The following is a 102,887-nucleotide window of genomic DNA, read 5'->3' on the forward strand; positions in this document are numbered from 1 at the left end:
GCCAACAGACCAATCAACACACAACCATGCACACAAAAATAAAAAATAAGTACATTGGCACACTATTGAGTTCTCAAGCAACATCCACACACCACAAGAAAATTAACCAAACGTTAACCTCTCATCGGCGGCTCGTACTAACTTACCCAACAACCTGAACCAAGTCAAATCCTTGAGCCAAGTCAGTACAAAAAGTCACTAAAAAGTAACCAACCGGCTACCTCTCGGCGACTTGGATAAACCTACACCCCACTCCAAGAAACGCACAAATCCCCTGGCAAAAGCGTAAAACCGCAATTACCAAGGGATCAGTTAACAGCCAGGGCGCCGTCACTAGGAAGGATTCACAACCCGTGCCCCGGCGAAACGCTTCTTGCCCTTACGTAACACCAGCCAAGAGCCATGCAGCAGGTCTTGGGAAGACGGGGACCACTCGATGTCCTCGATGCGCTGGTTATTCACGTACGCGCCACCTTCACCCACAGTGCGGCGCGCGGCACCCTTTGATTTCTCCAATCCCGACTCAACCAACAAGTCCAGGATGGTGGCCTGCCTGCTGACCTCAACCACCTCGGTTTCCTGCAATGCAGAAGACAGCGTGGACTCGTCCAGATCCTGCAGTTCTGCCCTGCCGAACAGTGCCTGGGAAGCCAGCTCCACTGCTTCGGTGGCCTGCGCGCCGTGCACCAAGGTGGTCATCTCCCGCGCCAACACGCGTTGCGCCTCACGCTTGTGGGGTTCCTGCTCTACCTTGCGCTCCAGTTCCGCGATCTCTTCTTGGTTTAGGAAGGTAAACCAACGCAGGTAATCGATAACAACGGCATCACCGGCATTGATGAAGTATTGGTACCAGGAGTACGGGCTGGTCAGCTCTGGATCTAGCCACAGTTTGCCGCCGCCGGTGGATTTACCAAACTTATTGCCCTCGGCATCTGTCACCAGCGGTACCGTCAAGCCGTGCACCTTCACACCGTTTACGCGGCGGTTGAGATCCACGCCGGAAACGATGTTGCCCCACTGGTCGCCACCGCCAATCTGCAGCACACAGTCGTACTCGTTGTGCAGGTGCGCAAAGTCGTTCGCCTGCAGCAGCATGTAGGAAAACTCGGTGTAAGAAATGCCGTCGGATTCCAAGCGCCGCTTAACGGTATCGCGGTCCAGCATGGTGTTGAGCGAGAAGTTCTTACCAATGTCGCGCAGGTATTCAATGACGTTGATCTGACTGGTCCAGTCGGCGTTATTGACCATCACCGCTGGGCTTGTAACCTCGCCCGAATCGGTGAAGTCCACGAAAGCCTCAAGTTGGGTCTTGATTGCCTGCATGTTCTCTGCGATCTGCTCTTCCGAGAGCATGGAGCGCTCGCCGACATCGCGCGGGTCACCAATCATTCCCGTGGCTCCACCAGCCAACGCGATTGGACGGTGACCGAATTGCTGGAAGCGCTTCAGCATAATCAGCGGCACCAGGTGGCCCGCATGCAGCGAGCTGCCCGTCGGATCGAAACCGCAGTACAAGCTGATCGGGTTCTCTGTGGCTTCCTTCAGCGCCTCCAAGTCCGTGGACTGGTTGATCAGCCCGCGCCATTGCAGTTCGTCGATGATGTTCGTGGTGTTGCTCATACGAAGGTGTTCCCTTTTATTTGTTCTTTTTGGGGTTATTTCTTTGCAGGGCGTGCGGTTCTACTTATCCGCAGCCAATGGGTGGTACTCGCCGGGCCAGTCCGTGGCCTCGTCGACCAGCAGCACCGGGATGCCATCCTGCACCGGATAGGCCTTGCTCAGCCTGGGGTTCACCAAATAGTCACCGTGATCCTCCAGCGGTTGCCTGTCGATTGGGCACACGAGGATCTCTAGGAGCTTCTGATCAATCATGCTGCTTAGTCTAGCCCCTGCCCCAGACATCCCACCGAGTGACTCCCTGGGTGTTGCTTGCCGATGCCCCCTCGGTGACCCACCTGCCCCATAACTTCACTCTCGGGTGGTGTGCGTTACAGTGGAAGGTGCAACCGAACACGGGCGCTCGAGGTATCGAGCTGAGATCGCGCTGTATGCCCGCGCGAGTACCGCTAGAACCTGCCTGGTTAGAACCAGCGAAGGAAGAATGAGGAGAGTCATTTATGACGGATACGTCTACCCAACACACCCGTACCACCATTCCGAACGACGAATATGGTGCGGAAATCCACCCGAAGCACAGCTTCGCCCCCATCGAGAAGCAGGTGGAATCCTTCGGTAAGACCTTCACCCTGCAGGTGCCGGAGACCGAGGTGCAGCTGGATGATTCCCCGACGGGACCGAATGCACCGCAGAAGCTCTACCGCACCCGCGGCCCGTGGGCCGAGCCGACCGAGGGGCTAGAAGCCCTGCGCAGCGAGTGGATCGAAGCTCGCGGCGATGTGGAGGCCTACGAGGGGCGACGCCGCAACCTATTGGACGACGGTAACCGCGCCCTCAAGCGCGGCGAGGCCAGCGATGAGTGGAAGGGTATAAGCCGCGAGACGCTGCGAGCCAAGGAAGGCAAGCGCGTAACCCAGATGCACTACGCCCGCCAGGGTGTTATCACCCCGGAGATGGAATACGTCGCACTGCGCGAGCACTGTGACGTAGAAAAGGTGCGCGAGCAGGTTGCCTCCGGTAAAGCGATCATCCCGAACAACATCAACCACCCGGAGTCCGAGCCGATGATCATCGGCAATGCCTTCAACACGAAGATCAACGCCAACATCGGTAACTCCGCTGTGACCTCCTCTATCCGCGAAGAGGTAGACAAGCTGCGCTGGGCTACCCGCTGGGGCGCAGATACCGTGATGGATCTATCCACCGGTAACGACATTCACACCACCCGCGAGTGGATCATGCGTAACTCGCCGGTGCCGATCGGTACCGTGCCGATCTACCAGGCACTCGAGAAGGTCGACGGGGTGGCCGAGGACCTGACCTGGGAAATCTTCCGCGATACCGTGATCGAGCAGTGCGAGCAGGGCGTGGACTACATGACGATCCACGCCGGCGTGCGCCTGCCCTTCGTGCCGCTGACTACCAAGCGCGTGACCGGCATCGTCTCCCGCGGCGGTTCCATCATGGCTGGCTGGTGCCTGGCACACCACAAGGAATCCTTCCTCTATGAGAACTTCGACGAGCTGTGCGAGATCTTCGCCAAATACGACGTCGCGTTCTCTCTGGGCGACGGCCTGCGCCCCGGCTCCATCGCCGACGCCAACGACGCAGCCCAGTTCGCCGAGCTAAAGACCATCGGCGAGCTGACCCACCGTGCCTGGGAATACGACGTGCAGGTCATGGTCGAAGGCCCAGGCCACGTGCCGCTAAACATGGTGCAGGTCAACAACGAAAAGGAGCAGGAATGGTGCGGCGGTGCACCGTTCTACACCCTGGGACCGCTGGTCACCGACATTGCTCCCGGTTACGACCACATCACTTCCGCCATCGGTGCGGCCAATATCGCCATGGGTGGTACCGCAATGCTGTGCTACGTCACCCCGAAGGAGCACCTCGGCCTGCCGAATAAGGACGACGTGAAGACCGGCGTGATCACCTACAAGGTCTCGGCGCACGCCGCGGACGTCGCCAAGGGCCACCCCGGCGCCCACGAGTGGGACGATGCGATGAGCAAGGCGCGCTTCGAGTTCCGCTGGCACGACCAGTTCGCCCTGTCCCTGGATCCGGATACCGCTCAGTCCTACCACGACGAAACCCTGCCTGCGGAGCCGGCAAAGACCGCCCACTTCTGCTCGATGTGTGGACCCAAGTTCTGCTCCATGCGCATTAGCCAGGACATCCGCGACGCATTCGGCGAGAAGATCGATGAGGCTCTGGCCACCGACCAGGAGCAATCGCTGGTCAAGGACCTCGGCTTGCCGGGCTTCGGCCGCCAGAGCGTGGACGAAGCGGGTGTCACTAATGCCGAAGGCGAAGAAGAAATGGCCGAAGAATTCCGCCGCGCGGGTTCCAAGCTGTACCTGAACCGCAGCGAGGCCAAAGAAGTAGCCGAGGACTTGGAAAAGGAAGCAGCCGCGTACAGTGAGCGCTAACCTATTGGACCTGCGGTGCTACCACGTCACGGGCGCACCGCAGGAAAAGGTCGTACAGGTTGCCGCGGCAGCAGCGGCAGGTGGTGCGGGCGTGATTCAAGTTCGCAGCAAGCCCATCAGCGTGCGCGATTTGACCGCCCTGGCCATCGACGTTGCCGCAGCAGTAGAAAAAGCCAATCCGGCAACGCGAGTGCTTATCGATGACCGAGTGGACGTAGCGGCCGCCCTGATGGGCGAACACCATATCCACGGCGTGCACATTGGACAAGACGACTTGGACCCGCGCCTGGCGCGGCGAATCCTTGGCGAGGATGCGATCATCGGGCTGACTACGGGCACCCTAGAGCTCGTACAGGCTGCTAACGAATACGCCGATGTGATCGACTACATCGGAGCCGGCCCCTTCCGCCCCACGCCGACGAAGTCCTCCGGCCGCACCCCGCTGGGATTGGAAGGCTATCCCCCACTCGTGGCGGCTTCGGCAGTTCCGGTGGTGGCTATTGGAGACGTGCAGGCCACCGACGCTGAAGCACTGGCCAAAACCGGTGTGGCTGGAGTGGCGATTGTGCGTGCTTTTATGGACTCCGACGATCCAGCTGCGCTGGCGACCACGGTTGTCGATGCCTTCGATCGGGCAAATACGGACCCAGCAAACGGTTCTCATGAATGATACCGAGCACGCCATAATCGGCGCGGGAATCATCGGGCTGACCACCGCATTCGAGCTGCTGGAGGCGGGCGTGGACCCACGGCAAATTGTGGTGGTAGATCCCCAGCCGATTAGCGGTGCCACATTCGTAGCCGGTGGCATGCTGGCTCCGGTTGCGGAGGTGCAATACCGGCAAGAACCGCTGTACCCGCTGATGGTGGCTTCGGGCGAGATGTTCCCTGACCTGCTGGCCAGGTTGGGGGCCAAAACCACCGCACCGACCGGCCACCGCAGCGAATCCACCCTGGTCGTAGGTGCCGACCGCGCCGATGGCGTGCACGTCCGCGAGCTGCTGGCGCTGCAGCAGAAACACGGCATGGATGCCCACGCGCTGCCACTACGGCAAGCCCGAAAGCTAGAACCGGGCCTAAGTCCCCAGCTGGCGGCCGCGGTGGAAATCCCGGGCGATCATCAAATCAACCCGCGCATGTTCAGCGCGTGCCTTTTGGAGTATCTACAGCGAGCCGGGGTTCGATTTATGTCCACTGCAGCAACGCGCATCGACGGGCAAAATGTGCAGCTTGCCGATGCCCGGGTACTCACCGCCGACATGATCTACCTCTGCAACGGGCTGGGGTCCAAGGAGGTGGACGGCTGGTTCGAGGGCGCCAATCCCCTGGCACTTCGGCCGGTGTACGGCGACATGCTGCGGCTGCGGGTACCGGAAGAACTAGTGCACACCAGCGGCGAGCCGCTCACCCGAGTGGTGCGCGCATTCGTGGAGGACCGGCCAGTGTATGTCATCCCCCGCACCGATGGCACCATCGCCGTCGGGGCGACCAGCCGCGAAGACAACCGCAAGGGGCCCGCCGTAGACGGTGTGTACACACTGCTGCGCGATGCCATCCGGGTGGTTCCTGGGCTGGAGGAATGCGAATTCATCGAAGCGATCGTTGGAGCCCGGCCTGGCACCCCCGATGACCTTCCCTACCTGGGCAAAGTACGCGACGGGCTAGTGGTCTCTACCGGATACTTCCGCCACGGAATCCTGTTGTCCGCCTTCGGGGCTAAGGTAGGTGCCCAGTTGGGGCTAGGTACGTCCCCGGGGTTGGACATCTCGGCCTGCGATCCACTACGCCACGCCCGATAGCCCACAAAAGAAAGGAATACGCACCATGAAATATACGGTTAATGGAGAACCCCGCAGCAGCGATAGGCACATCACCGTGACCGCCGTCGTAGAAGCAGAAACTGGCGATGCCGCGCCGAAAGGCGTGGCCGTAGCCGTCAATGGCGATGTCGTTCCAGCCAGCAACTGGTCTTATGAAGTCACCAACGGCGATGAGCTGGATATCCTCACCGCCGTGCAGGGCGGTTAGGAGCTTTAACCATGCTTACTATCGCAGATAAACAATTCGATTCGCACCTAGTAATGGGAACCGGCGGTGCCAGCAGCCAGGCTATGTTGGAACAGTCCCTGGTTGCCAGCGGTACGGAGCTCACCACGGTGGCCATGCGTCGGCACAGTGCCACGAGTGCAGGTGGGGAATCCATCTTCGAGCTCTTACGACGGTTGAACATTGACGTGCTGCCCAACACTGCGGGCTGCCGCACCGCCCGCGATGCCGTAACCACCGCCAAGCTAGCCCGCGAGGCGCTGGGCACCAATTGGGTGAAGGTGGAGGTTATCGCGGATGATCGCACGCTTCTGCCGGACGTCGTCGAGCTGGTAGATGCTTGCGAAATGCTGGCCGCTGAAGGATTCGTGGTGCTGGCATACACGAGCGAAGATCCGGTCATCGCCAAGCGGCTAGAAGACGTGGGTGTGGATGCGGTGATGCCTTTGGGCTCGCCCATCGGCACGGGCCTAGGCATCCTGAATCCGCACAATATTGAGCTGATCTGTTCGCGTACCCACGTGCCCGTACTGCTGGATGCCGGTGTGGGCACGGCCTCCGATGCTGCACTGGCCATGGAGCTGGGCTGCGACGGCGTTCTGCTCGCCAGCGCTATCAACCGCTGCCAGGATCCCCTGGCAATGGCCACTGCAATGAAATACGCCGTGGAAGGCGGCCGGTTGGCCCGCCAAGCCGGCCGCATTCCAAAGCGACAGCACGCCGTAGCATCGTCATCGTTTGAAGGCTTGGCTAGCTGGGAAGACAAGGTCCTGTAATGAGCCAACTGCCCCGCGAAGAGTTGCACAGGGTTGCCCGCCAAACGCTGTTGCCTGGCTTCGGCATCGCCCAGCAAGAGGCGCTGCACTCCACCCACGTCTTCGTCATCGGCGCTGGTGGTTTGGGCTGTCCCCTGATGCAGCAGCTGGCTGCCGCCGGCGTGGGTGAGATCTCTGTGATCGACGACGACACGGTGGATCTGAGCAATATCCACCGCCAGATTCTATTTGCCGCCCACGATGTGGGAAGGCCCAAGGTGGACGTCGCAGCCGAAAAGCTCCAGCAACTGCAGCCCGGCATCGTGGTGCATGCGATTCGCGACCGACTTACTGCTGACAATGCCGTGGACTACCTCCGCGGGGTGGACATCCTAGTGGATGGTTCCGACACGTTTACCACCAAGTTCCTAGCAGCCGATGCCGCGGAGATCACGGGCACCCCGCTGGTATGGGGCTCGGTGCTGCGTTTTCGGGGCGACTGCGCAGTGTGGTGGTCCGGGCCCGGCGCCGAGTCGGGCGTGGGCATGCGCGACCTCTATCCCCTGCAGCCCGACCCCGATTCCGTGCCTGATTGCGCCACCGCCGGCGTGCTGGGTGTGACCACCAGCGTGGTCGCGGGCCTGATGTCCACCGAGCTGATCCAGTTCGCAACGGGCATGAACCGCGAGCGGGTGGGCCTGTTAAGCATCTACAATGCCCTAACCGCCTCCATCGACCACTTCCGCGTGCCCCGCGACCCAGCACGCGAACTAACCACCCAGTTGCAGCATGACTACGGTGGCGGAGCTTGTGCCGTGCCGGAGGACGATGATACCGATGCCGAGATCTTCGACAAGCTACGCGATGGCGCCGCGGCCATCGATGTGCGCGAAATCAGTGAAGCCGCCATCGATGATTTCTTCTTTGACTCCACTGCCAAGCATTACCACTTACCAACCTCCGTGTGGCTGGAAGATCCAGAGGCAGCGCGCTGCCTCCTCGATTCCCTGCAGGCCGAGGGGCTTAGCGAAGCGTGGGTGTACTGCGCCTCCGGCAAGCGCTCGGCCAGCTTCATCTCAGCTTTCGCCGAGGATGCCGAACGGCGCGGCATCACGTTGCACAACGTCGCAGGCGGCATAAAGGGCCAGCCCGCAACGTCTCATGGAATGCCTTCCTCTCATTGATGAGGGCATTTTTATCTTCTAGATAAGCCAGGGACCTTGTCTGTCGCCCTTCTAGTTCTGCGTGCGCACTGGCTTGGTAGCCCACTTACGCGCCGCGGCGGCATGTTCGCGGACGGTTTCGCGCTGTTCAGCAACGCGAACGCCGGCGGTCCCGCCCTTGGTTGTGCGGGAAGCGACCGCACCATCAATGGTCAGGACCGCGCGCACCTCTGGGGTCAGCCGCTTGTCGACGCCCCTAAGTTCCTCGTCAGTGAGATCCACCAGGTCCACTCCCCGCTCTTCGGCGATGCGTACGCACGCGCCGGAAGCTTCGTGTGCTTCGCGGAAGGGCACGCCTTGGCGAACCATCCACTCTGCTAGGTCGGTGGCCAAGGTGAATCCGCGTGGTGCCAACTCGCCCATCCTGTCCTCATTAAAGAACAGGGTGGACACGAGCCCGGTCATCGATGGCAGCAACAAATTGAGCTGCGCCACCGAGTCCACGATGGGTTCTTTGTCTTCTTGCAGGTCGCGGTTATAGGCCAGCGGCTGTGCCTTGAGCGTGGATAGCAACCCAGTGAGATTGCCAATCAGGCGACCAGTCTTGCCGCGGGTAAGTTCCGGGATATCCGGGTTCTTTTTCTGCGGCATGATGGATGAACCCGTAGACCAAGCATCATCCAAGGTGACGTAGCCGTATTCCGGGGTGCACCAGTAGACGATCTCTTCTGCCAGCCGGGACATGTCCACTGCGATCTGCGCCAGCACAAAGGCCGTTTCCGAGGCAAAATCGCGAGATGCGGTGCCATCCAGGGAGTTTTCCGCAGCGGAATCAAATCCGAGCTCTGCGGCGATGGCTTCTGGGTCAAGCTGCAGGGAGGAACCTGCGAGCGCACCCGAGCCATACGGGGATACGGCTAGCCGCTTATCCAAGTCCTGCAAGCGTTGAATATCGCGCAGCAGCGGTTGGGCATGACCCAACAATTCGTGGGCAAGCAAGATGGGCTGCGCGGCCTGGGAGTGCGTCTTGCCCGGCATGATGGCCTCGGGATGCGCGGCGGCTTGATCCGCTAGGGCATCGACAAGCTCGGAGACTTGCAGGGTCGTATCGCGGATGGCATCGCGCACCCACATGCGAAAGAGCGTGGCAACTTGGTCATTGCGGGAACGTCCCGCGCGCAGGCGGCCGCCTACCTCGGGCCCAACGATGTCTATGAGGCCGCGCTCCATGGCGCCGTGCACATCTTCGTCGGTGGGTGCTGGCACAAATTCGCCCGAAGCTACCTTTTCCCCGAGCTCGGTGAGTCCGGAAAGCATGGTGTCTAGGTCGGCATCGGAAAGCAGCCCTGCCTTGTGCAGCACCTTGGCATGCGCCTTCGAGGCGAGTACGTCGTAAGGGGCAAGCACCCAGTCAAAATGGGTGGAAACCGAAAGGGCGAACATCGCCTCGGAAGGGCCGCCGGAGAACCGGCCGCCCCAGAGCGCGCCTTCGTTAGTCTTGTGTGGTTCCATCGGTGCCTATTTTTCTGCGCTGGTGGGGAAACCACCCTCGCGGTCACGCTGGTTGGAAATCTGGGTGGACAAGCCGTGCAACTGGACAAAGCCCTTTGCAGCGGTCTGGTCGAAGGTATCGCCGGTGTCGTAGGTAGCCAAATCGAAGGAGTACAGCGACTGTCCGGAGCGGCGGCCGGTGACGGTCGCGGTACCTGCCTGCAGGCTCAGGCGGATATCGCCGGTGACGTTCTCCTGGGACTCCTCGATGAAGGCATCCAGAGAACGCTTGAGCGGCGAGTGCCACAGGCCGTCGTAAACCTCCTCGGACCACCGTGCATCCGTCAGGCGCTTGTAGCGCGCCAGCTCGCGCTCCACGGTGACATCCTCCAGCGCCTCATGGGCCTGGATGAGCACCATGGCACCCGGTGCCTCGTAGACCTCGCGGGACTTAATGCCCACCAACCGGTCCTCTACCATGTCCAGGCGGCCGATTCCCTGGGCACCAGCGCGGCGATTGACCTCTTCGATGACCTGCAGCGGGGTCAGCTTCTTGCCATCGACCGCAACTGGAACACCCTTCTCAAAGGAAATGATAATCTCATCCGGAGCATTGCCCAGGCCCGGGTCTTCCGTATATGCGTAGAGATCCTTTGTCGGCGGGTTCCACAAATCCTCCAGGAAGCCGGTTTCTACCGCACGGCCCCACAGGTTCTGGTCGATGGAAAATGGCGAGGCCGCCGATTGCTCAATGGGCAGGTTAATCTCTTCTGCAAAATCGATGGCCTTATCGCGGGTCCATGCATAATCGCGCGCTGGGGCGACGATCTCTAGCGATGGATCCTGGGCGCGGAAGGACACCTCAAAGCGCACCTGGTCATTGCCCTTACCGGTACAACCGTGGGAAACGTGCGTTCCGCCGTGCTCCTGCGCTGCCTTCACGAGGTGCTTGGTAATCAGCGGGCGGGAAATGGCAGATACCAGCGGGTACTGCTTCATGTACATGCCATTCGCCTTAATGGTGGGCACGCAGTATTGCTCCGCAAACTCATCTTTGGCATCGATAACGATGGACTCCACCGCACCGCAATCGAGCGCGCGCTGGCGTACGGACTCCATATCCTCGCCGCCCTGACCCAAGTCAAGGGAGACGGCAACAACGTCGCCGCCGGTCATCTTTGCCAGGTATGGAATGGCTACCGAGGTATCGAGGCCACCGGAATAGGCCAAGACTACGCGTGCAGACATGCTAAGACTCCTTCAATAATTGAAAAAAATTCGGTTAGTTAAATAATATACGAGCGGGTGTGAGAATGCCACTATTCTTTAAATCTTCTGTGCCTTCAGCCTTTCCGCCAATTCCGCACCGGTAACCCCCTCGCGTGCCAGCACAAAGATGGTGTCATCACCGGCGATGCACCCCACTACATCGTGCAGGCCCACGCGATCGATAAAGCTGGCGAGGTACTGCGCTGCGCCCGCCGGCGTGCGCAACATCGCGATATTCATCGAAGAATCGTGGGAGACCACCAATTCATCCAACATGCGCCGCAACTTCTCGCGCGGTCCGCCCACCTGATCTTCGAATTGTTCCAGCTCGCCCGCGACCATATAGTACGAGCGCCCACCGTCTCGCTTGACCTTCTTCGCTCCCAGCTCATCAAGATCCCGCGACAGCGTGGCCTGCGTGATATCGATGCCTTCTGCCAACAAGAGCTCCGATAATTGCACCTGGCTCGTGACACGATTGCGATCCAAAATTTCCAAGATCTTTGCCTGCCGGGCGGTTCGAGTGCTCGGGGTGCTCATCGCTAGCGGTTCTCCTTATTAATATCGAGCAGCCACACCAGCAGTGCCTTTTGGGCATGCAGGCGGTTTTCCGCCTCATCGAATACTCGGGATTGCGGCCCGTCGATGACCTCTGCGGTCACCTCGTTGCCACGATAGGCCGGCAGGCAGTGCAAGAAAATCGCGTCTTGCTTTGCCTTTGCCATCACATCTTTAGAGACCTGATATGGCAAAAACGGAGTGCGCCTGTCCTGCCCATCGTTTTCCTGGCCCATAGACACCCAAGTATCCGTTATGACTACATCGGCGCCGGCTACTTCCGCAACGTCATCGGTAACCGTGACGTTGCCGCGCTGCCGTGCGCGCTCGACAAATTCGGGACGAGGATGGAACCCCTCCGGCGAAATGATGGAAATATCCATGCCAGCGGTAGCAAAGCCAATCATATAAGAATTGGCCATATTATTATTGCCGTCGCCAAGGTAGACCGCCTTGCGGCCAGCAAGATCGCCAAAGTTTTCCCGGCAGGTCAGAAGATCAGCCAAGATTTGGCAGGGATGCAGGTCATCAGACAGAGCATTGACCAACGGGACCGTGGAAGTCTCCGCCATCTGTTCCAGGTTATCGTGGGCATAGGTGCGCCAGACGATGGCCTCCACGTAGCGGGACAAGACCGCGCCCGTATCCTGGTAGGACTCGCCCTTGCCCATCTGTGTGCCCGAAGAATCAACAGTAATGGCGCTGCCGCCCATATGCGCAATTCCGGTTTCAAAAGAAAAGCGGGTACGCGTAGATGTCTTATCAAAGAGGACGGCTACCGTCTTTGGTCCCTCCAACGGGCGCCGAGCGAACGGATCGGCCTTGAGCTTAACCGCGAGATCGAGGACTTCTTTTTGTTCCTCCGGGCTGAGGTCATCATCGGCTAAGAAATGGCGCAAGCTCATACTAATTCCTCCACAACGGTGCGTAGCTTTTCTAGGGCAGTATCAATTTCCTGCTGGGAAATGACCAGTGGCGGAGTAAGGCGCAAGACGTTCTCGCTCGGGGCATTAAGGATAATCCCCTGCTCAAATCCACGCTTGACGGCCTCGCGAGCCACCGGTGCATTTAATACAACACCTAGCATAAGACCGCGGCCGCGCACGTCGCTGACTCCGGAAATCTTCTTGACTTGCTGCGTTAAATCCTCGCCCTTTGCGGAGACCTCATTCAAGAACTTCTCATCGAGGGCATCAAGGACAACATTGGCCGCAGCACACGCCACGGGGTTTCCGCCAAAGGTGGTCCCGTGGGAACCTGGCTGGAATAAGTCCTTCGCGCGACCGCGGGTGATGGTGGCGCCGATGGGCAATCCGGCGCCGAGGCCCTTGGCCATGGTGATGACATCGGGGGAAATTACCTCAAGCTCGTGAGCAAAGAATTGCCCCGTGCGCCCTGCTCCGGCTTGGACCTCATCGACGATGAGCAAAATGCCGTGTTCATCGCATAAATCAGAAACCGCCCGCATAAACCCGGCAGGGGCAGGAATGACTCCGGTCTCGCCCTGAATAGGCTCGAAGATAATGGCGGCGGTATCCGCGGCATCTTGCTCCACCAACTGGCGCAGGTAGTCGATATCGCCGTAAGGGTAAAACTCCACGCCGCTAGGCAGTGGGCGGAATGCCTTTTGCTTATCGGGCTGCCCAGTCATGGCCAAAGAGCCCATCGTGCGCCCGTGAAAACCATGGTGCGCAGCAAGGATGCGCCGCCTACCGGTCAGCCGCGCTAGCTTGAATGCCGCCTCGTTTGCCTCTGAGCCGGAGTTGCAGAAAAATACGCGCGCCTCACTATCGCCCACCCGTTCAATCAGCTTTGCCCCGGCGTCGAGCACGGGTTGGGTGGCAAAAAGATTGGAGGTATGCACAAGGGTGCGGCTTTGCTTGGCAACAGCATCTGCTACCTCCGCATTGCCATAGCCCAAGGAATTCACGGCGATGCCGGCCAGCAGGTCAATGTAGGTTTTCCCGTTTTCATCGGTAAGCGTGGACCCCTTTCCGGAGACCAGGCCGAGTAGCGGCTGGCCATAGGTATTGGCCAGCGTTTCTGACCACCGGCCGGTTAATGTTTCTTGCGTGCTCATGCGATATCGTCCTTCCTGAACACTGTGCCTTCGGGATAATCGTGCTTTTCGTAATCATCGGGCAGGACCATCGTTCCAATGCCGCCTGGGGTTAAAAGCTCAAGGAGCACGGAATGGCCTATTCGGCCGTCGATGACGTGCGCGGCGGATACCCCGCCCTGCACGGCATTGAGACAGGATTCCATTTTGGGAATCATGCCGGAGCTCAAGCCAGGAAGCAGTCCGGTAAGCTCATCGCTTTCGATTTTGGAGACTAGGGAATCTTTATTCGGCCAGTCGGTATAAAGGCCTTCCACGTTGGTCAAGATGACAAGGCGTTCTGCTCCCAGTGCGCTCGCTAGCGCACCCGCGGCGCTATCGGCGTTGATGTTATACACCTCGCCATCGGTTCCTGGCGCGATAGTTGAGACCACCGGGATGCGGCCAGCTTCGATGATGTCATTGACGGCTGCCGGGTTGACCTCCACGATATCGCCCACCATCCCGATATCGGTTGCCTCCCCTTCTACGTCCACAAACCGCTTGGTGGCGCGGAAAAGCCCAGCGTCTTCGCCACTTGTGCCCACGGCGTAGGGCCCGTGCGAGTTAATGAGATTCACCAATCCGCGGCCGACTTGGCCAAAAAGGACCATCCGCACCACGTCCATGATTTCGGGCGAGGTGACGCGGAAACCGCCCTTAAATTCGCCTTCGATGCCGAGCTTATCCAGCATGGAATTGATCTGCGGGCCACCGCCGTGGACGACAACGGGCTTTGCTCCGATGGTGCGCAGAAACACCATATCCGCCGCAAAGGCTTCCTTGAGTTCCTCATCCACCATGGCGTTGCCACCATACTTGACGACGACGATTTTATCGCGGAAGTGTTGCAGCCACGGCAGGGCTTCAGCCAGCACCGTAGCGCGTTCTTGATTATTCAGTCCGGGAAACATTTCTCCTCCTAGGAGCTATACGCCGAATTGATCTCAACGTAGGAGTAGGACAGGTCCGTAGTGCGAACGAACGCCGTGCCCTCGCCACCCGTGCCGAGATCCACGCGGACATCAATATCCACCCCGCTCAAGTCCACATCGCGGGCTCCAGGCGCGCCCGTCGAGTGCACACATACCGGCTGGTCATTGAAGTAGACGGAGATATTGTCGGGGTCCATGTCTGCATCTGCCATGCCGACGGCGGCCAGTACCCTGCCCCAGTTGGGATCGGAGCCGAACATGGCGCACTTGAATAAATTATCCCGGCCCAGGGTGCGAGCGGCATTGAGCGCCTGCTCATCAGAGCCCGTACCTTCAACGGTGATCTTTACGCGCTTTGTCACTCCCTCAGCATCGGCTTGAAGCTGATCCGCAATATCCGCGCAGACCTCTAGGATTGCCTGGTCCAACTCTTCTTCGCTGGGCTGCACGCCGGAGGCCCCAGAAGACATGACGATCACGGTGTCATTGGTAGAGGTTGAACCGTCCACATCCAAGGTATTAAAAGTCTGTGCGCAGGCCTTTTCCAGCGAGCTCCGCAGCATCGCCGCGTCGGCGACGGCATCAGTAGTAATGCACACCAACATCGTGGCCAGCGAAGGCGCCATCATGCCAACGCCCTTGCCCATAGCGCCCACGGACCATCCATCGCCAGCAAAACCGGATTCCTTGGGAACGGTGTCCGTGGTCATAATGGCTGTGGCGGCGTCATTGCCGTGCTGTGGAGTCGTACCCACGTGGTTTATAACATCCGCGATGCCTGCAAGCGCATTGTCCATAGGTAGCGGCTCACCGATGAGCCCGGTAGAACAAATGGCAATATCCTTCACGGCGATGTCCGTGCTATGAGATACGGCGTCCACCATGGCGCGCGCATCGGCATCGCCTTGCGCGCCATTGCACGCATTGGCATTGCCGGAGTTGATGACTACAGCACGCAACTGGCCATCCGCTACGGCCTCGCGGGAGACCTTAACGGGGGAAGCCACCACGCGGTTGCGCGTGAACACCGCCGCCGCGTCCGAGCGAGGGCCCTCGTTTACAAGCAAAGCCAAATCCGCTTTTCCGGAGGGCTTGATTCCGGCCTTTACCGCGCCGGCGCTAAATCCGGCGGGTCCTGTGATTCCTGGTGTAGTCATCAAATTCTCCTCTAAGTAATGCGCAGCCCTACGGGGCGACTGCGGCTTGGGGCAATCCCAAAGTTTCTGTCCATCCCAGCGCAAGGTTCATACATTGCACGGCGGCACCGGCGGTACCCTTGCACAAATTGTCTAGCGCCGCGGTGATGATGAGGCGGTGGGAATTTTCATCAACATGGGCTTGGATATGCACCATGTTTGTGCCCACCACGTTCTGGGTTTCCGGTTGCTGGCCTTCTGGCAGCACGAGGCAGAAGCGTTCATCGGCATAGAATTCCTCGAATGCGGTGCGCACCTGCTGCTTGCCGATACCCCCTTTCAACTCCGCCGTAATCGTCGCCAGAATCCCACGGGGCATGGGCGCAAGCACCGGGGTAAAACTCACGGACACCTCATCGTGGGAAAACGGTTGCAGGTTCTGCACGATTTCCGGGGTATGCCGATGGGTGCCGCCTGGTTTATAGGCCTTGACGTTTCCCATGGTCTCTGCGCCCAATTGCGCGACGGAAGCCTTCTTTCCCGCTCCGGAGACGCCGGTAACAGCAATAACGGAAAGGGCGGATTCCACTAGCCCTCGCGCAATAGCGGGCAGCGTCCCCAAGGTAATGGCCGTGGGGAAACATCCGGGCACGGCTACCCGGTTTGTGCCTTTAAGGTTTGACCTGTTTTCCGGGATTTCCGGGATACCGTACGGCCACTGCCCCGCATAGTTCCCGCCGTAATAGGCTTTCCAATCGCTTTCCTTACGGAGCCGAAAGTCGGCGGCGCAATCGATGATCGTGACCTCATCTCCCAATTGCTCCGCGAGCCGCGACGAGTGTCCATGCGGCAAGCCCAAGAAGACGACGTCGTGTCCTACAAGTTCTTCGGGCGTGGTGTCAGCAATGACGCGATCTGCCAGTTGCGGGAGATGCGGCATAATTTCTGCGACGCGCTGGCCTACTTGGGAATTTCCCGTCAAGGAACCAATACGCAGGTCACCGGAATGATAGGCAGGGTGGGATAGCAGCAGGCGCAGAATCTCTCCGCCGGCGTACCCAGTGGCCCCTGCCACTGCTACTGAAATCGTCATACCGGAAACTATAGCAAGAAATACGCTCTACTGTATGTTATTCAGTGAATTGGGTTACTTTTCCAAGGTCAAAGGGCATGAAAGTAATTAGTACGTTGCATGAAAACGCAGAACGGCGAAGACCCAGTGCCCAAGTGACCTATGCGCCACCGGACTCAGGATCTTCGCCTTTTAATGGAAAGGACTGGACTACTGGGTCTGCCCTATGCTCGCATTTCTGCGCCGAATCGCTGCTTGGCCAATTCGGCGGCCGTCGTGCGGTGCTCGTTGACCTCCTCATCGGTCAAGGTACGGTCCGCAGCGCGGAATTGCAGCTGGAAGGCCAAGGACTTCTTGCCTTCGCCCAATTGCTCACCGCGGAAAATATCGAAGAGGTCGACCGACTCGATGAGATCGCCGGCTCCCTCTTCCACCGTGGCGCGCACCTTTTCCGCTGGGATATCTTCATCCACCACCAGCGCGATGTCTTGGTGCAAGGCTGGGAATGCCGACAATACCGGCGCCGGGAAGCGTTCAGTCAGCGGCAAAGCCGTGATATTAAACTCCATCGCACACGTGCGCGGCGGCAAGCTGAGCGCCTCAAGAACCTGGGGGTGCAATTCGCCAGCGTAGCCCACGATGTCATCTGTTCCTGCCACCTTGATTGCGGCACACCGGCCTGGGTGCCACGGCAGGTGTTGCGCGGCCTCGACCTCGATATCAAGGCCCGCGGCGCGGGCAACCAGACGTGCGGATTCAATGGCATCCGCATAGGTGTAATCTCGGCCTTCGCCCCACGGGCCCTCGTGTTCCATCTTGCCCGTAGCGACGGTTGCCACGTGCAAGGGCTGCTCCGGAAGCGTGCGCAGGAGTTCTTCCACAACTTCATCGCCAGGGCGCTGGGCCACGGAGGGCATAGGAGACGATTCTGCGCGCTTGAATGCCACCTGCTGGAGGCCAAACAGCGCCAGATCCTTGCGGCCGCGAGCTACGTTGCGGCCCAAAGCCTCAAGCGTTGCGGGAAGCAAGGTCGTGGCCAAGATGGCTTTGTCAGACTCCAACGGGTTCTGCACTGCCACGGTATTGCGGCGGGCATCGTCAGAGCCAAGGCCCCACACATCAAAGGTGTCGTTCGCGATAAACGGCGTGGGCAAAACCTCGGCATAGCCCGCATATGCCAAACCGTGGCCGATGGCGCGGCGGCGCTTTTGCGCTGGGGTCAAACCGCGACCGCCTGCCGGCGTGGGCAGAACGGTGGGGATATCTTCCAAGCCTTCAAGGCGTAAGACCTCCTCGATGAGGTCAACGTCCATGGAAATATCGGTGCGCCAGGTCGCGGGCGTGACTTTAAGTACCGAATCCGATTCTGCTTCGACGGAGCAACCGACCTCTTCTAGACGGGAGATAACGGTCTCGCGGGAGTACTCCACGCCGGCGTATTCGCTCGGCTTTTCCGCACGCAAACGGATGGCCTGTGGCTGAGTTACCTCACCAACGAGGGTGCGACCCTTTTCAATCGTTCCGCCCGCAATGGAGTGCAACAATGCACACGCTATGTTGAGGGCCACCTCGACGATAGCCGGATCGACGCCGCGCTCAAACCGGCGCGATGCCTCAGAAGAAAGCTTGTGCCGGCGAGAAGTGCGGGCCACGGTAATGGGATCCCAGATTGCGGACTCGAAGTAGACATCGGTGGTCTGGTCAGAAATCTCTGAACTCGTACCGCCCATAACACCGGCTAGGGATTGAATGCCGTTGTCATCACAGATGACCACGTCCTCACCAGCGAGTTCGCGAGTGACGTGATCGAGAGTCTCGAACTTTTCGCCTTCTTGTGCATTGCGAACCGTAAGGTCACCCGCGATTTCATTGGCATCGAAGGCATGCATCGGGGCGCCCAACAGCAACATGACGTAGTTGGTCACATCCGTTGCCACATTGACGCTGCGCTGGCCGGACAGCATGAGTTCGCGTTCCATCCAAAAAGGAGTGCGTGCCTGCGGATCGATGCCGCTTACCTTGCGCACGCCAAATCGCTGCGCCTTGGTTTCCTCGCGGAGATCGATATTGAGAAGCGATCCTTCGGCCGCTGGCACAGCAGAGGTATCGATTCCGGCGACCGCTGGATCGTCGGCGACGTCCTTAAACTCCAGATCAAAGGCAGAGGCGATCTCGCGGCTTAAGCCACGCGCAGATAGTGCGTAGCCGCGGTCTGGGGTGATATTGACGTCAAAGTCGGTATCGGACAGACCGATGATTGGACGAGCATCTTCGCCCACCATGTCCGCGACCTCATCACCGAGCACGATGATGCCGTTTGCCTGCGCGCCAAAGCCCAGCTCCGCAGCGGAGCACATCATGCCGTTGGAGATGTGATCATAAGTTTCGCGCGCAGCGATTTTGAAGCCACCGGGCAACTCTGCGCCCGGCAGGGAAACTACGACATAGTCGTGCAACCGGAAGTTGCGCGCACCGCAGATAATGCCCTGCAATTCACCGGTGCCATTGGCCTGGCCGACGTTGACCTGGCAGTACCGAATGGGCTTTTTGAACTGCGTGAGCTCTTCAATTTCTACAACCTGGCCAATGACCAATGGACCAGTAGTCTCAGGGATAGGCTCATATCCTTCGGTTTCAAAGCCCACACGGACGAAACCGGAATCCATATCGGCAGCAGACACGCTCCAGTTCGGATTGGAAGCGCCAAGGATACGGGTAACCCAGTCTTGGGAAATAAGCATGATGTATCTATCCTTTCTGGGTTTTAAGCCTGTACGCCAAAGGGCAGGGTGAATCGGACATCGCCTTCAACCATGTCGCGCATATCGGTCAGTCCATTGCGGAATTGCAGGGTGCGCTCTAGGCCCATGCCGAAGGCAAAACCCGTATATTCTTCCGGATCAACACCTACCGCGCGCAGCACGTTGGGATTGACCATTCCGCAACCGCCCCATTCGATCCAGCCGGCGCCGCCCTTTTTATTGGGGAACCAGACATCTACCTCCGCAGAAGGCTCCGTAAAGGGGAAATAATTAACGCGCATGCGCGTCGTGGTTTCGGGGCCGAAGAGCACCTTGGCCAAGTGCTCGAGCGTTCCGCGCAGATGAGCCATGGTCAGGCCCTTATCCACGGCGAGGCCCTCCACCTGGTGGAATACCGGGGTGTGAGTAGCGTCCAGCTCGTCCGTACGGAAAACGCGCCCCGGGCAGGCGATGTACAGGGGCACATCGCGCTCGAGCATCGTGCGCACCTGAACAGGCGACGTGTGCGTGCGCAGAACCTGCTTGGAGCCTTCCTTGCCCACGTGGAACGTATCCTGCAGGGTGCGCGCTGGGTGATCCGGCTTGAAGTTCAGGGCATCGAAGTTAAAGTACTCTGCTTCGATTTCTGGACCATCGGCGATTTCCCACCCCATGCCAACGAAAATATCGGCGATGCGCTCCGATAAGGAGGTAATGGGGTGCAGTGCACCTGTTTGCGCTCGAGTCGTAGGAATCGTCACGTCGACGGTTTCGGCCTTCAGCTGGGCCTCGCGCGCCTGCTGCTCCAATTCCTCCTTGACCTGCGCAAAACGCTTTTCCATCTTGCCGCGGGCCATATTCACGGCCTTGCCGGCGGATTTGCGCTGATCCTTAGGGATTTGGCCGAGGGATTGGCGGGCTTGCGGGATATACCCGTTATCGCCTAAGTGCTCGCGGCGGGCAGCGGTGAGATCCTCTAGCGTCTCTGCTGCTTCGAAGGCTGCGATAGCCTTATCGGCCGCGGCCCCGAGGGCCTGTTCGGTCAATTCGATCTGCGGTGTATCGGACACGTACTTCGTACCTTCTTCTCGCGCGAAAACTAACGCGTGCAATCTTACTCTGTCACTAGGACACGGGCAGCCCCAGGGACCCCTTTTTCATTCGCTACCGCGGACAAACGCGATTGGGGCCTAGTTCTGTTCCTGTGCCTTAGCGGACTCGTACAAGCAGATGCTGGCCGCGGTGGCAAGGTTGAGCGACTCAGCACGACCTCGCAGCGGGATGCGCACCCGCATATCGGCCTCTTCAAGCAGCTCGCCCAACCCGTGGGCTTCATTGCCAAAGAGCCAGGCGGTGGGTTGGGTGAGGTCGGCATCGGCAAGCTCTACTTCCCCATCTGCGGCCGTCGCGACGATTTGCACGCCAGACTTGCGCAATTGGCCGAGAACGTCCTTGATATTGGGATCGCGCGCAACCGGGACGTGGAATAAGGAGCCGGCCGAAGCGCGGGCAACCTTGCTGCCTAAGGGGTCAACGGTCTCGCCAGCGAAGATCACGCCATCAGCGCCCATCGCATCCGAAGTCCTAATCAACGTACCCGCGTTTCCGGGCTCCGAGGTAAGCACCGGCACCGAAATCAAATTCGGCTTACCATTGAGAATCTTTCCTGCAGACCACAAGACCGAGGAACTGCACAGGGCAAAAATTCCCGTAGTTGTCGCGGTATCGGCCAGGTGCTTTGCGGCCTTATCTGTAATGGGGTGGACGTAGACATCCATATACCCGCAGGCCGTGACGATGTCCGCGAAGCGTTCCGCGGCCTTTTCCGTCACAAATACATCCGTGGCCGCACCCGTAGACACCGCAGCGTCCACGGCATTTTCGCCCTCGATAATGAACTGCTTAGCCTTCTTGCGGTTAGCAGCGCGGTGCAATTTCGCCGCGTTAACAATGCGCGGAGTGCGTTCGGTAAAGGCGGAGTCAAAGTCTAAATTCATAGGCTCTACCCTACCGTGGTCCAATTACTGGCCGTGTCGCACCTTAGGCATGACAAAACCCTGCCAGAAATCCGGCAGGGCCTTGGCGCAATCGATTATTTCTGAAGGGGAACTCCGCGCGCGTCCTTGTCATAATCACCCGCACCAAGAAGAATCATGAAGAACTCAACGAGTACCCAGATTCCCAGCACGGCCCAGAAGAGGATGCCCAACAGGAACCAGAAGGTAAACCAGCCGATGATATTGAGCGATAACTGCACAATGGCATAGGTGGTGCGGCCGGTGTAGAAGTTATGCGCACCGACGCTGCCCAAGAAGAAGCACAGGAGCAAGGTAGCAACCCAAGACTTCTGGTTACCTGCAGCTACATATTGTTGCTGCGGATAGCCCTGCGGCGCATAACCACCGGATTGGAAATCCTGGGAGTAATACGGCTGATTCTGGCCAGGGAATTGGTTGGAACCATAGTTTCCTTCTGGTTGCTCACGGTCATACGGGCTCGTCATAGCTTGGCGGTCTCCTTGCGAATACTGGCTTTATAGACTCATTAATCTAGCACACAGCGTGCATGTCTTTGGCGAGCATCAGGCGTTGAGATAGCACGAAACCCACCCCACGCCGGGGATTAACCGGTGATGGGGTGGGCAAGCAGCTATGTAGCTGAGAAGGCTTACGCAGCCTTCGGTGCGTTGACGTCCTCGGGCAGGGCAGCCTTGGCGGTCTCGCACAGTGCGGAGAAAGCCTCGAAGTCGTTGACGGCAAGCTCGGCGAGGATCTTGCGGTCTACCTCGATCTCAGCCAAGCGCAGGCCGTGGATGAGGCGGTTGTAGGTGATGTCGTTCATGCGGGCAGCAGCGTTGATGCGCTGGATCCACAGCTTACGGAACTCAGACTTACGCGCGCGACGGTCGCGGTAAGCGTAAGTCATAGAGTGCAGCCACTGTTCCTTGGCCTTACGGTACAGGCGGGAACGCTGGCCACGGTAGCCCTTGGCGGACTTCAGGATCGCGCGACGCTTCTTCTTTGCGTTAACTGAGCGCTTTACTCGTGCCACAGTATTACTTCCTTAAATTCTGATTGAGATGGTGGATGTGGGTTGATTGGGCGCTTTTAGGCGCGACCGAGCAGGCGCTTGACGCGCTTGGTGTCTGGCTGGGAGACAGACTCGGTGCCCTTGAGGCGACGGGTGCGCTTGGAAGGCTTGCCCTCCAGCAAGTGGCGGCGGTTTGCCTGCTCGCGGCGCAGCTTGCCGGAACCGGTCACCTTGATGCGCTTTGCGGTGCCCTTGTGGGTCTTCTGCTTCATGAGTATAAGTCCTTAAATCCTACGTGGAATACGGTTTACTTTTTGCCCTTACGAACCGGACCCAAAACCATGGTCATATTGCGACCATCCTGCTTGGGGCGGGACTCAACTACGCCAACCTCAGCGACGTCATCGGCCAACCGCTCCAAAAGCCGGAACCCCAGCTCCGGTCGCGATTGCTCGCGGCCGCGGAACATGATGGTCACCTTGACCTTGGATCCCTTTTCCAGGAAGCGAACTACGTTACTCTTCTTGGTCTCATAATCGTGATCGTCGATCTTCGGACGGAACTTCTGTTCCTTCACCACGGTCTGCTGCTGGTTCTTACGAGATTCGCGAGCCTTTTGGGCCTGCTCATACTTGAACTTGCCGTAGTCCATGATTTTGGCAACTGGGGGCTTAGCCTTAGGAGCTACCTCGACCAAATCCAGGTCAGCTTCATAGGCAAGCTTGCGGGCATCATCGGTGCGGACGATACCCACCTGTTCACCACCGGGGCCGACAAGACGGACCTCGGGTACTCGGATACGCTCATTAATGCGAGCTTCAGCGCTGATTGTGGTTCTCCTCGATTAGGGGTTTTGGGTAATGAGTTCACCTACCGTGGACCACAAACGAATCTAACCCGGTCTGCCAAAGACAGCCGGGAGATCTCACAGAGCCAGACACGAACGTCTGGTTACCTTTACCGTTATCCAACGAACTTTAAGTTCGCGGCATCGGGTGGGAGAATCTCCGCTTGTGACCCAGGTTCCTGCAAAAGGTACCTTGGGCGGTAGTGGGTATGACACTAGCAGCCCGCTACCACTTAAAGCAAACCGCGGTGAGCTAAGCATCCTCGCAGGTGGAATCGGGCTCTAGTTTTCCATCCTCAATGGCTTTGTCGATGACCTTGAGGACGTCATCGGCAAGATCATCTATCCCGGCGGAGCCACTTTCATAATCCTCGCCTTCGACGATGACGCTTAGGGCTACTCCTACCCTTTTGCCGTCCTTTTCATGGACACCGAATTGGCGGAATGTGTAGTCATCGCTATTTTCATCGAGCCCCCAGCCGCTTTTTGCCCGGGTGCTTGCATGTTTGGATAGGCCAACGCTTTGCCATTCCACAATGTCATTTAATACCTCATGGACGTATTCGACTTCCTTGATGCAGGGCAATTGCGCGCCGAAATTCGCCTGCTCCTGCAATGGCCAGGTGGAGTAGCCAAAAGCATCAGCTTCAATGGAGGCCTTCGAGTCGTGCTCACGCAAGAGCTTTTCCACCGCCTCCGAGGCCACGTTTTCTTCCCACTGCACCTGCGACCACAATGCGTACGCGGCATCATTATCGGATTCTTTGATGGCCAGATCCACCAAGGACGGATCGGCGCCATCTTGCAGCGCGGTAATGGCGATGGGCACTTTGATGGTGGACCAAGCCGGTCCATCGCCTGTGTCTCCCGCAGAAATTTTTTCTTCGCCGGCGGAGATAGCCACTCCGACCTGGGCGTCATAGTCCTTGGACAACGACTCAACGGCGCGACCCAGATCTTTGGTGAGCGCCGCATCGGCTGTATCGCTCGCGCTTGCCGATGCCCCTCCCCCCCCCGCCGTATCCGCCGCCTGCTCGGGGGACGAGCACGCCGCCACGGCAGCAAGCGATACCGTCGCGAGTATCGCTCCCATTCTCCGCCGTAGATTCATTCCTCACAGACTAGCCCATGTTTTGAAAAGGAGACAATTTTTCGCAGAAACTATCTCCTTAGTTTTTAGGGCAACATTTCCTTGAGGTAGCCGCCAGTATAGGAACCTTCTACCTGTGCGACTTTTTCCGGAGTACCCTGCGCGACCACGGTGCCGCCACCGGCACCACCTTCTGGGCCCATATCCACAATCCAGTCTGCAGCCTTGATGACATCGAGGTTGTGCTCAATGATAAGCACGGAATTACCCTTATCTACCAAGCCTTGAATCACCAGCATTAACCGGCGAATATCCTCAAAGTGCAGACCGGTCGTCGGCTCATCCAGGATATAGATGGTGCGGCCATTGGTGCGCTTTTGTAGCTCCGAGGCAAGCTTCACGCGCTGGGCCTCACCGCCGGACAACGTGGTGGCGGCTTGGCCGAGGCGGACGTAACCCAAGCCGACATCGACAAGCGTGGCCAAGTAGCGGTGGATGGACGTAATGGGCTCGAAGAAGTCCGCTGCCTCTGAGATGGGCATATCCAGCACTTCTGCGATGTTCTTGCCCTTGTAGTGGACCTCCAGGGTTTCGCGGTTATAGCGCGCGCCCTCGCAGACCTCACACGGGACATAGACATCCGGCAGGAAGTTCATCTCGATCTTGATGGTGCCATCGCCCTGGCATGCCTCGCAGCGGCCGCCTTTAACGTTGAACGAAAAGCGCCCGGCCTTGTAGCCGCGCACCTTTGCCTCTTGGGTCTCCGCAAAAAGATTGCGAATCTTATCAAAGACGCCGGTATAGGTAGCCGGGTTGGAACGCGGTGTGCGGCCAATCGGGCTTTGATCCACCTGCACCAACTTATCCAGGTGCTCGATGCCCTCCACACGCTTGGCACGCCCAGGAACCTGCCGGGCGCGGTTGAGATTATTAGCCAGGGTCTTGGCCAGGATCTCATTGACCACGGTGGATTTGCCGGAACCAGACACACCGGTAATGCACACCAGCACGCCGAGCGGAATCTCGACGTTAATCCCCTTGAGGTTATTTTCCCGTGCGCCGACTACCTTCAGGGTGCGATCTTTATCGATTTCACGGCGGTGATCAGGAACAGCCAGCACCTTGGAACCAGACAGGTACTGCCCCGTCAAGGACTCCTCTACCTTCTCCACGCCGGCGGGCTCGCCTTGGTAGACCACTTCGCCGCCGTATTCGCCGGCGCGCGGGCCCACATCCACCAGCCAATCGGACGAGCGGATGGTGTCTTCATCGTGTTCGACCACGATAAGCGTATTGCCAATATCGCGCAGGCGCTGCAGAGTTGAGATCAGGCGGTGATTATCGCGCTGATGCAAACCAATGGACGGCTCGTCCAAGACGTACAAAACGCCTGCCAGCCCGGAACCAATCTGCGTGGCTAGGCGAATGCGCTGGGCCTCGCCGCCAGACAGGGTCGAGGCGCCGCGGTCCAGGGTGAGGTAGTTAAGCCCCACGTCCAATAAGAAACGCAAGCGGGCCTGGGTTTCCTTCAGCACCGCTCCAGCAATGATTTCCTCGCGGTGTCCCAAGACGAGCGAATCCAAAAACTCTGAGGCATCCTCGATGGACAGGGCGCTTAGCCCCGCGATGGACTGTTCACCATGCGAGGTCGATGCCAAGCGCACGGCGAGGATTTCCGGCTTCAGGCGCGTTCCCTTACACGTGTTACACGGCACCCGGCGGGTGTATTGCAGCAGGCGATCCTTTTGGGACTGCGAATCCGTGGTGTCCAATTTGCGGTGTAGGAAGCCTACTGCGCCCTCAAAGGGCGCAGTCCAATTGCGCTGGCGGCCATAGCGGTTCTTATATCGCACTCGCACTTCGGTTTCGGTACCGTAAATCAACGCATCGCGCTGCTCCTCCGTCAGCTCGCTGACGGGGGTCTGCGGATCAAAGCCCATCGCTTTGCCCAAACCCTCCACGAGTTTCACGAAGTACCGAGAATTCGGGCTGGAATGCCACGGCTGCACGGCATCGACGGCTGGGGCATCCGGATCCGGAATGAGCAGGTCCACATCCACTTCGAGCTTGGTGCCCAAGCCATCGCAAACCGGGCAGGAGCCAAAGGGTGCGTTAAAGGAAAACGCGCGCGGCTCGTACTCCTCGATGGTCAACGCATGGCCATTGGGGCAGGCCGCCTTTTCGGAATAGGTATGCGTGAGTTCCTCTTTATCAACGAACTCGATGGTGACGAGACCATCGGCAAGCCGCAAAGCCGTTTCCACGGAATCGGTCAAGCGCTGCTTCTGGGAGGCTTTGACCTGCAACCGGTCCACTACCACCTCGATAGTGTGCTTAACCTGCTTCTTCAGCTTCGGCGGATCGCTTAATTGGTGAGTCTCACCATCCACGCGCACGCGGGAGTAGCCCTGCGCCGAAAGATCTTGGAAAAGGTCAACAAACTCGCCCTTGCGCTTGCGCGCTACCGGGGCGAGCACCTGGAACTTCAGCTTTTCTTCCTGCTCCAGTACTGCATCAACGATCTGCTGCGGCGTCTGGCGCTCGATAACGGCATCGCACTTGGGGCAGTGCGGGGTGCCGGCGCGCGAGAAAAGCAAGCGGAGGTAATCGTAGATCTCCGTAATCGTGCCCACGGTAGAGCGCGGGTTGTGGTTCGTGGATTTCTGATCGATGGACACCGCCGGCGATAAGCCACCGATGTATTCCACGTTGGGTTTATCCATCTGGCCCAAAAACATCCGGGCATAAGAGCTCAACGATTCCACGTAGCGGCGTTGGCCCTCCGCAAAGATGGTATCGAAGGCCAGCGAGGACTTACCGGAACCCGAAAGCCCAGTAAAAACCACCATTTTATCGCGCGGAATATCGATATCCACGCCCTTGAGATTGTGTTCCCGTGCGCCTCGCACAATCAATCGTTCTGCCACTGCGCTCCAGCCTCCAGATCCTAGATTTTAATCTCCCCTTGAATGTACCCGTAAGCTGGAACGTATGACTAACGAGCTACATCTTCACCAAATCTCCGTTTCGGAGATGGACAATAACTGCTACCTGCTCACCGCCGGCGATCAAGGCTTGCTTGTCGATGCCGCCGATAACGCCCCCGCCATCCTCGACATGGCGCGCGAGGCAGGCGTTGACATCACCGCCGTTCTCACCACGCACCGCCACTGGGATCACGTGCGGGCTCTCGGCGAGGTTTTGGAGGCCACCAACGCAAAACACTACGCCTCCTTTATTGATTCGCCCGCCATTCCGGAAAACGTGGACGTTGAGCTGCGCGAGGGCGATTCCATCGAGTTTGCCGGCATGAAATTGCCGATCATCATCCTGCGCGGCCATACCCCCGGTGGTGTGGCGCTAGTGGCCACCGTTGACGGTGTCACGAACCTCTTTGTGGGAGATTCCGTATTCCCCGGTGGATTGGGTCGAACGACCTCTGAAGGCGACTTCGTGCGGCTATATAAGGACGTCAGCAAGCGCATCTTCGAGGAGTTCCCGGATAACGCCATCATCCGCCCGGGGCATGGCAAGCCCACCACCTTGGGGGAAGAACGCCCCAAGTTGGGTGATTGGTGGGAGCGCCGTTGGTGATCTAGGCGGCTATTTCAGCGTATAATGGTCAATCACACGATTGGTCTAGAACAACGAGCTAAGGAGCTTAAAGGACTATGATTCGCAAGTTTGCCCGCCCCATGCTGGCATCGGTATTTGTATGGGAAGGTGTAGACGACCTGCGCAATGCCTCGGAGCACACCAAGGAAACCGAAGGCTTCCTCAAGACCCTGCGCAAGTTCGTCCCCTCCGGTTACAAGAACCTGATTCCCAACGATCCGGAACTAGCTACCCGCGCCCTCGGCGGCGCAAAGATCGGTGCAGGTACCACCTTGGCTCTGGGCAAGGCACCACGCACCTCCGCAGCCGTGCTGGCTGCCGCTACCCTGCCCAACTTGGTGGGCAAGAATAACTTCTGGGCCGCAGATAATAAGAAGGACAAGGAAGACCGTCGCAACGGCTTCATTACCAACACCGCCCTGCTCGGCGCACTCTTTATCACCACCCAAGACACCGAGGGCAAGCCATCCCTGCGCTGGCGCGCGCAGAAGGCCGGTGAGCGCACGAATAAGAAGATTCAGCAGGCGCTGCCCACCAAGTCTGAGTCCCAGGAAAAGCGCGAGGAGCTTTCCGCTCGCGCCAACGAGCTGTCCAACAAGGCCGGCGACTGGTTCAATGAAACCTCTCAGAAGGCGCAGGCCTATGTGGATGACAACAAGGATGACTGGCAGTCCACCGGTCGCGGCCTTCTCGATACCGCAAAGTCCTATGTTGATGACGCCAAGGACTACGTCGATGACAACAAGGACGACTGGCAGGATTCCGGCCGCGACTTCTTGGACAACGCGAAGTCCTTCATCGAGGACTCCGTAGATAGCGCCAAGTCCTACGTTGATGACAACAAGAAGGACTGTCTGAAGTCCGCTGAGTCCAACGCTAAGACCGCCCGCAAGGGTGCCGTCAAGGCCGCGAACAAGGCACAGAAGCGCGCCGATGATGCTGCATCGAAGCTCGACAAGGCAGACTCCAAGCGCGCTGCTAAGAAGGCTTCCAAGCAGGCAGATAAGCTGCAAAAGAAGGCTAATAAGAAGATCGAAGCCGCTATCAAGAAGATTGAAAAGCGCGCTAAGTAATTCGCCTTATCCCTCGCACACGGCCCAGCCCTTACGCTGGGCCGTTGTTCTTTGTCACGGCAAGGTCTACACTCGAACCTCCCCTACGCGGCACGCGGATGCGTGCCCACCCCATATTTTCGTGTTTCATTCTGAGGAGTCTCGTGAACTCTGCACCGAAGAATTCTCCAGCCACTCATTCTCCCGCTAACGCATCTTCATCCCGCCGCGCGGATAACGCTGGAATTTCCGCCATCGAAGCCGAGCAGAGCTACGTCGATGGCCTTTTTGACCGCCTCGATGATGAGGTGGCCGCGGCTAATGCACGCTTGAACGAAGTCCAGGCCGAGGTCGACCCGGCAACCCCCGATGCCGATGCCCTAGTGCGCCGCGAAACGGAATACCACGGCCTCCAAGCCAAGTTAGACCGCCTCAACGTCGCACAGATGGGGCTCGTCTTTGGCCGTATCGATATCGATGCTCCCGGCGATAACCCAACTGATGAGGGACTGGACCGCCGCTATATCGGCCGCATGGGTTTGGATGCGCGCGAAGAAAACTATCGCACCCTCCTTCTGGATTGGCGCGCCCCCATGGCCCGCCCCTTTTATCTCGCCACTACCGCACAGCCTGAAGGTGTACACACGCGCCGCCAGATCCGTATGTCCGGCCGCACGGTCACTGATGTCAATGACGAGGCATTAAACGGCCCAGGCGTGCGCGAGGAAGAAGCGGGCGTGGCGAGCGAGTCTGCCCTGTACTTTGCCATGCAACGCGCCCGCACGGGACACATGACGTCCATCGTGGAAACCATTCAGCGCGAGCAGGACGAAATCATCCGGGATAATACCCGCGGCGTGATGGTGGTAGAAGGCGGTCCCGGCACCGGCAAGACTGCCGTCGCGCTGCACCGAGTTGCCTACCTGCTCTATACCCACCGCGAACTGCTATCTTCCACCGGTGTACTCATCGTTGGACCCAATACTAATTTTTTGGACTATATTTCCCGCGTCCTGCCAGAACTCGGTGAAACCGGCGTCGTGCTCTCCACCATCGGTGGGCTATTCCCCGGCATTACACCCACCCATACCGAGGGGCTTGTGGGCCGCGAAATTAAAGGCAGCGAGGCCATGGCGGAAATCCTGAGCGCTGCAGTCAAGGATTATCAGCAGGTGCCGAATGAGGCTCGGGACGTCACCGTGGATGGCCTGACCCTGACCATCACTCCTTCCATGGTGAAGAAGGCGCGCACTCGCGCCCGACGCTCACGCAAGCCGCATAACCAGGCGCGCGAGGCATTCATCGAGCACTTCGTGGAGGACCTGGCACAGGAGATGGCCACCAAGGTTGGCACGGATCCGCTGGGCGGGGAAAACCTCTTAAGCCGCGCGGATGTGGACCAATTCCACGACGATCTTGCCATTGATGAGTCCGTGGTCAGCTGCATCGATGATTTTTGGCCCCAGCTTGATCCCTCTGAGGTCCTTGCCGCATTGTTGTCGTCCCGCGAGCTCATTGCCTCGGCTGCCCGTGGATACGATGAGGAGACCCAAGCCGCCTTGTACCGCGCAGATGGCTACGGTTGGACCGATTCCGATGCTGCCCTATTGGATGAGTTGGCCGTCCTCATCGGGCTGCCCAGTCCTGAGGAGAAGAAGGCGGCCAAAGACGCCGAGTGGCGCGAGCAGATCGCGGATGCAGAAGATGCGTTGGATATCCTGTCATCTTCTGAATCCACCGATAACGACGATGACATGTTTGAGGCGGAAATCCTCTCGGCGCACGACGTAATCGACGCGGAAACCCTGGCGCAGCGCCAGGAGGTGCGGGATACGCGCACCACCGCGCAGCGTGCCCGGGAGGATCACACGTGGGCCTTTGGCCACATCATCGTGGACGAAGCGCAGGAACTTACCCCGATGGAATGGCGGATGCTCTTCCGCCGCTGCCCGTCGCGCTGGATGACGCTGGTGGGCGATATCTCGCAGACCGGTTCCCCGGCCGGCGTGGATGACTGGGGCGAGGCCTTGGAGCCGTTCATCGCCCAGCGCTTCCGCCACCACCTCCTTACCGTCAACTACCGCACACCTGAGCCCATTACCGAGCTTGCTAATGGCCTATTGGCCTCCATTAATCCGGACGCCACCCCTGCCATTGCTATTCGCGATGGCGTGCCGGTGCGTCGGCTTGACGATGCCGACTTCAGCCCCGGCGTCACCACCGAGGACGATGGGCGCCTGACCGCAGTCATTGACGCCACGAACGCCGAGTCCGTCAAGGGCCTCGAGTTCGACCACGTAATCGTGCTTAACCCGCGCGAGATTGTTGATGCTTCCCCGCAGGGGCTGCAGAATTTATACGTCTGCATCACCCGGGCCACGCAAACGCTGACCCTGGTAGGAGATACTGGGGATGTGATTTAGCCAGTTAGGATCACAAAACCCACCGCGCGACTCCAGAAAAGGACTCGCTGCGGTGGGTAAGGCGAAAGCCTAGATTAGTTGACGGTGTGAACGATCATGACGTCACAGTCGGACTGGCGCGCCACATCTGCCGGCACCGAGCCAAGCAAACGGCCAGTCAGGGAATTAATACCGCGGTTACCAACGATGAGCAGGTCTGCATCATTGTCGTTGACAATGGACATGAGGGCTTGTACCGGCGTGCCAGGGCGGACTGCGGTTTCCACCTTGGAAACCCCGTGCTTTTCCGCTTCTTCCCTACCCGCCTGCAGGTTAGCTTCAGCCTTCTCATCACCGAGAATAGTGACGGAATCCTGGCGCAAGGTCTTCGAGGCCTGCTCTTGATTCTCGTAGTAAGCACAACCGACGATCAGCGTGGCATCGAATGCAGCGGCAATCTTGGCTGCTCGCTCCACGGCGAGGAGGGAGGACTTGGAACCGTCAGTACCGACAACAATCGTGCTGTAGTCGCTCATGATGACCTTTCTTTGTGGGTGTGTACCCTATCTATTCTAGTGTGCCAACTTGGCGTTACTGCAAGTGTAACAATGAAAAATGATTAACGTTTTTCACTCGTGTTGACCACCACGACATCCACCTTGGATTTATGGGTAAGTTCAGTAGGCACTGAACCGAAAACGCGTCCGCGCACGGAATTAACGCCGCGATTGCCCACGACCAAGAGCTCCACGTCGTATTTCTCCGTAACCTCAATTAAGGCGTTGACAGGGTCACCGGGGGTAGTGACCACCTCAATATTTTCCGCGCCTTCGGACTCTGCAATCCGCTGCGCATTCGTGAGGTAAGTATTCGCCATTTCCTCGCTGACCACCGGTAGCCGGGATCCTTCCCCGCTGGGAGCACCGAGCATGGAGCCTGAATGATTATAGGCTGCGGAGACGATGATGAGCTTGGCGTCATATGCCCGTGCCATTGATGCCGCCGAACGCACTGCGCGCAGGGAAGTTTCGGAGCCATCGGTACCGACGGCGATGGTGTGATACGTAAGCATGATTCTCCTTGCTGGTGAATAACTAGGTCGGCACATTGAACCGGCTTATAAAGTCGCCCCCAGTATAGTCAGGACGCTGAATCAATAAGCCCAAGGTTGCAGGAGTGCGCACTTTTAGGGGGAAAGCGTTATTGGGCCCCTGCGCGTGCTGCTAGATTCCAGCGTCTTTCAGGCCGCGCAATTCCTTCTTCAAATCCGCAATCTCATCGCGCAGCCGCCCGGCCAGTTCGAATTTCAGCTCGCGCGCGGCAGCGCCCATCTGTGCCTGCAGGTCATTAATGAGAGCCTCAACCTCATCGGTAGCCATGCTGGAGACATCGCGCTTTTCCACCACCGCCGAAGGATCCGACTCGGCTACCTCTTCCCCATTGTTTTCGTAGACCTGATCCAAAATATCGGCGATCTTCTTGCGCAAAGGCTGCGGATCCACGCCGTGTTCCTTGTTATAGGCAATCTGCTTCTCGCGGCGGCGCTCAGTTTCATCGATGGCTTCCTGCATCGAGTCTGTGATTTTATCCGCATACATGATGACCTCGCCCGATACGTTACGCGCAGCGCGGCCAATGGTCTGGATGAGCGACGTCGTCGAGCGCAAGAAGCCCTCCTTATCCGCATCGAGGATGGCCACGAGCGAGACCTCGGGCAAGTCCAAGCCCTCGCGCAATAGGTTAATGCCCACGAGCACGTCGAATTCACCCTGGCGCAATTGACGCAGGAGTTCCACGCGCTGCAGCGTATCGATATCCGAGTGCAGGTAGCGGACCTTAATCCCCTGCTCCAAGAGATAATCCGTCAGGTCTTCTGCCATGCGCTTGGTCAAGGTGGTAACCAATACGCGCTCCTGAGAGGCAATGCGACCACGGACCTCATCAATAAGGTCGTCGATCTGGCCCTTGGTGGGCTTCACCGTCACCTTAGGATCAACCAGACCGGTCGGGCGAATGACCTGCTCGACAAACTCGCCGCCGGAGGAGGTCATTTCGAAATCACCCGGCGTAGCAGACATGTAGACGGTCTGGCCGACGCGCTCCTCAAACTCGTCGAAGGTCAGTGGCCGGTTGTCCACCGCGGAAGGCAGGCGGAAGCCAAATTCCACCAAGTTTCGCTTGCGCGACATATCGCCTTCGTACATGCCACCAATCTGCGGCACGGTCACGTGGGACTCATCGATGATGGTAAGAAAGTCCTCCGGGAAATAGTCCAAGAGCGTAGCTGGCGCAGACCCTGCCGGGCGGCCATCCACGTGGCGGGAGTAGTTCTCAATGCCGGAACAAAATCCCACTTGCTCGATCATCTCTAGGTCATATTCCGTGCGCATGCGCAGCCGCTGCGCTTCCAAGAGTTTGCCCCGGTTTTCTAGATCTTCTAGGCGCTCAGCCAATTCTTCCTTGATATCGGCCACGGCCTTTTCCATGCGCTCTGGGCCGGCCACATAGTGCGTGGCGGGGAAAATGCGCACTTCATCGACCTGCTCGATAACATCACCTGTCACCGGGTGGATATAGTACAGCGAGTCAATATCATCACCGAAGAACTCAATGCGCACCGCGCGCTCTTCATACGCCGGAATGATATCGACCGTGTCACCCTTAACGCGGAAGGTACCGCGGGTAAAGCCCACATCATTGCGCTCGTATTGGATATCTACCAACAGCCGGAGGAAACGGTCCCTATCGAGTTCCTCATCAACGGCAATAATGACCGAGCGATCCAAATAGGATTGCGGGGTACCAAGGCCGTAGATGCACGAGACCGAAGAGACCACCACAACATCGCGCCGCGAAAGCAATCCAGAGGTGGCCGAGTGGCGCAGGCGCTCTACATCCTCATTGATGGAGGAGTCTTTTTCAATATAAGTATCGGTCTGCGCGATATAGGCTTCTGGCTGGTAGTAATCGTAATAAGAGACGAAATATTCCACCGCGTTATTGGGCAATAATTGGCGCAGCTCATTGGCCAACTGTGCGGCCAAGGTTTTATTGGGAGCCATCACTAGCGTGGGCCGCTGCTGTTTTTCAATCAGCCACGCGGCCGTCGCGGATTTACCAGTACCGGTGGCACCCATGAGCACCACGTCGCGCTCGTCGCGGTTGAGGCGCTCATCAAGTTCCTTGATGGCCGCAGGCTGGTCACCGGCGGGTTCATATTCAGAAACGACTTGAAACTTGCCGGGGGTGCGTTCTACCTCACCGACAACGCGGTGTTCAGAATTTGGAATAAGGGGATGTTCAGCAGCAAAAGCCATACCCGCTATTCTACTGCTTATACGCTCCTGCTAGCCATTTCACGGCAGCGCGGCCTGGGCGGTGTGTAGCCATTGGTCGAGCTCCCCTGTCGGTTCCCATAGCGCGTAGACCGACGAGGAATCAGAGCGCATCGCTTGGTTGATGCGCCGGCGCAGCCACGCCTTAGATTGCGGGGTATATAGGGACGCCAAATCCCGTGGGGCTACGCCGTCTGGCAGGCCATCGGCAGGCAGCTTCGTCAGCGCACCCAATGCGATAACCGCTTCGGCTTCATCGGAATCGAGGACCCCAGTGCCGCACGAACGCTGAAAGTGCCGGAGATCAAAAGAACCATCCCGCAGGCTATCGAGTATGTCTCGCGCCGCGTGATTATCGAATGGTCCAGTGCCCCAAGTTCCCACGCTCAAATAGTCTAGGGGCCAAAAGTAAACGTTAATAGGAAAATACGTTAACGCTACTTACCCAAAAGGTTAAGCTTAAGAAGACGCCGCTTCGATTTCATCGCAGACTGCTGCGGCGCGCTCGGCCAATTGTGCCTGCGTGCCGTTATTGTCAATGACATGGCTTGCTGCCGCGAGCCGCTTCTCATCAGAAATCTGGGCGTTAATCCTTTTGCGCGCGTCTGCTTCATCGAGTCCGCGGAACTCCACGAGGCGACGCACCCGCTCTTGCGGAGCCACGTCAACGACGATGACAAAATCCATATCCCCGTCGAGCCCATTATCAACGAGCAGCGGCATGTCATAGACCGTAAAATCAACGCCCTCTTCGCGCGCGGCAGCGAATTGCCGCTGGGTCTCTTCTTGGATACGCGGGTGCGTAATCGAATTAAGAAGATCGGTGTGTTCCCTATCCACAAACGCGCGGCGGGCAAGTTCCTTGCGGTCGAGGCAGCCGTCTTCCTGCAAGATGTCCTCACCGAACTTCTCCGCAAGCTCGGCCAAGGCTGGTTGCCCAGGCTTGACGATGTCCCGGGCAATGCGATCTGCGTCCACAACCCGCCAGCCGCGCTGGGCGCACAGCTTCGCTACCGTAGATTTCCCGCTGCCGATTCCCCCGGTTAATCCGATTAGCTTCATAAGATACCAGGGTACGCGAAAAGGAGCCCGGCACGACTGCCTAGGCTCCTTGCTGCGGAAATTACGAGTGCCTATTAGGACTCAATTTCCTCTTCCGGCTTTGGATGAACCTGCAAGAGTTCATCGCTTGGGGTGACCGCACCAGTAGCGCCGCTCACGGAACCAAATTTCTTGGCGTTGGTGACAACGACCGGGGTAATCAGGTTGTAGTTCTTGGACTTGATGAAGTCTGCGTCAAAGCTGATGAGCTTATCGCCAGCGGACACGCGCTGCTTCTTTTCCACATGAACATCGAATCCCTCGCCGCCCAGTTCCACGGTATCCAGGCCAACGTGGATGAGCAGCTGTACGCCGCTGTCCAGGTTAAGCCCGATCGCATGGCCGGACTTTTGGACGGTGAGCACGGTGCCATCGGCAGGCGCGTAGACGGTATTGCCAGTTGGCTTCACGGCAGCGCCCGGCCCAAGCTTGGCGCCGGCAAAGATGGGATCCGGCACCTCAGACAGGTCCACGGCCTCGCCCTCCAAAGGAGAGTCCAGCGCGATGGTTGCCTGTTTCGCCTCCTTGGTGGCGATCCCGGTGGCTGTCGCAACCCCTGCAGCCTGTGCGTTCTCAGAACCGTCCGACTCATCATCGGAGGAGCCAAGGACGCGGGACTCGGAGCGGCTAGCAACCTCTTCGACACTCTCGTTATTTTCGCGGGCGATGCGTTCAAGATCGGCCTGCTTTTCCTCTGCAGTGCGGTAGCCAAACAGCAGCGTGAGGAAGAAGGAGGTGAAGAATGCCACGGCGATGCCGATGATGTAGCCCAGCTGCGGGGACATGGCTGGAGTGGTCAAGATGGAGGTGAAGACGAAGGCATTAGCGCGGACATCGAAAAGCCCCATCACTGCACCACCCACGGCACAACCTGGCAGCAGGCGGTAGTAGGTGCGGCGGAAGCGGAGCAAGATGCCGTAGAGAGACGGCTCCGAAATACCGCCGAGCATGCCGGCTGCAAAGGCACCGACGGAGACCTGGCGCATGGAGTTGTTCTTCTCCCTCATGGAGATGACCATCACGGCGCCGGTGACGCCGAAGCAAGCAAAGTTCCACGCACCCATGGGGCCCTGAATGAAGTCGTAGCCGTAGGTCGTGATGTTTTGAATCATGATCACGTTGAGCGGCCAGTGCAGGCCCATGGGCACCAGGAATGGGTACAGCAGCGGAATGACAATGGCCAAGATGAACGGCGAGAAATCATTAATTTGGAACAGTACCCAAGAGATACCGTTGCCCACGCCGATACCGAATGGACCGAGCAGGAAGGCCGTTGCCGGAATCATGATGAGCAGGGAGAAGAACGGCACGAAGACCATGTGCACGGCGCCCGGGATGATCTTCTTCAAGCCCTTTTCCACCCAGAACAGGCCGATAGCGGCCAAGATCGGGGGGAATACCTGAGAGCCGTAAGAGTTAATCACCAGCGGCAGGCCGAATACATTCACGGTATCGCCCTGTTCACCCAGGGACATAAACTCCGGTGTCAGAAGCGCGGCAGGAATGGCTGCCGAGACCCACATATTCGCACCCAGCTTCTGCGCGGCGGTGGCACCCACCATCACCGGCAAGAAGTAGAAGACCGATTGGAACATCGCGTGGGCCAAGCGGAAGCCCTCAGGCTGCTCCTCCATCGGCGCGCGGAAGTCTTGAATGCCAACGGTATCTGCCAGTACCAGCAGCGTGATAATGAGGGAGGCGCCAAGCAGTGCCCACAGAATCGGGCGGAACGTATCAGAGAGGAACTCGAAGCAATAGTCGATCCAATCGTACTTTCCGCGCACGCCGTCGTATTTTTTCTTTGATGAGGAGGATTCCTCATCAGCGGGACTTACCCCGGGGTCTTTGATGATTTCGCCGTAGTAGTTAGCCACGCCGCCACCCATGACCACTTGGTAACCATGCGAACCCTGCGTGACGGAACCGAGAACGGCCGTATCACTTTCCAGCTTTTCCTGATCTACTTTCCCCACATCAGCGAGTTGAAAGCGCAGGCGCGTCGCGCAGTGCGTCAGCGATGTGATGTTATCGGCGCCGCCCAAGCTATCGATGATGTGTGTGGAAGTGTCCTTCACAGATGCCACTTCATACTCCTTGCATAAAGACAAAACAATAGTCAGTACTCAACTGGCTATTACGTCACACTCGGATTATAAGTGAGAGACAACACAAACAAAAGCCCAATTTAGTGGCCTTTAGTGGGGATAGTTGCCTTTTTGCGGGCGAAATTACTTCGCCGCAGGTCAAGGAACCAGCAAGCGAAAAGTGACAGGCAATCGTTTGCATATACTGTCATAAAACTCACAAAGCCGCGTCCTGTCTCCCTAAAGGAGAAGGACGCGGCTAGTGCAGCTGTGTGGAGTTAGGGACTATCTCACCCTAAGCTCCAAAGGCGTCTTAGTTGCCGGCGAGCTTGTCGCGCAGTGCGGCGAGCTGCTCGTCAGAAGCCAAGGATCCGCCAGACTCTGCCTGAGTCTCCGATGCCGGAGCTGCATCGGTGGAGTCAGAAGAGTAGTTGGAGGATGCTTCAGCGGACTCTGCAGCCTCTGCGGCGGCAGCGCGGTTGCGCTCGATCTGAGCGGTGTGCAGGTTGAAGCGGCGCTCGGACTCTGCGTAGCGTGCCTCCCAAGCCTGACGCTGCTCGTCGAAGCCTTCCTTCCACTCGTTGGTGTCCGGGTCGAAGCCTTCTGGGAACACGTAGTTGCCCTGCTCGTCGTAAGAGTCAGCCATGCCGTACTTGGACGGATCGAACTCTTCGGAGTAGTCCTCATCAGCCTGCTTGACGGACAAGGAGATACGGCGACGCTCGAGGTCGATGTCGATGACCTTGACCATGACTTCCTGGCCAACGGTGACAACCTGGTCCGGAACCTCGACGTGGCGCTGAGCCAGCTCGGAAATGTGAACCAGGCCCTCGATGCCTTCCTCGACGCGAACGAACGCACCGAACGGAACGAGCTTGGTGACCTTGCCCGGGACGATCTGGCCCACAGCGTGGGTGCGGGCGAAGACGCGCCATGGGTCTTCCTGGGTTGCCTTCAGGGACAGGGAAACGCGCTCGCGGTCCAGATCAACGTCCAGAACCTCAACGGTTACCTCGTCACCAACGGTGACAACCTCAGATGGGTGGTCGATGTGCTTCCAGGACAGCTCGGACACGTGGACCAGGCCGTCGACGCCGCCAAGATCGACGAAGGCGCCGAAGTTGACGATGGAAGAGACAACGCCCTTGCGGACCTGACCCTTCTGCAGCTGGTGCAGGAACTCGGAACGGACCTCGGACTGGGTCTGCTCCAGGTATGCACGGCGGGACAGGACAACGTTGTTGCGCTGCTTGTCCAGCTCGATGATCTTAGCTTCCAGCTCCTGGCCAATGTAAGGCTCCAGGTCGCGGACGCGACGCATCTCAACGAGGGAAGCAGGCAGGAAGCCGCGCAGGCCGATGTCCAAGATGAGGCCGCCCTTGACAACCTCGATGACGGTACCGGTAACCGGCTCTTCCTTGGCCTGCAGCTCCTCGATGGCGCCCCAAGCACGCTCGTACTGTGCGCGCTTCTTGGACAGGATCAGGCGGCCTTCCTTGTCCTCCTTGGTCAGGACAAGTGCGTCAACCTCATCGCCGACCTCGACGACCTCGTCGGGGTTGACGTCGTGCTTGATGGACAGCTCGCGGGAAGGGATAACGCCTTCGGTCTTGTATCCGATGTCCAGCAGTACCTCGTCGTGGTCAACCTTGACGACGGTACCCCCGACAATGTCACCATCGTTGAAGTACTTGATGGTGGCGTCTACAGCTGCGAGGAAGTCCTCTGCGGTTCCGATATCGTTGATCGCAACCTGAGGGGTAGTAGAAGATGGCATATTGTAAAAATGCTCCGAATAAATGTAGGAAATCGTTCGTGGACAACTGCGTGTCTCTCGAATTAAAAGCCCGTCTACACTGCACAAATACAGGAGATAGAGGCCGCATTCGATCCCGCCGCGTGATTGCCCCAAGCTTTCCTACAATAGCCTGCAACAACCCGTGGCATAGACATGCTTGTAAGAGCCTACATCTGTCCAGCTTATACGGCAAATATTGCACGCCACCAAGAAAGGTAGCGCACCCCAATGACTTCGCCCTCTCGCGCCAATCAATCCCACTGGGATGATGATGCGTTCTCTTACCATGCCGAGCACCCCGAGTACCTCTCCTCTTTTTACTGGTGCCCGGAGATGTTGCACGAGGCCGATGCGCAGTTGCTTGGCGATGTCTCCTCTGCCGCTGTCCTCGAAATCGGCTGCGGTTCTGCCGCCTGCACCCAGTGGCTCAGCACCCGCGCCCGCTTTGTCACCGGCTGCGATATTTCCCGCGGCATGCTCTCCCACGCAGATCCCGGGTTGGCGCTCATCCAAGCCGATGCGCTGGCACTGCCCTACGCCACTGATTCCTTTGACGTGGCATTCTCTGCATTCGGCGCATTACCCTTCCTCGCCGATCTCGATGCCGCGCTCGCGGAGGTTGCCCGCGTGGTGCGCCCAGGTGGACGCTTCGTATTCTCCGTGACCCACCCAATGCGCTGGATCTTCCCCGATGATCCCACCAGCCTCACCGCTGAGATAAGTTATTTCGACCGCGCCTATCTGGAACACGATTCCGCCGGGACGCTAACCTATGCCGAATTTCACCGCACCATCAGCGATTGGTTCCGCGCGCTCCAAGGTCGCGGACCATTCCTCATCGAGGACATCATCGAACCGGAATGGCCCGAAGGCTTAGATACCACCTGGGGTCAGTGGTCTAGGCAGCGCGGGGAAATTTTCCCTGGCAGCATGATTTTCATCTGCCGCGCCTACAGCTAACGTAGAGAACATGATTGCCGAAAGACTGGGAATTTTCCTGCGCCGCGCCGTGGCTTGGTGGATCGACGCCTTTCTCGTGGCCGCCATCGTCACCGTGGTGCGGTGGCTGATTAATGCTCTTGCCAGTACCCCCTTATCCGGCCGCCCCGAAGAGATCTACGAGGCGGTCGCTCTCGCCGTGGTCTTTTATACCTACCGCGTGTGGGTGGAAACGAAGAAGTCTACGTCCCTGGGCAAATGGTCGATGCAGCTCGAAATCATCCCGGCCCGCTCGCCGTTTGTCACCGCGTGCCTGCGCAATTCGTGGCTGCTGCTTACGCCCCTGACGCTTACTGGTTGGAACATCGACGGTATAGTCGTTGCACTTTTAGGCCTTTCGGTTTTAGCCATCGGCCAAACTCCCTTTGACCTCTTGGCTGGCTGCCTAGTGGAAAAGCGACCTCAGGAGGATTCCACCGCGATGCGCGGCCAAAAGTAATACGCCAAGGCAGCAATAGTAATGGACGCGAATACCCACGAATACGGGAAGGCCACTGCAATCACGGAGACCACGGTCATTACACCGGCCGCCTGTCCCCGGTAGCACCACGGGTTCTCGCCTTCCCTGGCGGCGTTACCAGCAGAAAGGAAAAAGCCCAAAACCATGACCGCATAGTAAATGAAGTAAAATGTATCGCTGCTTACCGCTTCTTTTAAGCCGCTCTCAGCAATCTGTCCCGCCGGGTATGGGACCATGGCTGCCCACATAGACTCAAAAAAGCGCAAGACGAAGGGGCGAGACTTCCACCTAATACGTTTTCCGAGAAACTCCATGAAATTACTTTAAAATCCTATTCTCCTTCACGCACTTCTCAGCACTCTTTCCACTGGCGTTCCACGTGGCGTGCCGCATAGGCAGGAATTCCCCAGTCCTCAATCCCCTGTTTATTCCACATGCCGCGCACTTGGCCGTCGATAACGATGGCGCGACGAAAAATGCCCTGGTTTCCGGGAACGAGAGCGTGGTGCATATCCACTGACATGGCAAAAAGCCGATCTTGGTAGCCCAGGATATACTCATCAAAGGCGCCTAAAAGCAGCACCGATTTCTTCTTTTTCACCTCTGGTAGCTCTAGGACCTCTGCAGAGACCAGCTCCTCGCCTTCCCTTCCTATCCGGATAAGGTCATCAGGCAACTTCTCCGCTGCGGGACGAATAAGTCTTTGGGGCAGCTTGCACCACCACGCAAAGTCCTGCACAGTCGCCGGCCCATGGGTGCGAAAATAGCGCGTCATCAATTCCGTCGTGGCGGCCACCGAGTCGCCGTTAAAAAGGGCCTCCAAGCCGTCTAGCTCGACCGGAGTAATGAGCTGTTCTTCGCCCGCATAACACGCATGCCCGCTTTCCATGCCGATACGTACTACGTGCCAGAAAGGCAACTCGGGCAAGGCTTGGGCGGCGCGTGATTTCAATTCTGCGCGCGTTAATGGGGCATCGATAAGCTGCAGCACGGCTTCCCGTACCGCGGCGTCTCCCTTGCGAGGCTTCGCACATAGCTCGGTTATCCAGCCCATATCCTTGACGGAGGCGGCGAACAACGTATTGCGCATCGCATAGCCGCGCACGATCTCGGAGTTATCCGATTCATTCGGTGCACGCAGTGCCAAGGACCGGCGCACCGAATGCAGGTCCTGGCCCTGCATGACGCCAAAGGCGCGGACTGCCTCTGCGGCGGTGTGCCAGCGCAGGGCCGTAAGCCCCTGGGCGGCCAAGCGCATGCGGGCGCGCTCACGCCGGTTAAGCATCATCATCGAACTAGTGGGCCGCGGCGTCCCAATCCGTGCCGGCACCAGCAGAGACCTCGAGTGGCACATTCAGCTCGATGGCAGAATCCATCTCGCGCTCAAGAATCTCGCGGACTTGATCGGCCTCACCGGGGGCGACCTCCACCACCAATTCATCGTGCACCTGGAGCAATACACGGGATTTCATATCGCGCAACGCGCGGTCCACGCGAATCATCGCGACCTTAATGATATCTGCGGCCGTTCCCTGGATTGGGGCATTGAGCGCAGCGCGTTCCGCGTTTTCGCGGGCCAGCCGGTTATCGGAGTTGAGCTCTGGCAGGTAGCGGCGGCGACCAAAGAGCGTGGCCGTATAACCATCCTTGCGGGCTTGCTCCACGACATCATCCAGGTATTTCTTCACGCCGCCAAAGCGCTCGAAGTAGCTTTCCATAATGGACTTGGCTTCACCAGCAGGGATTCCCAGCTGCTGCGAAAGTCCAAATGCGGATAGGCCATAGACCAAGCCATAAGACATGGCCTTTACGCGGCGGCGCAGCTCAGGAGTCACCTGATCGACCGGCACATCGAAGACCCTAGAACCGACGAAATTGTGCAGGTCTTCGCCGGCCTTGTAGGCCTCAATCAGCCCGGGATCTGCAGAAAGGTGCGCCATAACGCGCATTTCAATCTGCGAATAGTCCGCGGTCATTAGCTGTTCAAATCCCTCGCCTACGATAAACGCCGAGCGAATTTGTCGGCCGGCCTCCGTGCGCACCGGGATGTTTTGCAGGTTGGGCTCCGTCGAGGACAAACGTCCCGTCGAGGTCACCGTCTGGTTAAAAGTTGTGTGAATGCGCCCATCCGGTTGGACGGTCTTAATAAGGCCCTCCAACGTGGTCTTCATCTTTTGGTACTCGCGGTGGGCCAGGAGGTGATCCAAAAACGGGTGCGGGTGCTTGATTGCCAGCTGCTCGATTTCCTTCGCGGCCGTGGAATAGCCCGTCTTTGTCTTTTTCGTCTTGGGCATATCGAAGGTCTCAAAAAGTACCTTTTGCAGCTGCTTGGGCGAATTCAAATTGAGCTTGTCATCGCCAGCAAGCTCGCGCGCGGAGCGTTCTTGTTCAGCCACCTGCTCCACGAAGGCATCCTTTTGGGTTTCCAAAATATCGACATCGACCGCGATGCCCGTAGTCTCCATGCGTGCCAGGATGGTCACCAGCGGCAATTCCAGGTCGGTATAGAGCTCGAAAGAGTCGATGTCCTGCAGTTCCGCGGTGAGTTTTTCCGCCAGCTCCATGATTGCCGCCGCCTGATCTACCAGGGAGGAGCTATCGAGCAGCGACATCTGCTCCGAGGCGGCGCCGAGGGATTTTTGAAGGTGGCGCTGGTAGACATCGGAAAGCTCGTAGGTGCGCTGGCCTGGGCGCAGGATATACGCCGCCAAGGCCGTATCGTGCGCAAGCCCGTTGAGCTCAATGCCGCGCCCTGCCAGCATGTGGAACGCGGCCTTTGCGGCGTGGAAATACTTAGGGGCCGACGATTCTAGCCACTGGACCAAGGCCTTTTCCTCATCGGCGGAAAGTTCTCCGAGTTCCACCTGCAGGCCATGATGGTTGCGATCCACAAACGCGATGGCAGAAGCATCACCCTGACTTGGGATGCCCTCGCCCTGCACATACACAGCTACGTGCTCGCGGCCAGGTAGCCACTCGCTCAAGGAGGCGTCATCGATAGTGAGCTCTACGTCTGGGGTGTCCGCAGCTTGCTCAGCAGCCTCTGCACCATCGTTGGGGATGGCGGATAAGACACGGTCGCGCAGGTTGGTACCAAACTCCAGCTCATCGAACTTCGCGGCGACATCGGCAACCTTGGCTCCCCTAAAGGCCAGATCATCAGGGCCAACATCTAAGTCCATGTCTGTAATCATCTGGGTGAGCTTCCGGTTCATCTGCACCTGCTCGATGCGTTCGCGGAAGTTATTTCCCACCACGCCGTTGATTTCTTCGGCGTGCTCTACCAAGGAAGCCAAGTCTCCGTACTTGACTATCCACTTGGTGGCGGTCTTTTCTCCCACCTTGGGAATGCCGGGGAGGTTATCGGAAGGGTCGCCGCGCAGAGCAGCAAAGTCGGGATACTGCGCGGGGGTAAGCCCGTATTTATCCTCGACGGCTTCTGGGGTAAACCGGTGCAGCGTGGATACGCCCTTCATGGGATAGAGCACCGTGGTCGAATCCGTAACCAGCTGCAGATAATCCCGGTCACCGGTGACAATCAGCGTCTCGTAGCCCTGTGCCTGGGTGGCAAGGGTTGCCAAAATATCGTCGGCCTCGTAATTTTCACGCGAGAGCGTCGTAATACCCAAGGTCTCTAAGGTATCGCGAATGATATCTACTTGGCCCTTAAATTCTTCCGGCGCGGCCTCGCGCTGCGCCTTATAATCCGGGAACATCTCCGTGCGGAAAGTCTTCCGGCCAACGTCAAAAGCAACCGCGATAGCATCCGGCCTTTCCTCAGAGACGATATTGGACAGCATGGATAAAAAGCCATACACGGCATTGGTGTGCTGACCACCGGAGGTAGAAAAGTTTTCCACCGGGAGGGCATAAAAGGCACGAAATGCCATGGAATGGCCGTCAATGAGCAAAAGGCGGGTCTTATTGGAAGTCACCTGCCCCATATTAGGCAACACAATGGACACGGCGATACCCCGCCCAACCTCACCGTCTTGAGCAGGCCTTTTCACCGGAAAGGGACCCCAATTAGGAATTGCGCCAACCCCTGCGCTAGTATTTCCAACAGTCAAAGGCGCTCGCTTTTGATTGCCCCTGTAGCCCAATTGGCAGAGGCAACGGATTCAAAACCCGTCCAGTGTGAGTTCGAGTCTCACCAGGGGCACAGTACAACCCCGCTTCTTTCCGGAAATATATCCACGAAGGAAGCGGGGTTTCGTCATGCCGCCTAGTTCCCTATGTCCCCTACAGCGGCCTCGATTCAGCTTATATCCTTCCGCGAATTGCATATTTACACAACGCCCGAGAAGCCTAACTGCTGCAAAATTACGCCTTCTTACCTCGAGACTTTAAGCACAAGCCCGTCTCATATAAGGTGGGTAACCGTTAAAGTAATGAAAGATATGCAGGCTTAAGCCACCGCGGGCGGTGCTACACCTCGCCGTACGGTCTTGAGCAAAGAGTTTTTGGCACCCCGAGTGGCCCGTCAAACGCAGTCATGTCTTGTACCCAGGTAGATTTTTAATTTATGCACTATATTTTGAACGCCATTCGTGGCGCCCTCATCGGTATGGCCGAGCTGGTTCCCGGCATCTCCGGCGGAACCGTCGCCCTCATCGTGGGGATTTATGAGCGCGCCGTCCGCAATGCCAATGACCTCATCTCCGGCAACTTTAAAAAGGTCGAGTGGTCCTTTCTAGCCTCAGTTGCCGTCGGCATGCTAATCGCCGTATTCGGCTTTTCCACGCTCCTGTCTAACTTCGTCGACAACAACGTCTCTGCCTCCAGCGCCCTCTTTTTAGGCATGGTGGTCATCTCCATCATCGTTCCGCTTTCCATGTTGTCTAAGGCGGAGCGCACCGCCCCCTCGTCCATCATCGCGTTTATCGCTGCTGCCGTCCTGATTTTCATCGTCACGGGCTTTACCTCCGAGCCGCAAGATGACCCGAGCCTCATCGTGGTCTTCTTTGCCGCAGCAATTGCTGTATGCGCGCTGATCCTGCCAGGTATTTCCGGCTCGCTCATCTTGCTGACTATGGGGCTCTACCAGCCGATCATTGGCGCAGTATCGGACCGTGAATTAAGCACCATGGGCGTCTTTGCGCTGGGTGCCCTGTGTGGCCTCGCCGCCTTCATCAAATTGCTCAACTATTTGCTGAGCACCCACCGCGCGCCCACCCTGGCCGCCATGGCGGGCTTCATGCTGGGATCCCTGCGCGCCCTGTGGCCGTGGGGTGCTGACCAGGACGCTTCTTCGGGCGCCATCATCGGATACTTCATCCTCGGTGCCATTATCGTGTCCATCTTCATCTATGTAGACCGCAGGAACGCGCAAGCCATCGAGGAAAGGACGGCGGAATATTAATGCCCTGGGCGATTAATCATCGACCACTAACGGCCGCCGTGATGGCGTGCGTACTCCCCTTGAGCGCGTGCGTGGTCAACGAGGAGGATTCGACTCCAGAGGGCTGGCAGGAACCCCAGACCAGCGAAGTTCCCGAAATTGCCGCGATGTACCACGACGATGACGGTGTGCTCACGGCAGGTACAAACCCGCCCTATGCCCCATTTCAGCTCAAGGACTCCCACGGCGATCTGCAGGGCGTAGAGCTTGACCTCGCCCGCGCCGTAGCTGGGGTGCTGGGTCTGAAATTCCAGGCCCTTGAGCAAGACTTCTCCATGATTTTGCCGGCTGTGCAATCGGGACAGATAGACATGGGTGCCTCTGGGTTTACGGATACGGCCGACCGCCGCGATGAATTCGACTTCGTAGACCACCTCTATGCGGGCATCCAGTGGGCAGAGCTTGTCGATGGCCCCAATAAGGTCGATCCCCAAAACCCTTGCGGTTTGACCGTCGCCGTGCAGCGCACCACCGTGTCCGAGACCGACGATGTGCGCCCCAAGCAAGAAGCCTGCGATGGCGATCTCACCGTCTTGTCCTATGACACCGGGGATAACGCCGCCCTCGCCGTCCTTATGGGCCGCGCCGATGCTTTATCCGCGGACTCGCCGGTAACGGCTTGGGCGGTCAATCGCTCCGAGGGAAAGATGCGCGCAGTGGGCGATATGTTCCAGGCCTCTCCTTACGGGTTCGCAGTTCCGAAGGATTCGGACTTGGCTAAGGCCTCAGCCGCTGCCCTCCAGCATCTTATCGATACCGGTGAGTACGCGGAGATCTTGGCCCGCTGGGGAATTGAAGATGGATTAGTAGACCAGGCGATGATTAATGAAAGGCCCATCAATGGTTAACGAGCACAAAGAGGCAACCGGCCCCACGGCACAGCAGGAGGCACCCGCCAAGATCGAAGCCCGGCCACTGCGCCACCCCTGGCGGTGGCTCTGCGCGGTCGTGCTGCTCATTCTTGGTCTGTGGTTTGTCATTGCCTCCGCGCGCAATGAGGCCTTCGGGTGGGATACGTACTTCCAGTATCTCTTTGATCAGCGCATCGCTATCGCCTCCCTGCACACGATTGCGATCACCATCTTGTCCATGATCATTGGCGTGGTAGGCGGCGCCATCCTCGCCGTGATGCGCATGTCGCCCAATCCCATCCTGCGCGCCATTTCCTGGATCTTCCTGTGGATTTTTCGCGGCACCCCGATTTATGTCCAGCTTGTCTTCTGGGGCTTGCTATCTGCGATTTATCAATCCATCAACTTGGGCTTTGCAGAGGTCTCCCTGCAAAGCGTGTTGACCAATGCCTTCTTCTTGGCAGTCATGGGCTTGGGTCTCAATGAGGCCGCCTATATGGCAGAAATCGTGCGCTCGGGCATTTCCTCGGTGCCAGAAGGCCAAAAGGAAGCCTCCAAGGCCCTCGGAATGTCTTGGTGGATGACCATGCGGCGCACCGTATTGCCGCAGGCGATGCGCATTATCATCCCACCGACTGGCAATGAGTTCATTTCCCTGCTCAAGACTTCGTCACTGGTGGTAGCTATCCCCTATACCCACGAGATCTTCGGCCGCGCTACGGACATTTCCGCAGCCCTCTTCCAGCCCATTCCGCTCTTGATGGTCGCTGCCTCGTGGTACTTGGTCATTACTTCCCTGCTCATGGTGGGCCAGTACTTCCTCGAGCGCCATTTCGAGCGCGGCGCCACCCGCGAACTCACCGGGCGCCAACTTGCCGCGCTTGCCGATGCCGAAGGTACTATCCCCCGCAACGTCTCCGTAATCCAGGAGGGTAAAAACTAATGAACACTCCCATGATCTCCGCACAGAATGTGCACAAATCCTTCGGCCAATTCGAGGTGCTCAAGGGCATCGACTTAGAGGTCCAACCCGGCGAGGTTGCCTGCCTATTGGGCCCTTCCGGATCCGGTAAATCAACCTTCCTGCGCTGCGTCAACCACCTGGATAAGGCCACGGCGGGCCGCCTTTATGTCGATGGTGAGCTCATTGGCTACCGCGAAAAGAACGGAATCCTGTACGAAATCAGCGAGAAGCAAGCTGCACAGCAGCGCTCCGATATCGGCATGGTATTCCAATCTTTCAACCTCTTTCCCCACCGCACGGTGATTGAAAACATCATTGAAGCACCAATGCAGGTCAAGAAGGTGCCGGAGGATAAGGCGCGGAAGCGTGCCATGGAGCTTTTAGAGGAGGTGGGACTTGCTTCCAAGGCCGATAACTTCCCGGTTCAGTTATCCGGCGGCCAGCAGCAGCGCGTTGCCATCGCCCGCGCCGTGGCGATGGATCCCAAGCTCATGCTTTTCGATGAACCCACTTCCGCCCTCGATCCCGAGCTCGTTGGCGAGGTCCTTCGCGTCATGAAGGATCTCGCGGCCCAGGGCATGACCATGCTCGTGGTTACCCACGAGATGGGTTTTGCGCGCGAGGTTGCCGATAAAATCTTCTTCATGGATGGCGGCGTAGTCCTAGAATCCGGTACCCCGGCTGAAGTGCTTGAGAATCCACAGCAGCCGCGCACCAAGGAGTTCTTGTCCTCACTGCTTTAGGTAAACCTCGCGCGGTGCCAGCCGCGCCCTAGGCACCGTAGGTGACGACGCCACGAATCAGCGCACTGAGAGCGCCGAGGCTAGCTACCGATAGCGACAATGCTCGCGCAATATCCCTGGAGACTACATGCGCGATGCGCGAGCCCAGCCAGATGCCGATAAACATGCCGGCAATGCCTGCGGGCCAAATGATCCAGGGCAGGCCATCGAATGTCGCAGCACCGAGCGCGGTCTTGGTGATAACGGAAAAGATTCCACCCACCACAAAAATCGGCTGCAAGGTCGCCGTATACATGGCTTGCGGCCATTTGGCCGCCTGGGCGTAGACGGTAATGACCGGGCCTGCCACTCCCGCCAGGGTATTGGTAAAACCACCAAGGATGCCCGCGGAAATGGCCGGGCCCTTGCCTTCCATCGGTGGGACGAACCTAGCGCCGTAGGTCACCACCGCCAAGGCGATAAGAAGCGCTGCACCCACCACTATCAAAAGCCCTGCGGTATCGATCTTGCTAATCAACGCTGCGGCCGCCAGAGAACCGATAATCATGACGGGCGCGATGAGCCCAAACATTCTCCAGCTGACATTGCGGCGGACAGTGACCGTAGTAAGCAGAGCATTGACCGCCGCCAAGACGTTGATCACGAGGATGCCTTCTACCGGGCCCATGACCAGCATCAGAATTGGCCCACCAATAAGGCCAAGCCCCATGCCGGAGACGCGTTGCAAGGTGGATCCCGCGACAACGACGGCAAAAATAATCAGCGCCAATATCATCGGCGGTATTTTTCCTTCACCGCTTGTACTACCGGATCAGGAAGCATGCCGGTGACCTCACCGCCGAATTGCGCGACCTGCTTGCACAGCGAAGAGCTGATGTAGCCGTACTTTTCATCGGTAAGCAAAAAGACCGTATCGATGCCGGACAAGCGCCTGTTCATCTGCGCCATCGGCAGTTCGTATTCATAGTCCAAGGAAGAACGCAGTCCCTTGACCAAAACGTCAACGCCGTGCTGCGAGGTATAGTCCACGAGCAGGCCGGACCAATAATCCACGTTAATGCGCGAATCCACGCTCTGGCGGATGAGGTCCATGCGCTCGTGCACGCTAAATAACCCGGAAGGCTTTTCTGGGTTGCCAGTAACAAGCACCGTAACCTCATCAAACATCTGGCTGGCGCGCTCAAAAATATTGACGTGGCCAAGAGTGATGGGATCAAAAGACCCGGGACACACGGCTGTGGTCATAAAATATCGCTTTCTCTAGTTATCTAAGGTGTCATCGGCATCGTCGGTACCGGGACGGGTATAGACTGCCATATCCATACGCGCGATGCCGAAGGTACGCTTCTTTAATTTCTGCCCCGTCGGCACAAACCCTTCTGGCCAGTCGGTCTCGGGCGATTCGACGTGGCGTTCGATGACCACCATCGCGCTATCAGTCAGCGCTGGCTCTATTGCGGCGATGAGCCCGGCGACATCGTCAAACGCATAAGGCGGATCCGCTAAAACCATGTCGAAGTAGCCGCGCGGGGCGCTGGCCAGGTACGTAGATACTTTCCTTTCCTCCACGCGAGCACCGGGATGCTTCACCACGCCTATGTTGTGCTTGATGATGGACACCGCCGCAGGGTTGGACTCCACCAGCACTGCCTCGTCTGCCCCACGGCTTAATGCTTCCAACCCCAAGGCGCCGGATCCAGCGAATAGGTCAAGCACCTTGGAGCCTGGGAATCCCCAACGGGCATTCAACGAAGAAAACAGGCCTTCCCTTGCGCGATCAGCGGTCGGGCGCGTTCCCTCCGCTGGAACTTTGATAGTCCGCCCCCGCGCTTCGCCTGCAATAATCCGCGTCATTTACGCCTCTCCAATCTCCATAATTAAGTCCCCGCCAATAACATCGCTAAAGTCTGCCACCGCTATGCGAGAAATCGTCCCCGGGCCTGGGGACACGACGGGCGATTCCAGCTTCGTCGCCTCAACGGTAGCTAGCTCTTGACCAGTGTTAATTCTCTCGCCTACGTCGACATGGCAGCGAACGATGCCCGCGAAGGGGGCGTAGATTTTCATACCTATAGCCTATCCCCTCTTAGTTTTTCTCCAAGTATTCCTGCTCACTTTGGCTCAAATTGCGCGTCAGCTCTTCGGCCAACTGGGGATTGCGCTGGACCATTGCATACGCATCCACGTGAGTGCGCTCGACAATATCTTGGTCATCTGCAAGGTTGAGCAACCGCAGCGTCCGGTGCGTGCCAGATTGCACCGCACCCAGGATATCGCCCTCGTGGCGTTGCCGAAGGTCTAATTCCGCAAGGTCAAACCCAGATGAAGTCTGGGCAATCTGGGTTATGCGCCGATACGAGGCCGAATTATCTTCCGCTTTCGTATGCATCAGACAAATCGATGCGTTCCCGCCGCGCCCTACGCGCCCGCGCAATTGGTGCAGCTGGGACACGCCGAAATTCTCTGCCTCTCGAATGAGCATGACCGTGGCGTTGGGAACATCGACGCCCACCTCGATGACCGTGGTCGATACCAAGATATCGATCTCACCCCGGGCAAATGAGGTCATCACCTCATCCTTATTCGGCATCTTGCCGTGCAAGATATCTACCCGCAGTCCCTTAAACGGGCCGGCGGCAAGCTGTTCTGCCAATTCAAGCACGCCGCCCTCGCCTTCTATGCGCGGGCAGACGATATAGGCCTGGTGGCCATGCGCCACTTCCTCGCGGATGCGCTCGAGCGCCCGCGCCACCCATATGGGCCGCCATTCCGCCACCACTGCGGACTGGATCGGCTTTCTCCCGCCGGGCAGCTCAGCGAGCGTCGATACCGCGAGATCACCGAAAATCGTCATGGCGATGGTACGCGGGATGGGGGTTGCCGTCATGACCAAGACGTGGGGACTTATCCCCTCGCGCGTCTTAGAGCGCAGGCTATCGCGTTGCTCGACGCCAAAGCGGTGCTGCTCGTCCACGATCACCAACCCCAAATCGAAGAACTCAACCGATTCTTGAATGATGGCATGCGTGCCGATGACGATATTCGCCTCACCCGAGACGATATCCAGGAGGGCCTGGCGCTTCTCGGCGGTCCGCATGGAGCCGGTTAAGAGCACAACCTTGACACCTTCTGGAACCGACGTGCCAATAGAGGCCGCGTGCTGGGAAGCCAAAACCTCGGTGGGAGCAAGCAGCGCCGCTTGGCTCCCGGCATCGATGGCCTGCAGCATGGCGCAGGTGGCGACCATCGTTTTTCCCGAGCCCACCTCGCCCTGCAACAGGCGCATCATGGGTAAGGAGCCAGACAGGTCATCGTCGATCTCAGTGATGACCCTGCGCTGGCCTTGCGTGAGCTCAAAGGGCAGGTGGGTCAATAACTCTTCGCGGAAGCCGCCCAAAATAGCGGGCATCGTCGGCGCCGTGTGCGCGTGCGCATCGCGTTGGCGCAGCGCCATGACCAAGCCAATGGAGAGCGCCTCGTTGTACTTGAGGCGCTGGATCGCGCGCTGTGGGCCAGCCGCGCCGGGCTCATGGATTTCGCGCACCGCTTGGTCCAGGCTGATAATCATCTGCTGATCTAAAGGTTCCCGGATGGTTGGGGTGTGCGAGAGCACGTAGTGGATGGCCCCCATGAGGTACCACGAGGTGATCTTTGCCGTGGCGGGGTATACCGGTATCCATTCCCTCTCGAGCAATAATTTATCGAGTCGGCCGAATTGGGATAGGTTGCGCAGGGATCCGGTTGCCTTCTGCGGCTTTTTCTTTCCCGTCGCTGGCGCCTGTTCGCGGTAGGCGGCGAGTTCCCCGTCTGGGCGCCCGAAGGCATCGATTTCTACGAAATCCGGCTGCTGTAGCTGGGGCTGTTGACGGAAGTATTTTAATTTCCCGCTCATCATCACCCGCTGCCCGCGGTGGAGCATGCGCAAGACGTACATGGCGTTAAAGAACGTGGCGATGATATGGCCATCGAGTTGGACGTTGATGATAGTCGTCTTGCCCGTATCGCGGGTTGTTATTCCCGTTACGGTTCCGGTGACGGTGACGATATCGCCCTCGGCGGCATCGCCAAGCCCCACGTCTTGATTATGGCGAATGTAATCGCGCGGATAGTGCGCTAAGAGTTCCCCGCAGGTCTTATATCCCAACGCTTTGGTGATCTTCGTGGCGTCTTTTTTATCCAGTACCTCGGTCAGAGGGCGGTCATCCTGCCAGCCAAGCATCGCTATTCCACCCCAATCTCGGTGGGAATATCCGGCACCTGCAAGGCCACCACATCGACGCCGAGCTCTGCCGCCAATTCTTCTTGCGAGATGTTAAGCGGGCTAATGACCGTGACCTGTTCCCCGCCCGCAGCAAGCAGCTGGCGGCACATCTGCGCGATGGCTAATTCAGATTCTTCTGCTGGGTGCGCCACCCGCATCGACTGCGCCGCATCACGCATGGATTCTACGACCGCGGCGGTATCCGCATTATCCGGCTCATAGACGGAGATGGCGGCTAGCCCCGCCGCAAGGGAAGAAATCTCCACGGTATGCGCTGCAGTTGCGTGTTCTTCTAGCCCGCTGGATAAAACGATGTCCTCGCCCGCCGCGTGGATGGTTTCTCCTGGTTCGACCACCGTAACCCCGGCGGACTGCACAAGCTCGGCCATGGGGCCGGCGGGCGCCGCAGCGTAGACGGTGCGCGTATGACCTTCGTCAGTGTTTTCTCGCTGAGCAGGGGCTTCCGGAAGGGCCTCTAGGCGCAGGTTGCTGACCGATCCAGCGGCAAAGGCGGTTTCGATGACCGCACCGGCCTGGGTGGAATGGATGTGGATGGAGGCGCTATCTTCGCCTGCCTGCGCGATGACCAAGCTCGTGCCCAAGGGAGCAATCTTCTCCTTCAGTACCGCGCTATCGCCTTCGAAAAAGAAGACCACCTCAAGTTCGGTGACTGTCTCCGGCATGGATTCGGGCGAGTGGCTGGTCGTGCCCTCGATTTCTGCAAGGAGGGTTTCTAAAAGGATGACCAGGCCGGCACCGCCAGCATCTACCACCCCAGCCGCGCGCAACTCTGGCAGCTGCGAGGGTGTTTCCGCTAGCGCTGTGCGGGCGGCGGAAATAGTATCCGCTACGACGCCGTGAAAACTGGAATTAGGTTGCCGCGCGGTGCTTTCCGCTGTTTCTGCGGCGCATCGCAGTACGGTAATAACCGTTCCTTCCACCGGTTCCGCAATCGCGCGGTCCACGAGCTCTACCGCATGCATAAGCGAAGCTGCAAAGATGGCGCCATCGATGGTGGAATCCACGGTGGCCTCCGCTACTCCGCGCAGGACCTGCGAGAGCACCATCCCGGAATTTCCCCGTGCCCCGCGCACGGCCCCCATGGCTAGCGCAGCCGCAATGTCGCCGTCGGCCTTTTCCACCTCGGCGACGGCGGCTTCCATGGTGTGCGCCATATTCGAGCCGGTATCTGAATCCGGCACTGGGAAGACGTTGAGCGCGTTAATTTCGGCGCGCCGATGGGAAAGCTCGCCTACAGCGCGGTGCGCCCAATTGCGCAATCCGTGAGCGTCCAGCGTGCTGGGATATGACATGCGCAATAGTTTACAAGTCCCACGCTATCTCCCGCGCGCCTTGGTCCCGCAAATGGGCGTTTGCCCGGGAAAATGGGCGGGAGCCAAAGAACCCGCGGCTGGCTGAAAGCGGCGAAGGGTGCGGGGAGGTAATGCAGGGAACATCGGGAAGGAAGCGCTCGCAGGATTGGGCATCGCGGCCCCATAAAATCGCGACCATCGGGGTGCGGTTGAGGGCGCGGATGGCGGCCTCGGTCACCTCTTCCCAGCCAATACGCCGGTGCGAACCCGCCTGGCCCGGTGCCACGGTCAGCACCCTGTTAAGGAGCAAGACTCCCTGGTCGGCCCAGGCGCTTAGATCGCCGTCCTCACGCCCGCGAACGCCCACATCGTCATACAGCTCGCGGTAAATATTGACCAAGGACCTCGGGGGCTTGACCCCCGGCTTGGTGGAAAAGGCCATCCCCATCGCGTGGCCCGGGGTGGGATAGGGGTCTTGGCCAACGATGAGCACGCGGACATCGTCAAGCGGCATCTGCAATGCCCTGCACACGTCTTCTGCCGGCGGCAGGTAATCCTGGTTGTCCAGCGCATGAGAAATACGTGGCCACTGCTGCTCCAGCACCGGCGCGAGAACCGGTTCCCACGAGGGATGGTAAGTCGGGTGCATATCTAAAATCCTGCCCACCCTTCTGCATAACGGGGTTGTTTACCGCCCACCGTAACGCCGCTGCCGCGCGAGACGGTGCCGATTTCCCGGAAACCTGAAGGCGCTTGCTTTGCGGTAGTTCCGATCAGGGTATGGTCCTCGCCGCCGGCAAGGATCCACTCCCACGGATCGCATTCGAGGACGGCGGCCGCGGCGTGCAGGAGTGGATCGGGCTGGATGGCATCAGCATCCAAATCAATGTGTACACCAGAGCGCTGCGCCATGGTCCCACAGTCTTGGATGAGGCCATCGGAATTATCGGTCATGGCCGTAACCTCGGCGGCGCGGGCGATAACACCGCGGCCGGGGCTGAGCCACGGGGCGCATTGGGCATCAATAAGCGGGTATAAATCCGCATGCTCTGCCGGCAGATCGCGGCCAAAGCGCTGCAGCAAGGACAAGCCGGCCGCGGCGTGGCCAATCGCTCCGTGGGCCACGACCTTCTGGCCCGCGCGCGCCGCATCAAGGGTCAACGCGGCCCGGCTGCCGCCCAGAAAGCCAATGGCAGTGATGTTGATGACCAGCAAGTCTGATTTCGTAATATCTCCGCCCACCAGCTCAGCGTTGTAGAAAGAGCAATGCTCGGCGATGCCCCTGGCCACACCCCTGACAAAACTCACCGGCGTATCCCCCGGTGCGGCGATGGCTAAAAGCGCCGCCACTGGGCGCGCTCCCATGGCTTCAATATCGGCGAAGTTGCGCAGGATGGCCTTCTTGCCAATTTCGCGCGGGGTGGACCATTCCCGCAAGAAGTGCCGGCCATCTACCATCAAATCGGTAGAGGCCACTGTGCGTGAATTAGGCGGTGCCCCGAAAAGCACAGCAGCATCATCGCCATTCAAACTGCTGGGGGCAGCCGCGGTAATTTCTCGAATCACCGCCTGCTCCCCCACGTCTGCGAGAGTCTGACTTAAGTTCACCGGCGTCCTTTCGATAAAATGAGCCCCTATGACATCCCAATTTAACCGCACCGCGATCTTCATTTCACTTGGGTTGTCCATAGTGATGGTTTTAGCGGTCCTTTTCGGCGCGAAATACGTATTCACAAACACGGCCAAGGCCCCCGTGGCGGTCTCCCCGGTCGATTCCCCGGAGGCCGATTCGCAGGCATGCACGGACTTTGTGCATGCGCTTCCCGATGAAGCCATGGGCCAACCGCGCGCCGATATTGCAGAACCCGTCCCCGCTGGCGTTGCCGCCTGGGCCGCCAGTTCCCAAGAAAAGGTGACGGCGCGCTGCGGTGTTGCCATGCCTTTCCAGTACACCGATTACTCCACCACGCAAGATATCGACGGTGAGCAGTGGTTCAAGGTCAAGGATGCGACCTCTGGCTCCAACCTCTCTACCTGGTACTCGACCCAGCGCTTTCCCGTCGTGGCAGTAACGACCTTTAATGACGAAAAACCGCAGGACCTCAACGAGGCCGTTGCCACCTTGGAGAATAAGCCAGCGGAGACCCACCCTGCCCCATTGCGCAATCTGAAACCGGCAAAAAATGACCGCTGCGCCGCGGTAGAAAAGGCATTACCGGATGAGATTGCTGATGGCTACCACCGCCGCGATGTAGACGATGAGGACACCTACGTGTGGAGCTCTGAGGGGTACGAGGATATCGTCGCGCGCTGTGGCGTCGCCCAGCCAGAAAACTACGAGGCGGGCGTGCAGCTCCAGCAGGTCAACGATATCGCCTGGTTTGAGGATACGACCTTGGCGCAAGGCACGACTGCGGGAACCTGGTTTGCGCTAGGCCGCGAGAATTACCTGGCGCTGCACGCCCCGCAGGATTCCGCGCAGGCAGCATTGGTGGCCCTCAGCGATATCACCGCGGAGCACATTCCAGAAAGGTAAAACCAGCGTGACTGCCGTACCGCGACGTTACGCGGTACGGGCTTTACGCGGTACGGACTTGGGCGCGGGCAATGAGGACCTCAAGCAGCGTGGGATAATCCACGCCAGAGGCCGCCAACACCTGCGGGTACATGGAAATCGGCGTAAATCCCGGCAGGGTGTTTACCTCATTGATGTACAGGCCTTCTTCGGTGACGAAGAAATCCACGCGGGACAGGCCTGCGCAGTTGAGCGCCCTAAAGGCCCGAATCGCCATTTCGCGCAATTGCGCCGTGAGTTCTTCTGGGAAAGGCGCGGGAATCTGGGCCGTGACCACGTTATCTAGGTACTTGGTCTCAAAACCATAGAAGCCCTCATCGGAATCATCTATGCCCTTGAGCAGGGCCGGCACTGAGGCAATCAGCTCGCCATCCGGGTATTGCAGGACGCCGACTTCCACCTCGCGGCCGACGATCTCTGGCTCGACCAAAATCTTGTCATCGTCTTCCAGGGCAATGCGTACAGCTTCTGGGAATTCTGCCCAGTCGCTCACCTTGGATACTCCAATTGAAGAGCCCCCGCGGGCGGGTTTGACGAAGACCGGCAGGCCGAGGCTGTCTTTTTCCTCTGCGGTTAATTCCGTTCGCCCTTGGACAATAACCTCTGGTGCCACTGGCAGGCCCGCTGCGGATAGAATCTTCTTAGTAAATTCCTTGTCCATTCCCACCGAGGACGCCAATACACCAGGGCCCACATAAGGGATGCCGGAGAGCTCAAAAAGCCCCTGCATGGTGCCGTCTTCGCCATAAGGTCCATGGAGAATAGGAAAGATAACGTCGACCTGGGCATACAGCGATCCATTACTAATCGTGCGGATTTCGCCCTTGCGCGAAGGATCCGCAGAAAGCGCCAATTCCGTGCCGCGCTTGACCTCAGGCATGACGCCATCGACGATTTCTAGCCCCTCGGTATCGCCCGGCGTCCACGTGCCCTCGCGCGTAATGCCGATGGGCACCACCTCGAATTTTTCCGGATCGAGGTGCTTCATAATTGCGCCTGCAGATACGCAGGACACGGAGTGCTCGGTACTGCGGCCACCGTAAAGGACGGCCACGCGGGTCTTTTCAGTCATGGGCGATAATTTTACCTTTCTGCTACTCCGACTTCTTGGAGCGACCCATAAGGGCGATAATCATATCGTCTACCGCCATTCCCTGATGGCACACACCGTAGACGACTTCCGTAATGGGCATCTCTACCCCAGCCTGCTGGGCCAAGCGGAAGATGGAATCCGAAGAAAACACACCCTCTGCCACTTGGCCATTGGTGGCCGCCTTCGCTTCTTCAAGGCTACCACCTTGACCGAGGCGATAACCGAAGGTTCTATTGCGCGAGAGCGTGGAGTTACACGTGGCCACCAAATCGCCCAAACCCGCCAAGCCGGAAAAAGTGAAAGGCTCCGCGCCCAATGCCGTGCCAAGGCGGGTAATTTCCGCTAGGCCGCGGGTGATCATCGTGGCCATGGTGTTATTGCCCAGCCCCTTGCCTGAGGCCATGCCGCAGGCCAAGGCGATGACGTTTTTGCAAGCACCACCGATTTCAGCGCCGATGACATCGGTATTTGTGTAGGGCCGCAAGTAGGGTGCGGCGATGGCCGCCTGTACTGCCTTGGCGCGCTCTTCGTCAGTGCAGGCGATGACCGTAGCCGCAACCTGCCCCTGCGCTACTTCTTTAGCCAGGTTGGGTCCAGAAAGCACCGCTACTCGCTGTGGGTCCACGCCTGCCGCGTCCACGATGACTTCACTCATGCGCTTTAGCGTGCTGGTCTCTACGCCCTTGGAAATGGAAACCAGCGTGGAATCCTCAGGCAATGCGGGCGCCCACCGTTCCACGTTGACGCGCAGAGACTGCGATGGCACGCCGAAGACCACGATATCCGCGCCGGAAAGCGCCTCTGCTTCGTCGTGTGTGGCGCGCAGCGCCGCGGGAAGGTGAATATCCGGCAAATAATCCGGGTTGGTGTGCGTTTTATTGATCGCGTCCGCCAATTCGGTCCGTCGCGCCCACAGGGTGACATCATTTCCTGCGTCCGCGAATACCTTGGCCAGGGTGGTGCCCCAGGAACCGGCACCCATCACCGCTACATTTACCATGGCTTCCTCCAAACGTTTTTCCTATTATTTCCACCTTAAGGCATTTTTCACTCTGGGCGTGGCAAGGATGCGGCAGGGATCTCCCGCGTGGAACAATGATCATGAGGTTAATGCCGATTTTTAACTCACCGAAGAAAGGCACGAAAAGCTATGCCGAGCGCGAAGAAGATGCACGAGACCGATAAAGATAAAAAGTCCGAAAAATTCATTTCCGGCCGGCACCAAGAAATTCCGGTGGATCCCGCCAAAGAATTTCCCCGCACTACCCTTGCCGCCGGCGCGGTAGTTTGGCGCGGCGACGCCGCGAACCCTGAAATCGCACTCATCCACCGCCCGCATTATGACGATTGGTCCCTGCCCAAGGGAAAGGTGGACCCGGGCGAATCGCTGCCTACTACCGCGGCGCGGGAGATCGAGGAAGAAACTGGCTTTCACGTGCGCTTGGGCAAGTTGATTGGCAAGGTCACCTACCCCGTGCAGGGGCGCACCAAGGTGGTCTATTACTGGGCGGCGTTCTACCTCAGCGGCACGTACACGCCCAATGATGAGACCGATGAGCTGCGCTGGGTTCCCATTGACCAGGCACAACAGCTTTTGTCTTATGACGTTGACGCCGACGTCGTCGCCAAGGCACAAAAGCGTTTGCAGTTGGCCCCCACAACGCGGGTATTGTATGTGCGCCACGCCCACGCCCATGACCGAAAGAAGTGGGAGGGCGATGACAACCTGCGGCCTTTGGATAAGAAGGGCCGCCGCCAAGCAGAAATGCTCGTGCCCATGCTGGCAGCCTTCCATCCCACCGCGATCTATTCCGCTCGCCCGCATCGGTGCCAGCAAACCGCCGCGCCGCTTGCCGATGAACTGGGTAAAGACATTGCCATTAATAAAGACTTTGGCGACGAGGCGTGGGAAAAGAACCCGGCGGCCGCCAAGAAGGCTTTCCGCCGCGTTGTAGAAGACGGCGGGGTGCCGGTCATTATCAGCCAAGGACAAACCATCCCCGGCATCATCGAGGATTTAGCGCCGCAATTCCTCAAGAAGCCGCAGGACGAATTGAAGTTTAAAAAGGCCTCGGTGTGGGTCTTGTCCTTCAATAACGGTGAATTAACCGGCGCCGATTATCTTCCCAGCCCCCTGCCGGTGCGCTAGATAGCTTGAGCCGCGCGAGCCCCTAGCCCTTAGCCGCGCATGCCGAGATTGCGGCGCACGAAAAGGATAGGGGCTAAGGCCATGAGCCCCGGCAGCACGACGAAGCCCACCACGGTTGAGCCTAGCGCCATGTGGAGAATGATGAGCGCGATACCGACCAGCAAGGTGGTACCGATGTTCCTCTTTGCGATCTCCGTGGAAAGCTTAAAGCAGGCCCCTAGGCCTAAATCAGGGCGTGCTGCCTTGACGGCTGGGACCCACCACCAGAAGAACAGGGCGAAAAGTCCGGGAATTACCAGCAGAACGAAGCCGATGCCGATGACCACGCTGGTGACGAGGTAAGCCAGCATGATGCCGCCCATGCCTTTGAACGTGAAGAAATCCCCGAACATCAAATCCTGGCCATTGACCTGCTTATTAGCGGCTTGGCACCAGATTGCAGTTGCCCACAGACAGACAATTAACAAAGCTACTACCGCGAGGGCGAGTAATAGCAGGCCCAGTACGCCGAGGGAACCGTCCAAGGCGGCTCCCTCGGCCGACGCCTCGATGGAAATGGAGCCGCCACCGGCGGCAAAGACTACGGCGATGATGAGGTATGCAACAAAAAGGACGACCACCTGCACGAGTGGGGCAAAAAGCCACTGCGCCCAATTGCGGCCGAAATAGCGAAAACTATCGCCAAAAATGCTGACGGCATCGATGCCGCCTGTAGCGGATGGCTCACTAAAATTCCCTGGTTGCCCACCTGAGTAGGGCTGTTGGGAGTAGTGATTGTATCCATCATGGTCGCGTGACCCAGAATAAGGCGAAGTCATACCTCAGAGCATAATGGATAAACCCGGCTTTACGCTTTCGCCGCTGATATTTGTCACTCGTCCATTGCCCCACCGCTACCCCAGTTCACGGGTGCGGTGGTGTGCGCCCCCGCCAAAGTGTGGGGCGCACCTGCTGGATTATTCCGCGTGCACCGCGGGCTTGAAGCTGGCGCGAGAGTTCTCGAAACTCGTGATGGCCTCTTCATTGCGCAAGGTGATGCCGATGTCATCGAGGCCTTCCATCAGGCGCCAGCGCGTGTAGTCATCGATATCGAATGAGTAGGTGTTTTCACCAACCTGGACGGTGCGCGCCTCCAGATCGACCGTGACTTGGGTTTCCCCGGCTTCCAACTGCTTCCAAATAAGCTCGATGTCTTCTTGTTCCATCAGCCCAGTAAGCAGACCAGACTTTCCTGAGTTGCCGCGGAAGATATCCGCAAAGCGGGAGGAGAAGACAGCCTTGAAGCCGTATTCGCGCAAGGCCCAAACTGCGTGCTCTCGGGAGGAACCGGTACCGAAGTCGCGGCCGGCAAAGAGGACGGAGCCTTCTTTGAACTGCTCTTGGTTAAGTACGAAGGTGGAATCAGAGCGCCAGTTGGAAAACAGGCCTTCCGCAAAGCCTGTGCGCTTGACCGATTTGAGGTAGCGCGCGGGAATGATTTGGTCCGTATCCACGTTGGACGCCCGCAGCGGGACTCCCGTGCCGGTATGGGTGATAAATTTCTCCATTATTTCAACCTTTCTCGCGTGCTTATTTCAGGTCAGCCGGGCTGGACAGGTATCCAGTGACGGCGGTAGCGGCGGCAACCTGTGGGGAAACGAGGTGGGTTCGCCCACCAGGGCCCTGTCGGCCTTCAAAGTTACGGTTAGATGTGGACGCAGACCGCTCCCCTGGCTTCAGTTGGTCAGGGTTCATGCCCAGGCACATGGAACAACCCGCCGTGCGCCACTCTGCACCGAATTCCTGGAAAATCTGGTCAAGGCCCTCCTTTTCTGCATCAGCCTTGACCACCGCGGAGGAAGGAACCACGATCATGCGCGTATTGGCGTCGATGGTGCGGCCCTTGACCACCTCAGCTGCGGCGCGCAGGTCCTCGATGCGGGCATTGGTGCACGATCCTACGAAGACGGTGTCGATCTTGATATCGCGCAGTGGGGTTCCTGGTTGCAGGTCCATGTACTCCAAGGCTTTTTTCACCGTGGCCTTGGAATTATCATCGCCGCAGTCTTCCGGATCCGGTACGGTTTCGCCCAGCGGCAAGCCTTGGCCCGGGTTCGTTCCCCACGTGACGAATGGTGTCAGGGCTGATCCGTCGATTTCTACGACGCGATCGAATTCGGCGCCATCGTCAGTAGGCAGCGTCTTCCAGTAATCCACCGCTTTATCCCAGTCGGCGCCCTTTGGGGCGAACTCGCGACCCTTGACGTACTCAAACGTCGTTTCATCGGGTGCGACCATACCGGCACGCGCACCGGCCTCGATGGACATATTGCAGATGGTCATGCGGGCTTCCATGGACATCTTGCGGATAGCTTCACCGCGATATTCGATGATGTAGCCCTGGCCGCCGCCGGTGCCAATCTTGGCGATGATGGCCAGAATAAGGTCCTTTGCGGAGACGCCTTCCTGCAATTCGCCGGTGACTTCGATGGCCATCGTCTTAAATGGCTTCAAAGATAGCGTCTGGGTGGCCATGACGTGCTCTACCTCCGAGGTACCAATGCCCATGGCAATGGAGCCGAATGCACCGTGGGTCGAGGTATGCGAATCGCCGCACACAATAGTCATGCCGGGCTGGGTAATGCCCAGCTGTGGGCCAACGGTGTGCACGATGCCTTGCTGCTCATCACCCATTGAGTGCAACCGCACGCCAAATTCTTCGCAGTTCTTGCGCAGGGTAGAAACCTGGGTGCGCGATACCTCATCTTTAATCTCTAAGAGGTTGCCGGATTTAATACCCTCCGTCGGCACGTTGTGGTCCTCGGTGGCCAGGTGCAATTCTGGGTGTCGCATTGTGCGACCTTGCAAGCGCAGCCCATCGAAGGCCTGCGGGCTCGTAACTTCGTGCAAAAGTTGAAAGTCAATATAGATAAGGTCTGGTGCGCCCGCGTCGCCCTGCTGGACAACGTGGTCACGCCATACTTTTTCTGCCAAGGTCAGCTTCTGGTTCATAAACATCACTCCACACTTGAAATCTCATAATTTGGGACGTAGATTTCATTATATGGGAGAGTATAGCGCAGTTTCCGGCATTAAGGTACTAGATCGTGCAATGGCCATCATGATGGCCGCGGCAAACCATCCATCGACCCTTAATGAGTTATGTGAAACCACGGGACTACCTCGAGCAACGACACACAGGCTAGCCACCGCGTTAGAGGCACACCGCATCCTCGTGCGTACCCCTGAAGGAAAGTGGAAGGCCGGTCCCGCGCTTCCCGGCAACCGCGATCACATCTTAGAAGTCGCAGGCCCCATCATGGACCAACTCCTCAACCGTACCGGTGAGTCCATTCAGCTCTATGAATTCACGGGAACCACCCGCACCTGCATTGCCACCCGCGAGCCCAAGTCCGGCCTACACAACGTGGTTCCGGTGGGGAGACAGCTACCACTAACCTCCGGCTCTGCAGCACGCATCATCGCCGGCTTCGTAGACTTCCCCCTCGACGCCGCGCAATTCAGCTCCGCCGATGTAGAAGCCGCCCGCCGCCAAGGCTATGCAGAATCCATCGAAGAACGCGAAGCGGGCCTAGCCTCCATTTCCGCTCCCGTCTTCGATTCTTCCGGCGTTTTTCGCGCAGCGTTATCCATCTCCGGTTCCGCTGAGCGGTTCCGCCCCTCGCCCGCCAAGAAATACGCCCACCTGCTCACCTCCGCCGCCCAAGAACTTTCAGAGCTGCTCTAACTTCCCCAACTCCCCACCAATGCCCTGGACCTCCCACCGGCTCAGGGCTTTAATCGCGTCTTACCCCTGTATACCCAACCCCGCCGTGGCCTATTGAAAAATATCGAAAATTTCCGGCACGCTATTGAAACCGAACTGAAAACATGATTTAATGAAAACAGAGTGAAAACGAGAAGGTCACTCCTTGACCTAAGGCACAGAAAGGATTCATGATTATGACTCACGCTACCCACACTGAACACGAGCACACCCACGGCGAAGGCTGCGGCCACGTCGCTTTCCCGCACGAGGATCACACCGACTTCGTACACGATGGCCACATCCACCGCGAGCACGAAGGCCACTGGGACGAGTGCGAGACCAACGAGCACATTGAGGCCGAAACGCACAGCGACCACACCCACGGCGAGGGTTGCGGCCACGTTGCTGTCCCTCACGGCGACCACGTTGACTACATCCACGACGGTCACCGCCACGCCGCTCACGGTGACCACTACGACGAGCACTAAGCCTCGCCAGTAAGCGCCCTGCAGCGCCCTAACGCCGCGATAATCCACCGCTATGATGCATAGATTATCGCGGCGCTTTTCTATGCAATGGACCGGCGTGAGTTAACCTTTTATTAACCCTAGCCACATTCCTGTGCGGTGCGCGATGGCCCAGGGGTGACGAAGCTGTCAATTTCACGGAAACTGCCTGCTTGACTATTAGTTAACACCGTTTCGGTGCTACGGTCTTTCGAGTGATTACTAGTTGGAAGCTTTTTCTCCAAGACTTCGTCCGCCTGTGGCGGACGCCGCAAGTCTGGGTAATTCTCATCGGATTGATGGTTACCCCTGCCTTATATTCTTGGGTCAACGTCTCCGGTTTTTGGGATCCTTACGGCAATACCGAGCACCTCAAGGTAGCCGTGGTGAACGAGGACAAGGGTGCCTCGTCAGATCTCACCGGCGATATTGACGTCGGCGGGCAGATGATGGAAAAGCTGCACAACAACGACAAGCTCGGCTGGCAGTTTATGGACCGCGGCGAAGCCGAGCACGCCGTGAAATCCGGCGATGTTTTTGCATCCATCATCGTGCCGGAGGATTTTTCTTCCGACTTTGTCAGCCTGTTCCAAGGCACGTACTCTCAGCCCACCTTGGAGTATCAGGTCAATGAAAAAATCAATGCCATCGCCCCCAAGGTCACTGACACTGGTTCTTCTACCCTCGAAACCACGATTAGCGCAACCTTTAATGAAAACGTCGCGAAATCGGTTTCCACCGAGTTGAGAAACTCTGGCGGCGACCTCAGCGATAGGATCAATAGCACCGCGGGCAATACCGCGAATTCCTTCTCAGAGACCGCCGATACTGTGGCTAATTCGCGCAATTCCTTGGCGGATGTCAACGCCACTATCGATGATGCTCGTCCCACCATCGCACAGGCGCGCACGGCGCTAGGCTCCGTGCAGACCACGATTGATGACGCGCAGCAGGCCTTAAATCAGGTCACCTCCTTGACCGACGAGGTGCAAAAGGAAGTTACTTCCTTCGCCGACGATGCCACCGCCGCCTATATCCAAGGCACGACTGCGCTTGCCGATGGCACCGCAAACGCCAATGCCAATATCGGTTCTGTCACCGGCCGGTTAAACGGCGCTCTCAACCGCGTCGATGCCGCCACCGACGGCGCCCAAGGCATCCTTGGTCAGGCTGATAAAGCCATCGACCAATTAGCCGGTGTCGCTGCCCTGCCAGCCCTTCCCCCAGAGATATCGCAGCAGATCAACCAGTCGGTTTCTGATCTGCGTGACCGCAACAATCAAAACCGCGCGGTATTAGGAGAGCTGGATTCCCTTAATAGCGATACCAACGCCACCCTTGATTCGCTGAATAAGACCTCGGAATTGCTCGATTCCATGGCCTCCCAGGCCCGCGATGATTCCCACGGACTGCGCGATGACGTGGCCAACGGCCTACCTAAGCTGAATTCTGCACTTTCTAATGTCTCCGCTACTGCTGGGCGCCTATCTGCCTCCCTCAACAGCCAAAAGGCTCTGGTTGGGCAAACGGACGGGCTTCTCGGGGGCGTCGACGGGCAGTTGACCCACGCCCAAGAAGTGGTAAAGCGCTTCTCGGTTGATCTGGATCGCGTTGAGGAAGGTCTTCGTTCCGCACGCACCGATGTTATTGCCTTGAGCAACACAGCCAATAACAACACCGTGCTGAAGTCCGTCAACGGTCTTGATACAGACCACGTGTCTTCCTTCCTCTCCTCGCCCGCAGAGATGGAAAGCCATGCAGTATTCCCTGTCACGCACTACGGCTCCGGCATGTCCTCGCTGTTTATCAACCTCACGCTGTGGATCGGTGCCTTCATGCTCCTGATCATTTTCCGCGCCGAGGTTGACCCGCAGGGCCGCCGGGATCTAACCATCAATAAGGCGTACTTCTCGCGCTTCTTGCTCCTCGGCTTTTTCGCCATTGCGCAGGCACTTATCGTTTCCATCGGTAACTTAGTCATCGGCGTTGAGCACGTCAGCGCCACCGCTTATGTCCTTACCTCTGTATTTATCAGCCTGTGCTACCTCAGCATTACCTATGGCCTCGTCTCAACATTCGGCCACGTGGGCCGCGGCATAGCGGTGGTCTTGGCCTTCATTCAGATTCCCGGGGCATCGGGCCTGTACCCCATCGAGATGACGCCGGACTTCTTCCGCGCCGTCCATCCCTTCTTGCCCTTTACTTACGGCATCGATGCCATGCGCGAGACGGTGGGCGGATTCTACGGCACCCATTACATCCGCGATATCGCCGCGCTGACTGGCATGGCGGTTGTTGCCTACCTCGTGGGCACTCTCTTAAGGCGCGGGTTGTCCAACGTCACCATGCTGGTCAATGACGAGCTGGCCAAGGGCGGGCTCGTTATCAACGAGCAGGTCCACCTGATTGGCAGCCGCTACCGCTTCACCGATCTTCTGTATGCCTCCGCGGACCGCGAGGGATACCAAAAGAGCTTGGATACCAAGTGGATGACCGCTCGGAAGAATTATTCTCAGTTGATGAAGCTCACGATCGCCATCGGAGTAGCCTTGGTGCTCGCGCTCGTGATTTGCTCCCGATTCATGCCGGACCAGAAGGCGATCCTTTTCGGCATTGCGTGCCTCGTTGCGCTGATTGCGGTCGCGGTCATTTGTTCGCTGGAATACGTAAAACAAAGTATTGCGCACGATAACCGCCTGGCGGATCTCAGCGATGAAGAAATCCAGCAGCACCTAGAGCATCAACGCCAAAACCCCAATCAGTATCGGCTAGAAGATGTCCAGTCAGATAAGCACGCGGAAATATCTTCTACCCCACAATCGCAGGGCGATACCACAGATAAGCCCGCCGTCGACGGCGAAGAATCCGGAAAGGGAGATAAGTCATGAACAATATCCTGACCATTCTCCGCGATGACCTCAAGGCCATCCGTGGCAACGTAATGACCGCCGTCATCATTTTCGGCCTCGCCATTATCCCGCTGCTATTTACCACCTTTAACGTGCTCGCCAGCTGGGACCCATTTGCCAATACCAAACAACTCAAAATCGCCGTCGCCAGTGAGGATGAGGGTCACCAAAGCGACCTTGCTTCGCTCAAGCTCAATTTAGGCGATGAAGTTTTATCCCAGCTCAGCCGCAACGACGAAATCAACTGGGTTCTTACCAATAGCGATGATGCCGTAGAGGGCACCAAGTCCGGTGAGTACTACGCTGGCATCGTCTTGCCCAAGGATTTCAGCTCCAACCTCCTCACCTTCTACGTGGAAGGCACCGAGCCAAGCAAACTTAATCTCTATACCAATGAGAAGAAGAACGCGCTGTCGACCACGATTACTCAACGCAGCGCTACCGGTGTGATTGAGAAGATCGACGAGTCCTTCACCCGCGTTGTGTCCAATGTGGGCCTTGGCGTCATTTCCTCGCTGGACCAGTACCTTGATGAGGGCGATACCCAGGCCGCGCTCAATAACGTTCACAACCGAGTCAATACCGTACAGTCGCGCCTCGATGCAGCCTCTGGCACGGTCATGGCGCTGAGTAACCTGGTAGATTCCACCATTCCGCTCACCCAGGCAGCCAATAATATCCTGAATGAAGCGGGAAACCAGGCTTCCAGCACGACCAATGACAACGGCGAGTCACCCATCGATATCCTAAAGTCCACGCTGGATGAGTCCACTGGTTCCTTGGATGCGTCCCTTGCCGCGACGACGCAGAGCTACGAGGTCCTATCCTCACAAATCGAGGAATTGCTGAACAATGCTAGCGCCACCTCCGCGCAGACCGCCCAAACCTTCCGCACTGCCGCGGACCGCGTGGGACAGCAGACCGCAGCCTTCCAGGGCGTAAAGGACAGTATCCAGAAGGAAGCCGATAAGGTCGATCTTCCAGGCCCTGTAGCGGCAGGTTATGCGGCCGTGATGGGGCAGCTGGATGCCAGCATCGCCCAGAGCAATGCGTTGCACGATTCTTTGACTTCTACGGCCGATAACATCGAAAACGGCGGGAATTCCCAGGAGTCCAAGCAACAAACGCAAGCTGCGATTGCCAGCGCCAAGCAGGCAGTCGAAAACGCCCGCAACTCCTATAACTCCAATCTGAAGCCACAACTAGCGGCTCTGGGAGATAGCGTGGGCACGGTTGCCAACGATGTTGATGCGGTCAAGCACGATATCGCAGGCATCCGCAATACCATCTCTAATGACAACGATGCCCTCGTGCGGGCGCGCGATCTAACCGCAAGTCTATCCGGTACCTTGCAGCATCAGGCGGGTCGCTTTGGCGAACTCAGCCAAAAGATCGATGAGATCCGCGACGGCGGTGACCTAAGTCAGCTCGCCGATCTCATTGGCGATGACCCCGAGCTTCTGGCCTCTCGGATCGCTTCGCCGGTCAATGTGGACCGCCAGCCCATCTACGATGTTGCTTCTTTCGGTGTTGGTATGACGCCGTTCTACCTCACGCTTTCGCTGTGGGTAGGCGCCCTGCTCGCCTGCGTGCTGGTGCACACCAACGCCGAGCGCAAGTACTTGAAGAAGAACGAAGAGCTCGACAAGAAGGATCACTTCACTAGGAACCAAGTCTTCTTGGGCCGCTTCCTTACCTTTGGTCTCATCGGCATCGCCCAAGCCACCTTCGCCGTCCTCAGCCTGATTTTCTTCGTGGAGATCGAGCCCGAGCACCCATTCATGATGCTCTTTGCCTCGTGGATAATCTCACTGGTGTTTATGTTGATAATATATTCACTGGTTATCACATTCGATAGCGCGGGCAAGGCCCTCGCGGTTCTGCTCTTGGTTATCCAAGTCTCCGGTTCTGGCGGCGCCTATCCCCTGCCGCTTCTTCCGGAGTGGTTCCAAAATGTCAGTCCGTGGCTGCCGGCCACCTACGGCATCGACGCGTTCCGCAGCGCCATCGCCGGCATTTATGAGGCCGACATCCTCCGAGAGCTCGGCATGCTCCTCCTCTTCGCCATCCCGGCGCTTATCCTCGGCCTGTTCTTGCGCCCCGCCATGGATAACTATCACAAGCGCCTCCAGAAGGCGATTAAGAAGACGAAGGTCATGGCATAGCCTTCCCCACCTTCAAACAACGCCCAGTGCAGCCTGAGAGGCTCTCTGGGCGTTCTTTTTGTAGTGACAGGCCCATCCCCCCTTCCCTTGGCGCTCACGGGGAGCACAACCCAGCCCCATTCCCGTTGACCCCGTGAGCGCAAAGGGCGGGCTGCAGCTACAGCAGGCGCTTTCCGATGCCTCCCTCGCTGCGCCGCACTTTTCCCAATGCGGCGCAGCGAGAGCCGTTTAAACGCCGCTTAATCTAATTCTCTAGCCCCGAGAAGCGCAGAAAGAAAATGCCACAAGAAAAGGCTGCGAGCGTTAAAGCTCGCAGCCATTAGTATGTACCCCGTACGGGATTTGAACCCGTGTTACCGGCGTGAGAGGCCGGCGTCCTAGGCCGCTAGACGAACGGGGCTCGTTCGCACGTAGCAGGCGAAGCAAAAGCTGTGCTGCTTAAAGCTTGCTTGCTGCGGACTCGTTAAACAGTAAACGATGGGTAAACACAATACAAATCAGCAGATAGTACGGGGATTCGTGCCGGTAAATCCCCCAGTTAAGACCCACTTTGGTCCCGATTAAGCCGCAAGCGCACATACGGAAAATTCCTCCAACCGCAGTGGCTGGAGGAATCTTTTTATTTGTACCCCGTACGGGATTCGAACCCGTGTTACCGGCGTGAGAGGCCGGCGTCCTAGGCCTCTAGACGAACGGGGCATAGAACTAGTGAGCCTGCTTTAAAAGCATTTTCACTGCTGGCCTACCAGGACTCGAACCTAGAATGGCGGTACCAGAAACCGCTGTGTTGCCAATTACACCATAGGCCATTTGCTCACCCGCTCGGAATCGCATCCTTATCGGCTGCGCTCCCTTGCTCGCTGCAACGTGTTATAACTATAATGATCGTTGCCCAATGCGCCAAATCGCCAGCGCAACTCGCATTTTTAGGCGCTTTTCTTGAGCTAAAATAAAGCGGCGGATGACATCTGTGTAGTTCGATGTTCATCCGCCGCTGTAACGGGCTTTCCCCGTCAGGCTCCTGATGGTTCCGGTATTACTCGGAGGCCGGAACGTACGGAGTTACCTCGCGGGCAGCACGCAGGCGCGCCAAGGTGGACTCTTTGCCCAGAAGTTCCATGGACTCAAAGAGCGGTGGCGAAACCTGGGCGCCGGAAATGGCTACGCGCAGCGCGCCGTAGGCCTTGCGTGGCTTTAGCTCTAGGTCCTCAATGAGCGCCTTGGATAGCGCGGTTTCAATAGCGTCAGTCTTCCACTCCTCTACCGCCTCAAGGGTGTCAATGCCCACCTCGAGGGGTTGGACGGCATCGTCCTTCAGGTTCTTCTTGGCCGCTTTTTCATCCAGGCTGAGCTCAGCATCGGGCGTGATGAGGAAGCTGAGTAGCCCATAGGCATCGGCAAGCGTCTTAATGCGCGTTTGCACCAAGTCCGCAGCGAAGGCGAATTTCTCGCCGTCATAATCGGCCGGGAAGTCCGTGTACTCCGTCAGGTAATTGCGCAGGCGGAAAGCAAACTCCTCGGGCTCGAGCAGTCGAATATGATCGGCGTTGATGGCCTCGAGCTTCTTCTGGTCAAAGCGAGCGGGGTTACCCAGAACATCATTGACATCGAAGTTCTCAATCAGCTCATCCATGCTGAAGATGTCCTTATCCGCCGACAGGGACCAGCCCAACAGCGACAAGTAGTTGAGCATGCCTTCTGGGATGATGCCGTTATCGCGGTGATTGAAGAGGTTAGACTGCGGGTCACGTTTGGACAGCTTCTTCTTCCCCTCGCCCATCACGAAGGGAAGGTGACCAAACTCCGGGGTAAATTCCGCGATGCCAATTTCCTTCAGTACGTCATACATGGCCAGCTGGCGCGGGGTGGATGAGAGAAGATCCTCGCCGCGCAGTACGTGGGTAATACGCATCAGCGCGTCATCTACCGGGTTAACCAGGGTATATAGCGGAGCTCCGTTGGAGCGCGCCACCACGTAATCAGGCTGAGTTTCAGATTTGAAGGACATCTCGCCGCGCACAAGGTCGGTCCAGGCCCAGTCCTTGTCTGGCATGCGCAGGCGCCAGACAGGCTTGCGACCTTCAGCCTCAAAGGCATCGATCTGTTCTTGCGTCAGGTCGCGGTCGTAGTTGTCATAACCCAACTTGGGATCGTGCCCGGCTGCCTTGTGCCGTTCTTCTACCTCTTCCGCGGTGGAGTAGGCAGGGTAGACATGTCCGGCATCGATAAGGTTATTGAGCACATCTTTATAAATGTCCATGCGCTGGGACTGCCGGTACGGTTCATGCGGGCCACCCACATTGACGCCCTCGTCCCAGCCCAATCCGAGCCAGGTCAAGGAATCAATGATGGCCTGATAGGACTCTTCCGAGTCACGGGCAGCATCGGTATCTTCGATGCGGAAAATCAATTTTCCGCCGGTGTGGCGGGCATAGGCCCAGTTAAACAGGGCCGTGCGCACCATGCCAACGTGCGGGGTACCAGTGGGAGAAGGGCAAAATCTAACGCGAACTTCAGTCATGGCCACCATCGTAGTGGAGTCACAGGACACAGTCCGCACCAGCCCAAACCAGCGCCGGACTCTACCACCCAAAAGTGCGTCCCCATTTACTTTATTACACGCAAAAAGGGGTAGATGATAACGAATTCCATTATAAACACACTGGTAAAAGGGAACGGTTTTCAAAAGATTATCCAGTATTGGGAATCATTTTCTATAGTTTCGAGGTGAACTACTGACAACTGCAGAAAGGTAACGCGCTGGTGGCTTCTCCTCGTATCCGCTTCATCGCCGCATTCAGCACGATCGCGCTGATTGCCCCGGCTACCGCCTACGCCGGTCCAGACGATGGCAAACACATCGCGACCCAAACCCACGTCGATTCTCCCAAGAGTTTTTGGGAAAACGACAACTTCCTGCTGCGATCCGAATTTCCCGGCCAAACGCCGCCGCTCATCGATGACACCGTTGCCTGGATTGGCAAAGGCTATACCCGCGAAGACGAGAACGGTAAGCGCCACCAGAACTTTATGTATTCCCTGCCGCAAAACGGTACGCAGGATTACATCGGCGCCCCAGGCACCACATACTACACTGCCCCGTACCAGGCCTCCGCTAACCAAGAGCCCATCTGGATCGGATTCGGTTCAAAGGGGCTTCCCGTGGAAAATTTCCGCAACAACATCGCCTACCTCGATCTGTTGAGCGTGGATGGCCCAGGTGACGTGGAGCTTTTTACCAATAAGGACGATAAAGACGGCACTAATCTCAATCGCATGCTGGGTTCGTTCGAGGACTCACCACACTCTGCTTTTCTCGAACGTGGTAGCCACACTCACAACTACACGCTCTTTACCAAGCCCGGCCGTTATCGCTTGACCTTTCGCACCACCGCGCGCACGGCGGATGGCCAACTCGTGGCTAGTGAGCCGCAGACCACCAGCTACCAAGTGGGCGGACAAAAGCCAAAGGATGAAAAGACCCCAAGCCTCAAAGAGCGCTTTGATAGCTCCTCCTCCGGTGATGCCGCCGCTGCTGGCTACAGTCTGAGCCTGGACAAAAAGCAGAACCCGGAAAAAGACGGTGACGATAAGCTCACCACCATTTCCTTCGATGCAAAGAACAAGGCATCCGGCACGCTTACGCTGCTTATCGATGGTTACTTCCTCACCGATCTGCCCGTCACCGACGGCCACGCCGAGTGGGATGAGTACATGGGCCCAGAATCCTCTAATATCCAGGCCGTCTTTACCCCAGAAGGCGATGCGCCACGCTGGATTTCGCAGCAGGTGGAATTTACCCCGGGCTCTCCCTCCCAAACCGATTCTTCCACTACCGAAGACAAGTGGGAAGAAACCGAGAATCCGCGCCAGCTGGCCCCTACCGAAGAGGTAACGCTGCAAGAAACCGGCTATACGGTGCGGATGCGCAAACAAGGTGAAGAAGGAACCAAAATTATCATCGACATGGATGATAAAAACTTCAGCGGCGTGATGACTGGTGGTCTCTACGAAAACAAGAACGACGAGGAATCTTCTACTTCGGTGGAAGCAGCGATTACCAAGGGCCACGGAGAAGCCACTTTTACCTACGGTAGGTACTCCGAAAACTACACTGCCAAAATCAACGTCTTCCCGCACTCCACGGTCCAGGCCGGCCACGGAAGCACGGTGCTGACCGAGTCCTACAAACTCGATGAAAACTACGAAGTAAAAGACGAGCTTTCTACCAGCGCGGAGGATAACACCGCTACCCCAGGCGGAAAGCCTGGGTCCGGCGGTTCACCCGCGCCCGGCGATACGCCGGCACCATTTCAACCGCCAAAGGACGAGGAGGCTCAGCGGTGCAGCGAAAAGCAGGTACTTGACCGCGGGCACGTCGATATCAAGGCACTTCCTACGGACGATGGTTTCCGCACCGTCCTGCGCGATGACACAGGACAAATTGATAAGAACTCGGTAGACCGCTCGTTGGATGACGTCGTGCTTGGCGTACACAAAAACGCGCTTACTCCTCGCGGTCAGCAGCTGGGTGATAAGAAATTCGATTTCCTTGGCAACATCGGTGACCGCTTCTACCACCTGCCACAAACGCAGAACCAAGCCATCATCTGGCCGGGGTATAACACCGAAGAATTGGATTACTCCAAGATGAAAAATGGCAAAGTCAATTTGAACCTTAAGCCCACGCACACGCCAGAGGGCGCTGAGTGGGGCACATATATAGATAAGGCCAGGGGTGTCGGTTACGACGTCCTTGCCAATTCTGCCGAAAACGACCACACGATCGAGACCACCTTCGCATCGCACAGGCATACCCACTGGGCTTTTACCAAGCCGGGCACCTACACGTTCGAGGCAACCTATACGGCAACTACCACCGATGGCAAGGAACTTGCCTCGGAGCCACAGAGGTTGACCTTTGCCATTGGTGATGACGCGGTGAAGTCCTGTTCTACGGCTGCGCCATCCGATTCCTCATCGGAAAAACCTTCCGAGAAGCCGTCCAAGCCCTCGAAACCGTCCAAGCCGTCCGAGCCGTCAGCTCCCATAGGGTCATCGTTTAATCCTTGGACCCTGGTCTTGCCTGCGGTTCTTGGCATCACCTTCAAGGCCTTCTACAACTTCTTCCGCGACAACCAAGATCTCATTCGTGAGCGCTTTGGCTGGCGCATCTAACTAATAATCCACTGCTCAGGGGACCCCACCCCAGGCGCTTTAAAGGAAATTCAACCATGGATACCAACACCATTTCGCGCACCAGAGCCCACCGGCCTGGCAGCCGCATCATCGCGGCGGTGATTACCGCCCTTATCGCGTTTTTCGTTCCAGCCTCACCGGCCTTGGCCTTCGATGAGGTCTTTGATTCTGGCCATATCGACGCATTCTATGTCACGGCACCGGATGGCCAGCTGCACCTATCCATGCAGGAAGATGTCACCGGTTCGCACGTCCAGCGCCCTGGCGATGACGTATTGCTCCAAGTAGTGGAATCCGCATGGTCCGATGCCACCGAGGGCGTTCCCGAGATTGGCGAATCGACCTACTTCCTGCCCCAAACCCAGGACCCAAATATCATCTGGCCGGGCTGGGATACGCAGCCGGCACGCGATGGTGGCTTTACCAGTGTTGACTTCGAGTTCACCAATATCTCTGGGCCGGGCTCGGTCTATGTCTTTGAAACCTCTGGGTTCGGCAACGTCGGTGCCGTGACCAATTCCGGTTCGATGGAGCTCACCAGCGGCGAGGTTATTAACCAGCCGAGTCCTGCACACCGCCACGTCAACTGGGCTTTCAGTGAGGCTGGTACGTACGAGATGACCGTCCAAGCCTCCTCCAACGGACAAACCAGTAACGCAGTGACCTATACCTGGCAGGTGGGCGAAGGCGGCGGTGCAGGCTCCGCTCACCGCTCTGCGGGCGGTGCTGGCGATGCAGACAACTCCGGCAATGACGCTGGACATGGCAATTCCGAGGGTGGCCAAGGCGGCAACGCTGCAAACGATGGACAATCCACGGATCCAGAGTGCCGGCCGGGAATTATCCCGCAGATTAAGGACGATACAGCCTCGCCACCGCAGTGGCGCGATGCCGACGGCGCGACTTTTTACCTCTCCGATAATTCCGGCGTAGAACTGCCAGAAGATGTTGGTCCCGTATCTGCCGGCCAAGCGTGGATGATCGGTTCTACGCAGGTCGATGGCGTGCCGTGGCTCGGTGCGAATACCCAGAGCCCTTCCATGCGCGAGCACATTCCGGGTGATGTTACTTGGGAGCTCGTTGATATGAAGGGCCCTGGTGCCATGATGGTCTACAGCCAGGGTGGCCTGGGCAAGATCGTCGGCGATGAATGGTTCCGCGGCGCCAACGGTGCCGTCGAAGGTAGCTACAATATCGCGCCCAATACCCACGTGCACCCCAACTGGGTCTTCGAAAAGCAGGGCACCTACGACGTCACCATTCGCCAGGTGGCCCAAACCTCTGCCGGCAAGCAAGTAGCCGGCCAGGCAACGCTGCACTTTGTCGTGGGCGGTGGCAGGCCAGAGGGCTCCTTCGATAATGGCCACTTTGACCTGGGCGCGGAAGTAAACCCAGATGGCGGAGACTGTGGTGTTGGCGCCGCAGCCGGCGCGGGCTCTAATGGCTCCGGCGCTGGCCAGGATGGCACCAGCGGTTCCGGTGCGAACGCATCCGGTAAGGGTGGCAATGCGGCTCTCGCCAATACTGGGACCCCCACCATGCCGCTCGGAATTGGCGTGCTCGGACTGGGCATGCTGTTCCTTGGTCTGGGCATCGCACGGCTCGCTGTCGCGAGGGCAAAGAATTAATGCCAGTGCCCCACTACCGTTTCGTACCGCGCGGGCTGCAGACCGTCGGGGCGCTCTTTAGCGTCTCCCTCCTTGCGGCAGGTTGCACGACCTCGGCAGCGGTGGATACCTCGGATCGCTTCAGCGTGGTGGCGACGACGCCGATTTTGGCGGATATGGCCCGCCACGTTGCAGGCGAGGATGCCTCGGTCACCGGTCTTATCCCCAGCGGAAAGGACCCGCACACCTTTGAGCCGACGCTGCGCACGGTGCGCAACGTGGCCAATGCGGATCTTGCCTTGAGCAATGGATACCTCCTGGAACCGCAATCCCTGATAGATACCTTGCACGAATCCACGGATGCGCCCGTGGTAGAGGTCGCTGACTCGGCCTCCACCCGCGGTGCCGCCCTCGTGCCGCTGGTAGAAGATGTCTCCCTGGATGCCATCTGGTTGGGCCTGCGCATTAGTGGTGCCGAGCAGCGCAACTCCGGCGTGGATTTCCGCATGGTCTCTGCCGAGGGGCCAGGCGATGTCGCAGCCTACGTGGTCTCCACCTTCGGTACGCCGGAAGTGCTGTTTAATAGCGCCGATGGCATCGACGCGGGCGATGATTCGGTCACCCTCCCGGCTAATGCGCACACGCACGTCTCGTGGGCCTTTTCGGAGCCGGGCATCTACAAGCTTGGCTTTCAGGCCGATGGCACGGAGGTAGAGCACCTCACCGTCGCGGTAGGAGTGAACCCGCCGGAGGATATGGATGTCATTGATTCCGGCCACGTGGATATTGCCGCTGATGTGGCAGAGGGATCTATCGATCTGCGCGATCAAGACCAGCATTTTGATCCCGCGCATACCGCGGTAGCGGTCCCTTCCTCGGTCCTGCAGCCCATTCCGCCGGATCCCGCTTATCGCTTCTTGGGCACCCCCGGCGCGGATACGTACCTGCTCCCCCAGGCAGTCCTGGGCAAACATATCCACGGCGAAGTGGATCCACACTTGTGGCACAACGTAGACAATGCCATTGCCTATGTCGATGTCATTGCTGAAGAAATGGCGAATGCGGATCCGTCGCACGGCGCCGATTACCGCGCCCGTGCCGAGTCTTATATCGCGGAATTGCGCGAGCTGGACGAGTATGTGGACCGCGCGATTTCTTCTATCCCGCAGAGTAATCGGCACTTGGTCACCACCCACCACGGTTATGCCTACTTAGAGCAGGGCTACGGCCTTTCGGTGGCCGGGTTTGTTACCCCTAATCCCGCCATTGAGCCTTCGCCACGCGAGGTCATTGCCCTGCGCCGGACGCTGGAGAACCTGCACCTTCCTGCGGTCTTTGTGGAGCCGGTGGAGCAAGCCAGCGCCAGCACGCTGAAGGAAGCCGCCGCGCAGCAAAACGTGGAGCTGTGCCCCATTTACGGCGACACGCTTGATGATGCCGTGCCTACTTATATCGATCTCATGAAATTCAATGCTGACTCGCTGCAGCGTTGCCTACATCCTTCGAATGGAGATAACCATGCTTAACCTTGCCTCTCGTACCGTTACCCGCGCGGCCACTCGCACGGCAGCCTGCATTGTCACTGCGGGCCTCGCCCTATCCGCAACGCCCGCCTGGGCCGGCGACCTCGCGCAAGTGGTTGGCGCGGATGAAACCGTTGCGCCAGAGGGCGAAGAAAAGGTCATCGATGCCGGCCACGTTGATATCGGCACGCTGTTAGACGGCTCCGATGTCGAGCTTTTGGCCCGCGATGATGCGGGCGACTCCCCGGTGTGGCGCCACCTCGATGACCTCGTATTTTCGGTCAGCGATGCGGCCCAGCAGACGCTGCCGGATACCGAAGATTTCAGTTTCGTCGGTGCCCAATCCGGCGAGGATGTCTGGGTGGTCCCGCAGACTGAGCAGGTCGGCGTCCCGTGGCTGGGGTGGAATACCCAGGCGCCTTCGCTTGTCGATAACGCCGATCGCGGCGTTACTATGGAATTCCTCGGACACTCCGGCCCAGGGGATTTTTCCCTCTTTTTGCAAAACGGTGGCTTTGAGGCACCCCAGCTGCTGTGGTCTACGGCAGAAAAAAGCGAGTCTGAGTTCTGGGTAGATCTCAATACGCACACTCACGCCAACTGGACTTTCACGGAGCCGGGCACCCACCAGGTGGCCATCCGGGTTAAGGGTGAAACCACAGACGGCGAGGAGTTTAGTACCGACGGCGTGCTGACTTTCGCTGTGGGCGACGGCGCAGATATCCAGGCAGCCCAGGATGCGGAGTGGAGCCCAGCAGAGGCCACGACCGAGGATTCTTCCCTCCCGGTATGGGTTTATGTTTTGGTCGGCGGCGGAATCATCGTGCTGATCGCCGGTGTTGCCGTGCTCGTCAAGTCCCGCAAGCGGGGCGATGGCCATGTCTAAGCCGTGCATCCAGGTGCGCGGATTGCAGGTAGCGCTTGCTGGCCGCGCCGTTATTGAGGACGCTAACCTCGAGGTAGGCACCGGTGAATTCATTGGGCTCTTAGGCCCCAATGGCGCGGGCAAAACCACGCTAATGCGCGCCATTTTGGGCCTTATCCCCTCCTCTGGCACGTGCACCGTCACCGGCTCTGTGGGCTATGTTCCGCAGCGCCACGAGGTGGAATGGGGTTTTCCCATCAACGTGTACCGCACCGTGCTCAGCGGGCGCACCGGGCTCATCGGGTGGTTCAAGCACCCTAAGAAAAAGGATCATGCCGCCGCTGCAGAAGCGCTGCGCTTGGTGCATATGGAGGAATTTGCCTCCCGGCCCATCGAGGAGCTTTCTGGCGGCCAGCGCCAGCGCGTACTGATCGCCCGCGCCCTCGCTATTCAGCCGGAGGTCTTGTTGCTCGATGAACCTTTTACCGGGCTCGACGCCCCGAATACCGAGGCCCTACTAGAACTTTTCGCCGAACTTGCGGCGCAAGGGAAATCCATCGTGATGTCTACCCACAATCTGTCGGAGGCAGCGCACACGTGCAAACGCTTGGTGCTATTTAATCGCACGGTTATTGCGGATGGCCCCGCCGATGAGCTTTTGGCAGACAAGGATCCGTGGACCCGTGCATTTGGTGTCAGTGCCTCTTCCCCGTTGCTCGCTGCGATTGGAGTAGCTGCGTGATTGATATCTCATTTATCGATTTCTTGCGGGATTTAACCAATCCCCACCTCGATTTCCTCGCCAGGGCGGTGGGCATTTCGCTCATCGCCGCCATCGTGTGCGGGGTCATCGGCTGTTATGTGGTGCTGCGTGGCATGGCCTTTATTGGCGATGCCGTCTCGCACGCCGTGTTCCCAGGCCTGGCCGTCGCCTTTGCGCTGCAAACCTCGGTACTGCTGGGCGGGGCGGTTGCCGGTGCGGTCGTCGCGGTGCTTATCGCCGCGTTTTCGCAACGCAACCACGTGCGCGCGGATTCCATCATCGGCATCTTTTTCGCCGCCGCCTTTGCCTTGGGTATGGTGATTATCTCGCGCACGGATGGCTATAGTGCCTCGCTCACCAGCTTCCTCTTCGGATCACTGACCGGCGTTTCGCGCACAGATATCACCGTCGCCGCGAGCGTCTGCCTCGTGGTCCTAGCCGTGGTCGTGGCCTTTGGCCCGCAGCTCAATGCCACCTGCTTGGACCGGGAGACCGCCCGCGCCATGGGCCTGCCAGTCTTTGCACTGGATATCATCCTCTACTTGTGCGTGACCGCCGCGGTGGTCAATTCCGTAAGCACTATCGGCAATATTTTGGTCCTCGCCCTGCTGATTACCCCGGCTGCTACGGCGCGCCTGCTCACGACCAACCTCACCACAATGATGTTTCTCTCTGCCATCATCGGCGCCGTCTGCAGCTTCTTCGGCATCTATTTGGCGTGGGCCATCGATCTTCCCGCGGGCGCAACCATCGTGCTCACGCTCACGATCCTCTTCCTCATTGTCTGGGCCCTGCATCCCTTCTTGCGCTCCCGCCGCACACCCGGCCACTCTTCTCCTCGCGTGCCAGCCGACGCTTCCGAAAACTCCCCACGAAAGGAAACCATCGAATCATGAAACCCTTGTGCCGTACCGCTCTTGCCCTAGGCGCCGCCGGGTTCCTCAGCGTGGGAACCCTCACCGGTGTGGGTCTGCCCTCTTCAGTTATGGCCACCGCGCATGCCGCAGAGGCCTGCAGCGCCGAGGACTTTATCCGCATTACCGAAGGCCACCAAGACATGGCGCTCAAGGATGAAAGCGGGGATATCAACTTTGTGGTCAAAGATGACCAAAAACGCAAAGAATACCAATCAGAAGAATTCGTGGTCGAGGTAGCGGAGAAGAACAAGCAGCCAATTTCAGCTCTCAATATCCCTTCCCTGCCCGAGGAAGGATGGGTGCTGCCACAAACCCAGATTGAGGATGTTCCGTGGCTAGGTTTTAATACTCAGGAACTCTCCGAGGACTACCTCGGGTCCAAGCAGACAGCGACGCTCAGCATGGCCATCGCATCTGGCCCCGAGGATGGCCGCATTGTAGCTTTCCAGAATGAGGGCATCGGCGAGCTCAAGGTGCGGATGGATACCGAGGACGGCACCGCCTGGGATTATCCCGGCAAGTCCCACGCCCACCCTGCCTTCGCTTTTACCAAGCCAGGCACCTACGCCGTGAGCTTTACTTTTGAGCTTCCCGATGGCTCCCGCCACCACTTGCATGCCGGATTCCTCGTCGGCGATGACGCGGATGCAGCGGAGCTGTGCGGTGTCGACTACGAAGAATCCGACGATGCTGAGGCCAGCGTCCCTACGGGCGGAACCTCCCGCCCAAATCAGCTAGCCAAGGATATTAAAGGCGTAGATAAGGCCATCGCGGGCCTGGATAAGGAGCTGGAAAATACCCTGAAGGAAGGCCAAAAATTCCTCGAGGGCGATAAAAAGAAAGACAAAGGCGCCAAGGATAAATCCGGCGATAAGCCAACTAAGCAGGGCCAGTCCGGAGGCTCGAAAGAAGTCAAGAATTCTGGTTCGAAGCAGGGGTCCAACCAAGGCTCCAAGTCTGGGTCGAAGTCCGGCTCCACCAAGGGCTCTGCTCGCGGTTCTGGCCAGAGCAAGACTAACCAAGCCCACGGTTCTGGGGCCGGCTCTGGTGCTGCGTCGCGCAAATCGGGTGGGGGCTCGTCGAAGGGAGCATCGGCAAGCAGCGGCTCTCGCAGCGGTTCTAAGGCTGCACAATCCAAATCCGGCGGAAGTTCTGGCCAGAAATCCGCGGGCAAGTCCACCCCGAAATCCAAGAGCAGCAAGGCTAAGGACAGCAAATCTAAGGGCTCTAAATCTGAGCACCGAAGCACGGCGCCGGTGCCCAACGCGTCTGCGGGTGGCAAGGACCACAACAATGAAGCGCTTGCCGGTGCCGCCTACACCGCCTCACTGACCAAGAGCAGCTTTTGGGCGGGCATCTTGGCAGGGCTCGGCGCATTCGCGCTGGTGCTAGGAATTGGTCTTTTGGTCTATGTCCAATTCTTCCGCAAGAAGAAGCTAGCCGGCGAACAACCTGAGCAGCCAGAACAGCCAGTGCCGCCGCAGGCCGATGATGCCACGACGCAGATCCCGCGCATCGACTAGAAGCCTGAAAAGTACCGTCTAGGGCTACACGCGTGTCTTGGTGGAAAGGAAGTCCCACAAAACATTCGGGGTATCCGGCTGCCAAAACCACGTGTGTTCAGCAGGCACCTTGATCAATTCCACGTCCTTCTGGCAATCGTTGAAGTTCAGGCGCTCGGCCCCTCCAATATCCGCTTGGGTTTGGAAGGTCATATCGCAGCGATTGCGGTTGAGATACCCTCCCAAGACGGTGCGCACGGGAAGATAACCAGCTTCGTGCCGGTCGCCGCCTTCATAGGTCATCATCTGATCGTGGGTGCCGTGCATGATGAGTGTATGCATTGGCGCATCGCCGCAATTGGTTTCAACGGGGTTATAAAAAGCTCCAGAGACCATGGCAACCGCAGCAAATGTATCTTGAGCGTGACAGCCTAATACCGAGGTAAAACCTCCACCATTGGACATTCCCATGGCGTAGACGCGGTTGCGATCCACGTGATAGTCCGCATCCACCGCATCCAAGATGCGCTTGATGAAGCGGATATCTTCGCCGTCATGGGTTTTGGCATATGGAGCTGCTTCCCAAGCGCGTTCGTAGCCCTCCGGGTAAATGATGATGGCCTCATCGGTGGCTGACGTATTGCCCATCCGTGCGTAACTAGAGAAATTTTCCGGGGAATCTCCCCAACCGCCAAATCCAAAAAGCACCGGGGATGGTTTTTCGGGCGAGCAATTATCGGGGATACGCACGAGGTAGCGGCGCTGTTTTCCTTCGTGTTCCATCTCGAGCGATTCCATAGTTCCCGGTGCAATGGCCGGATCAGGATTAATGCTGGGATCAGCAGAAGGCACAGGTGGAGTCGGCTCGGGATTACCCGAAACTGGTGGCTCACCGTCAGTAGACGGGTGCGCCTCAGCATCGCGAGGCGTCGATTCAGTGACACCTTCAGGGAGCAAATGCGAGCCGTCTGGTTCTGGAATCACGGGCTCGCCGGAGTGGTGTTCTTGTTCTGGCACAGGCGCCGGGTGCGTCGGTTCTACCGGTGCTCCGGCACCTTCTTGTTCCTGCGCCATTGCCGGCACGCTTAAAGCTGCGCCTATCACTAGCAGTGAGGTCAAGAGATAGGTGAATCGAAGAAAAACTTTAGTCACAATAGCCACTTAAATAACAATAGTTACATCGGTTGTGCCAGCAGGTGTCCACACGCTTGGCGGAGGGTAATTTCTATCAACTTTTAACGAGGCACTAAGCTAGATCCCCATGCACGAAGACAGACCAAGCACCGCCCCCGATTTCTTGCTCTCCCGGGCAACGGGGTCTGTCCGTACCCAAGGTGCGCGGGACACCTTTACCAGTGCCGAGGCCGCGGTTGACGCCTTGCGCCGAGGCGGGGCCGAGATGGTCGTAGGTGCCATCCCCTTTGATTCCGATACTCCCGCCGCGCTGACCGTTCCAGAATCAATCATCCGAGAAGACGGCCCGCTAGAACCACATGCGTTCTACCGCAATCAGACCCTCAATTCCCGCGTCGTGGGCTTTGACCCAGAGCCAGAAGAACACCTGCGCCGCGTTGAAGCGGCCATCGGCACCATCGAAACCTCGAAGCTAGAAAAGGTGGTTTTAGCCCGCGCGGTCGATATCGAATTTGCTTCCCCCATCGATCCCCGGCTGGTGGCCGCGCGCCTAATCGATCTCTCCGTCAACCGCGATGGCTTCATTGCGGATCTCTCCCCTGCAGGCCGCCCAGGGGCCATGCTGGTCGGTTCTTCGCCAGAGGTGCTGATCAAGCGCCAAGGCTCGACCGTGTCTGCATTCCCGCTCGCCGGCTCCACCCCGCGCCGAGCCAATAAAGCGGCAGACCACATTGCCAGCCAAGACCTCTTGCACTCCGCAAAGGATCTGCTCGAGCACTCCTTTGTGGTAGAGCACCTGCGCAGGGTGCTAGAGCCGCTGTGTAGCAGCCTCAATATTCCCGATACCCCGCAGCTCATACACACCAATGAGATGTGGCACTTGGGCACGCCGGTTACCGGTACCCTGCGGGATAAAGACCTCACCGCCCTGGAATTGGCAGAAGTAGTCCACCCCACCCCCGCAATCTGTGGCACGCCGACGGAAGCTGCGCAGGCGCTTATTGAGACCGCCGAGACCGACCGCGGCTTCTATGCCGGCACCGTCGGCTGGTGTGATAGCTCCGGCGACGGTGAATACATGGTAGCTATCCGTTGCGCGGAAGTTGCCGGCGATGGCCTCTCCGCCCGCGCCTGGGCCGGCGGCGGCGTGGTCGGTGCCTCCAATGCCCAGGCGGAGCTGGAAGAAACCACCGCCAAGCTCCAGACGATCTTACGGGCGCTGAGCCTTTAAACGGTGCGGATTAGTACCGCTTTGCCACGAGAACCACGTCGCTGGTGTGGTGAGCGCCTGCACCGCTAGTTACATGGCGCGGCGATCGCCGCAAGGTCTGCACCTTCAATTCGGTCAGGTTTTCCGCCAGCCATTCCGGCATGGCGATCTCTTCTGACTCCATATCATGGTGAACATAGAGCAAGGTTCCGCCCGTGGCGACGAGCTTTTCTAACAGTGCTACTTCCCGTGAGTTGGCACGGACACTGCCGTAATGCACGGTGACCAAATCAAATGGGGCGTGGCTGAACTCATCAAAGGTGGCAACCTCCGCGGCTACTCCTCGCGCCCTAGTCCGTGCCACGGCAGTCGGAGCAAAATCGATGCCGAGTACCTGCCAGCCGTGCTCGTGCAGCCACTGGGCATCGGCGCCTTCCCCGCAGCCGATATCGAGCGCGGTACCGCCTGGAAGGTCACTAACATAGTCCACCAGCGTGGCATTCGGACTCCCCGACCACACCTGCACAGCGGAGCGATAGCGCTCCTCCATTTCCTGCGCGCTGGGCGCAGACCCGCGGTGGCCTTGATGCGAATGTTCCGGCACGCCGTTCTCCTTCTAGCAAAACCTCACCAGCGGCAGCTGCTGTGGGATGAATCTACTGCGCCCTAGAGATGATATTGCGCAGAGTACCAACCCCTGGGATCTCAATTTCGATGGTATCGCCCGGCACCATCGGAGCGGTTCCCGCGGGCGAGCCGGTAGTGATGACATCACCAGGCAGCAAAGTATATGCGGCAGAAATCTCTTCCAAGATGCCGCCCATCTTGACGATCATCTGATCCGTATTGGAATCCTGCTTCTGCTCACGGGAACCATCATGGGTCAGGTACGCATTGATCTTCTGATCATCAAGATCCAAGCTATCCAGGTCCGTTTCAATCCACGGGCCCAGCGGGCAGAAGGTATCAATGCCCTTGGCGCGCGCCCACTGACCATCCTTGAACTGGAGGTCACGGGAGGAAACGTCGTTGCAGATGGTATAGCCCAGCACGTGGTCTTTCCAGTTCTCAGCCTTGATATTCTTCGATGGCTTGGAAATAACTACGGCGAGTTCGCCCTCAAATTCCACGTTGGTGGCATAATCGGGAATCTTGATGGCCTCATTCGGGCCGATAACCGCAGTCGAGGGCTTCAGGAAGATGGTTGGCGGCAGCTTATCGGGGGACTTCTTAAATACCTCGGCCACGTGGTCGGCATAGTTGCGCCCGAGCGCCACCACCTTGGTGGGCAAGGTCGGCGCCAAGAGGCGCACCTCACCCAGCTTCCATTCCCGGCCGGTGGGCTCCGGCGGGGTAAATGGAGTGCCGGAGATTTCTTTAGCTACAAGCTCCTCCATCGGGGCGTCTTGTGGCCCGTCGATGATGGCAAAGCAAATTCCTTCTGGGTGTGCAATTCGTCCTAAACGCATAACGGCCATCCTACTAAAAGGGAGCCTTTACATGTGTGCAAAGTTTGCGGTGTTAATTTGCAAAGATTATTTAGTTCCCTGCCAACACCGCATTCACACAAAGGACTTCTTGCGCTTAAGCTTGCAGGCTCGCTGCGATCCGATCCCCTACCTCGACGGTCTTGATTGGGGCATCGCCCCGCTTGGCGATGTCCTCCGCCACCGCCTTTTCAATCTTCTGCGCATTGTCTTCATCACCCAGCTGCCGCAAAAGCATCGCCGCCGACAAGATAGCCGCGGTGGGATCCGCGATGCCTTGTCCGGCAATATCAGGTGCCGAACCGTGCACTGGCTCAAACATGGAAGGGTTCTCGCCCGAGGCATCGATATTGCCCGAAGCAGCCAACCCAATTCCGCCAGTAATAGCGCCTGCTAAGTCCGTTAAGATGTCTCCAAAGAGGTTATCGGTCACAACGACATCGTAACGGGAAGGATCCGTCACCATGTAGATGGTCGCGGCATCGATGTGGTTATAGTCCACCTCCACCTGCGGATATTCCGCCGCAACCTCTTCCACCGTGCGGTGCCACAAGTCGCCGGCGTTGACGAGGACATTGGTCTTGTGCACCAGGGTCAGGTGGTTGCGGCGCTGCGATGCCCGCTCAAAAGCATCGCGCACCACGCGCTCTACCCCGAAGCGGGTATTTTGCGAAACCTCGCTGGCTACCTCGTGCGGCGTTCCTTCCCGCAGCGTGCCACCATTGCCGCAGTACAAGCCCTCGGTGCCTTCACGCACCACAACGAAGTCGATCTCGCCCGGGTTAGCCAGCGGCGAGTGGGCCGTGGGGTACAAGATGGAAGGGCGCAGGTTCACGTGGTGATCGAGTGCAAACCGCATCTTCAATAACAGGCCGCGTTCCAAGACGCCCGGGGGAACCTCACCTGGTGCACCAATGGCACCCAGCAAAATGGCATCGTGCTCGCGCAAGCTGGCCAAGTCTGCGTCCGTTAAAAGCTCGCCATTACGCAGGTAGCGCCGCGCGCCCAAGTCATAATCGGTGGTTTCAATATCGCTGCGCACGGTGCGCAGCACCTTCAGGGCTTCCGCCGTTACTTCCGGCCCAATGCCGTCGCCGCCAATAACCGCTAATTTCATTAGATAGGATTCCTTTCTCACATAGTGGATTAGGGATTAGCCTACCAAAGGAAACCCGCCCATCGCAGCATAATTCTGCGCGATGGGCGGGCACGAGTACGCGGTTAGGCCAATCCGTCCTAACCTGCGCTGAGATTATTCATCCATGTCGAATTGCTGGCACGTAGCGCCAAGGGCGGAGTTGATCTCCTCGATGAGAGAATCTGGCACCTCGGACTCCACACGCAAGATGAGCACGGCATCGGATTCCTGCTTGCCCTGCGTCAAGGCTGCGGCGATGATGTTGATGCCCGCAGCACCCAGCTTGGTACCCACGGTACCCAGCGCGCCTGGGGCATCGGCATAGCGGAAGAACAGGTTGCGGCCCTCGGCCCGCATATCCACGCCACGACCGTTAATACGGACAAACTTTTCGGTCCCGTCAATACCGATGAGCGCACCGGTAAGCGAGGAGGTCACGCCCTCCGCGCTAATGACCTTGACCTGCAAAGAAGAACGGTGCCCCTTGGATTCTGGGTTTGTGGAGACCGAAACTTCGACCCCACGGCTCTCAGCAATCTGCATCGCGTTGACAAAGGTAACCGGCTCCGAAGTCACACCGCTAAACAGACCGCGTACGGCCGAAAGGCCCAGCACATCCACATCCTCAGTGGACAGCTCGCCGCAAGCCTCGATCTCCACGGCGACGGGAGCCTGGTCCAACAGGCGTCCGGCCGTAAGGCCCAGCTTGCGGGCGAGGTCGAGCCAGCCGGCAACCTCTTCGCCCACCGTGCCGCCGGAGACGTTGACCGCATCGGGAACGAACTCGCCGGCCAGAGCCTTGAGCACGGATGCGGCGACATCGGTACCCGCGCGGTCCTGTGCCTCCACGGTGGACGCGCCCAAGTGCGGCGAGACCGTGACCTGCGGCAGCTTAAACAACGGGGAATCCGTGCACGGCTCCGTGGAGTAGACGTCAAAGCCCGCACCGCGGTGGTGGCCGGAGGTAATGGAATCCGCCAAGGCCTGCTCGTCTACGAGGCCGCCGCGGGCGGCGTTGATAAGAATCTGGCCTTCCTTTGCCTTGGCCAGAAGCTCCGCGTTAAACATTCCGGCGGTCTCTGGAGTCTTAGGCAGGTGAATGGTGACAAAATCTGCCTGCGCCATCAGCTCTTCCAGCTCGACCAATTCCACGCCAAGCGCTGCCGCACGCGCCGGATTGGCATAAGGATCGTGGGCAATAATCTTCGTTTCAAAGGCGCTTAACCGCTGGGCAAAAAGCTGACCGATGTGGCCGAAGCCAACGATGCCAATAGTCTTGCCGTAGACCTCGACGCCCTTGAAGAAAGAGCGCTTCCACTCGCCCTCGCGCAGGGACTGATCCGCCGCAGGAATCTGGCGGGCAGTGGCCAAAAGCAGGGCAATCGCCTGCTCGCACGCAGAGTGGATATTGGAGGTGGGAGCGTTGACCACCATGACACCCTTATTGGTGGCGGTGTCAATATCCACGTTATCCAGTCCCACGCCCGCGCGGCCCACAATCTTGAGCTTGGGCGCTGCTTCTAGAACTTCAGCGTCGACCGTGGTGGCAGAGCGAACGAGCAGCGCATCTGCTTCTGGAACCGCCGCAAGCAATTCCTCGCGGTTCGGGCCATCTACCCAGCGCACCTCGACGGAATCCCCCAACGCCGTCACTGTGGATTGGGCCAATTTATCGGCGATAAGAACTACCGGCTTCGACATATCATCCTTCGTTTCAATTCGTTGTGCATTACGCGAAAATCACCGCGTGTGAAGGAAGTGTAGTTCAGTTTGGGGTGCCCTGCCTTATTTTTTCCTTAAATTCTTTCACTTGACCGAATTCCGGGCCCAAAGCAATCAGGGAACCCTCATCCAATCCCGCCACCATGGCCATACTCCGCTTATCTTCCAGCGGATCTGCCGTCGGCATCAGCAATACTGAACCGCCATAGGCCGCGGCCGTAATGACATTGGCTACTGGGCTATCCGCCGTAGCCACAATATTGGGCGCCATCTGGCCATCGCGCCGTGACTGCGCTGGAACGGGCGGTAACTTTTTGTCATCATCCTCCGGTTCGCCCTCATAAGGAATCCAGGCGGGGCGCAACTCAACATAGGGAGTATTATCCAGCCGCGCGATGTCTTTGACCATCTGTTTCGGTGAGGCGACTACCTTGGACTCGTACTGGAATGCCGTAAAATCTCCCAACGCCTCATGCGTGCCTGGGTCCTTGATGACCGTGAAATCACCACTGGATTGAGTCCATGGAATATCACCAATGATGACGAGTCGTTTTACTTCCAAGTCACCTACCAGGTTGAGGATGTCACCGCGCCGCGAAGGATCGTATTCCACGGCCGGCAAGTGCTGGTTAATCGCCAACGTTGCCGCGCGCAATTTGGATTTAGCATCGGGTGCAAAGAGCACCATCGAGTCAGAATCTTCAAAAAAAGTCCGTGCAGCGTCAATGCCGCTAGGATCATCGATGATTTCTAGCTTGCCAGCGAATTTGGGATCGATCAGGCGGTTTTGATTCTCTGACTTGGCGCGCTCAAGCTCAACATCGGACTCGGAGAGATCCGAAAGCCCTCGCTTAACAAGCTTGGGCTCCTGCAAGGCATCGCCGCAGCCGACAAGTACGAGGGAGGCTGCGATAACCGCTGCAGCCGCCCGATACCTCTTAGCGGCCAAATGCATGTGGCCCCTCTTCACCGCCGGCCAGGTTTGCTTCATCGACATCTCGAATGACGGGAATGCCCAAGGTTTCTTCCACCAGGTTCACAAAACGATGGCGACGATCTGCCAAGAATTCCTGAATCTTCGATTCCCTCAGGTTTGCTACATCGAGATCGTGAGATGCCAAGACAGCATCAAATTCCTCGTCTTCCATGATGGACTTGGATTGCACGCGAGGCAGGTAGCGGTTCGGCGCGAACCCATCGAGGACGACCTCTGTGCGCTTGCCCATCGGGGTGTAGTTCATGACCGAATGGGCCAAGACCGAATCCACCCCGTGGCGCTGGCACCAATTCAGTGGGAATACCGGGAAAAACCCGGGCTTCAACTCTTCAAAGGTGTGGCGAGTAAATTCGCTGCCCGTCCGCCAATCCTTCGCGCCGCGGGCCATAAGCAGGGCATAGATTCCGTGCCATACCCCATCGTTTTCATCGACCGAGAGCAGGCGGGATTCCCGGAATCCTGCATCCGCGACCGTCTTGGGAACATCATCGGTGGCCCCGGCAACCCACTCGGTCACCTCATCCACATCGCGGGCGGCGCGCAGCGGCACCGCGGAAGAACCGTAGAGCTCGCCAAAGACGCCACACCAGAACCACTGGTCAATGCGATCCCATGCCTGCTGGCTGGAAAGGGCCCCAGGCCGCTTGGCCAGGCGCGCGATGATGACCGCCAGCGGCACGATCTGTTCCGTATAAGGAACCTGATCGAGGCTTAAAATGCGGCGCTGCGCCAAGAATTCGGCAACCTCGTGGAAGGTAATGCGCAGGTCGTGCGCGGCCGCCTTGTACTCGGACAGGGACAGCTTCAAAATGTCTTCGCGCTGGCCGCCGGCATTGCCCTTCTCCCCTGTGACCAAGAGGGATACTGCGGAGAGGAATTCATTGCGTCCGATGCCATCGAGCGCAGGAGAATCCCGCAGATCCTTTTCCACCTGCTGCCAATCGTTGGCAAGGTGGAAGGTCGGATCTTCGGAGGCAAAGACGGCGGTTAAGAGATCGAAGACATCCATCTGTAAACCTGCGGAATTTGCCTGGGCAAAGATGGAACCGATTCCGGAGCGCTCCGTTTCGCGGGATAGCCGGATCATCGGGATGTCATAGCCCGCCAAGGGGCGCACGATGCGGTTATTGAACGCGGCAAGCTCGGCGCTGCATTGCTCGTGTGTGGCGGCGAGCTCGAAAAGCATGCTGGTGCCTTCCTCGCTGAGTAGCGAGGCCACGGGGATGCACATATTGTCCAGCCCATCCTGGCGGCAGGTAATAGCCCCATCAACGTCGGGGCCGAAGTGCGAGCAGATCTCGCCTTTTTGGTCGACGGCGAAAATGGCGTCATCGGCAAGCAAGTCCCCGCTTACCGCGGCGCGGACGTCGATGAAAAAGCGGCGGTGGACCTTCTTTTTCCGGAAGTCAGTGGTCTTGACAAAACCCTCGCCATTAAAGCAGTGGTACAGGGAGGTAAGGCGCTGTTGGCCGTCCAAGAGCAGCAACCCGGGCTCGACACCAACCTCGGGCGCACCCGCCAGCACCCTGGGGCGGAAACGCATCTTTTCATTGCGGGTATCTAGGGCCATCAGCGCGCCGATGGGGTATCCACGCAGGACCGTAACGATAAGTGAGCGGATGCGGTCTTCATCCCAGGCGTAGCTGCGCTGGAAATCCGGAAGCTGGATATCGCCCCGGTCAATCCGCGAAAAAAGGTCCCTGAGATCATAGCTTGGCGTCGTAAAACCCATAGGGCCAATACTACCCGCAACACCTCCGCGGCACCTCACAGACTTAGGTGCTGCGACAATGCTCAGCAAAGGCACAAAAGCGGCCCACGGGGAGTTTCCCGCGGGCCGCAGTGACTTCAGCTAGTGACTAGGCAGTAGCGTCCAATGGGTTCTTGACCCAGCTCATGAGATCGCGCAGCTTGGTGCCGGTCTTTTCGATCTCGTGCTGCGCAAATTCTTCGCGCATGTCTTCCAGCTCCTTGTTGCCGCCCTCAACGTTGGCGAGCAGGCGCTTGGTGAAGGTGCCATCCTGGATATCGGACAGAACGTCCTTCATGCGCTGCTTGGTATCAGCGTTGATGATGCGTGGGCCGGAGATGTAGCCACCAAACTCAGCGGTATCAGAGACCGAGTAGTTCATGTTGGCAATGCCGCCCTCGAACAACAGGTCCACGATGAGCTTCATCTCGTGCAGGACCTCGAAATAAGCCATCTCTGGCTCGTAGCCGGCCTCGGTGAGGACCTCGAAGCCGTTGCGGATGAGGAACTCGACACCACCGCACAGGACGGCCTGCTCACCAAAGAGGTCGGTGACCGTCTCCGCCTCGAAGGTGGTGGGGATAACGCCCGCGCGGGCGCCACCGATGGCAGCGGCATAGGACAGGGTCAGGTCATGACCCTCGTTCTTCGGATCCTGCTCGGTGGCGATCAAGCAAGGAACACCCTTGCCGTCTACGAACTGGAGGCGGACCAGGTGGCCAGGGCCCTTAGGCGCAACCATGCCGACGGTGACGGACGCAGCCGGCTCAATCAGCTTGAAGTGGATATTCAGGCCGTGACCGAACAGCAGTGCATTGCCGTCTTCCAGGTTCGGGGCGATGTGCTCTTCGAAGATCTCCTTCTGGGAGGTATCCGGCGCCAGCAGCATAACGACGTCGGCCCACTTGGATGCCTCCGCGACGGACTTGACCTCGAAGCCAGCCTCCTCTGCCTTGGCTGCGGACTTAGAGCCCTCGCGCAGACCGATAACAACCTCAACGCCGGAATCGCGCAGGTTCTGGGAGTGGGCGTGACCCTGGGAGCCGTAGCCGATGACCGCTACCTTGCGGCCCTGGATGATCGACAGGTCAGCATCATCGTCGTAGTAGGTATCAATAGCCATTTCAAATCCTCAATTCTTTGGTAGGAAAAGCTGTAATGAAGCGTCCTAACGCAGAGTATATATCACTGAGCGGGACAATGTGTTCACATCGTGAGATTTTATTTACTTTTTGGGAGCCGTAGCCTTCGGGCCGCGCCCCAAGGCTACGTGGCCCGATTGCACGAGTTCGCGAATACCGAAGGGCTCGAGGACTTCAAGCAGCGCCGCGAGCTTGCCCGGCGTACCGGTAGCTTCCACGACAACCGATTCCTTTGCCACGTCGACCACGCGGGCGCGGAAGATATTCACCGCATCCACCACCTGTGCGCGGTTGGAATTATCGGCCGCTACCTTCACCAGCATGATGGCGCGAGCAACCGTGGAATCTTCCTTGAGTTCCACGACCTTGATGACCGGAATGAGCTTATTGAGCTGCTTCGTTACCTGCTCAATGATCACTTCAGAGGCATCCACAACGATGGTCAGCCGGTTAATTCCCGGGGTTTCCGTGTGCGCGGAGACCAGGGACACCAAGCTGTAGCCACGGCGACTGAACATTCCCACCACGCGGGCGATGATGCTTTCTACATCCTCAACTAATACCGATAAGGTATGCCGAGTTACCTCGTTTTGCGTCATGGTTTATGCCTCCTGAATGGTTTCGTCGATCTCAGCCGGGGTCTCCGCGGCGGATTCAGCTTCATCAAAAAGCGGGCGCAGGCCGCGGGCGTACTGGATTTCCTCATTGGAGGCACCGCCACCGATCATCGGCCACACCTGCGCATCTTGGCCGACGATGAAGTCAATGACGACTGGCTTATCGTTAATTGCCTGCGCGCGCTTAATGGCCGGAACGACTTCTTCTTCGCTCGTGACCCGGATGGCTTCACAACCGAGCGCTTCGGCCAAACGGACGAAGTCCGGGGTGAAGGCGTTTTCTTCGCGCAGCTTGGTGTGCGAATAGTGCTGATCATAAAACAGCGTCTGCCACTGCCGGACCATTCCAAGGCTGCCGTTATTAATGACGGCAACCTTAAACGGGAAGCCTTCCAAGGCTGCAGTGGTAAGTTCCTGGTTGGTCATTTGGAAGCAGCCATCACCATCGATGGCCCAGACTTCCTTATCTGGACGCGCTGCCTTTGCACCCAAGGCAGCGGGAACGGCATAGCCCATGGTTCCAGCGCCACCGGAGTTGATCCAGGAACGCGGGTGTTCAAAGTCCAAGAACTGCGCGGACCACATCTGGTGCTGGCCCACGCCCGCACAGTAGATAGCTTCCGGCCCCACGGTTTCACTGAGCTTTTCCAAGACGAATTGTGGATTCAGCAGGCCATCATCGGTGGGCTCATAACCGCGTGGGAAACGCTCTTGCATGCCGCGCAGGTAATCGTGCCACTGTTTCACCTCGGTGGCTGGCTGCACATCCTTCTTGCGGTACTCCTTGCTAAGCGCGGTCAAGCACTTCTTGGCATCGCCGACGATGGGAACTGTAACTTCCCGGATCTTGCCAATCTCAGCTGGGTCAATATCGGCGTGGATGACCTTCGCATTTGGCGCGAATGTTGAGGTATCGCCGGTCACGCGGTCATCGAAGCGGGCGCCGATGGCAATGATGAGGTCAGCACGCTGCATCGCCGCGACGGCCGGAACTGTGCCGTGCATGCCCGGCATCCCCATGTGCAGCGGGTGAGAGTCCGGAAAGGTGCCCAGCGCCATCAGGGTGGTAACCACCGGGATATTCGTGAGCTCCGCAAACTCCAGCAGCTCTTGGGAGGCATTAGCTTTAACGACTCCGCCGCCGACATAGAGCACGGGCTTTTCCGCATGCGACATCAATTCCACGGCCTGAGCTACCTGCCGGTGGTGTGGCTTGGTGACTGGCTTATATCCTTGCAGGTCAAGCGTTTCCGGAAAGCGATAATCCAAAAAGCCGTTTTGCACGTCCTTAGGGATATCCACGAGCACCGGACCGGGGCGGCCAGTGGAGGCCAAGTGGAAGGCAGCCGAAATAGCAGAAGGGATCTCTGAGGGATCCGTCACAATGTAATTGTGCTTGGTAATCGGCATGGTGACACCGCGGATATCGGCCTCTTGGAAGGCATCGGTACCCAAAAGGTTACTGCCCACCTGGCCGGTGATGGCGACGATGGGAACGGAGTCCAAGTTGGCATCGGCAAGCGCCGTAACCAAGTTGGTCGCACCGGGACCGGAGGTAGCGATGCACACACCCACCTTTCCGGATGCCTGCGCATAGCCCTCGGCGGCGTGGCCGGCGCCTTGTTCATGGCGGGTTAGCACGTGGCGAAGCTTGGTTGAACCATGCAGTGCATCGTAGAGCGGAAGCACGGCACCGCCTGGAATACCGAATACGAGATCGGTGCCCAGATCTTCCAGCGTGCGGACAATTGCATGAGCCCCACTCATTCGCTCCGCTGACGCAGCTGTCTTTGCAGCGGCCGCGGAAGCAGGCGTGGGCGAGGATGTCGTTACCACGGTGTATGTGCTCCTTGGGTTGGTCTGTCATGGAAACTGATCATCGAAAACGCCCTAGTTACAACTAAAGCCCCCGCGGGCCGGTGGTCTGCGGGGGCGAAAGCGTCGACGTTCAGGAAACGTCGCGGTCACCGCCGCGCTCGTACCACCTGAAGTCGAATCATGATCATATTTCCAACTATATACCGATAGAATTATATCTGGAAGCCGTTACCCCCTTTTGGGAAAAGTTTCTCATATGATGAAACGCGGCGAAAAAATGGTTCGCTTCCCCACCACATGGTCAATTAGGCTGGCTGACTATGACCCCACCAGCACAGGACAAACAACCTCGTCAGTCCACCACCCAGGCAGAGGTCTTCACCCCTTCCCGCGACCACATCTTGGGCATCTTAATTTTGTCCACGATCGCCTTATTAAGCATTGGCTGGGCGCCCAAATACCTGGGGTGGCTGCTGATTATCCCCGTAATCGGCCTCTGGTGGGTCATCAAGGCCCGCACGCGGATCTCTGAGAAAGGCATTTCCATTTCTTATGCGTTCCGGAAAAACGTTTCCATCGCATGGGATGATTTCGCCGGGATTGGCTTCCAGCGCGCCCGGGCCTTCGCGCAGACTAAAAATGGTGCGAAACACAACCTGCCTGGCGTAACCTTCAACTCACTGCCCCGCTTGGCACAAGCATCCCGCGGGCGCATTCCCGATGCCCTCACCCAGGGCCGCGAGGCAGCCGACGACAAGGTCGTCATCGTGCACCGCGACGGGCAGCAGATCCTCTTAAGCAAAGAGGAATATGCTGCATACCTAGAAAAGCACCCCGAACTTAAAGATTCGGCAGAAAACTAAATCTACTTTCTCCCCCATTTGACCAATCCATAAGGAATAGTGACTTAATCCATGTTCCCACTGCGCTCTAAAGTAACTACCGTCGGACGCCAAGCCTCCGGTGCGCGTGCCTTGTGGCGCGCTACTGGCACCAAGGAAAACGACTTTGGCAAGCCCATCGTCGCTATCGCCAACTCTTATACGCAGTTCGTCCCCGGCCACGTGCACCTAAAAAACGTTGGGGATATCGTCGCCGATGCCGTCCGCGAAGCCGGTGGCGTACCCAAGGAGTTCAATACCATTGCCGTGGATGACGGCATTGCCATGGGCCACAGCGGCATGCTGTACTCCTTGCCCTCGCGCGAAATCATCTCCGATTCCATCGAGTACATGGCCAATGCGCATACTGCCGATGCCCTCGTCTGCATCTCTAACTGCGATAAGATCACCCCGGGCATGCTCAATGCCGCAATGCGGTTGAATATCCCCACGATCTTTGTCTCGGGCGGACCTATGGAGGCCGGCAAGGCCGTCGTGGTCGATGGCGTTGCCCATGCGCCGACTGACCTGATTACCGCTATCACCGCATCCGCGAATGATAGCGTTTCCGATGCTGGCTTGGCCCAGGTGGAAGAATCCGCCTGCCCCACCTGCGGTTCCTGCTCCGGCATGTTTACCGCTAACTCCATGAACTGCTTGACCGAGGCGCTCGGTTTGGCGCTTCCTGGCAATGGCACCACGTTGGCCACCCACAGTGCTCGCCGCGATCTCTTTGAAAAGGCCGGTTCCACCATCGTCGATATGTGCCGCCGCTACTACGGCGAGGAAGACGAGTCCGTCCTGCCGCGCAATATCGCGACCAAGGAAGCCTTTAGCAATGCCATGGCCCTCGATATGGCCATGGGCGGATCCACTAACACCATCCTGCACACCCTTGCCGCAGCGCAAGAGGGTGAAGTGGACTTCACGCTGGATGATATTAATGACATCTCCTACCGCGTCCCCTGCTTGTCCAAGGTCGCGCCCAACGGCACCTACCACATCGAGGATGTACACCGCGCCGGCGGCATTCCGGCTATCTTGGGCGAGCTGCGCCGCGCGGGCCACCTCAACCTCAAGGTGCACACCGCGCTCTATGACAATGCGGAGCAGTGGCTCGATGATTGGGATATCCGCAATCCTCGCGTAACCGATCAGGCCCGCGAGCTCTACTACGCCGCTCCAGGCGGCGTGCGCACCACGGAGCCGTTCTCCCAGTCCAACCGGTGGGATGAACTGGATACGGACGCGGTCAATGGCTGCATTCACGATGCTGACCACGCCTTTTCTTCCGACGGTGGACTGGTGGTCCTGCGCGGCAACTTGGCGCCGGACGGGGCCATCGTCAAGGCCGCCGGCGTGGAAGAAGAGCTGTGGACCTTCTCTGGCCCAGCCCGCGTGGTGGAGTCCCAAGAGCAGGCCGTGTCCATCATCTTGAATAAAGAAGTCCAACCTGGCGATGTGGTCGTCATTCGCTACGAGGGTCCGTCCGGTGGCCCCGGCATGCAGGAAATGCTGCACCCGACGTCCTTCCTCAAGGGTGCCGGCTTGGGCAAGGCCTGCGCCTTGATTACCGATGGCCGCTTCTCCGGCGGCACCTCCGGGCTTTCCATTGGCCACATTTCTCCTGAGGCCGCCCACCAGGGACTCATCGGGCTCATTGAGAACGGCGACACTATTTCCATCAATATCCACGAGCGCGAGCTCACGCTCGACGTGGACGATGATGTTCTGGAGCGCCGCCGCGCCGCGCAAGAACAACGCGAAAAGCCATGGACGCCTGTAGACCGCAACCGCCCCATTACCAAGGCGCTGCGCGCCTATGCCGCAATGGCGACCTCCGCAGACCGCGGCGCGGTGCGCGTGGTAGACGGCTACGTGAACTAACGCGCCATCTCTTGAATGGCCGCGAGGTGGGCATCGAATGCTGACTTGCCAGTAGCAGTCAGCATGACCCACACGGTGTCCTTATCGCGGGAAGACCCGTACTCGCGAAACCGGCTGATATAGCCTTCCTTTTCTAGGGCGGTTAATTGTTTGGATAAGGTGGCGGCCGATTGGTCTACTTCTTCCCGCAGCGCCGCGAAGCGCATCTCGCGGCGCACCTGTCCCTCCACCGCACCCCGCGCGTTCAAAACTGCGCAGATTTTGAAGCGATTGAGCGGATAGATAACCGGGTCAATGTCACTGAGCACTGCGGCCCTCTCCTTGCCGCGCTGCAACGTCCAAGGCACGAGATTGCAGCACCCAGACCATTGCCGCTGCCCACAAGACCATGAAGATTACCAATGCCCACGTGTGCTCACGCAGCATGTTCGTAACAAACATCGGGACAAGTATTACTGCCATCCCCGCGTAGTATTTCTTATCAGCCTTGGGCTGGGTATACGGATCCTGGCGATAGCTGGTCCGCACCTTATTTTGGTAATGAAGCAGCGCCCACACCAAGAGTCCTATAAGAACAAAGTAGAAAATGAGAAACGCGACGGGGTGCATCACCTCCGCGAATACGGTCATTCCCACATAGATCGCTGCCAATGCAATCACTAGGAGGATATTTTGCACCAGCCGCTTACGCTCAGCCCCTTGATCCTGCAGGCTGTCATTAAACTCGAGCGACTTCTTTAGCTCATCTTCCATCTTTTCTGCCACCATCTCAAAATCCAGCTTTGCTTACTTTCCTTTATGGCAATCCTTTCACTTTCCATAGTGGAAAGCAAGGGTACAAAGAAAATCCCCACCGCATTGACTGCGGCGGGGATCCACTCACGCGGTAGCGAATAACAGGCTAAGCAATGGGGTTTACGGCCGCGCCGAAGAACCACACGGCGACCAGGATGGCGATGCCAACCACCACAAAGACCCACGACGTGCCCAGCGGGCGCCGCGCCCAAGAGCGGCCAAAGTCCAAGGAAATGAAACCAGGACCGGTAAATTGCAGGCCAATCGCGATAAAGAAAAGTACCAGGGACAGCCATACCGAGTCCGGCCAGTCAAAGACTTGGAGACCGGCGCCTGATTCCGCCAGCTCGTGCAAGGCGGTGAAACCGGTAACGACCAAGCCAAGCATTGCTGCCAGCGGGCTAATCAGACCCAACAGGAGAAACGCGCCGGCAATCAGCTGCACGGTAGGCACCGCAAGGGCAAACGAATTGGCCCAAGCGTACTCAGAGTAGTCGCCTTCTAGCCCGGAGACACCCGCGCCATCGCCCAGCGAGAAGAAGGTGGATACTCCGGCAATAATGAGGTAAGCACTCATAGCCAATCGGACGAAGAAGAGACCAAAGTCAATGGTGCCGCGGCGCCCATAGCGCTTATAACCTTCCTTGTCCTCCTGCTCCTGCTGTAGCTTGCGCTCTTGTTCCGCCTGCTCCTCTGGGGTCAGGGCAGCACCTTCAGCCGCGAAACCTTCGGTCTGCGCCGCCGCCGAGGGATCTAATACCTGGGTATCCTCACCGGTAGATTGATTGCCCCCTTCCTGTCCAGCCTCATTAGCGGCAGGATTGGGCATAACTTCCGTCTCCGCCGCCTCCTGCTTCTGTGGCCGAATCTCTTGCGGTTCGGCCCGCCCTGCGCGCGCGAAGACATCGGGGTTATCCCGCTGCACAGAATCGTAGGCCGGGACGTTGAGATCCTCATCTAGGGGGTTGGCTTTATCCGGTTGCTGCTTATCGCTCATATGACCAATTTAAGACACTTGCCTGCAGTTTTGCGGTACCGTTAACGGCGCGCCGCAATTGTTCCCCCACCTCCCTTCCCCTGGCCCGCAACTTGTTGTAACATCAACAATGTCATGTAGTTGACATATAAACATTAATTGCCGGCGGGACACTTCCCCGCCTTATCAATCCACCAGAATTGGGAGTGAATCGATGACTTTACACGACTCCGATTGGGCAGGAGATGCCCACAATGCTTCACCAGACGGCGAGTTTATTCGTGATACCACCTATATCGAGGATCGCATTTCACCTGCGGTATCCGAGGTAACCGCACAAGATGATGACACCTTTCATTGGCCGATGGAGGCTGGCCGCTACCGCTTGGTTGCCGCCCGCGCGTGCCCGTGGGCACACCGCGCGGTCATCGCCCGCCGCTTATTAGGTTTAGAAGATTCCATTTCCCTAGCCCTCGCCGGGCCCGTACACGACGCGCGGTCCTGGACATTCGACTTAGATGAGGGCGAGGTAGACCCGGTTTTGGGCTACAAGCGCCTGCAGGAAGCCTACTTCGAGCGCTTCCCGGACTATCCCCGCGGTATTACCGTACCCGCCCTGGTAGAAGAATCAACGGGCCGCGTGGTCACCAATGATTACCCCTCTATGGTGCGCGATTTTATTGAGCAGTGGACGGACTTCCAAGCAGAAGGCGCCCCGGATCTCTTCCCAGAGCAGCACCGCGAGGAGATGGAAGAGCTCAATGAGTACATTTTCCACGGCATCAATAATGGCGTGTACCGCTGCGGTTTTGCCGGTTCGCAAGAAGCCTACGAAGAGGCCTATGACCAGCTGTGGGAGGCACTCGATTGGGCCGAGAAGCGCCTAGGCACCCAGCGTTATATGGTCGGCGATCACATTACCGAGACCGATATCCGCCTATTTGCCACTCTTATACGCTTCGACCCCGTGTATTACTCGCACTTCAAATGCTCGCGCCACAAGATTCAAGAACTGCCCAACCTGCGCGGCTACCTGCAAGAACTTTTCCAGTTGCCAGGTTTTGGTGATACCACCGATTTCACCGAAATCAAGCAGCACTACTTTGCCACTCATTCCGAGATCAACCCCACCCGCATCGTTCCGGTGGGGCCGGATATGTCCTGGTTAGCAGAGCCGCACGACCGCGACCGTTTTGGCGGCCAGCCCTTCGCTCCTGGCGTGCAACTGCCAGGTCCCATCCCCTCCGGCGAGGAAGTAAAGAACCCAGAAGACTTCCAACTTAAGCTCTTCCCAGCGCCGCAGCCGCGTTAATCACCGACCGCGTCAGATCGCTTAAGACCTCGGATTCTAGGCGCCAGCGCTGCCAGTAGAGGTCGATGTCGAGCTGGTGGTCATCGAGAAGCAACAGCTCTTGCGATTCCACCAGCGGCTGGGCCTGGGCCTGCGGCAATAGCCCCCACCCCAGGCCCACGCGCACGGCCTCCAGGTAGCCTTCCGAAGAGGGAATCTGCGAAACCCGGGCGCGCACAACATGGGAATCAATAAAGCGATCCCGCATAGCATCATCAAGCACCTGGTCATTGGGGCCATAGCCCACCAGCGGCATCGTCTCCCAGGTCAGTTGGCCCGCGTGGAAGTGCTCCGCGATGTGCGGGGCGGCGACGGCGAAATAGCGCATGGTTCCCAAAAACGTGGAATCGCACCCGGATACCGGCGAATGTTCCCTCGTCACAGCGCCTAAAACATCGCCGCGCCGCAACATCGCCAGGGTGCGTGCCTCATCCTCAATGCGGATGCGCAGTGCAACGTCACCCCGCTGCGCGGTATCGCTTAATACCTGCGTAAACCACGTGGCCAGCGAATCGGAGTTGATGGCCACCGACAGGGGCACGCGCGCTAGGCGCTGGCCTAACCGCGCATCGGTTTCTGCCTGCACCAACGCCATACGCCGGGCCGCTTGCACCAAGATCTCCCCGGCCTCCGTCGCCCCCACCGGGTTCGCCCGCCGCACCAGCACGCGACCGGTACTCGCCTCCAAGGCCTTGATGCGTTGGCTCACCGCAGACGGAGAAATTCCCAGGACCGAAGCGGCAACCTCAAAGCTTCCTTCTTCCACGATGGCCAGCAAGGTTTCCAAATGTACGGGGTTCATGAAGCTATTCTAAACCATATGAAGATAGATTAACTGGACTTATTTAAGGCTTGGATTCACACTAGAGGCATGTCCATCGTGCTAGCTGGTTTTGTGCTTGGTTTATCGCTCATTGTGGCCGTCGGCCCCCAAAATGCGATGCTGTTGAAATACGGTATCCGCCGCGATCACATCGGGCTCATCATCGTGGTGTGCGCGCTTTCCGATGTCATCCTTATTACCTCCGGCACCGCCGGTGTCGGCTACCTGGTGGAGCGCTTTCCGACTGCACTTGAGGCGCTCAAGTACATCGGCGCAGCCTACCTCGCCTTTTTCACCTTCACCTGCTTCCGCGATGCCTTTAAAACCAAAGGCGAGGCCATCGACGTGGAATCCACTTCCCCCAATTCCACCGAGGAAGTCGCGACCTTCGACGGCGACAGCGACTCCTCGGGTGGAGCCGGCACCGAGCATGGCTCTGTAGCCACCACTACCACCACCCAACGCCAAGAGATCAAGCGCTCGCCCTCCTGGGTCAAGCCGCTGCTTACCGCGCTGGCACTGACCTGGCTCAATCCTGGCGCCTATGTCGACGTTTTGGTCATGCTCGGCGGCATCGCCAACCAGTATGGAGACCCCGGCCGGTGGCTTTTCGCCGGCGGTGCGATTGCCGCCAGCTTTACGTGGTTCCCCGTCATTGGCTTTGGAGCAGCCCGCTTCTCCCACGTCCTCTCCCGCCCCGAGGTATGGCGGTGGATTAACGTTGGCATCGGCGTCATCATGATTGGCCTGACCCTCAAACTCCTCCTGCTTTAACCCCCAGCCCAGCTCCAGCCCCAAGCGTTAAAAGGGGGCATCGGCAAGCACAAGGTATAGAAAATCCCTCCCCCGGGAAATGAACTGCTCCCCATTAGTTGGACTGAGAAATCAGTTACCGACTAGTAGGGAGTAGTTTTCTTTGAGAGCACGAAGTTCGTTGAGCGAATATCAGCGCGAGCAGTTGGTGGAGTGTTTCGAGCAG

At 58.2% G+C, this 102,887-nt stretch carries 90 protein-coding genes and 4 tRNA genes; 34 read left to right on the forward strand and 60 right to left on the reverse strand.

What is annotated here, in order from left to right; genetic code table 11:
• Nucleotides 1-333: 333 nt before the first annotated feature.
• Nucleotides 334-1,620 (reverse strand): tyrosine--tRNA ligase, encoded by a 1,287-nt coding sequence (gene tyrS, locus QP891_RS07595; protein WP_284770475.1) that lies wholly within the window; start codon nt 1,618-1,620, stop codon nt 334-336.
• A gap of 60 nt (nt 1,621-1,680) precedes the next feature.
• Nucleotides 1,681-1,872: a Trm112 family protein gene (locus tag QP891_RS07600; RefSeq protein WP_284770476.1), complete on the reverse strand. Its 192-nt coding sequence runs from the start codon at nt 1,870-1,872 to the stop codon at nt 1,681-1,683.
• Between the two features lie 245 nt (nt 1,873-2,117).
• Here QP891_RS07600 and thiC point away from each other — a divergent pair, with 245 nt between their 5' ends.
• Genes thiC through QP891_RS07630 form a run of 6 tightly spaced genes read left to right on the forward strand, consistent with a single transcriptional unit; the run spans nt 2,118 to nt 8,034 of the window.
• Nucleotides 2,118-4,049 carry a phosphomethylpyrimidine synthase ThiC gene (gene thiC, locus QP891_RS07605; protein WP_284770477.1) on the forward strand — a complete coding sequence of 644 codons (1,932 nt, stop codon included), beginning with the start codon at nt 2,118-2,120 and terminating at the stop codon, nt 4,047-4,049.
• On the forward strand, nt 4,039-4,719 hold the full coding sequence (locus QP891_RS07610; RefSeq protein ID WP_284770478.1) for a thiamine phosphate synthase: 681 nt from the start codon (nt 4,039-4,041) through the stop codon (nt 4,717-4,719). Before thiC ends, QP891_RS07610 begins: the two co-directional genes overlap by 11 nt.
• The gene (thiO, locus tag QP891_RS07615) at nt 4,712-5,848 is read left to right on the forward strand and encodes a glycine oxidase ThiO (RefSeq protein WP_284770479.1); all 1,137 of its coding nucleotides are present in this window, start codon (nt 4,712-4,714) and stop codon (nt 5,846-5,848) included. The genes QP891_RS07610 and thiO overlap by 8 nt, the downstream gene beginning before the upstream one ends.
• Nucleotides 5,849-5,873: 25 nt before the next feature.
• Nucleotides 5,874-6,077 carry a sulfur carrier protein ThiS gene (gene thiS / locus QP891_RS07620; RefSeq protein ID WP_284770480.1) on the forward strand — a complete coding sequence of 68 codons (204 nt, stop codon included), beginning with the start codon at nt 5,874-5,876 and terminating at the stop codon, nt 6,075-6,077.
• A gap of 11 nt (nt 6,078-6,088) precedes the next feature.
• Nucleotides 6,089-6,871: a thiazole synthase gene (locus tag QP891_RS07625; protein ID WP_284770481.1), complete on the forward strand. Its 783-nt coding sequence runs from the start codon at nt 6,089-6,091 to the stop codon at nt 6,869-6,871.
• The gene (locus tag QP891_RS07630; protein WP_284770482.1) at nt 6,871-8,034 is read left to right on the forward strand and encodes a ThiF family adenylyltransferase; all 1,164 of its coding nucleotides are present in this window, start codon (nt 6,871-6,873) and stop codon (nt 8,032-8,034) included. Before QP891_RS07625 ends, QP891_RS07630 begins: the two co-directional genes overlap by 1 nt.
• Before the next feature lie 51 nt (nt 8,035-8,085).
• Here the strand turns inward: QP891_RS07630 and argH are convergent, their stop codons facing one another.
• The 17 genes from argH to uvrA form a co-directional block, all read right to left on the reverse strand.
• Nucleotides 8,086-9,525 carry an argininosuccinate lyase gene (argH, locus tag QP891_RS07635; RefSeq protein ID WP_284770483.1) on the reverse strand — a complete coding sequence of 480 codons (1,440 nt, stop codon included), beginning with the start codon at nt 9,523-9,525 and terminating at the stop codon, nt 8,086-8,088.
• Between the two features lie 6 nt (nt 9,526-9,531).
• Complete coding sequence (locus QP891_RS07640; RefSeq protein WP_284770484.1) at nt 9,532-10,752, reverse strand: argininosuccinate synthase; 1,221 nt, start codon at nt 10,750-10,752, stop codon at nt 9,532-9,534.
• A 78-nt stretch (nt 10,753-10,830) separates the two neighbouring features.
• Nucleotides 10,831-11,313, reverse strand: coding sequence for an arginine repressor (locus QP891_RS07645; protein WP_284770485.1), 483 nt, complete (start codon nt 11,311-11,313; stop codon nt 10,831-10,833).
• A gap of 2 nt (nt 11,314-11,315) precedes the next feature.
• Nucleotides 11,316-12,236: an ornithine carbamoyltransferase gene (gene argF, locus QP891_RS07650; RefSeq protein WP_284770486.1), complete on the reverse strand. Its 921-nt coding sequence runs from the start codon at nt 12,234-12,236 to the stop codon at nt 11,316-11,318.
• Nucleotides 12,233-13,411, reverse strand: a complete 1,179-nt coding sequence (locus QP891_RS07655) for an acetylornithine transaminase (RefSeq protein ID WP_284770487.1) — start codon at nt 13,409-13,411, stop codon at nt 12,233-12,235. The genes argF and QP891_RS07655 overlap by 4 nt, the downstream gene beginning before the upstream one ends.
• Nucleotides 13,408-14,343, reverse strand: coding sequence for an acetylglutamate kinase (argB, locus tag QP891_RS07660; RefSeq protein WP_284770488.1), 936 nt, complete (start codon nt 14,341-14,343; stop codon nt 13,408-13,410). The genes QP891_RS07655 and argB overlap by 4 nt, the downstream gene beginning before the upstream one ends.
• A gap of 8 nt (nt 14,344-14,351) precedes the next feature.
• Nucleotides 14,352-15,521, reverse strand: coding sequence for a bifunctional glutamate N-acetyltransferase/amino-acid acetyltransferase ArgJ (gene argJ / locus QP891_RS07665; RefSeq protein WP_284770489.1), 1,170 nt, complete (start codon nt 15,519-15,521; stop codon nt 14,352-14,354).
• Between the two features lie 28 nt (nt 15,522-15,549).
• Nucleotides 15,550-16,593 (reverse strand): N-acetyl-gamma-glutamyl-phosphate reductase, encoded by a 1,044-nt coding sequence (gene argC / locus QP891_RS07670; protein ID WP_284770490.1) that lies wholly within the window; start codon nt 16,591-16,593, stop codon nt 15,550-15,552.
• Between the two features lie 203 nt (nt 16,594-16,796).
• On the reverse strand, nt 16,797-19,313 hold the full coding sequence (pheT, locus tag QP891_RS07675) for a phenylalanine--tRNA ligase subunit beta (RefSeq protein WP_284770491.1): 2,517 nt from the start codon (nt 19,311-19,313) through the stop codon (nt 16,797-16,799).
• Nucleotides 19,314-19,336: 23 nt separating this feature from the next.
• Nucleotides 19,337-20,383, reverse strand: a complete 1,047-nt coding sequence (gene pheS, locus QP891_RS07680) for a phenylalanine--tRNA ligase subunit alpha (protein ID WP_284770492.1) — start codon at nt 20,381-20,383, stop codon at nt 19,337-19,339.
• A 120-nt stretch (nt 20,384-20,503) separates the two neighbouring features.
• The gene (locus QP891_RS07685) at nt 20,504-21,310 is read right to left on the reverse strand and encodes a TrmH family RNA methyltransferase (protein ID WP_284770493.1); all 807 of its coding nucleotides are present in this window, start codon (nt 21,308-21,310) and stop codon (nt 20,504-20,506) included.
• Nucleotides 21,311-21,405: 95 nt separating this feature from the next.
• The gene (locus QP891_RS07690) at nt 21,406-21,816 is read right to left on the reverse strand and encodes a TM2 domain-containing protein (RefSeq protein WP_284770494.1); all 411 of its coding nucleotides are present in this window, start codon (nt 21,814-21,816) and stop codon (nt 21,406-21,408) included.
• Between the two features lie 164 nt (nt 21,817-21,980).
• Nucleotides 21,981-22,364, reverse strand: coding sequence for a 50S ribosomal protein L20 (gene rplT / locus QP891_RS07695; RefSeq protein WP_023017886.1), 384 nt, complete (start codon nt 22,362-22,364; stop codon nt 21,981-21,983).
• Nucleotides 22,365-22,420: 56 nt separating this feature from the next.
• Nucleotides 22,421-22,615 (reverse strand): 50S ribosomal protein L35, encoded by a 195-nt coding sequence (gene rpmI / locus QP891_RS07700; protein WP_239269865.1) that lies wholly within the window; start codon nt 22,613-22,615, stop codon nt 22,421-22,423.
• 35 nt (nt 22,616-22,650) lie between these two features.
• Nucleotides 22,651-23,172 carry a translation initiation factor IF-3 gene (gene infC, locus QP891_RS07705; RefSeq protein ID WP_081443661.1) on the reverse strand — a complete coding sequence of 174 codons (522 nt, stop codon included), beginning with the start codon at nt 23,170-23,172 and terminating at the stop codon, nt 22,651-22,653.
• Between the two features lie 271 nt (nt 23,173-23,443).
• A complete protein-coding gene (locus tag QP891_RS07710) occupies nt 23,444-24,283 on the reverse strand; it encodes a serine hydrolase (protein WP_284817022.1) in 840 nt (279 codons plus the stop codon).
• A gap of 83 nt (nt 24,284-24,366) precedes the next feature.
• Nucleotides 24,367-27,207, reverse strand: coding sequence for an excinuclease ABC subunit UvrA (gene uvrA, locus QP891_RS07715; protein ID WP_284770497.1), 2,841 nt, complete (start codon nt 27,205-27,207; stop codon nt 24,367-24,369).
• A 64-nt stretch (nt 27,208-27,271) separates the two neighbouring features.
• On the opposite strand from uvrA, the gene QP891_RS07720 reads away from it, so the two are divergent.
• The 3 genes from QP891_RS07720 (at nt 27,272) to QP891_RS07730 (ending at nt 31,370) form a co-directional block, all read left to right on the forward strand.
• A complete protein-coding gene (locus tag QP891_RS07720) occupies nt 27,272-27,874 on the forward strand; it encodes an MBL fold metallo-hydrolase (RefSeq protein ID WP_284770498.1) in 603 nt (200 codons plus the stop codon).
• A gap of 77 nt (nt 27,875-27,951) precedes the next feature.
• The gene (locus QP891_RS07725; RefSeq protein WP_284770499.1) at nt 27,952-28,968 is read left to right on the forward strand and encodes a DoxX family protein; all 1,017 of its coding nucleotides are present in this window, start codon (nt 27,952-27,954) and stop codon (nt 28,966-28,968) included.
• Between the two features lie 143 nt (nt 28,969-29,111).
• Nucleotides 29,112-31,370, forward strand: coding sequence for a HelD family protein (locus QP891_RS07730; RefSeq protein ID WP_284770500.1), 2,259 nt, complete (start codon nt 29,112-29,114; stop codon nt 31,368-31,370).
• Nucleotides 31,371-31,444: 74 nt separating this feature from the next.
• On the opposite strand, the gene QP891_RS07735 is transcribed toward QP891_RS07730, so the two are convergent.
• The 7 genes from QP891_RS07735 to rpsA all read right to left on the reverse strand — a co-directional run bounded on the left by QP891_RS07735 (nt 31,445) and on the right by rpsA (nt 39,646).
• A complete protein-coding gene (locus QP891_RS07735) occupies nt 31,445-31,885 on the reverse strand; it encodes a universal stress protein (protein ID WP_023026529.1) in 441 nt (146 codons plus the stop codon).
• 83 nt (nt 31,886-31,968) lie between these two features.
• Entirely contained in the window at nt 31,969-32,421 is a 453-nt protein-coding gene (locus QP891_RS07740; RefSeq protein WP_023026527.1) for a universal stress protein, read from the reverse strand.
• A 151-nt stretch (nt 32,422-32,572) separates the two neighbouring features.
• On the reverse strand, nt 32,573-34,666 hold the full coding sequence (gene uvrB / locus QP891_RS07745) for an excinuclease ABC subunit UvrB (RefSeq protein WP_284770501.1): 2,094 nt from the start codon (nt 34,664-34,666) through the stop codon (nt 32,573-32,575).
• Between the two features lie 39 nt (nt 34,667-34,705).
• A complete protein-coding gene (locus QP891_RS07750) occupies nt 34,706-35,068 on the reverse strand; it encodes a DUF4259 domain-containing protein (RefSeq protein WP_284770502.1) in 363 nt (120 codons plus the stop codon).
• Between the two features lie 75 nt (nt 35,069-35,143).
• Nucleotides 35,144-35,746, reverse strand: a complete 603-nt coding sequence (coaE, locus tag QP891_RS07755; RefSeq protein WP_284770503.1) for a dephospho-CoA kinase — start codon at nt 35,744-35,746, stop codon at nt 35,144-35,146.
• Nucleotides 35,747-35,820: 74 nt separating this feature from the next.
• Complete coding sequence (locus QP891_RS07760) at nt 35,821-37,869, reverse strand: glucose PTS transporter subunit IIA (protein ID WP_284770504.1); 2,049 nt, start codon at nt 37,867-37,869, stop codon at nt 35,821-35,823.
• Between the two features lie 313 nt (nt 37,870-38,182).
• Nucleotides 38,183-39,646 (reverse strand): 30S ribosomal protein S1, encoded by a 1,464-nt coding sequence (rpsA, locus tag QP891_RS07765; RefSeq protein WP_005280312.1) that lies wholly within the window; start codon nt 39,644-39,646, stop codon nt 38,183-38,185.
• 249 nt (nt 39,647-39,895) lie between these two features.
• Here rpsA and QP891_RS07770 point away from each other — a divergent pair, with 249 nt between their 5' ends.
• Both QP891_RS07770 and QP891_RS07775 read left to right on the forward strand, forming a co-directional pair.
• Entirely contained in the window at nt 39,896-40,627 is a 732-nt protein-coding gene (locus tag QP891_RS07770; RefSeq protein WP_284770505.1) for a class I SAM-dependent methyltransferase, read from the forward strand.
• A 10-nt stretch (nt 40,628-40,637) separates the two neighbouring features.
• Nucleotides 40,638-41,105, forward strand: a complete 468-nt coding sequence (locus tag QP891_RS07775) for an RDD family protein (protein ID WP_284770506.1) — start codon at nt 40,638-40,640, stop codon at nt 41,103-41,105.
• Here the strand turns inward: QP891_RS07775 and QP891_RS07780 are convergent.
• Genes QP891_RS07780 through polA form a run of 3 tightly spaced genes read right to left on the reverse strand, consistent with a single transcriptional unit; the run spans nt 41,069 to nt 45,070 of the window.
• Entirely contained in the window at nt 41,069-41,440 is a 372-nt protein-coding gene (locus QP891_RS07780; protein ID WP_284770507.1) for a hypothetical protein, read from the reverse strand. The genes QP891_RS07775 and QP891_RS07780 overlap by 37 nt on opposite strands.
• Before the next feature lie 38 nt (nt 41,441-41,478).
• Nucleotides 41,479-42,417: a DNA glycosylase AlkZ-like family protein gene (locus QP891_RS07785; protein WP_284770508.1), complete on the reverse strand. Its 939-nt coding sequence runs from the start codon at nt 42,415-42,417 to the stop codon at nt 41,479-41,481.
• 4 nt (nt 42,418-42,421) lie between these two features.
• Nucleotides 42,422-45,070, reverse strand: coding sequence for a DNA polymerase I (gene polA, locus QP891_RS07790; RefSeq protein ID WP_284770556.1), 2,649 nt, complete (start codon nt 45,068-45,070; stop codon nt 42,422-42,424).
• A 144-nt stretch (nt 45,071-45,214) separates the two neighbouring features.
• Here polA and QP891_RS07795 point away from each other — a divergent pair.
• The 5 genes from QP891_RS07795 to QP891_RS07815 all read left to right on the forward strand — a co-directional run bounded on the left by QP891_RS07795 (nt 45,215) and on the right by QP891_RS07815 (nt 49,085).
• Nucleotides 45,215-45,288 (forward strand) — tRNA-Leu (locus QP891_RS07795).
• Nucleotides 45,289-45,651: 363 nt separating this feature from the next.
• Nucleotides 45,652-46,488 carry a DUF368 domain-containing protein gene (locus tag QP891_RS07800; RefSeq protein ID WP_284770509.1) on the forward strand — a complete coding sequence of 279 codons (837 nt, stop codon included), beginning with the start codon at nt 45,652-45,654 and terminating at the stop codon, nt 46,486-46,488.
• Nucleotides 46,488-47,375, forward strand: coding sequence for an ABC transporter substrate-binding protein (locus tag QP891_RS07805; protein ID WP_284770510.1), 888 nt, complete (start codon nt 46,488-46,490; stop codon nt 47,373-47,375). The genes QP891_RS07800 and QP891_RS07805 overlap by 1 nt, the downstream gene beginning before the upstream one ends.
• Complete coding sequence (locus tag QP891_RS07810; RefSeq protein WP_284636736.1) at nt 47,368-48,321, forward strand: amino acid ABC transporter permease; 954 nt, start codon at nt 47,368-47,370, stop codon at nt 48,319-48,321. Before QP891_RS07805 ends, QP891_RS07810 begins: the two co-directional genes overlap by 8 nt.
• Nucleotides 48,321-49,085: an amino acid ABC transporter ATP-binding protein gene (locus QP891_RS07815; RefSeq protein ID WP_284770511.1), complete on the forward strand. Its 765-nt coding sequence runs from the start codon at nt 48,321-48,323 to the stop codon at nt 49,083-49,085. The genes QP891_RS07810 and QP891_RS07815 overlap by 1 nt, the downstream gene beginning before the upstream one ends.
• Nucleotides 49,086-49,113: 28 nt before the next feature.
• Here the strand turns inward: QP891_RS07815 and QP891_RS07820 are convergent, their stop codons facing one another.
• From QP891_RS07820 to QP891_RS07855, 8 genes are read right to left on the reverse strand one after another with little or no spacing between them, the layout of a single operon-like run.
• Nucleotides 49,114-49,860, reverse strand: a complete 747-nt coding sequence (locus tag QP891_RS07820) for a sulfite exporter TauE/SafE family protein (protein ID WP_284770512.1) — start codon at nt 49,858-49,860, stop codon at nt 49,114-49,116.
• A complete protein-coding gene (gene coaD / locus QP891_RS07825; RefSeq protein ID WP_005280301.1) occupies nt 49,857-50,330 on the reverse strand; it encodes a pantetheine-phosphate adenylyltransferase in 474 nt (157 codons plus the stop codon). Before coaD ends, QP891_RS07820 begins: the two co-directional genes overlap by 4 nt.
• 15 nt (nt 50,331-50,345) lie before the next feature.
• Nucleotides 50,346-50,939 carry a 16S rRNA (guanine(966)-N(2))-methyltransferase RsmD gene (gene rsmD / locus QP891_RS07830; RefSeq protein ID WP_284770513.1) on the reverse strand — a complete coding sequence of 198 codons (594 nt, stop codon included), beginning with the start codon at nt 50,937-50,939 and terminating at the stop codon, nt 50,346-50,348.
• On the reverse strand, nt 50,940-51,152 hold the full coding sequence (locus tag QP891_RS07835; protein WP_284770514.1) for an acyl-CoA carboxylase biotin carboxyl carrier protein subunit: 213 nt from the start codon (nt 51,150-51,152) through the stop codon (nt 50,940-50,942).
• Between the two features lie 19 nt (nt 51,153-51,171).
• On the reverse strand, nt 51,172-53,304 hold the full coding sequence (locus tag QP891_RS07840; protein ID WP_284770515.1) for an ATP-dependent DNA helicase RecG: 2,133 nt from the start codon (nt 53,302-53,304) through the stop codon (nt 51,172-51,174).
• 2 nt (nt 53,305-53,306) lie between these two features.
• Entirely contained in the window at nt 53,307-54,659 is a 1,353-nt protein-coding gene (locus QP891_RS07845; protein WP_284770516.1) for a DAK2 domain-containing protein, read from the reverse strand.
• Nucleotides 54,660-54,669: 10 nt separating this feature from the next.
• Entirely contained in the window at nt 54,670-55,308 is a 639-nt protein-coding gene (locus QP891_RS07850) for a uracil-DNA glycosylase (protein ID WP_284770517.1), read from the reverse strand.
• 2 nt (nt 55,309-55,310) lie between these two features.
• The gene (locus QP891_RS07855) at nt 55,311-56,348 is read right to left on the reverse strand and encodes a thiamine-phosphate kinase (RefSeq protein ID WP_284770518.1); all 1,038 of its coding nucleotides are present in this window, start codon (nt 56,346-56,348) and stop codon (nt 55,311-55,313) included.
• On the opposite strand from QP891_RS07855, the gene QP891_RS07860 reads away from it, so the two are divergent.
• Nucleotides 56,296-57,195, forward strand: a complete 900-nt coding sequence (locus tag QP891_RS07860) for a DUF3515 domain-containing protein (RefSeq protein WP_284782973.1) — start codon at nt 56,296-56,298, stop codon at nt 57,193-57,195. The genes QP891_RS07855 and QP891_RS07860 overlap by 53 nt on opposite strands.
• A gap of 43 nt (nt 57,196-57,238) precedes the next feature.
• Here the strand turns inward: QP891_RS07860 and QP891_RS07865 are convergent, their stop codons facing one another.
• Together QP891_RS07865 and QP891_RS07870 are read right to left on the reverse strand one after the other, a co-directional pair.
• Nucleotides 57,239-58,306: a D-alanine--D-alanine ligase family protein gene (locus QP891_RS07865; RefSeq protein ID WP_284770520.1), complete on the reverse strand. Its 1,068-nt coding sequence runs from the start codon at nt 58,304-58,306 to the stop codon at nt 57,239-57,241.
• Between the two features lie 22 nt (nt 58,307-58,328).
• Entirely contained in the window at nt 58,329-59,327 is a 999-nt protein-coding gene (locus tag QP891_RS07870) for an NAD(P)H-dependent glycerol-3-phosphate dehydrogenase (RefSeq protein WP_284817024.1), read from the reverse strand.
• Nucleotides 59,328-59,477: 150 nt separating this feature from the next.
• On the opposite strand from QP891_RS07870, the gene QP891_RS07875 reads away from it, so the two are divergent.
• A complete protein-coding gene (locus QP891_RS07875) occupies nt 59,478-60,476 on the forward strand; it encodes an NUDIX hydrolase (RefSeq protein WP_284770522.1) in 999 nt (332 codons plus the stop codon).
• 29 nt (nt 60,477-60,505) lie between these two features.
• Here the strand turns inward: QP891_RS07875 and QP891_RS07880 are convergent, their stop codons facing one another.
• From QP891_RS07880 to leuC, 3 genes are all read right to left on the reverse strand, one after another.
• Nucleotides 60,506-61,294 carry a hypothetical protein gene (locus QP891_RS07880; RefSeq protein WP_284817025.1) on the reverse strand — a complete coding sequence of 263 codons (789 nt, stop codon included), beginning with the start codon at nt 61,292-61,294 and terminating at the stop codon, nt 60,506-60,508.
• Nucleotides 61,295-61,432: 138 nt separating this feature from the next.
• Nucleotides 61,433-62,023: a 3-isopropylmalate dehydratase small subunit gene (gene leuD, locus QP891_RS07885; RefSeq protein ID WP_284770524.1), complete on the reverse strand. Its 591-nt coding sequence runs from the start codon at nt 62,021-62,023 to the stop codon at nt 61,433-61,435.
• 22 nt (nt 62,024-62,045) lie between these two features.
• A complete protein-coding gene (gene leuC, locus QP891_RS07890; RefSeq protein WP_284770525.1) occupies nt 62,046-63,467 on the reverse strand; it encodes a 3-isopropylmalate dehydratase large subunit in 1,422 nt (473 codons plus the stop codon).
• 52 nt (nt 63,468-63,519) lie between these two features.
• On the opposite strand from leuC, the gene QP891_RS07895 reads away from it, so the two are divergent.
• From QP891_RS07895 to QP891_RS07910, 4 genes are all read left to right on the forward strand, one after another.
• Nucleotides 63,520-64,203 carry an IclR family transcriptional regulator gene (locus QP891_RS07895; protein ID WP_284770526.1) on the forward strand — a complete coding sequence of 228 codons (684 nt, stop codon included), beginning with the start codon at nt 63,520-63,522 and terminating at the stop codon, nt 64,201-64,203.
• A gap of 215 nt (nt 64,204-64,418) precedes the next feature.
• Entirely contained in the window at nt 64,419-64,712 is a 294-nt protein-coding gene (locus QP891_RS07900; protein ID WP_284770527.1) for a hypothetical protein, read from the forward strand.
• A 233-nt stretch (nt 64,713-64,945) separates the two neighbouring features.
• Nucleotides 64,946-67,618 carry a YhgE/Pip domain-containing protein gene (locus QP891_RS07905; protein ID WP_284770528.1) on the forward strand — a complete coding sequence of 891 codons (2,673 nt, stop codon included), beginning with the start codon at nt 64,946-64,948 and terminating at the stop codon, nt 67,616-67,618.
• Nucleotides 67,615-69,804 (forward strand): YhgE/Pip domain-containing protein, encoded by a 2,190-nt coding sequence (locus QP891_RS07910; protein WP_284770529.1) that lies wholly within the window; start codon nt 67,615-67,617, stop codon nt 69,802-69,804. Before QP891_RS07905 ends, QP891_RS07910 begins: the two co-directional genes overlap by 4 nt.
• A 327-nt stretch (nt 69,805-70,131) precedes the next feature.
• On the opposite strand, the gene QP891_RS07915 is transcribed toward QP891_RS07910, so the two are convergent.
• From QP891_RS07915 to gltX, 4 genes are all read right to left on the reverse strand, one after another.
• Nucleotides 70,132-70,204: transfer RNA gene (locus QP891_RS07915), tRNA-Glu, on the reverse strand.
• A gap of 226 nt (nt 70,205-70,430) precedes the next feature.
• Nucleotides 70,431-70,503: transfer RNA gene (locus tag QP891_RS07920), tRNA-Glu, on the reverse strand.
• A gap of 38 nt (nt 70,504-70,541) precedes the next feature.
• A tRNA-Gln gene (locus QP891_RS07925) sits at nt 70,542-70,613 on the reverse strand.
• 227 nt (nt 70,614-70,840) lie between these two features.
• Complete coding sequence (gene gltX, locus QP891_RS07930; protein ID WP_284770557.1) at nt 70,841-72,334, reverse strand: glutamate--tRNA ligase; 1,494 nt, start codon at nt 72,332-72,334, stop codon at nt 70,841-70,843.
• A 233-nt stretch (nt 72,335-72,567) separates the two neighbouring features.
• Between gltX and QP891_RS07935 the strand changes: the two genes are divergently transcribed.
• Genes QP891_RS07935 through QP891_RS07965 form a run of 7 tightly spaced genes read left to right on the forward strand, consistent with a single transcriptional unit; the run spans nt 72,568 to nt 82,201 of the window.
• Nucleotides 72,568-74,982 carry a choice-of-anchor M domain-containing protein gene (locus tag QP891_RS07935; RefSeq protein ID WP_284770530.1) on the forward strand — a complete coding sequence of 805 codons (2,415 nt, stop codon included), beginning with the start codon at nt 72,568-72,570 and terminating at the stop codon, nt 74,980-74,982.
• 56 nt (nt 74,983-75,038) lie between these two features.
• Nucleotides 75,039-76,631 (forward strand): choice-of-anchor M domain-containing protein, encoded by a 1,593-nt coding sequence (locus QP891_RS07940; protein ID WP_284770531.1) that lies wholly within the window; start codon nt 75,039-75,041, stop codon nt 76,629-76,631.
• On the forward strand, nt 76,631-78,136 hold the full coding sequence (locus QP891_RS07945) for an anchored repeat ABC transporter, substrate-binding protein (protein WP_284770532.1): 1,506 nt from the start codon (nt 76,631-76,633) through the stop codon (nt 78,134-78,136). The genes QP891_RS07940 and QP891_RS07945 overlap by 1 nt, the downstream gene beginning before the upstream one ends.
• Complete coding sequence (locus QP891_RS07950; protein ID WP_284770533.1) at nt 78,129-79,019, forward strand: choice-of-anchor M domain-containing protein; 891 nt, start codon at nt 78,129-78,131, stop codon at nt 79,017-79,019. Before QP891_RS07945 ends, QP891_RS07950 begins: the two co-directional genes overlap by 8 nt.
• Nucleotides 79,006-79,740 (forward strand): anchored repeat-type ABC transporter ATP-binding subunit, encoded by a 735-nt coding sequence (locus tag QP891_RS07955; protein ID WP_410763645.1) that lies wholly within the window; start codon nt 79,006-79,008, stop codon nt 79,738-79,740. Before QP891_RS07950 ends, QP891_RS07955 begins: the two co-directional genes overlap by 14 nt.
• Entirely contained in the window at nt 79,737-80,657 is a 921-nt protein-coding gene (locus QP891_RS07960; protein ID WP_284805903.1) for an anchored repeat-type ABC transporter permease subunit, read from the forward strand. Before QP891_RS07955 ends, QP891_RS07960 begins: the two co-directional genes overlap by 4 nt.
• Nucleotides 80,654-82,201 (forward strand): choice-of-anchor M domain-containing protein, encoded by a 1,548-nt coding sequence (locus QP891_RS07965; protein ID WP_284770536.1) that lies wholly within the window; start codon nt 80,654-80,656, stop codon nt 82,199-82,201. Before QP891_RS07960 ends, QP891_RS07965 begins: the two co-directional genes overlap by 4 nt.
• Nucleotides 82,202-82,225: 24 nt before the next feature.
• Here QP891_RS07965 and QP891_RS07970 read toward each other — a convergent pair whose 3' ends face one another.
• On the reverse strand, nt 82,226-83,332 hold the full coding sequence (locus QP891_RS07970) for a CE1 family esterase (RefSeq protein ID WP_284770537.1): 1,107 nt from the start codon (nt 83,330-83,332) through the stop codon (nt 82,226-82,228).
• Nucleotides 83,333-83,441: 109 nt separating this feature from the next.
• On the opposite strand from QP891_RS07970, the gene QP891_RS07975 reads away from it, so the two are divergent.
• A complete protein-coding gene (locus QP891_RS07975; protein ID WP_284770538.1) occupies nt 83,442-84,545 on the forward strand; it encodes an isochorismate synthase in 1,104 nt (367 codons plus the stop codon).
• 10 nt (nt 84,546-84,555) lie between these two features.
• Here the strand turns inward: QP891_RS07975 and QP891_RS07980 are convergent, their stop codons facing one another.
• From QP891_RS07980 to QP891_RS08020, 9 genes are all read right to left on the reverse strand, one after another.
• Entirely contained in the window at nt 84,556-85,074 is a 519-nt protein-coding gene (locus QP891_RS07980; RefSeq protein WP_410763665.1) for a class I SAM-dependent methyltransferase, read from the reverse strand.
• A gap of 106 nt (nt 85,075-85,180) precedes the next feature.
• Nucleotides 85,181-85,993: a fumarylacetoacetate hydrolase family protein gene (locus QP891_RS07985; RefSeq protein ID WP_284770540.1), complete on the reverse strand. Its 813-nt coding sequence runs from the start codon at nt 85,991-85,993 to the stop codon at nt 85,181-85,183.
• 115 nt (nt 85,994-86,108) lie between these two features.
• Entirely contained in the window at nt 86,109-87,128 is a 1,020-nt protein-coding gene (locus QP891_RS07990) for a 3-isopropylmalate dehydrogenase (RefSeq protein ID WP_284770541.1), read from the reverse strand.
• A gap of 135 nt (nt 87,129-87,263) precedes the next feature.
• Nucleotides 87,264-88,850 (reverse strand): phosphoglycerate dehydrogenase, encoded by a 1,587-nt coding sequence (gene serA, locus QP891_RS07995; RefSeq protein ID WP_284770542.1) that lies wholly within the window; start codon nt 88,848-88,850, stop codon nt 87,264-87,266.
• A gap of 64 nt (nt 88,851-88,914) precedes the next feature.
• On the reverse strand, nt 88,915-89,826 hold the full coding sequence (locus QP891_RS08000; protein ID WP_284770543.1) for a hypothetical protein: 912 nt from the start codon (nt 89,824-89,826) through the stop codon (nt 88,915-88,917).
• Nucleotides 89,810-91,600 carry a GmrSD restriction endonuclease domain-containing protein gene (locus QP891_RS08005; RefSeq protein WP_284805905.1) on the reverse strand — a complete coding sequence of 597 codons (1,791 nt, stop codon included), beginning with the start codon at nt 91,598-91,600 and terminating at the stop codon, nt 89,810-89,812. Before QP891_RS08005 ends, QP891_RS08000 begins: the two co-directional genes overlap by 17 nt.
• A 127-nt stretch (nt 91,601-91,727) precedes the next feature.
• A complete protein-coding gene (ilvC, locus tag QP891_RS08010) occupies nt 91,728-92,741 on the reverse strand; it encodes a ketol-acid reductoisomerase (RefSeq protein ID WP_284770545.1) in 1,014 nt (337 codons plus the stop codon).
• Between the two features lie 102 nt (nt 92,742-92,843).
• Nucleotides 92,844-93,359 (reverse strand): acetolactate synthase small subunit, encoded by a 516-nt coding sequence (gene ilvN, locus QP891_RS08015; protein ID WP_284770546.1) that lies wholly within the window; start codon nt 93,357-93,359, stop codon nt 92,844-92,846.
• Between the two features lie 3 nt (nt 93,360-93,362).
• Entirely contained in the window at nt 93,363-95,213 is a 1,851-nt protein-coding gene (locus QP891_RS08020) for an acetolactate synthase large subunit (protein ID WP_284805906.1), read from the reverse strand.
• 302 nt (nt 95,214-95,515) lie between these two features.
• On the opposite strand from QP891_RS08020, the gene QP891_RS08025 reads away from it, so the two are divergent.
• Both QP891_RS08025 and ilvD read left to right on the forward strand, forming a co-directional pair.
• Nucleotides 95,516-96,058 carry a PH domain-containing protein gene (locus tag QP891_RS08025; protein ID WP_284770548.1) on the forward strand — a complete coding sequence of 181 codons (543 nt, stop codon included), beginning with the start codon at nt 95,516-95,518 and terminating at the stop codon, nt 96,056-96,058.
• Between the two features lie 51 nt (nt 96,059-96,109).
• Nucleotides 96,110-97,963 carry a dihydroxy-acid dehydratase gene (gene ilvD / locus QP891_RS08030; RefSeq protein WP_284770549.1) on the forward strand — a complete coding sequence of 618 codons (1,854 nt, stop codon included), beginning with the start codon at nt 96,110-96,112 and terminating at the stop codon, nt 97,961-97,963.
• Here the strand turns inward: ilvD and QP891_RS08035 are convergent.
• The 3 genes from QP891_RS08035 to QP891_RS08045 all read right to left on the reverse strand — a co-directional run bounded on the left by QP891_RS08035 (nt 97,960) and on the right by QP891_RS08045 (nt 99,755).
• Nucleotides 97,960-98,271: a transcriptional regulator gene (locus QP891_RS08035; RefSeq protein ID WP_284770550.1), complete on the reverse strand. Its 312-nt coding sequence runs from the start codon at nt 98,269-98,271 to the stop codon at nt 97,960-97,962. The genes ilvD and QP891_RS08035 overlap by 4 nt on opposite strands.
• Nucleotides 98,261-98,731, reverse strand: a complete 471-nt coding sequence (locus tag QP891_RS08040) for a cb-type cytochrome C oxidase subunit IV (protein ID WP_284817026.1) — start codon at nt 98,729-98,731, stop codon at nt 98,261-98,263. Before QP891_RS08040 ends, QP891_RS08035 begins: the two co-directional genes overlap by 11 nt.
• 133 nt (nt 98,732-98,864) lie before the next feature.
• The gene (locus QP891_RS08045; protein ID WP_284770552.1) at nt 98,865-99,755 is read right to left on the reverse strand and encodes a DoxX family membrane protein; all 891 of its coding nucleotides are present in this window, start codon (nt 99,753-99,755) and stop codon (nt 98,865-98,867) included.
• Between the two features lie 193 nt (nt 99,756-99,948).
• Here QP891_RS08045 and QP891_RS08050 point away from each other — a divergent pair, with 193 nt between their 5' ends.
• Nucleotides 99,949-101,046 carry a glutathione S-transferase family protein gene (locus QP891_RS08050; RefSeq protein ID WP_284770553.1) on the forward strand — a complete coding sequence of 366 codons (1,098 nt, stop codon included), beginning with the start codon at nt 99,949-99,951 and terminating at the stop codon, nt 101,044-101,046.
• Here QP891_RS08050 and QP891_RS08055 read toward each other — a convergent pair.
• The gene (locus tag QP891_RS08055; protein WP_284770554.1) at nt 101,015-101,887 is read right to left on the reverse strand and encodes an ArgP/LysG family DNA-binding transcriptional regulator; all 873 of its coding nucleotides are present in this window, start codon (nt 101,885-101,887) and stop codon (nt 101,015-101,017) included. The genes QP891_RS08050 and QP891_RS08055 overlap by 32 nt on opposite strands.
• 69 nt (nt 101,888-101,956) lie before the next feature.
• Between QP891_RS08055 and QP891_RS08060 the strand changes: the two genes are divergently transcribed.
• Complete coding sequence (locus tag QP891_RS08060; RefSeq protein WP_284782914.1) at nt 101,957-102,682, forward strand: LysE/ArgO family amino acid transporter; 726 nt, start codon at nt 101,957-101,959, stop codon at nt 102,680-102,682.
• The last annotated feature ends 205 nt before the right edge of the window (nt 102,683-102,887 follow it).

Origin of the sequence: Corynebacterium sp. MSK310 (genome assembly GCF_030227355.1) — a bacterium.
Classification (GTDB): domain Bacteria; phylum Actinomycetota; class Actinomycetes; order Mycobacteriales; family Mycobacteriaceae; genus Corynebacterium; species Corynebacterium rhinophilum.

Bases quoted from the DNA above. Each gene is read 5' to 3' on its own strand.
- coaE (WP_284770503.1), bottom strand. From the start codon at position 35,746: ATGAAGCTAATCGGATTAACCGGGGGAATCGGCAGCGGGAAATCTACG.
- QP891_RS08025 (WP_284770548.1), top strand. From the start codon at position 95,516: ATGACCCCACCAGCACAGGACAAACAACCTCGTCAGTCCACCACCCAG.
- QP891_RS07630 (WP_284770482.1), top strand. From the start codon at position 6,871: ATGAGCCAACTGCCCCGCGAAGAGTTGCACAGGGTTGCCCGCCAAACG.
- QP891_RS07805 (WP_284770510.1), top strand. From the start codon at position 46,488: ATGCCCTGGGCGATTAATCATCGACCACTAACGGCCGCCGTGATGGCG.
- QP891_RS07800 (WP_284770509.1), top strand. From the start codon at position 45,652: ATGCACTATATTTTGAACGCCATTCGTGGCGCCCTCATCGGTATGGCC.
- ilvC (WP_284770545.1), bottom strand. From the start codon at position 92,741: ATGGCTATTGATACCTACTACGACGATGATGCTGACCTGTCGATCATC.
- QP891_RS07655 (WP_284770487.1), bottom strand. From the start codon at position 13,411: ATGAGCACGCAAGAAACATTAACCGGCCGGTGGTCAGAAACGCTGGCC.
- thiS (WP_284770480.1), top strand. From the start codon at position 5,874: ATGAAATATACGGTTAATGGAGAACCCCGCAGCAGCGATAGGCACATC.
- QP891_RS07875 (WP_284770522.1), top strand. From the start codon at position 59,478: ATGCCGAGCGCGAAGAAGATGCACGAGACCGATAAAGATAAAAAGTCC.
- QP891_RS07945 (WP_284770532.1), top strand. From the start codon at position 76,631: ATGCCAGTGCCCCACTACCGTTTCGTACCGCGCGGGCTGCAGACCGTC.
- QP891_RS07965 (WP_284770536.1), top strand. From the start codon at position 80,654: ATGAAACCCTTGTGCCGTACCGCTCTTGCCCTAGGCGCCGCCGGGTTC.
- QP891_RS08060 (WP_284782914.1), top strand. From the start codon at position 101,957: ATGTCCATCGTGCTAGCTGGTTTTGTGCTTGGTTTATCGCTCATTGTG.
- QP891_RS07625 (WP_284770481.1), top strand. From the start codon at position 6,089: ATGCTTACTATCGCAGATAAACAATTCGATTCGCACCTAGTAATGGGA.
- coaD (WP_005280301.1), bottom strand. From the start codon at position 50,330: ATGACCACAGCCGTGTGTCCCGGGTCTTTTGATCCCATCACTCTTGGC.
- argH (WP_284770483.1), bottom strand. From the start codon at position 9,525: ATGGAACCACACAAGACTAACGAAGGCGCGCTCTGGGGCGGCCGGTTC.
- QP891_RS07600 (WP_284770476.1), bottom strand. From the start codon at position 1,872: ATGATTGATCAGAAGCTCCTAGAGATCCTCGTGTGCCCAATCGACAGG.
- QP891_RS07895 (WP_284770526.1), top strand. From the start codon at position 63,520: ATGGGAGAGTATAGCGCAGTTTCCGGCATTAAGGTACTAGATCGTGCA.
- rsmD (WP_284770513.1), bottom strand. From the start codon at position 50,939: ATGACGCGGATTATTGCAGGCGAAGCGCGGGGGCGGACTATCAAAGTT.
- QP891_RS07770 (WP_284770505.1), top strand. From the start codon at position 39,896: ATGACTTCGCCCTCTCGCGCCAATCAATCCCACTGGGATGATGATGCG.
- QP891_RS07820 (WP_284770512.1), bottom strand. From the start codon at position 49,860: ATGATATTGGCGCTGATTATTTTTGCCGTCGTTGTCGCGGGATCCACC.
- QP891_RS07835 (WP_284770514.1), bottom strand. From the start codon at position 51,152: ATGAAAATCTACGCCCCCTTCGCGGGCATCGTTCGCTGCCATGTCGAC.
- QP891_RS07950 (WP_284770533.1), top strand. From the start codon at position 78,129: ATGCTTAACCTTGCCTCTCGTACCGTTACCCGCGCGGCCACTCGCACG.
- gltX (WP_284770557.1), bottom strand. From the start codon at position 72,334: ATGGTGGCCATGACTGAAGTTCGCGTTAGATTTTGCCCTTCTCCCACT.
- QP891_RS07725 (WP_284770499.1), top strand. From the start codon at position 27,952: ATGATTCGCAAGTTTGCCCGCCCCATGCTGGCATCGGTATTTGTATGG.
- argC (WP_284770490.1), bottom strand. From the start codon at position 16,593: ATGACGATTTCAGTAGCAGTGGCAGGGGCCACTGGGTACGCCGGCGGA.
- thiO (WP_284770479.1), top strand. From the start codon at position 4,712: ATGAATGATACCGAGCACGCCATAATCGGCGCGGGAATCATCGGGCTG.
- thiC (WP_284770477.1), top strand. From the start codon at position 2,118: ATGACGGATACGTCTACCCAACACACCCGTACCACCATTCCGAACGAC.
- argB (WP_284770488.1), bottom strand. From the start codon at position 14,343: ATGTTTCCCGGACTGAATAATCAAGAACGCGCTACGGTGCTGGCTGAA.
- uvrB (WP_284770501.1), bottom strand. From the start codon at position 34,666: ATGGCTTTTGCTGCTGAACATCCCCTTATTCCAAATTCTGAACACCGC.
- QP891_RS08000 (WP_284770543.1), bottom strand. From the start codon at position 89,826: ATGCATTTGGCCGCTAAGAGGTATCGGGCGGCTGCAGCGGTTATCGCA.
- QP891_RS08045 (WP_284770552.1), bottom strand. From the start codon at position 99,755: ATGAGCGATAAGCAGCAACCGGATAAAGCCAACCCCCTAGATGAGGAT.
- QP891_RS07955 (WP_410763645.1), top strand. From the start codon at position 79,006: ATGGCCATGTCTAAGCCGTGCATCCAGGTGCGCGGATTGCAGGTAGCG.
- leuD (WP_284770524.1), bottom strand. From the start codon at position 62,023: ATGGAGAAATTTATCACCCATACCGGCACGGGAGTCCCGCTGCGGGCG.
- QP891_RS07940 (WP_284770531.1), top strand. From the start codon at position 75,039: ATGGATACCAACACCATTTCGCGCACCAGAGCCCACCGGCCTGGCAGC.
- QP891_RS07840 (WP_284770515.1), bottom strand. From the start codon at position 53,304: ATGCTTGGCTGGCAGGATGACCGCCCTCTGACCGAGGTACTGGATAAA.
- QP891_RS08050 (WP_284770553.1), top strand. From the start codon at position 99,949: ATGACTTTACACGACTCCGATTGGGCAGGAGATGCCCACAATGCTTCA.
- QP891_RS07975 (WP_284770538.1), top strand. From the start codon at position 83,442: ATGCACGAAGACAGACCAAGCACCGCCCCCGATTTCTTGCTCTCCCGG.
- QP891_RS07910 (WP_284770529.1), top strand. From the start codon at position 67,615: ATGAACAATATCCTGACCATTCTCCGCGATGACCTCAAGGCCATCCGT.
- pheT (WP_284770491.1), bottom strand. From the start codon at position 19,313: ATGCTTATTTCCCAAGACTGGGTTACCCGTATCCTTGGCGCTTCCAAT.
- rpmI (WP_239269865.1), bottom strand. From the start codon at position 22,615: ATGAAGCAGAAGACCCACAAGGGCACCGCAAAGCGCATCAAGGTGACC.
- QP891_RS07980 (WP_410763665.1), bottom strand. From the start codon at position 85,074: ATGGAGGAGCGCTATCGCTCCGCTGTGCAGGTGTGGTCGGGGAGTCCG.
- ilvD (WP_284770549.1), top strand. From the start codon at position 96,110: ATGTTCCCACTGCGCTCTAAAGTAACTACCGTCGGACGCCAAGCCTCC.
- polA (WP_284770556.1), bottom strand. From the start codon at position 45,070: ATGGGGCAGGTGACTTCCAATAAGACCCGCCTTTTGCTCATTGACGGC.
- QP891_RS07985 (WP_284770540.1), bottom strand. From the start codon at position 85,993: ATGCGTTTAGGACGAATTGCACACCCAGAAGGAATTTGCTTTGCCATC.
- QP891_RS07735 (WP_023026529.1), bottom strand. From the start codon at position 31,885: ATGAGCGACTACAGCACGATTGTTGTCGGTACTGACGGTTCCAAGTCC.
- argF (WP_284770486.1), bottom strand. From the start codon at position 12,236: ATGAGCTTGCGCCATTTCTTAGCCGATGATGACCTCAGCCCGGAGGAA.
- QP891_RS07710 (WP_284817022.1), bottom strand. From the start codon at position 24,283: ATGGGAGCGATACTCGCGACGGTATCGCTTGCTGCCGTGGCGGCGTGC.
- serA (WP_284770542.1), bottom strand. From the start codon at position 88,850: ATGTCGAAGCCGGTAGTTCTTATCGCCGATAAATTGGCCCAATCCACA.
- rpsA (WP_005280312.1), bottom strand. From the start codon at position 39,646: ATGCCATCTTCTACTACCCCTCAGGTTGCGATCAACGATATCGGAACC.
- QP891_RS07775 (WP_284770506.1), top strand. From the start codon at position 40,638: ATGATTGCCGAAAGACTGGGAATTTTCCTGCGCCGCGCCGTGGCTTGG.
- QP891_RS07740 (WP_023026527.1), bottom strand. From the start codon at position 32,421: ATGCTTACGTATCACACCATCGCCGTCGGTACCGATGGCTCCGAAACT.
- ilvN (WP_284770546.1), bottom strand. From the start codon at position 93,359: ATGACGCAAAACGAGGTAACTCGGCATACCTTATCGGTATTAGTTGAG.
- QP891_RS07850 (WP_284770517.1), bottom strand. From the start codon at position 55,308: ATGCACCCGACTTACCATCCCTCGTGGGAACCGGTTCTCGCGCCGGTG.
- QP891_RS08040 (WP_284817026.1), bottom strand. From the start codon at position 98,731: ATGGTGGCAGAAAAGATGGAAGATGAGCTAAAGAAGTCGCTCGAGTTT.
- QP891_RS07690 (WP_284770494.1), bottom strand. From the start codon at position 21,816: ATGACGAGCCCGTATGACCGTGAGCAACCAGAAGGAAACTATGGTTCC.
- QP891_RS07845 (WP_284770516.1), bottom strand. From the start codon at position 54,659: ATGTCATATCCCAGCACGCTGGACGCTCACGGATTGCGCAATTGGGCG.
- QP891_RS08055 (WP_284770554.1), bottom strand. From the start codon at position 101,887: ATGAACCCCGTACATTTGGAAACCTTGCTGGCCATCGTGGAAGAAGGA.
- QP891_RS07860 (WP_284782973.1), top strand. From the start codon at position 56,296: ATGACATCCCAATTTAACCGCACCGCGATCTTCATTTCACTTGGGTTG.
- QP891_RS07720 (WP_284770498.1), top strand. From the start codon at position 27,272: ATGACTAACGAGCTACATCTTCACCAAATCTCCGTTTCGGAGATGGAC.
- QP891_RS07870 (WP_284817024.1), bottom strand. From the start codon at position 59,327: ATGGTAAATGTAGCGGTGATGGGTGCCGGTTCCTGGGGCACCACCCTG.
- QP891_RS07900 (WP_284770527.1), top strand. From the start codon at position 64,419: ATGACTCACGCTACCCACACTGAACACGAGCACACCCACGGCGAAGGC.
- QP891_RS07645 (WP_284770485.1), bottom strand. From the start codon at position 11,313: ATGAGCACCCCGAGCACTCGAACCGCCCGGCAGGCAAAGATCTTGGAA.
- tyrS (WP_284770475.1), bottom strand. From the start codon at position 1,620: ATGAGCAACACCACGAACATCATCGACGAACTGCAATGGCGCGGGCTG.
- QP891_RS07880 (WP_284817025.1), bottom strand. From the start codon at position 61,294: ATGACTTCGCCTTATTCTGGGTCACGCGACCATGATGGATACAATCAC.
- QP891_RS07640 (WP_284770484.1), bottom strand. From the start codon at position 10,752: ATGTCTGCACGCGTAGTCTTGGCCTATTCCGGTGGCCTCGATACCTCG.
- QP891_RS08005 (WP_284805905.1), bottom strand. From the start codon at position 91,600: ATGGGTTTTACGACGCCAAGCTATGATCTCAGGGACCTTTTTTCGCGG.
- QP891_RS07780 (WP_284770507.1), bottom strand. From the start codon at position 41,440: ATGGAGTTTCTCGGAAAACGTATTAGGTGGAAGTCTCGCCCCTTCGTC.
- QP891_RS07815 (WP_284770511.1), top strand. From the start codon at position 48,321: ATGAACACTCCCATGATCTCCGCACAGAATGTGCACAAATCCTTCGGC.
- leuC (WP_284770525.1), bottom strand. From the start codon at position 63,467: ATGAACCAGAAGCTGACCTTGGCAGAAAAAGTATGGCGTGACCACGTT.
- QP891_RS07785 (WP_284770508.1), bottom strand. From the start codon at position 42,417: ATGATGATGCTTAACCGGCGTGAGCGCGCCCGCATGCGCTTGGCCGCC.
- QP891_RS07855 (WP_284770518.1), bottom strand. From the start codon at position 56,348: ATGGACAACCCAAGTGAAATGAAGATCGCGGTGCGGTTAAATTGGGAT.
- QP891_RS07990 (WP_284770541.1), bottom strand. From the start codon at position 87,128: ATGAAATTAGCGGTTATTGGCGGCGACGGCATTGGGCCGGAAGTAACG.
- QP891_RS07810 (WP_284636736.1), top strand. From the start codon at position 47,368: ATGGTTAACGAGCACAAAGAGGCAACCGGCCCCACGGCACAGCAGGAG.
- QP891_RS07865 (WP_284770520.1), bottom strand. From the start codon at position 58,306: ATGACTGAAAAGACCCGCGTGGCCGTCCTTTACGGTGGCCGCAGTACC.
- argJ (WP_284770489.1), bottom strand. From the start codon at position 15,521: ATGACTACACCAGGAATCACAGGACCCGCCGGATTTAGCGCCGGCGCG.
- QP891_RS07685 (WP_284770493.1), bottom strand. From the start codon at position 21,310: ATGAATTTAGACTTTGACTCCGCCTTTACCGAACGCACTCCGCGCATT.